The organism is Bacillus tuaregi, assembly GCF_900104575.1.
Taxonomy (GTDB): domain Bacteria; phylum Bacillota; class Bacilli; order Bacillales; family Cytobacillaceae; genus Bacillus_BD; species Bacillus_BD tuaregi.
Window position 1 is genome coordinate 579,536 of the sequence record NZ_LT629731.1, and the last position, 115,343, is coordinate 694,878.

Annotated in this window: 82 protein-coding genes, 4 pseudogenes, 1 CRISPR repeat array and 1 riboswitch (2 of these 88 running past the window's edge); of the genes and pseudogenes, 53 read left to right on the top strand and 33 right to left on the bottom strand. The window is 41.2% G+C overall.

Translation table 11 applies throughout. The features are described from left to right. The 21 genes and pseudogenes from BQ5321_RS05110 to BQ5321_RS05210 all read left to right on the top strand — a co-directional run. Nucleotides 1-805: the 3' portion of an ATP-dependent helicase ComFA gene (locus tag BQ5321_RS05110; protein WP_071393497.1), read on the top strand. 707 nt of this gene lie to the left of the window's left edge; only the last 805 of its 1,512 coding nucleotides appear in the window; its start codon lies beyond the left edge, outside the window; it ends in the stop codon at nucleotides 803-805. Between the two features lie 39 nt (nucleotides 806-844). Next, the gene (locus BQ5321_RS05115) at nucleotides 845-1,594 is read left to right on the top strand and encodes a ComF family protein (protein WP_071393498.1); all 750 of its coding nucleotides are present in this window, start codon (nucleotides 845-847) and stop codon (nucleotides 1,592-1,594) included. A gap of 142 nt (nucleotides 1,595-1,736) precedes the next feature. Continuing rightward, on the top strand, nucleotides 1,737-2,162 hold the full coding sequence (locus tag BQ5321_RS05120; RefSeq protein ID WP_315970080.1) for a TIGR03826 family flagellar region protein: 426 nt from the start codon (nucleotides 1,737-1,739) through the stop codon (nucleotides 2,160-2,162). Nucleotides 2,163-2,643: 481 nt separating this feature from the next. After that, on the top strand, nucleotides 2,644-4,779 hold the full coding sequence (locus tag BQ5321_RS05130; protein WP_071393500.1) for an EAL domain-containing protein: 2,136 nt from the start codon (nucleotides 2,644-2,646) through the stop codon (nucleotides 4,777-4,779). A 369-nt stretch (nucleotides 4,780-5,148) separates the two neighbouring features. Continuing rightward, the gene (locus BQ5321_RS05135; RefSeq protein WP_071393501.1) at nucleotides 5,149-8,058 is read left to right on the top strand and encodes an EAL domain-containing protein; all 2,910 of its coding nucleotides are present in this window, start codon (nucleotides 5,149-5,151) and stop codon (nucleotides 8,056-8,058) included. Between the two features lie 239 nt (nucleotides 8,059-8,297). Then, on the top strand, nucleotides 8,298-11,201 hold the full coding sequence (locus BQ5321_RS05140) for an EAL domain-containing protein (RefSeq protein ID WP_159433403.1): 2,904 nt from the start codon (nucleotides 8,298-8,300) through the stop codon (nucleotides 11,199-11,201). Between the two features lie 767 nt (nucleotides 11,202-11,968). Beyond that, nucleotides 11,969-19,114, top strand: coding sequence for a hypothetical protein (locus BQ5321_RS05145; protein WP_071393502.1), 7,146 nt, complete (start codon nucleotides 11,969-11,971; stop codon nucleotides 19,112-19,114). Next, on the top strand, nucleotides 19,111-19,410 hold the full coding sequence (locus BQ5321_RS05150) for an EscU/YscU/HrcU family type III secretion system export apparatus switch protein (RefSeq protein WP_071393503.1): 300 nt from the start codon (nucleotides 19,111-19,113) through the stop codon (nucleotides 19,408-19,410). Before BQ5321_RS05145 ends, BQ5321_RS05150 begins: the two co-directional genes overlap by 4 nt. A 78-nt stretch (nucleotides 19,411-19,488) precedes the next feature. After that, the gene (fliS, locus tag BQ5321_RS05155) at nucleotides 19,489-19,911 is read left to right on the top strand and encodes a flagellar export chaperone FliS (protein WP_234978356.1); all 423 of its coding nucleotides are present in this window, start codon (nucleotides 19,489-19,491) and stop codon (nucleotides 19,909-19,911) included. 16 nt (nucleotides 19,912-19,927) lie between these two features. After that, complete coding sequence (locus tag BQ5321_RS23970) at nucleotides 19,928-22,534, top strand: flagellin N-terminal helical domain-containing protein (RefSeq protein WP_234978357.1); 2,607 nt, start codon at nucleotides 19,928-19,930, stop codon at nucleotides 22,532-22,534. A gap of 127 nt (nucleotides 22,535-22,661) precedes the next feature. After that, nucleotides 22,662-23,099: a YaaR family protein gene (locus tag BQ5321_RS05165; RefSeq protein WP_071393504.1), complete on the top strand. Its 438-nt coding sequence runs from the start codon at nucleotides 22,662-22,664 to the stop codon at nucleotides 23,097-23,099. Nucleotides 23,100-23,248: 149 nt separating this feature from the next. Next, nucleotides 23,249-23,521, top strand: coding sequence for a flagellar biosynthesis anti-sigma factor FlgM (gene flgM, locus BQ5321_RS05170; RefSeq protein WP_071393505.1), 273 nt, complete (start codon nucleotides 23,249-23,251; stop codon nucleotides 23,519-23,521). A 19-nt stretch (nucleotides 23,522-23,540) separates the two neighbouring features. Then, nucleotides 23,541-24,035 carry a flagellar protein FlgN gene (locus BQ5321_RS05175; RefSeq protein WP_071393506.1) on the top strand — a complete coding sequence of 165 codons (495 nt, stop codon included), beginning with the start codon at nucleotides 23,541-23,543 and terminating at the stop codon, nucleotides 24,033-24,035. Between the two features lie 15 nt (nucleotides 24,036-24,050). Further along, on the top strand, nucleotides 24,051-25,688 hold the full coding sequence (flgK, locus tag BQ5321_RS05180; protein ID WP_071393507.1) for a flagellar hook-associated protein FlgK: 1,638 nt from the start codon (nucleotides 24,051-24,053) through the stop codon (nucleotides 25,686-25,688). Nucleotides 25,689-25,703: 15 nt separating this feature from the next. Beyond that, nucleotides 25,704-26,843, top strand: a complete 1,140-nt coding sequence (flgL, locus tag BQ5321_RS05185) for a flagellar hook-associated protein FlgL (protein ID WP_071393508.1) — start codon at nucleotides 25,704-25,706, stop codon at nucleotides 26,841-26,843. Nucleotides 26,844-26,936: 93 nt separating this feature from the next. Continuing rightward, nucleotides 26,937-27,383 (top strand): flagellar assembly protein FliW, encoded by a 447-nt coding sequence (fliW, locus tag BQ5321_RS05190; protein ID WP_071396780.1) that lies wholly within the window; start codon nucleotides 26,937-26,939, stop codon nucleotides 27,381-27,383. Nucleotides 27,384-27,390: 7 nt separating this feature from the next. After that, nucleotides 27,391-27,630 carry a carbon storage regulator CsrA gene (gene csrA / locus BQ5321_RS05195; protein WP_071393509.1) on the top strand — a complete coding sequence of 80 codons (240 nt, stop codon included), beginning with the start codon at nucleotides 27,391-27,393 and terminating at the stop codon, nucleotides 27,628-27,630. A gap of 143 nt (nucleotides 27,631-27,773) precedes the next feature. After that, nucleotides 27,774-28,598, top strand: coding sequence for a flagellin N-terminal helical domain-containing protein (locus BQ5321_RS05200; RefSeq protein WP_071393510.1), 825 nt, complete (start codon nucleotides 27,774-27,776; stop codon nucleotides 28,596-28,598). Between the two features lie 397 nt (nucleotides 28,599-28,995). Next, on the top strand, nucleotides 28,996-31,530 hold the full coding sequence (locus BQ5321_RS05205) for a YheC/YheD family protein (protein WP_071393511.1): 2,535 nt from the start codon (nucleotides 28,996-28,998) through the stop codon (nucleotides 31,528-31,530). Between the two features lie 189 nt (nucleotides 31,531-31,719). Continuing rightward, nucleotides 31,720-31,833 (top strand): annotated as a pseudogene (locus tag BQ5321_RS24610) (flagellin); the annotation flags it as partial. A gap of 84 nt (nucleotides 31,834-31,917) precedes the next feature. Next, entirely contained in the window at nucleotides 31,918-32,271 is a 354-nt protein-coding gene (locus BQ5321_RS05210; protein WP_071393512.1) for a hypothetical protein, read from the top strand. Between the two features lie 142 nt (nucleotides 32,272-32,413). On the opposite strand, the gene BQ5321_RS05215 is transcribed toward BQ5321_RS05210, so the two are convergent. Then, nucleotides 32,414-33,016, bottom strand: a complete 603-nt coding sequence (locus BQ5321_RS05215) for a site-specific integrase (protein ID WP_071393513.1) — start codon at nucleotides 33,014-33,016, stop codon at nucleotides 32,414-32,416. A gap of 327 nt (nucleotides 33,017-33,343) precedes the next feature. Between BQ5321_RS05215 and BQ5321_RS05220 the strand changes: the two genes are divergently transcribed. Beyond that, a complete protein-coding gene (locus BQ5321_RS05220; protein ID WP_071393514.1) occupies nucleotides 33,344-33,622 on the top strand; it encodes a hypothetical protein in 279 nt (92 codons plus the stop codon). A gap of 160 nt (nucleotides 33,623-33,782) precedes the next feature. On the opposite strand, the gene BQ5321_RS05225 is transcribed toward BQ5321_RS05220, so the two are convergent. Both BQ5321_RS05225 and BQ5321_RS05230 read right to left on the bottom strand, forming a co-directional pair. Then, nucleotides 33,783-35,018 (bottom strand): IS110 family RNA-guided transposase, encoded by a 1,236-nt coding sequence (locus BQ5321_RS05225; RefSeq protein ID WP_071392731.1) that lies wholly within the window; start codon nucleotides 35,016-35,018, stop codon nucleotides 33,783-33,785. Between the two features lie 274 nt (nucleotides 35,019-35,292). Then, nucleotides 35,293-36,984, bottom strand: coding sequence for an L-lactate permease (locus tag BQ5321_RS05230; RefSeq protein WP_071393515.1), 1,692 nt, complete (start codon nucleotides 36,982-36,984; stop codon nucleotides 35,293-35,295). A 308-nt stretch (nucleotides 36,985-37,292) separates the two neighbouring features. Here BQ5321_RS05230 and BQ5321_RS05235 point away from each other — a divergent pair, with 308 nt between their 5' ends. The 4 genes from BQ5321_RS05235 (at nucleotide 37,293) to BQ5321_RS05250 (ending at nucleotide 41,253) form a co-directional block, all read left to right on the top strand. Next, nucleotides 37,293-38,024: a FadR/GntR family transcriptional regulator gene (locus BQ5321_RS05235; RefSeq protein WP_071393516.1), complete on the top strand. Its 732-nt coding sequence runs from the start codon at nucleotides 37,293-37,295 to the stop codon at nucleotides 38,022-38,024. A gap of 342 nt (nucleotides 38,025-38,366) precedes the next feature. Next, complete coding sequence (locus tag BQ5321_RS05240; RefSeq protein WP_071396781.1) at nucleotides 38,367-39,086, top strand: (Fe-S)-binding protein; 720 nt, start codon at nucleotides 38,367-38,369, stop codon at nucleotides 39,084-39,086. Nucleotides 39,087-39,109: 23 nt separating this feature from the next. After that, nucleotides 39,110-40,537 carry a LutB/LldF family L-lactate oxidation iron-sulfur protein gene (locus BQ5321_RS05245; RefSeq protein ID WP_071393517.1) on the top strand — a complete coding sequence of 476 codons (1,428 nt, stop codon included), beginning with the start codon at nucleotides 39,110-39,112 and terminating at the stop codon, nucleotides 40,535-40,537. Continuing rightward, entirely contained in the window at nucleotides 40,537-41,253 is a 717-nt protein-coding gene (locus BQ5321_RS05250; RefSeq protein WP_071396782.1) for a LutC/YkgG family protein, read from the top strand. Before BQ5321_RS05245 ends, BQ5321_RS05250 begins: the two co-directional genes overlap by 1 nt. Before the next feature lie 102 nt (nucleotides 41,254-41,355). On the opposite strand, the gene BQ5321_RS05255 is transcribed toward BQ5321_RS05250, so the two are convergent. The 6 genes from BQ5321_RS05255 to hppD form a co-directional block, all read right to left on the bottom strand. Then, nucleotides 41,356-42,033 (bottom strand): 3-oxoacid CoA-transferase subunit B, encoded by a 678-nt coding sequence (locus tag BQ5321_RS05255; RefSeq protein ID WP_071393518.1) that lies wholly within the window; start codon nucleotides 42,031-42,033, stop codon nucleotides 41,356-41,358. Between the two features lie 4 nt (nucleotides 42,034-42,037). Beyond that, nucleotides 42,038-42,724: a CoA transferase subunit A gene (locus BQ5321_RS05260; protein WP_071393519.1), complete on the bottom strand. Its 687-nt coding sequence runs from the start codon at nucleotides 42,722-42,724 to the stop codon at nucleotides 42,038-42,040. A 110-nt stretch (nucleotides 42,725-42,834) separates the two neighbouring features. Further along, nucleotides 42,835-43,992 (bottom strand): homogentisate 1,2-dioxygenase, encoded by a 1,158-nt coding sequence (locus tag BQ5321_RS05265; RefSeq protein ID WP_071393520.1) that lies wholly within the window; start codon nucleotides 43,990-43,992, stop codon nucleotides 42,835-42,837. Nucleotides 43,993-44,056: 64 nt separating this feature from the next. Beyond that, nucleotides 44,057-45,352, bottom strand: coding sequence for a fumarylacetoacetase (gene fahA / locus BQ5321_RS05270; RefSeq protein ID WP_071393521.1), 1,296 nt, complete (start codon nucleotides 45,350-45,352; stop codon nucleotides 44,057-44,059). Continuing rightward, nucleotides 45,349-46,290, bottom strand: a complete 942-nt coding sequence (locus BQ5321_RS05275; protein WP_084786657.1) for a hypothetical protein — start codon at nucleotides 46,288-46,290, stop codon at nucleotides 45,349-45,351. Before BQ5321_RS05275 ends, fahA begins: the two co-directional genes overlap by 4 nt. Before the next feature lie 199 nt (nucleotides 46,291-46,489). After that, nucleotides 46,490-47,611 carry a 4-hydroxyphenylpyruvate dioxygenase gene (gene hppD / locus BQ5321_RS05280; protein WP_071393522.1) on the bottom strand — a complete coding sequence of 374 codons (1,122 nt, stop codon included), beginning with the start codon at nucleotides 47,609-47,611 and terminating at the stop codon, nucleotides 46,490-46,492. 197 nt (nucleotides 47,612-47,808) lie between these two features. Between hppD and BQ5321_RS05285 the strand changes: the two genes are divergently transcribed. Further along, nucleotides 47,809-48,057 (top strand): DUF1450 domain-containing protein, encoded by a 249-nt coding sequence (locus BQ5321_RS05285; protein WP_084786658.1) that lies wholly within the window; start codon nucleotides 47,809-47,811, stop codon nucleotides 48,055-48,057. A 250-nt stretch (nucleotides 48,058-48,307) separates the two neighbouring features. Here BQ5321_RS05285 and BQ5321_RS25075 read toward each other — a convergent pair whose 3' ends face one another. The 4 genes and pseudogenes from BQ5321_RS25075 to BQ5321_RS05300 all read right to left on the bottom strand — a co-directional run bounded on the left by BQ5321_RS25075 (nucleotide 48,308) and on the right by BQ5321_RS05300 (nucleotide 52,425). Next, nucleotides 48,308-49,255 carry a methyl-accepting chemotaxis protein gene (locus BQ5321_RS25075; RefSeq protein WP_407639274.1) on the bottom strand — a complete coding sequence of 316 codons (948 nt, stop codon included), beginning with the start codon at nucleotides 49,253-49,255 and terminating at the stop codon, nucleotides 48,308-48,310. Then, nucleotides 49,247-50,311, bottom strand: a pseudogene (locus BQ5321_RS25080) (HAMP domain-containing protein); the annotation flags it as partial. The gene BQ5321_RS25075 and the pseudogene BQ5321_RS25080, both read right to left, overlap by 9 nt. After that, nucleotides 50,308-50,502 (bottom strand): aspartyl-phosphate phosphatase Spo0E family protein, encoded by a 195-nt coding sequence (locus BQ5321_RS05295; protein ID WP_071393524.1) that lies wholly within the window; start codon nucleotides 50,500-50,502, stop codon nucleotides 50,308-50,310. The pseudogene BQ5321_RS25080 and the gene BQ5321_RS05295, both read right to left, overlap by 4 nt. A gap of 189 nt (nucleotides 50,503-50,691) precedes the next feature. Then, entirely contained in the window at nucleotides 50,692-52,425 is a 1,734-nt protein-coding gene (locus BQ5321_RS05300) for a methyl-accepting chemotaxis protein (RefSeq protein WP_071393525.1), read from the bottom strand. A 445-nt stretch (nucleotides 52,426-52,870) separates the two neighbouring features. Here BQ5321_RS05300 and BQ5321_RS24615 point away from each other — a divergent pair, with 445 nt between their 5' ends. From BQ5321_RS24615 to BQ5321_RS05315, 3 genes are all read left to right on the top strand, one after another. Beyond that, entirely contained in the window at nucleotides 52,871-53,158 is a 288-nt protein-coding gene (locus BQ5321_RS24615) for a hypothetical protein (RefSeq protein WP_071393526.1), read from the top strand. Next, complete coding sequence (locus BQ5321_RS24620) at nucleotides 53,155-53,511, top strand: hypothetical protein (protein ID WP_071393527.1); 357 nt, start codon at nucleotides 53,155-53,157, stop codon at nucleotides 53,509-53,511. The genes BQ5321_RS24615 and BQ5321_RS24620 overlap by 4 nt, the downstream gene beginning before the upstream one ends. 233 nt (nucleotides 53,512-53,744) lie before the next feature. Further along, nucleotides 53,745-53,996 carry a hypothetical protein gene (locus tag BQ5321_RS05315; protein WP_315970083.1) on the top strand — a complete coding sequence of 84 codons (252 nt, stop codon included), beginning with the start codon at nucleotides 53,745-53,747 and terminating at the stop codon, nucleotides 53,994-53,996. 48 nt (nucleotides 53,997-54,044) lie between these two features. After that, a riboswitch (cyclic di-AMP (ydaO/yuaA leader) is annotated at nucleotides 54,045-54,183 on the top strand. A 338-nt stretch (nucleotides 54,184-54,521) separates the two neighbouring features. Here BQ5321_RS05315 and BQ5321_RS05320 read toward each other — a convergent pair. The 5 genes and pseudogenes from BQ5321_RS05320 to BQ5321_RS05345 form a co-directional block, all read right to left on the bottom strand. Continuing rightward, nucleotides 54,522-56,090 (bottom strand): annotated as a pseudogene (locus tag BQ5321_RS05320) (IS3 family transposase). 61 nt (nucleotides 56,091-56,151) lie between these two features. Continuing rightward, nucleotides 56,152-56,535: a hypothetical protein gene (locus BQ5321_RS05330; RefSeq protein ID WP_071393529.1), complete on the bottom strand. Its 384-nt coding sequence runs from the start codon at nucleotides 56,533-56,535 to the stop codon at nucleotides 56,152-56,154. Continuing rightward, nucleotides 56,510-57,802, bottom strand: a complete 1,293-nt coding sequence (locus BQ5321_RS05335) for a replicative DNA helicase (protein ID WP_234978358.1) — start codon at nucleotides 57,800-57,802, stop codon at nucleotides 56,510-56,512. The genes BQ5321_RS05330 and BQ5321_RS05335 overlap by 26 nt, the downstream gene beginning before the upstream one ends. Next, nucleotides 57,802-58,947 (bottom strand): DnaD domain protein, encoded by a 1,146-nt coding sequence (locus tag BQ5321_RS05340; RefSeq protein ID WP_071393530.1) that lies wholly within the window; start codon nucleotides 58,945-58,947, stop codon nucleotides 57,802-57,804. Before BQ5321_RS05340 ends, BQ5321_RS05335 begins: the two co-directional genes overlap by 1 nt. A gap of 455 nt (nucleotides 58,948-59,402) precedes the next feature. After that, nucleotides 59,403-61,304: an alpha/beta fold hydrolase gene (locus tag BQ5321_RS05345; protein WP_071393531.1), complete on the bottom strand. Its 1,902-nt coding sequence runs from the start codon at nucleotides 61,302-61,304 to the stop codon at nucleotides 59,403-59,405. A 572-nt stretch (nucleotides 61,305-61,876) separates the two neighbouring features. Here BQ5321_RS05345 and BQ5321_RS05350 point away from each other — a divergent pair. The 4 genes from BQ5321_RS05350 to nagZ all read left to right on the top strand — a co-directional run bounded on the left by BQ5321_RS05350 (nucleotide 61,877) and on the right by nagZ (nucleotide 66,376). Beyond that, the gene (locus BQ5321_RS05350; protein WP_261798753.1) at nucleotides 61,877-62,890 is read left to right on the top strand and encodes an inorganic phosphate transporter; all 1,014 of its coding nucleotides are present in this window, start codon (nucleotides 61,877-61,879) and stop codon (nucleotides 62,888-62,890) included. Between the two features lie 451 nt (nucleotides 62,891-63,341). Continuing rightward, a complete protein-coding gene (locus tag BQ5321_RS05355) occupies nucleotides 63,342-64,589 on the top strand; it encodes an MFS transporter (protein WP_084786661.1) in 1,248 nt (415 codons plus the stop codon). Nucleotides 64,590-64,761: 172 nt separating this feature from the next. Further along, nucleotides 64,762-65,001, top strand: coding sequence for a hypothetical protein (locus tag BQ5321_RS05360; protein ID WP_071393533.1), 240 nt, complete (start codon nucleotides 64,762-64,764; stop codon nucleotides 64,999-65,001). A gap of 79 nt (nucleotides 65,002-65,080) precedes the next feature. Further along, entirely contained in the window at nucleotides 65,081-66,376 is a 1,296-nt protein-coding gene (gene nagZ, locus BQ5321_RS05365) for a beta-N-acetylhexosaminidase (RefSeq protein ID WP_234978359.1), read from the top strand. A 173-nt stretch (nucleotides 66,377-66,549) separates the two neighbouring features. On the opposite strand, the gene gnd is transcribed toward nagZ, so the two are convergent. From gnd to BQ5321_RS05385, 4 genes are all read right to left on the bottom strand, one after another. Further along, nucleotides 66,550-67,953 carry a decarboxylating NADP(+)-dependent phosphogluconate dehydrogenase gene (gnd, locus tag BQ5321_RS05370; RefSeq protein WP_071393535.1) on the bottom strand — a complete coding sequence of 468 codons (1,404 nt, stop codon included), beginning with the start codon at nucleotides 67,951-67,953 and terminating at the stop codon, nucleotides 66,550-66,552. 78 nt (nucleotides 67,954-68,031) lie between these two features. Continuing rightward, entirely contained in the window at nucleotides 68,032-69,378 is a 1,347-nt protein-coding gene (locus tag BQ5321_RS05375; RefSeq protein ID WP_071393536.1) for a GntP family permease, read from the bottom strand. Between the two features lie 12 nt (nucleotides 69,379-69,390). Beyond that, nucleotides 69,391-70,932, bottom strand: a complete 1,542-nt coding sequence (gene gntK / locus BQ5321_RS05380; protein WP_071393537.1) for a gluconokinase — start codon at nucleotides 70,930-70,932, stop codon at nucleotides 69,391-69,393. Continuing rightward, the gene (locus BQ5321_RS05385) at nucleotides 70,925-71,656 is read right to left on the bottom strand and encodes a GntR family transcriptional regulator (RefSeq protein ID WP_071393538.1); all 732 of its coding nucleotides are present in this window, start codon (nucleotides 71,654-71,656) and stop codon (nucleotides 70,925-70,927) included. The genes gntK and BQ5321_RS05385 overlap by 8 nt, the downstream gene beginning before the upstream one ends. A gap of 358 nt (nucleotides 71,657-72,014) precedes the next feature. Here BQ5321_RS05385 and BQ5321_RS05390 point away from each other — a divergent pair, with 358 nt between their 5' ends. From BQ5321_RS05390 to cas2, 7 genes are all read left to right on the top strand, one after another. Continuing rightward, nucleotides 72,015-74,447, top strand: coding sequence for a CRISPR-associated helicase/endonuclease Cas3 (locus BQ5321_RS05390; RefSeq protein ID WP_071393539.1), 2,433 nt, complete (start codon nucleotides 72,015-72,017; stop codon nucleotides 74,445-74,447). Between the two features lie 401 nt (nucleotides 74,448-74,848). Next, the gene (gene cas5c, locus BQ5321_RS05395) at nucleotides 74,849-75,571 is read left to right on the top strand and encodes a type I-C CRISPR-associated protein Cas5c (protein ID WP_071393540.1); all 723 of its coding nucleotides are present in this window, start codon (nucleotides 74,849-74,851) and stop codon (nucleotides 75,569-75,571) included. Beyond that, on the top strand, nucleotides 75,568-77,475 hold the full coding sequence (gene cas8c / locus BQ5321_RS05400; protein WP_071393541.1) for a type I-C CRISPR-associated protein Cas8c/Csd1: 1,908 nt from the start codon (nucleotides 75,568-75,570) through the stop codon (nucleotides 77,473-77,475). Before cas5c ends, cas8c begins: the two co-directional genes overlap by 4 nt. 13 nt (nucleotides 77,476-77,488) lie before the next feature. Continuing rightward, a complete protein-coding gene (gene cas7c, locus BQ5321_RS05405; protein WP_071393542.1) occupies nucleotides 77,489-78,352 on the top strand; it encodes a type I-C CRISPR-associated protein Cas7/Csd2 in 864 nt (287 codons plus the stop codon). Continuing rightward, the gene (cas4, locus tag BQ5321_RS05410) at nucleotides 78,342-79,004 is read left to right on the top strand and encodes a CRISPR-associated protein Cas4 (protein ID WP_071393543.1); all 663 of its coding nucleotides are present in this window, start codon (nucleotides 78,342-78,344) and stop codon (nucleotides 79,002-79,004) included. Before cas7c ends, cas4 begins: the two co-directional genes overlap by 11 nt. After that, nucleotides 79,001-80,032: a type I-C CRISPR-associated endonuclease Cas1c gene (cas1c, locus tag BQ5321_RS05415; protein ID WP_071393544.1), complete on the top strand. Its 1,032-nt coding sequence runs from the start codon at nucleotides 79,001-79,003 to the stop codon at nucleotides 80,030-80,032. Before cas4 ends, cas1c begins: the two co-directional genes overlap by 4 nt. A gap of 9 nt (nucleotides 80,033-80,041) precedes the next feature. Continuing rightward, nucleotides 80,042-80,332, top strand: coding sequence for a CRISPR-associated endonuclease Cas2 (gene cas2 / locus BQ5321_RS05420; RefSeq protein WP_071393545.1), 291 nt, complete (start codon nucleotides 80,042-80,044; stop codon nucleotides 80,330-80,332). 169 nt (nucleotides 80,333-80,501) lie between these two features. After that, nucleotides 80,502-88,753: a CRISPR direct-repeat array (repeat unit 32 nt; unit sequence GTCGCACTCCATGTGAGTGCGTGGATTGAAAT). A gap of 263 nt (nucleotides 88,754-89,016) precedes the next feature. On the opposite strand, the gene BQ5321_RS05425 is transcribed toward cas2, so the two are convergent. Beyond that, nucleotides 89,017-90,819 carry a flavocytochrome c gene (locus BQ5321_RS05425; protein WP_071393546.1) on the bottom strand — a complete coding sequence of 601 codons (1,803 nt, stop codon included), beginning with the start codon at nucleotides 90,817-90,819 and terminating at the stop codon, nucleotides 89,017-89,019. 364 nt (nucleotides 90,820-91,183) lie between these two features. On the opposite strand from BQ5321_RS05425, the gene BQ5321_RS05430 reads away from it, so the two are divergent. From BQ5321_RS05430 to BQ5321_RS25185, 7 genes and pseudogenes are all read left to right on the top strand, one after another. Next, nucleotides 91,184-92,131, top strand: coding sequence for a sugar-binding transcriptional regulator (locus BQ5321_RS05430; RefSeq protein WP_071393547.1), 948 nt, complete (start codon nucleotides 91,184-91,186; stop codon nucleotides 92,129-92,131). Nucleotides 92,132-92,314: 183 nt separating this feature from the next. Continuing rightward, entirely contained in the window at nucleotides 92,315-92,980 is a 666-nt protein-coding gene (gene deoC, locus BQ5321_RS05435; protein WP_071393548.1) for a deoxyribose-phosphate aldolase, read from the top strand. A 280-nt stretch (nucleotides 92,981-93,260) separates the two neighbouring features. Continuing rightward, a complete protein-coding gene (fucP, locus tag BQ5321_RS05440; RefSeq protein ID WP_071393549.1) occupies nucleotides 93,261-94,610 on the top strand; it encodes an L-fucose:H+ symporter permease in 1,350 nt (449 codons plus the stop codon). Nucleotides 94,611-94,901: 291 nt separating this feature from the next. Further along, the gene (locus BQ5321_RS05445) at nucleotides 94,902-95,918 is read left to right on the top strand and encodes an aldose 1-epimerase family protein (protein WP_071393550.1); all 1,017 of its coding nucleotides are present in this window, start codon (nucleotides 94,902-94,904) and stop codon (nucleotides 95,916-95,918) included. Between the two features lie 13 nt (nucleotides 95,919-95,931). Next, entirely contained in the window at nucleotides 95,932-96,870 is a 939-nt protein-coding gene (gene rbsK, locus BQ5321_RS05450) for a ribokinase (protein WP_071393551.1), read from the top strand. Between the two features lie 506 nt (nucleotides 96,871-97,376). Further along, a pseudogene (locus tag BQ5321_RS25180) lies at nucleotides 97,377-98,414 on the top strand (HAMP domain-containing protein); the annotation flags it as partial. Further along, the gene (locus tag BQ5321_RS25185) at nucleotides 98,406-99,353 is read left to right on the top strand and encodes a methyl-accepting chemotaxis protein (protein ID WP_390622182.1); all 948 of its coding nucleotides are present in this window, start codon (nucleotides 98,406-98,408) and stop codon (nucleotides 99,351-99,353) included. The pseudogene BQ5321_RS25180 and the gene BQ5321_RS25185, both read left to right, overlap by 9 nt. Nucleotides 99,354-99,941: 588 nt before the next feature. On the opposite strand, the gene BQ5321_RS05460 is transcribed toward BQ5321_RS25185, so the two are convergent. Beyond that, nucleotides 99,942-100,496: an ECF transporter S component gene (locus BQ5321_RS05460; RefSeq protein ID WP_071396786.1), complete on the bottom strand. Its 555-nt coding sequence runs from the start codon at nucleotides 100,494-100,496 to the stop codon at nucleotides 99,942-99,944. 433 nt (nucleotides 100,497-100,929) lie between these two features. On the opposite strand from BQ5321_RS05460, the gene BQ5321_RS05465 reads away from it, so the two are divergent. Then, a complete protein-coding gene (locus tag BQ5321_RS05465) occupies nucleotides 100,930-101,778 on the top strand; it encodes a pyridoxamine kinase (protein WP_071393553.1) in 849 nt (282 codons plus the stop codon). An 80-nt stretch (nucleotides 101,779-101,858) separates the two neighbouring features. On the opposite strand, the gene BQ5321_RS05470 is transcribed toward BQ5321_RS05465, so the two are convergent. Next, complete coding sequence (locus tag BQ5321_RS05470) at nucleotides 101,859-102,299, bottom strand: hypothetical protein (protein WP_071393554.1); 441 nt, start codon at nucleotides 102,297-102,299, stop codon at nucleotides 101,859-101,861. A gap of 591 nt (nucleotides 102,300-102,890) precedes the next feature. Next, a complete protein-coding gene (prxU, locus tag BQ5321_RS24370; protein WP_084786663.1) occupies nucleotides 102,891-103,607 on the bottom strand; it encodes a thioredoxin-dependent peroxiredoxin in 717 nt (238 codons plus the stop codon). Nucleotides 103,608-103,834: 227 nt separating this feature from the next. On the opposite strand from prxU, the gene BQ5321_RS05485 reads away from it, so the two are divergent. Continuing rightward, nucleotides 103,835-104,956: a M20 metallopeptidase family protein gene (locus BQ5321_RS05485; RefSeq protein ID WP_071393556.1), complete on the top strand. Its 1,122-nt coding sequence runs from the start codon at nucleotides 103,835-103,837 to the stop codon at nucleotides 104,954-104,956. Between the two features lie 97 nt (nucleotides 104,957-105,053). On the opposite strand, the gene BQ5321_RS05490 is transcribed toward BQ5321_RS05485, so the two are convergent. From BQ5321_RS05490 to BQ5321_RS05500, 3 genes are all read right to left on the bottom strand, one after another. Continuing rightward, nucleotides 105,054-106,265: a NupC/NupG family nucleoside CNT transporter gene (locus BQ5321_RS05490; RefSeq protein ID WP_071393557.1), complete on the bottom strand. Its 1,212-nt coding sequence runs from the start codon at nucleotides 106,263-106,265 to the stop codon at nucleotides 105,054-105,056. Nucleotides 106,266-106,360: 95 nt separating this feature from the next. Then, nucleotides 106,361-107,161: a CPBP family intramembrane glutamic endopeptidase gene (locus tag BQ5321_RS05495; RefSeq protein ID WP_071393558.1), complete on the bottom strand. Its 801-nt coding sequence runs from the start codon at nucleotides 107,159-107,161 to the stop codon at nucleotides 106,361-106,363. A 221-nt stretch (nucleotides 107,162-107,382) separates the two neighbouring features. Further along, nucleotides 107,383-109,074, bottom strand: a complete 1,692-nt coding sequence (locus BQ5321_RS05500; protein WP_071393559.1) for an L-lactate permease — start codon at nucleotides 109,072-109,074, stop codon at nucleotides 107,383-107,385. Nucleotides 109,075-109,683: 609 nt separating this feature from the next. Here BQ5321_RS05500 and BQ5321_RS05505 point away from each other — a divergent pair. Then, nucleotides 109,684-109,962: a chorismate mutase gene (locus BQ5321_RS05505; RefSeq protein ID WP_071396788.1), complete on the top strand. Its 279-nt coding sequence runs from the start codon at nucleotides 109,684-109,686 to the stop codon at nucleotides 109,960-109,962. Nucleotides 109,963-110,941: 979 nt separating this feature from the next. Here the strand turns inward: BQ5321_RS05505 and BQ5321_RS05510 are convergent. From BQ5321_RS05510 to BQ5321_RS05525, 4 genes are all read right to left on the bottom strand, one after another. Next, entirely contained in the window at nucleotides 110,942-111,169 is a 228-nt protein-coding gene (locus BQ5321_RS05510) for a hypothetical protein (RefSeq protein ID WP_071393560.1), read from the bottom strand. A gap of 4 nt (nucleotides 111,170-111,173) precedes the next feature. Continuing rightward, on the bottom strand, nucleotides 111,174-111,494 hold the full coding sequence (locus BQ5321_RS05515; protein ID WP_071393561.1) for a YbjQ family protein: 321 nt from the start codon (nucleotides 111,492-111,494) through the stop codon (nucleotides 111,174-111,176). 159 nt (nucleotides 111,495-111,653) lie between these two features. Beyond that, entirely contained in the window at nucleotides 111,654-112,721 is a 1,068-nt protein-coding gene (locus BQ5321_RS05520) for a sensor domain-containing diguanylate cyclase (protein WP_261798754.1), read from the bottom strand. A 6-nt stretch (nucleotides 112,722-112,727) separates the two neighbouring features. After that, nucleotides 112,728-113,333, bottom strand: coding sequence for a PAS domain-containing protein (locus tag BQ5321_RS05525; RefSeq protein ID WP_071393563.1), 606 nt, complete (start codon nucleotides 113,331-113,333; stop codon nucleotides 112,728-112,730). Nucleotides 113,334-113,580: 247 nt separating this feature from the next. Between BQ5321_RS05525 and BQ5321_RS05530 the strand changes: the two genes are divergently transcribed. Together BQ5321_RS05530 and BQ5321_RS05535 are read left to right on the top strand one after the other, a co-directional pair. Beyond that, nucleotides 113,581-114,780: a CynX/NimT family MFS transporter gene (locus BQ5321_RS05530; RefSeq protein WP_071393564.1), complete on the top strand. Its 1,200-nt coding sequence runs from the start codon at nucleotides 113,581-113,583 to the stop codon at nucleotides 114,778-114,780. A gap of 271 nt (nucleotides 114,781-115,051) precedes the next feature. Beyond that, nucleotides 115,052-115,343, top strand: partial view of a Lon protease family protein gene (locus BQ5321_RS05535; protein WP_071393565.1) — the start only. Its footprint extends 2,129 nt past the window's final position; the window shows 292 of its 2,421 coding nt (coding positions 1-292); the start codon lies at nucleotides 115,052-115,054; the stop codon falls past the right edge of the window.

Genomic DNA, 115,343 nt, shown 5'->3' on the forward strand with positions numbered 1-115,343 from the left:
GTCCCTTTACGGCGGCAGTGAGGACCGTCATCTATATGCCCCGCTCACCATCGCGACCACCCACCAGCTGTTCCGCTTCTACCAGGCATTTGATGTCGTCGTACTCGATGAGGTGGATGCCTTTCCCTATTCTGTCGAGGAGTCCCTTCAATATGCGGTAGAGCAGGCGCGTAAGCCAGTTTCTTCTATTATCTATTTAACCGCGACTCCCAATGAAAAATGGCGCAAGGAATGTAAGACCGGCAAAAGAGACTACGTCACGATTCCAGCCCGCTTTCATCGCTATTCCCTGCCGGTACCGCGCTTTGTTTGGTGTGGAAACTGGCAGAAGCCCTTGAAAAAGGGGAAGCTGCCGGGTAATGTCCTCCGCTGGATGACGAAACGCCTGGATGAAAACCAACAGGTGCTCCTCTTTTTCCCCCGTATTGAATTAATGGAAAAAATCCTTCCCGTTTTAAAAAATATCCACCCCGCCATCGAGGCGGTACATGCAGAAGACCCAGAGCGAAAGGAAAAGGTCCAAAGGATGCGGAATAAGGAGATTCTGATTTTACTTACGACGACCATTCTAGAACGAGGGGTTACCTTCCCAAAGCTTGATGTAGCCGTCATCGGTGCCGAGGATCGGATTTTTACCGAAAGCGCCCTCGTCCAAATTGCCGGCCGTGTCGGTCGCAGCGCTGATTTTCCAAGCGGTGATATTACCTTTTTCCATTATGGAAAAACCGATGCGATGGTGAAGGCCCGTAGACAAATTATCCAGATGAATAAGGAAGCAAGGGGGAGGAAATTAATTGATGATTAAAGGCTTTCAACCATTCTATAAAAAAAGGACTGATGCTGAATGCGCGATTATTGTCTCGTTTGTTTTAGCGAAATCATCCCGCAAATGGGCTGGAACGATCTGATTGCTACCGTGAAAGTACAAACCATCTGTCCCTCCTGCAAGGAAAGATGGGAAGAAATCAGAGGGGAAACCTGCCGGATTTGTGGTCGCCCACTTGAGCAGCTAGAGTCTCGCTTTATTGTGGGGGATTGCTGTAACGACTGTGTCCGTTGGGAGGAGGAGCCCAAATGGAAGGGCTGCTTGAAGAAGAATCATTCCATTTATCACTATAATGCTTTTCTCCAGGAAGTCCTTGCCCGCTATAAATTTCGTGGGGATTATATTTTGGCAAGGCTTTTTACAGAGCAGCTGCTGCAAAAGCTGGCAGGGCAATCCTATGATTTGCTCGTCCCCATTCCGTTAAGTCCCGAGCGTTTGCAGGAGCGCGGCTTTAATCAAGCAGAGGCACTTCTTAAGGAAGCAGGACTGCCTGCCGCTCATATTCTAACCCGGATACACGGTGAGAAACAGTCCAAGAAATCGCGCAGCGAGCGTATCCATGCCGAGCAGGTATTTCAGCTGACAGAGCAAACGATTCCAGTTGGGGAGGGAAGCGAGCAACCCCAACTGATTCCTACTGTTCAAGGGAAAAACATCATCCTTATCGATGATGTCTACACAACAGGCTCCACGCTCAGACACGCAGCAAAGGTTCTAACCGTTCACGGAGCTGCCTCCATCAGCTCCATCACGATTGCGAGAGGGTAATCGAAGGATCTCCATCTACATGATGTAAGCCAAATTTCCCCCGACTATTATCATAAAAATGAACGAAAGTTGGGAAAAATCCTTTATAATAGTAGTAATAACAATGTAAATAGACACACTTTTATAAAGGAGAATTACGTGTATGATGCCTGATATAGACAATTGCCCAAAATGCGGCAAAATTATGATAAAAAGTAAATTTCGCGATGTATGCGAGGCCTGCTATAAAGAGGAAGAAAAGCAGTATGAAATCATCTACAAATTTATGCGTAAGCGTGAAAATCGTGCCGCCACCATCAAGCAGATTATTGATGCAACAGGGGTTGAGGAAGATCTGCTCTTGAAATTCATTAAGAATGGTCGTTTCCAGCAGACTCAATTCCCAAACCTAGGCTATCCTTGTGAAAAATGCGGGAAAATTATTCAATCCGGCAAGCTTTGTGATAGCTGTGCAAAGGAGCTTAGGACGGAGCTTTCTCTTTTTGAAAAAGAAGAAACCCGCAAGCAGGAATTGAAGGAGAGGGAGAGACAACGGACCTATCTGGCAGTGAAAAAACAGGATGACTAGGATGACCATTGTGCCGGTTCCCAAGCTCACTAAGACTCCACCCCACTGGTTAAGATTAGAAAAGAGATCCAATTCCTACATCATGAAAGAGTCAAAAATAAGAAATAATTTCTGCCCTAATTCTTAAACAACAGCCTCACCTGTTGTTTTCTTCTTTTATTCTAAAATTTGTGACATTTTATAGAAATGAAGTAATTATAATAGGTATTTTTCCATAGAAAGGTATATTGTTAACTTAGAGCTATTCATTCGCTGCTTATTGTTTAACTTCATTCAGCAGAAGTCCTCCACTTCTACAAGTGGGGGATGAATGCAAACTGTACTTCGATTCAGTGGGGGTTCAAACCCCGGCTGAATGAAGTTAAGCCTCCGGCGGATGTCACGGATTTTTTTAAAGGTAGTTTATCGAGCGAGCTCGATAAAAATCCGGACGCAAATTCGACGGGCGAATTTGATCAATCTATGAGAGGTGGTGATGCACTTGGACCGTAAATCGGAGGACTATAAAGGCTATGCTCGAGCAACTGAACTACCTAACCTAATCGACGAATTAAAAACGGAATGGTTGAAGCTTGAGAAGGAGCTCAAGCAGGTATCCGAGCAGCTAAGGCTAAACGAAATGAGATTTAAAACCGTTATTCAGCGGACCTATGACGTCAATATGTTGTTGACTCATGAGGGGGTCATTAAGCACTATAGCCTCAATGATGAAGCGGCGGCAGGAGGACCATTCTATAGACTACAAGGACGAAATTTATTTGATTATTTACATCAGGATGATCGGGAGAAGGCAAAGGAGATTTTCATCCGTTTAGAAAATAAGTCAGACGCTTCTGAAAAGGCGGTTCTTCGCATTATCGATGATGATGATGGAGCCTATATCCACTGTGAAATGCTGTTCATGAATTTTCTTACCGACCCGGATTTTCAGGGCATTGCGGTTTATATTAAAGATATCACGCAAAATAGGCTCGCATTGGAGAAGCTATTTGATATATCGAATCATGATTTCCTTACGAGATTACCTAATAAACCATTTTTTGAATCACTAGTCAGTAAGGAGCTGTATCTGACTGAAAATAAAGGTGGTACATTTGCCCTCATGGTCATTCAGCTGCATGGGCTGGAATTTGTTAATGAAACATTGACTCAATCCATCGGTGATCTTTTATTAAAAGAGGCGTCTAAAAGGCTACAGGAATTCGTCAAGAATAAGGGGATAGTGGCTCGCTTTGAAGGTGTCTATTTTCCGATTTTACTTCCTCAGATGAGAAATGGTACTGTTGGACAAATGGCGACTGACTTGATTAGCCTGTTTGAGCAACCCTTTATCATTCAAGGCTATGAGTTATCACTCACTGTTAACCTTGGAATCAGCCTGTATCCGGAAAGCGGTGGTACGGTACACACTATCATCAGAAATGCATATTCTGCCCTTCATCATGCAAATGAAACCGGTCCCAATACGTATGAAGTCTATTCTTCTAATATGAATATTAAAACCTATAAACGATTCTCACTTTTTCATGATTTACAAATGGCCTTAAAAAATCAGGAGTTCTTGGTATATTTTCAGCCAAGAGTAGAGGCGAAAACCCATCGAATCATTGCCGCAGAAGCGTTAATTCGCTGGGAGCATCCGAAATGGGGCATGGTATCGCCGAATGAATTTATTCCATTAGCGGAGAAGAGCGGACTAATTGGTTCTTTAGGCGAGTTTGTCCTCAATCGGGCCTGTCAGCATGTGAAAGAATGGCAGGAGAAGGGGCTTGAGCCTGTAAAGGTTTCAGTGAATTTTTCGATTCTCCAATTTTTGCAGCGAGATGTGATCCAAATGGTCGAGGATGTGTTAAAGCAGACGAGCTTAGAGGCCAAATGGCTAGAAATCGAAATTACCGAGTCCGTCCTCATGGAAAATGAAGCGGTGATTTTAGATAAAATTTCTAAATTAAGCCGGATGGGCATTAGCATTGCAATCGATGACTTTGGTACAGGCTACTCCTCATTAAGTTATTTGAGAAAGCTGAAGGCAGATATTATCAAAATCGATCGCTCCTTTATTAAAGGAATCCCCGATGACAGGGATAGTATCGATATCGTGGCAGCGATTCTTCAGCTTGCCAAGAAATTTAAGATGAGAATTGTCGCTGAGGGTGTTGATTCTTCTGAGCAGCTAGCCACGCTTAAAAGGCTAAAATGTGATGAGATTCAAGGCTACCTATTTAGTAAACCGCTTCGTGTTGATCAATTTGAGCTGCTGTTAAAAGAAGGAATTTGTCATCCGGAGCAAATCTTGCATGCGGATTCTGTGGAAAATCGAAGAGAGCATTTACGGATAAAGCTAACCTACCCGCTTAGCGGTGAAATGACCATCACGGAAATGGGCGGTGAAGAGGTCAGTCTTGGGGCAACAGGGATTCGCATTTTAGATATTAGTCCCGGCGGGCTTAGAATGGAAACGGTAGAAAAATTGCCAGTACGCTCGGATATGATTTTACGCTTTTCCACAACCCTGCTCGGAACCAAGCTAGACCAGTATGGAAAGGTTGTTTGGCGAAAGGAATTGGATGATGACCGGCAGTGCTATGGTATTCGTTTTATCCGGAGAGAAAAATAACGTCATTTAGAATTGAATAGATACAATAAAAAACAACAACAGCCTGTTGTTGTTTTTTAACTTCATTCAGCAAATTCGAGGGGTGAATTTGATTATTCGATTTAATGGGAATTTTTGAACGTGAGTGACCTTTTTCATAGGTCTTTAGTTGTGCTCATTATATACTTTAGTTATCTTTTCATTCTTCTCTATTCATTCTACCATGATAATAAACGAATTTCAGTAGAAAGTAAGGGTTGGTAAAAAGAGGATATAACGATATAGACTGGACTATATAGGAATATAACGATTGCGCGTACTAACTGCAATCCAACTATAGATGAACGAAAATCAGGCTGGTTCATGGGCATAAAAGGGGAGGTAATTTACTTGGCAAATGAATCCCTCGATATAAAGGATTTAGTTCAAGAAAACGAGATTTATACACTTATAGATGAGTTGAAAATGGGTGTTTATCTTTTTGATGATAGCGGCGAATCATTATGGGGGAATCAATATTTTCAATCGATGATGGGATATTCATTGGAACAATTGAAATCCACAACCTTATATGATTTATTTTCAACACAGGACGCCCAGGTTCTTCTTGAAAAAGGAAAGCAGGGAAATTATACCCTTTTAGGTAAAAGAAGAGGGTCCCAGCATATCCTGTATTTAGAGCTTCTTTCCTGTATAAAAAAAGCTGGATTAGGAACGATTGTGAAGGTAGTGGACATTACTGAGCAAAAGCTATCTGACTATCAATTATCCAAAACCTACAAGGAGCTAGAGGACTTCAAATACGCTTTAGACCAATCGGCAACGGTATCTATTACGGATGCCAATGGTAAAATTTTCTATGTAAATGATAAATTTTGTGAAACCTCTCAATATGACCGCAGCGAGTTAATTGGGCAAAATCATCGGATTGTCAAATCTGATTACCATTCAAAGGAGGATTTTGAAAAGCTGTGGAGGACCATTTCAAGCGGCAAGGTATGGAGTGGCGAGGTTTGTAACAGGGCGAAGGACGGATCGCACTGGTGGGGCGATGCCACCATTGTTCCCTTGTTGGATGAAGAGGGGAAGCCCTATCAATATATCGGGATTCGCTCAGACATAACCGATAAGAAAGCGATGCAGGAAAAAATCAAAAAGACGAATGAGCAAATCCAGCTGAGTGAAAATCGGTTTCGCTCACTTGTCGAGCATTCCAATGACTTGATCGCCTTGTTAAACGCACAAGGCATCGTTGAGTATATAAGCCCCAATTTTGAGAACATTATTGAAACCAATATGCATGATATTCTTGGTAAATCAGGATTTGATTTTGTTCATCACGATGATTTTCCGCTTGTAAAGGATTACTTTGAAGCTGTTGTGAAAAAAACGCAGAGGAAACACTCGATTGAGGTTCGTTTCAGGGATAAAAGCAGCATCCGTATGGGTGAACTGATTATGATTAATTTATTGGATAATCCAGCCGTCAAGGCCATCAAAGTGAATATACGAGACATTACAGAAAAGAAGAAGCACGAGAAACAGATTTTTGAAATGTCCAATTACGATTTTCTGACAAAGCTGCCAAACTCTCAGCTATTCAGGAGTATTGTCAAAAAAGAGCTTGAGCATGCAAAGGAGATTGAACGGAAATTTTCCTTGGTGGTGCTCGACTTCCACGGTCTTAGGTTCGTCAATAATACATTAGGTGCCCATATGGGTGACCTTCTGCTGCAAGAGGCAGCTAAAAGACTGCAGGAGTTCATTGGCGAGATGGGAATTGTCTCACGTTACGGCGGCTCTGAATTTAATATTTTACTGCCTAATATGGCCAATCATGTGATTAGAAGAATGTCTAAAGATATCATTCATTTATTTGAACAGCCGTTTTTGATTCGTGAGTATGAATTATTTTTCACGGTTAATATTGGTGTGAGTATTTATCCGGATAGCGGGGAATCTGTCCCTAGCTTAATGCAGCATGCCTACTCGGCCCTGCACCAGGCCAATGAGAGTGGTCCTAATAACTATCAAATTTATTCCGAAAAGATGGATATTCACACCTATAAAAGATTTACGTTGAATAACGATTTGCGCAAAGCTGTCAAAAACAACGAATTCTTTATAGATTTTCAGCCTCGAATTGAAGTAAAGAGCAATCGAATTATTGGTGCTGAAGCATTGATTCGTTGGAATCATCCGAAGTGGGGCATTGTTTCACCTAAGGAATTCATTTCTTTAGCAGAGAAAAGTGGCTTAATCGGTGCTTTAGGAGAAATTGTGCTGTTGGGCGCCTGTCAGCAAATGAAAAAGTGGCAGGATATGGGACTACCGCCTATTAAGGTATCGGTTAACTTTTCCGTTTTGCAATTCCTACAAACGGATGTCATCGAGATGGTCGAAGCTGTATTAGAGCGAACCGGAATAGAGGCGAAATGGCTTGAAATTGAAATAACCGAATCTGTCTTTATGGAAAATGAAGCCATGATTTTGGAAAAGATTGCTCAATTAAAAAGGATGGGAATCTGGATTGCCATCGATGATTTCGGGACAGGCTTTTCTTCCTTAGGCTATTTGAAAAAAATGCAGGCGGATGTCATCAAAATTGATCGTTCCTTTATTAAGGGAATACCTGAGGATGCAGATAGTATTGATATTGTTTCAGCCGTAATTCAACTTTCCAAAAAGCTAAAGCTTCACTTTGTAGCGGAAGGGGTTGAAACAGAAGAGCAGCTGCGCTTTCTGAAAAAATTACATTGTGAAGAAATCCAAGGCTATTTATATAGTAAACCACTGGAAGTAGAGAAATTTGAAGCCTTATTGAAGGTTGGAGTCTGCCTGCCTATAGAAAAGGCTCAGGAATTACAAAGTCATTTCCAAAATAGGAGAGAATATTTTAGAATCAACCTGAAATACCCTCTGTGCGGGGATATGACGATTTCTGTGTTTGATGGTAAAAAGGTGAACCTAGGCTCGACTAAAATACTCATTTTGGATATCGGCCCCGGCGGCTTAAAAGTAGAGACAACCGTCAAGCTGCCGGTCCGATCCGATATGATCTTAAAATTCTCTACCAATATCCTGGGAGGCAAACTGGAATTGCAGGGGAAGGTTGTATGGAGAAAGGAAATCGACGACCATGACCAGCTCTATGGAATCAGCTTAATCATAAATGACGATGCCAGAAAGCACCTAACCAGCCTACTCAACCACCTCCAAATAAAGCTCCAGGAAAAAGACCTCCTGTCCAACTGCAGCTTTATGATCGAAGACAAACATTCCTTCTTTGAGAATGTGTAAATAAGAGGTATAAATGAATCCATTGCACTTATTCAATTATAGATATCATTCGACAACGGCTTAGTCTGTTGTCTTTTTTTTTTTGCCTATAAAATGTGACAATTTTTAGAATTTATTACAAAAATCATAGGACTTTTATCATAAATGTACTATTGTTATTTTGTAGATATTTATACTCATTTATTGGAGCTTACCTCCTGCTTTATATAAATCATTCTAATAGAAAGGAGATTTTATCCTTGCTGAATGAATCCCTTGATATTAATGAATTGATTAAAGATCGTGATTATCATCAGTTAATTGATGAGCTGAAAATTGGGATTTATATTTTTGATTCCTCCGGAAGCACGGTATGGTCGAACATCCATTTTCAATCGATGTTTGGCTATAATCAGGAAGAATTGGCTACAAAGTCATTGTTCGATTTATTTCATACACAGGATGCTTTACTGATCAGAACAGGGTCGGAGTATGTGTCAAACAATCATCCGCAGCTGAGAGGAAAAAGGAAGGGGGACGGTGTAATTTACTTAAAGCTGATTTCCTGCCATTCCGAGAACCCCCAGGGAACCATTGTCAAGGTACAGGACATTACCGAACAGGTACAGGCGGATTTTCAATTAGTCAAAACCTGCAAGGAGCTTGAGGATCTCAAATATGCCTTAGATCAAGCCGCAACGGTTTCGATTACCGATGTGAATGGCGATCTCATTTATGTTAACGATAAATTTGTCGAAATCTCCAAATACGATCGAAAGGAATTAATCGGTCAAAATCATCGGATTGTTAAGTCAGGCCACCATCCGAAGGAGGTATTCGAAAATTTATGGCAGACCATTTCGAAGGGCAAGGTGTGGAAGGGAGAGGTCTGTAATATGGCGAAGGACGGCACCATCTGGTGGGGAGGTGCGACGATTGTGCCCTATTTAGATGAACACGGCAGACCTTATCAATATATTGGAATTCGCTCTGATATAACGGATAAAAAACTCATGGAAGCGGAAATTCAAAAGCGGAATGAAATCATTAAGCTAAGTGAAAGACGCTTTCGTTCACTGGTTGAGCACTCCTACGACATCATTATTTTATTAAATGAACAGGGTGTAGTCGAATACATCAGCCCGAATGCCGTTAAAATGAACACAGGTCCGATTCAGGAAATCATGGGAGTGAGCGCATTTGACTTTTTACCGGAGGAGGACCGGGCAAAGGCAGAGAAGCTGCTGGGTACGATTTTGCGCGTTCCTTTTAGCAAAAGAAAGTCAGAGGTCCGTGTAGTGGACAAGGATGGCAGTTTGCATTTTTGTGAGGTCGTGCTGACCAATTTACTCACAGACCCGGCGGTAAAGGCTATCTCTGTCAATCTAAGGGATATTACGGAAAATAAATTAGCAGAGCAAAAGATTTTTGAGATGGCCAATTACGATTTCTTAACGAAGCTGCCGAACAAAAATCTATTTGAAACGCTCCTGCAAAAGGAGCTGGAGCAGGCAAAGGAAAATGGGACGAAGTTTTCCCTCTTGCTTCTCGACCTGCATGGGATGAAGTTTGTCAATGATACCTTAGGCTCGCAGCTCGGTGATCAGCTCCTGCAAAAAGCGGCTATACGACTGAAGAAATTTGTTGGTGATAAGGGAATCGTTTCTCGTTTCGATGGAGTCGAGTTCACGATTTTACTGCCAGATTATGCGGATTCGGACATTGATAAAATATCCGAAGACATTCTCCATTTATTTGAGCAGCCGTTTTTTATTCATGAATATGAGCTGTTCCTGACCGCTAATATTGGCATCAGCTTTTACCCTGAAAGCGGCCAAACGGTGCAGGCCTTAATGAAAAATGCTTATTCTGCCGTTCATCAGGCAAATGAAAATGGACCCAATAAATATCAAGTTTTCTCATCTAAGCTGAACATTGTCTCGTACAAGCGCTTTACCCTTACGAATGATTTACGGCGGGCCTTGAAAAATAATGAGTTTTTCGTCAGCTTCCAGCCTAGAGTTGATGTCCGCACGAATAAAATCATTGCCGCCGAGGCGCTGGTGCGCTGGAATCATCCAAAATGGGGAATTGTCGGGCCCTTTGAATTTATATCCTTAGCGGAAAAAAATGGCTTAATTGGTCAGCTTGGAGAAATTGTGCTCCTCAAGGCGTGTCAGCAGCTAAAAAGATGGCAGGAAACTGGCTTGGCGCCAATCAAGGTATCCGTCAACTTCTCTGTGCTCCAATTCCTGCAAACAGATATCATACAGACGATTGAAAGGGTCCTGCATTGTACAGAGCTCGAGCCGAACCGGCTGGAGATTGAGATTACGGAATCAATTCTCATGGAAAACGAAGCGATTATACTTGGCAAAATCTCGAGGCTGAAGAAGATGGGCATCGGAATTGCGATTGACGATTTTGGGACAGGCTACTCTTCGCTTGGTTATTTGAAAAAGCTGCAGGCAGACATTTTGAAAATTGATCGCTCCTTTATTAAGGGGATTCCAGAAGACAATGACAGTACCGATATTGTCGCCGCCATTGTGCAGCTGGCGAAAAAACTCAATATCCGCATTGTTGCTGAGGGCGTCGAAACCATTGAGCAGCTAAGCTTCCTCGAGAATCTTGATTGCGATGAAATACAAGGCTACCTGTACAGCAAGCCGTTAGTGGATGAGGATTTTGGATTGCTGCTCAAGGTGGGCGTCTGTCATCCAAAGCTGATCAGCAATACGATGCCGGCTGACTATGATAATCGCCGAGGCTTTATGAGAATCGAGACGAAATATCCTTTAAGCGGAGAAATGACGATATCTGTGATTGATGGAGAAAAGGTCAAGCTCGGCTCGACGAAAATATTAATCCTGGACATTGGCCCAGGCGGCCTCCGTATCGAAACAAACGTCAAGCTACCGGTCCGCTCTGATATGATCCTGCAGTTTTCGACAATGATTCTCGGACAAAAGCTAGATTTATACGGTACCGTCGTCTGGCGAAAGGAAATAGACGACTTCATCCAATCCTACGGCATCTCCTTTATCATGGAGAACGAGGAACGAAAACAGCTCACCACCCTACTCAGGAAATTTCAAGTAAAGCTGCGGAAGAAACAAGACCTAGCAGACTGCAGCTTCGTTATCGAACATAAACAAAGGTAAAGGACATCACCAATTGGTGTCCTTTTTTTTGTTTTGGGGGAGGTTGGGTAGCGAAAGAAGTTGATAGGCTACTGAAAAAGATGGGAGCAGTGGGTTACGGTAGCGTAAAGGGTTGATAGGCGACCGAAAAAGAGGAAATCAGTGTTTTTCGGTAGTGTATAAGGCTTATAGGCGACCGAAAAAGAGGAAATTGGTGGGTTTCGGTAGTGTATAAGGCTTATAGGCGACCGAAAAAGAGGAAATCAGAGGGTTGCGGTAGTGTATAAGGCTTATAGGCGACCGAAAAAGAGGAAATCAGCGTGTTTTGGTAGTGTATAAGGCTCATAAGCGACCGAAAAAGAGGAAATCAGCGTGTTTCGGTAGTGTATAAGGCTTATAGGCGACCGAAAAAGAGGAAAACGGAGGGTTGCGGTAGCGTAAAGGGTTGATAAGCGACCGAAAAAGAGGAAATTGGTGGGTTAAGGTAGTTTAAAGGCTCATAAGCGACCGAAAAAAAGGAAATCAGAGTGTTGCGGTAGCGTATAAGATTGATAGACTACCGAAAAAGATGAAAACAGCTAAATAAGGTAGCACATAAAGGAAAAATAATAAATGAACAAAGCAATTCAATTCGATTCCCCCAAAAGTCAATATTCTCTAATAGATTTCCCCATTCCAACCTAAAATAATACCCCTACCAAGATTTGGTCAATATGGACTATTTAATTCCTGCGACATTTTGCCGATATAACATTCAGAGAAAGTGATTTGTACGGGAGTGGAAGAGTATGCAGGTCAACAATCAAACAATTCGCCAGCACAAAACCTTATCGGAGGCTCCATTAGAGCTGAAACAAGGAGAAGTCATCAGAGCAACCATTAAGGAAACTCTGTCAGATACCGATGCTATTTTACATATAAAAGGAAAAGAGGTTCGCACCCGTTTTTCAGAGGGAGTACCCTCATCCGGACAAGCGGTGACGATTCAGATTAAAGGCCAAGCAGACGGCATGCTACAGGCCAAAACGATTGTTGCGGACAATGCCAAATCACCATCTGCTGAGGAAAAAATTCTTGCTACGGCAGGGTTAACAGGAAAAGAAGCAGCCGGCGTCAAGCAAGCCGTTCGAATTCTCTTGGACAAAGGGCTGGCTGTCTCCAAAGAAACCGTTCAGGAGCTAGAAGGCTTTATCGAAAAAGCGAAAGGCACCCTTGAGCAGAAAATGGATACAGTTCGGGCGCTGGCGAACAAAAGATTGGAAGCAACCGGTACACAGCTTCGTGCGGTCCATGAAGCGTTAAAAGGAAAACCGCTTAATGAAGTGCTGACCGATTTAGCGAAGGAAATTGATCCGGAATTTAAGCTGGAGCCTAGGACTACGACAACAGTGAAGCAGACTGACACTAATGCTAATAACAAAGCTCAAAATGAGGCAACACCAAAAACGAGCACACAGTCTCCACCTTCTAAAACGGATAATATCACAGCAACCCTGAAGCCTGATAATAAAAACAATATAGCGATAAACGAGCAGCCCGCCCAAAGTCCAGATGAAGCTGTGGCTTCTTCAAATCGTAAGCAAAGTGAGTCAGCCAAACAGGCTGCTGAATTAAGTCAAACAATCAGGAAGAATCTCGAACTCGTTAATAAGGAGCATGATTTAAAGAAAGCCATTGCTAAAATTCGAGAAGAAATTGTCCAAAACCCGAAGCTTGACCGTGAGCTGGCGCAGAAGATAGATAAAGCTGCACAGGAAGCCCTCAAGCTCCAATCCATCGGCAAGGAACGATTAGTGGAGGCTCTGAAGTCTGCCGAAGCGCAGGTTGTCAAAAATCAGCAGGCAACAAGTCAAATGAATACAGCATCCCATAAGCCGATTGAAGCTAACAGCCAGGAGGTTCAATTATCCTCTTTTGTAAAAAAAATCAGTCAGGAAGTTTCCAACAGTCCGAATCTCAAGCAATCGATTGAAAGGGTTAAAGAGCAGCTTGTTCATGATCAACGATTGCCGTTGGAAATGAAGGAAAAGGTCAATCATGCCTTGACCGGAGCTTCATCACTAGAAAAGCAGGGCCGCATAACCACAGGCAAAGAGCTGTTAAAAGCAGTGCTAAATGAGGTTGAGGCTTCAGTTGTACAGGCTGAGAAAAAAGCTGCACAGCAGGTCCAAACAGCTTCCCAACCGACTCAGACCCCAAGTATTCCTGAGCAGCGGACAAGTGAAATCATAAAGGCAGTCAAAGCAGAGCTCCAAGCGGAACCAAACCTGCAGCGAGCAGTAGAAAAGGTACAAGACAAAGTAATCTTGAATCCAAAAATAGATCGTGAAGTAGCGCGAAAAGTGGAGCAAGCAGTCAAAGAAGCGACACAGCTTCAACAAGCTGGTCGTGAATCAGCAGGACGGGAAAGACTGCAGCAGGCATTATCAAGAGCTGAAGTTGAACTTCAACAAATCGAAGCAAAACAGCCAAAGCAGCAGACTCAAGCTGCAATCGAAACCGAAACTCGTCCAAGTGAGACGGTAAAAGAAGTCAAAGCTGAGGTGCAAAAAGAACGGAACCTGCATCGTGCAGTAGAAAAGATTCAAGAGAAGATAATCTCTAATCCAAAAGTAGATCGTGAAGTAGCGCAAAAAGTAGAGCAGGCAGTGAAAGAAGCGGTCCAGCTACAACAGATAGGAAGAGAATCAGCAGGACGTGAAAGACTTCAACAAGCACTAGCTAAGGCAGAAGTAGAGCTTAAAGAAATTGAAGCAAGTCAACCAAAACAGTCAGCCCAAACAAAAGTAGAAACAGAGCCTCGTGCAAGTGAGACAGTAAAACAAGTTAGAGTTGAGATTCAAACAGAACCGAACCTGCATCGAGCAGTAGAAAAGATACAAGAGAAAATAAGTTCCAATCCAAAAGTAAACCATGAAGTAGCAAAAAAAGTAGAGCAGGCAGTGAAAGAAGCGGTCCAGATACAACAGATAGGAAGAGAATCAGCGGGACGTGAAAGACTGCAGCAAGCGTTAGCTAGGGCAGAAGTAGAGCTGCAAGAAATAGAAACAAATCAACCAAAACTGCCAGCTCAAACAAAAGTAGAAACAGAACCACGTGCTAGTGAGATAGTAAAACAAGTTAAAGCTGAAACACAAACAGAACCAAACCTACAGCGAGCAGTTGAAAAGGTTCAAGAAAAGGTAATTTCTAATCCGAAAGTAGATCGCGAAGTAGCACAAAAAGTGGAACAGGCAGTGAAAGAAGCGGTCCAGCTTCAGCGGATTGGAAGAGAATCAGCCGGTCGCGAAAGACTTCAACAAGCATTAGCAAGAGCTGAAGTGGAACTTCAACAAATGGAAGCAAAACAGCCAAAGCAGCAGACTCAAGCTGCAATCGAAACGGAAACTCGTCCAAGTGAGACGGTAAAAGAAGTCAAAGCTGAGGTGCAAAAAGAACGAAACCTACAGCGCGCAGTAGAAAAGGTTCAAGAGAAGATAATCTCTAACCCAAAAGTAGATCGTGAAGTAGCGCAAAAAGTAGAGCAGGCAGTGAAAGAAGCGGTCCAGCTACAACAGATAGGAAGAGAATCAGCAGGACGAGAACGACTGCAGCAAGCACTAGCTAAGGCAGAAGTAGAGCTGCAAGAAATCGAAGCCAGTCAGCCAAAACAGCCAGTTCAAACAAAAGTCGAAACTGAGCCTCGACCAAGTGAAACAGTGAAAGAAGTTAAGGCAGAGGTGCAGACAGAACCAAACCTACAGCGAGCAGTTGAAAAGGTTCAAGAAAAGGTAATTTCTAATCCGAAAGTAGATCGAGAAGTAGCACAAAAAGTAGAGCAGGCAGTGAAAGAAGCGGTCCAGCTTCAGCAGTATGGAAGAGAATCAGCCGGTCGTGAAAGACTTCAACAAGCACTAGCTAAGGCAGAAGTAGAGCTTAAAGAAATTGAAGCAAGTCAACCAAAACAGCCAGCTCAAACAAAAATAGAAACAGAACCCCGTGCAAGTGAGACAGTAAAACAAGTTAGAGCTGAGACTCAAAAAGAACCAAACCTACAACGAGCCGTAGAAAAGGTTCAAGAGAAAATAATCTCGAATCCAAAAATAGATCGAGAAGTAGCACAAAAAGTGGAAAAGGCCGTAAAAGAGGCAGTGCAGCTTCAACAGATTGGAAGAGGATTAGCCGGTCGAGAACGACTGCAGCAGGCACTAGCTAAGGCAGAAGTAGAGCTGCAAGAGATTGAAGCAAGTCAACCAAAACAGTCAGCCCAAACAAAAGTAGAAACAGAAACTCGTCCAAGTGAGACAGTAAAACAAGTGAAAGCTGAGACACAAACAGAACCAAACCTACAGCGAGTAGTAGAAAAGATTCAAGAGAAGATAATCTCTAACCCAAAAGTAAATCGTGAAGTAGCGCAAAAAGTGGAACAAGCCGTAAAAGAGACAGTGCAGCTACAACAGATGGGAAGAAATGCAGCCGGTCGAGAACGACTGCAGCAGGCACTAGCTAAAGCAGAAGTAGAGCTACAAGAAATTGAAGTAAGTCAACCAAAACAGCCAGCTCAGACAAAAATAGAAACCGAACCTCGTCCAAGTGAGACGGTAAAACAAGTGAAAGCTGAGACACAAACAGAACCGAACCTGCATCGTGCAGTAGAAAAGGTTCAGGAGAAGATTATCTCCAATCCAAACATTGATCGTGAAGTAGCGCAAAAAGTGGAAAAGGCCGTAAAAGAGGCAGTGCAGCTTCAGCAGTATGGAAGAGAAACAACAGGTCGTGAAAAACTTCTGCAGGCACTAGCTAAGGCAGAAGTGGAGCTGCAAGAAATCGAAGTAAGTCAACCAAAACAGCCAGCTCAGTTAAAAGTAGAGATAGAACATCGTGCAAGTGAGACAGTAAAACAAGTTAGAGCTGAGATTCAAGCAGAACCAAACCTGCAACGAGCAACAGAAAAGGTTCAGGAGAAAGTAATCTCCAATCCAAAAGTAAACCATGAGGTAGCACAAAAAGTAGAGCAGGCAGTGAAAGAAGCGGTGCAGCTTCAACAGATTGGAAGAGAATCAGCCAGTCGTGAACGACTTCAACAAGCACTAGCTCAAGCAGGAGTAGAGCTTAATGACATAGAAGCAACTCAACCAAAACATCAAGTTCAAGCCAAAGTAGACACAGAACCTCGAGCTAGTGGGACAGTAAAACAAATTAAAGCTGAGATACAAACAGAACCAAACCTACAACGAGCCGTAGAAAAGGTTCAAGAGAAGATTATCTCCAATCCAAAAATTGATCGAGAAGTAGCACAAAAAGTGGAGCAAGCAACTAAAGAAGCGGTCCAGCTTCAACAGATTGGAAGAGAATCTGCGGGTAGAGAACGACTTCAACAAGCACTAGCTCAAGCAGAAGTAGAGCTTAATGACATAGAAGCAACTCAACCAAAACATCAAGTTCAAGCCAAAGTAGACACAGAACCTCTACCAAGCGAAACAATAAAACAAGTAAAAGCCGAGCTACAAACAGAACCAAACCTACTGCGAGCAGTAGATAAGGTCCAAGAAAAAATCATTTCCAATCCAAAAATTGACCGGGAAGTAACACAAAAAGTAGAGCAAGCAGTCAAAGAAGCAGTACAGCTTCAACAGGTTGGCAGAGAAAAGATAGGCCGAGAAAGGTTGCAGCAGGCTTTAACAAAAGCGGAAGCAGAGCTGCAACAAATTGAAGTGAAACAACCGCAGCAAACAACTCAAACAAAAGTAGAAATAGAACCACGTCCAAGCGAAACAGTAAAACAAGTAAAAGCCGAGCTACAAACAGAACCAAATCTGCAGCGTGCAGTAGAAAAAGTTCAAGAACAAATCATCGACAATCCAAAAATAAATCGTGAAGTAGCTCAAAAGCTAGAACAAGCAGTCAAGCTTTCCCAACAGCTCGCCCAAATTGGCCGTGAGACAATCGGCAGAGGACATCTGCAAAATGCGTTAACACAAGCGGAATCAGAGTTGCAGAAACTTGAAGCGAGTAAACCGGTCCAAGCCAATCAAGATTCTCAACCAGAGCCAACCGAATCACAACCTGCGAAGCAGGAGCAAAACACACAGACAAGAGAATCGATTAAAAATGTCAGAGAGCAAATTCAGACCGAGCCTAATCTGAAGAAGGCTGTCCAAAAGGTACAGGAACTGATAACGCAAAATAAAAATATAGATCCTGAAATTTCACGCAACATCGAACGTCTCGCCGGACAGGCGGACCAATTAGACCAAGCTGGCCGAGAGCGACTCGTAAAAATGCTGCAACAGGTAGAATCTGCTTTACAGCAAACTACTGAAGCCAAGGGACAAGCAACTAACACTAACTCAACTGCTCAAACTGGGCAGCAGAATCAAAGCACAGCAGCTCAACAAACAAGCGCAACACCAAATAATCAGGAACCACAGGCTCCTGCAGTAAAAACAGAGCCGCAAGTCCTGCCGTCCCAATCAATCAAACAGGCCTTAACCAAGCTACAAAAGGAACCAAATCTAGAAAAGGCCCTTGAGCAGGTGAGACAGGAAATCTCAAGCAATCCTTCTATCGAGATAAAATCGATTGAAAAAGTGGAAAAGGCCCTTGAACATACACAGCAGCTTCATGATAAAGGCCGCGAAATCGCAGCACGGCAGCATATCACGAAAGAGCTATCTCAAGTTGAACAGGATGTAATTCAAACCGAGCCAAAGAAGGCACCTGAAACGAAACCGCAGCAAGATGCAATCCCTTACGATATCAATGAACAATTACAAGGCCTGAACGTTCAGGGCAAGGATATACTTATCACAAAGGTAACGCAGAAGCTGGCACAGGCTACCCATGATTTCCGTGAATTGAAGCGAGAAATCTCAAGAAACCTCGATAATGTTGAACGGGTGATTCAAACCTTTAAGAAAAATGCCTATCCGCAGGCAAAGCAAATGCTGGAGGCAACCATTAGCAAGCTCGATAAAGCCATTTTGAAAAGTGAAATGATGCTGTTTACCGATATGCGTACGGAAAAGCAGCTTCTGCAGGCAAGCACCCAGCTGGCTGAAGCGAAAAAGCTGCTGGCAAAAGGTGATCATGCACAGGCGGGTAAAATCGTCCATGACGTGAAATCATTGATTGATAAAATCATTTTCAAGCCTTCTGAGCAAAAAATCGTTCACTTTGTGGATAAGGAGGTTCTTGGTCTGGAAAAACGATCACCAGCCGAGCAACTTTTATCCAAATTCAGTGAATCCACCCATGGTAGTGAACAGAATCAAGAAGCATCTGCCCGACAAATGTATGATAAGGTTCGTTCGCTTGGGTTAAACCATGAAAGCGAGTTGGCAAAATCACTAGTTTTTCATCGGAACGATCCATCAGGCTCTGAGCAGCAGCAACAGCAGAATCTGAAAGAGGCTTTAATGAAGCTTGCTCAAGGTGAAGGGCAGGATTCCAACCCGAAAATTGCTCAGCAGGCGGAGCAGGCTTTATCGAACCTGACTGGACAGCAGCTGTTAAGTAAATCAGACGGAAACGGAACGCTGCAAAGCATGTTTTTCAATCTGCCATTCCTATTAGGTGGAAAGCCGGAGAATCTACAGGTGTTCATTAATTCGAAAAACGAAGGCGAGCAGGTAGAATGGGAAAACTGTAACCTCTACTTTTTACTAGAAACAAAGAAACTAGGGGATGTCGGAATTCTTCTAAATTCGACCGATCGAAATTTAGCCATCACGATAAAAAATGATTTACCCGGATTCAAGGAAAGAATGGCGCCGATTGCAGAGATGACAAAGGAAAAGCTTCAGGAGGTTGGCTATAACGTTTCAAGTATTCAATTTGCAAGAATGAGTCCTGTTGCAAAGCAATCCTCTCAGAAGGAATTAGAAGGTGAGATGGAACAAGTAAAGGTGACAAGGCAAATCTTCAATGAGAAGGGATTGAATATTACCATATGAGGGTAAGCAGCTACTACAATCAAAAAAAGCGGAAAGACATCAACGGTCCTCAGGCTGCCGTGATTAAGTATGACGAAGAAAATGGAAATGCACCAGTGGTTGTCGCCTCAGGTAAAGGACAGGTGGCCCAGCAGATTATTGAATTGGCTCAGAAGAATCATATTCATATGCAGGAAGACTCATCACTCGTTGCGAACCTGATCGACATGGACCTGGGGGATAATATCCCCCCTCAGCTTTACTCGGTGATGGCAGAGATTCTTCTGTTAATCGAAGAAATGGAAAAAAAGTATTAAAAAATGATTGAAAAATAATATAAACAGTTTGAAGAACCTGCCGATAAAATAAATAGAATCAACCGGAGGTGCACAGCAGTGTCCGACTTTTTAACAAAAGAAATGATTTATCAAAAATCATCACAGGAAATTACATCATTATTATATGAATCATGCTTAACTAGCTTAGAAGAAGCTATTGAACATATTAACAGCAAGGACTACATCCTCGCGAATCAAAGACTGCAGAAAGCAAATGACATTCTAGAACGCCTGGGCGTAGGGCTGAACTATGATGCAGGCATCATTTCCGATCAGCTGGACATGATGTACAACTACATGGCAGGAAAGCTCATCGAAGCGAACCTGAATAAAGACCCTAACATCATTCAAGAGGTGATCAAAATCCTCGAGGATATTACACAAGCCTGGAATCAAGCGTTAAAGAAGCCGACAAAACCGATCGGTCAAAACAGAATGAAAGCAATGGCTTACGAGAAAAATATTTTAGTAGAAAACTAAAAAGGAGCTACCACTCATGAAAATCAATCATAATATTCAAGCGTTAAACGCGTATCGTAACCTATATCAAAACCAAATGAATACATCAAAGAACCTCGAAAAACTATCATCAGGACTTCGTATCAACCGTGCAGCAGATGATGCAGCAGGTCTGGCGATTTCTGAAAAAATGCGTTCACAAATCACAGGATTGAAGCAGGCCGAGCGTAACTCATTGGACGGAATTTCACTTATGCAGACCGCAGAGGGAGCGATGACAGAAATTCACTCTATGCTCCAGCGGATGCGCGAATTAGCCGTGCAAGCTTCAAATGATACAAATACAACATCTGACCGTCAAGCGATCCAGCTAGAGGTTGACCAATTAAACCTTGAAATTGACAGCATTGCAGCAAAAACAGAATTCAATACACGTAAATTATTGGATGGCTCAAGTGCAGCTGATACTCAGTATATTGTAGGGGAAATGGAAAAAACGAACATTACTCAAGTTCCTAGAGTAATTGATGCATCACTTGAAACAGGACGCTATGAAATTGGTGTAATGAACGAGCCTACTTTAACCTATAAACTTAATCAACCAGGTGCTGGAGTTAGTAGAGCTGATGTAATTAAAATTGAAACAGATGCCATATTCAGAGCAGACGAAGCAGCAAAAACAAACTTTACATCTGCTCCAACAATTGTTGATAAGCAGTTACAAATGGAAGACGCATCCTATCAAGTTAGAGTTGACGATAAAACATATACTCCAACTCTAATTAATGAAACCGCTGGTTTTACACCTGCAAATGTTACGAACTTCTCTATTTCGAATTCAGATACTTCAACCTTAGCGGCAGGCAGCTATACAGTTGAGGTCTCAGTAAATTCTACTGATAATAGTAAATATGATGTAAGAGTATCAGGTCCTGGTGGATACGATAAATCTCTAACTGGAGTAGCCCTTGCTAATGAACTAACATTTGGTACAGGTACGGAGGAAATCAAAATTGCTGGTGGAACGTTATCTAGCGAGGGTTCTGCTACGATTGATGTTGCATTAAATAAGACTTTTACACCTAGCTCTACATCTGGGAATATTTCAGATGCTAGCGGGTTCCAAATTTCTAACCCAAATACTACAACTTTAACTGCAGGTGATTATACAATTGATGTAGCTCCTAATGCCGGTGGAGGTTATGATGTAACAATAACAGGAGCAGGTGGTGCTTTTACTGATACGAAGACTGGTGTAGACATTACAACAGATTTAACATTCGGAACGGGAACAACAGAAATTACTATTGCTGCGGGAACAATTACGGGTGATGGAAATGCAACTGTTGCAGTTGCACTAGCACAAACCTACACACCATCATTACCAGCTAACACAGGAATCACAGCTGATAAGCTGTCTGTCTTTAAACCTGAATCATCAGAACTGACTGCCGGAGAGTATACAATTAATGTGACAAACGGTGCTACTCCAGGATCATATGACATTTCAGTAACAGGTCCAGACGATTATAATGTGGTAATTACTAATGCCAACCCAGCAAGTGAAATAAAGATTGGACCCGATAATCAGCAAATCGTAATTGCAGCTGGTACAATTAATTCAGCAGGTTCTGCAAAAATAAATATTGCGGCTACAGCTGATATCTCATTAGAAAAGTTAGATAAATCTGATGGTCAATATAAACAAGTTGGCTCTGCTTTTAACGATGTAGCATTAACTAATGGTAAGGTTCAACTCTCAGGCTTTGAAGTTGACTTAAATAAGGGCTTAATTGAAGGTACAAGCAAATTCGACATTACAGCCAGTGATTTAGCGCTTGGCGAATACACCATCGTAGTGTCAGATTATCAATTAAACAGTGATGGCAAAAAGAGTGCGACCATTGAAGTATTTGATCCGACTGGTTCCTCAATCGGGCAATTAGCCTCTTATATTGGTGAAGGCGGCGAGGAGCAGACGATTGGCAGCAGTAATGGAAAGCAAGTAAAAATCGATACTTCATTAATTACCCAAGCTGGTACAGCGAAGGTGCAAATTGAAAATAAACTAATGGTTTCAGTTTCTAAAGTGAAGACGGACGAAGATGGAAATCAAATTGGCGATCCAACACCAATTACATTCCAAAAAGAAATCACAACGGTTAACGGTAAAATCCAGCACGGCGGACTTGAATTGACATTCGGTGCAAGCGCTCGTCAAGGTGCTTCTCAATTTGATTTAACGAACAAAGCCTTAAGCTTCCAAATTGGCGCAAACAAGGACCAAGCTGTATTCATCGACGTTCCTGAGTTAAGTACAGTGAAGCTAGGCATTGACGGAATTAATGTGATGAGTCAAGATGGTGCCAACGATGCCATCTTCCGCATCGACCAAGCAATCACGGAAATCTCTGCAACACGTTCCAAGCTCGGCGCTACGCAAAACCGTCTAGAGCACACAATTAACAACCTACAAGTAACAAGCGAAAACCTAACATCAGCAGAATCACGTATAAGAGATGCCGACATGGCCCTTGAAATGACAGAGTTCACGAAGAACAATATCCTGAACCAGTCAGCTCAAGCGATGCTTTCACAGGCAAATCAATTACCACAAGGAATTCTGCAGCTATTACAACGTTAATTTATAAAGAAGGGAGAGAGCCGCATAGCTCCTCTCTTTTCTTTTGAAATTATGATAAAATAACAATCACAATGGATAGAAACAGGGTGTAATCCTTTACGATAAATCTCAAAAGGCGGGAAACAACATGGATGTTCAGAAGGTTGGGAAGGTTGGGCTTGATCAAATCAGGAGCAAGCAGGATATTCCCACTGAAAGCATTTCATTTCAAGAGGTCATGGCCAAGGGTCGGACCAATATTGTATACGAAAAATTAACCAAGCTTGTTCATGAAATCGAGGACCAAGGAAAGGTACTGGCTGAAAAGCGGACGGTCGACCATCTTCGTAAATATAAAAAGCTAGTCAAGGAATTTATGGATGAAGCAGTGCAAAATGGGCTGCAGCTCGAGGAGCAGCGGGGCTTTAACCGCCGCGGTCGGACAAAAATCTATAAAATCGTGAAAGAAGTCGACAGTGCTCTGATTGATTTAACGAATACTGTCCTTGATAAGGAGCGTTCAAGCCTTGATATCCTGAAAAAAGTCGGAGAAATTAAAGGCATGCTGATTAATATGTATACCTAAAGTACTGCTTTTCAAAAAGTGGTACTTTTTTTCCGTATCCTCTAAAAAGCTGCGGCAAAATGCCGATATATATAACAAGAATACAGAATCTACACGTATATAGCAGATAAATATAAATAATGGGGAATGAATAAAGAGAGGTGAATCAGATGAAAATCAATAACTTCAGACCGATGAACGTGAACCCGTATAACAAGCAAATGGATAAAGTAGGCAAGCTGCAAGCACAGGGAGCAGGTCAAAAGGATAAAATCGAAATCTCTAAAGAAGCGTTAGAAATGCAGATAACCAACCAATATGATGTGGAAAGACAGCAAAAGGTGGATGAATTAAAAAATAAAATTGAGTCCGGTGAATATAAAGTCAATCCTCGTGAGCTTGCGAGCAAAATGTATTCCTACTGGGATGACCTGAAAAATTAGCAGAGGCTGGTGAACTCCTTTGTCAGCAAACCATATCATCACATCATTAGAGCAGCTACTAGCGCTACACGAAGAGCTCTTCGCGATGGCTAAAAGGAAGACCGACATCATCAAAGCCGGAAATGTAGACGAGCTTAGAACGATGACAAACGAGGAACGGAAATTTACTAAAACCATTAACGAGACACAAAAGGCATTATTGAGCTACAGTAGGCTGTTTCTTTTAAAAAATGCTCTTTCAAAAGAAACACCATCATTACGAGATTGCCTGCCATTTTTCAAGCAACAGGAAAAAGAGCGTGTTACAAACCTACAGGCAAGACTAGTGGAGCAGGTTACCGAAATTCAACAGCAAAATGACTTAAACCAGCAGCTCTTAGAGCAATCACTAGCGTTTGTAAATATGTCACTGGACTTGTTAAAGCCAGACCATGATTCCTATAACTACGAGCGGCCGAATCATCAGCAACCACAGACACAGCTTGGCCGCTCTCTTTTTGATTCCAATGCATAACGGAGGTATAAACAAATGCGTTCGACGTTTCACGGTTTAGAAACTGCTAGAAGGGCGATGGCCGCACAGCAGGCGGCCTTAATGACAACGGGTCATAATATTGCCAATGCGAATACACCAGGCTATACAAGACAGCGGGTCAACCTTCAGACCTCTGAGCCTTATCCTGCTGCTAGTCTCAACCGCCCGCAAATCCCTGGGCAGGTAGGAACCGGTGTCATGGTTGGCGATGTTCAAAGAATAAGAGATTCATTTGTTGATATGCAGCTTCGCGGGGAAACAAGTAAGCTTGGCTATTGGGAAGCACGTTCACAGCAGCTGTCACAAATGGAATCGATTATGAATGAGCCTTCCGAAACAGGGCTTTCCAATGTGATTGACCAATTCTGGAATTCTTTACAGGAGTTAGCTGCCCAGCCGCAAAATAACGGGGCAAGACGAGTCGTAAGACAGCGGGGAATTGAGGTAGCCGAAACCTTTAACTATTTATCAGGCTCGCTTCAGGCGGTGCAGAAAAACTACCGAAATGAGATTAATATAAATGAACAAAATGTCAATTCCCTCCTTCGGCAAATTAACCAGTTGAACGAGCAGATTGGGGAAGTCGAGCCGCACGGCTTGGTGCCCAATGACTTATATGATGAACGAGATCGCTTGCTAGATAATCTGTCCACACTGGTGAATATTAAGGTTGAGCCGAAGTCGAGTGGTGGCCATTCGTCACCAAATGCAGAAGGACTGCTGAATGTTTATTTAGCCAATCCGCAAGGTGAGATTTTACTAGATAAAGAGAATAAGCCGATTCAATTAATAGATTCACAGTCACATAAAGCGGTTGGTTTCCATATCCAATATGAGGATCGAACAGAATTAGACAGCCCGGTGACGACAATTAAATTTTTAGAATTGGATGCGGAGTCAGGGTTTAAAGGGCTGACACAGATTGAAGCAGATGCGAAGACAGACCTTGAGTTTCAGATAACAGATGTCACCGAGTTTAATACAAACGGTAAGCTGCGCAGCTTTATGGAAGGCTACGGCTATAAGTCAAGTAGCGGTGACCTGGAAGGCCTCTTCAACCAAATGCTCGCTGATTTAGATCAAATGGCCTTTACCTTTGCGACCGAGTTTAATCGAGTTCATCGATCCGGCTGGAGTCCAATTGAAATTCGTGAGGGGGAAGATACTCAACAGGATTTCTTTTCCTTGCCTTCGGATGTCAAGGGAGCGGCTGGCAGCCTCAAGGTGGCGGCTGAAATTTTAGCGGATGTTGATCATATTGCCGCCGCGCAAAAGACGGTCGATGAGGTGGCGAATATTGGAAACGGGACAAACGCCCTTGCCTTGGCCAATGTAAAAAATACCGTCCTCGATTATGGTGGCAATTTAACGAATGTCCAAGCCTTTTACCAGGGGATGATTGGAACGCTTGGCGACAATGCGTCACAGGCTAATCGCATGACACAGGTTGCTGGTGTTCTGAAAGATACGCTCGAGCAGCAGCGGATGTCAGAAAGCTCGGTATCCCTTGATGAGGAAATGACCGACATGATTAAATTCCAGCATGCGTACAACGCGGCAGCCCGTAATATTACCCTAATTGATGAAATGCTTGATCGGGTCATCAATGGCCTGGGTACCGGAGGAAGATAAGGTAGGTGATGGAAGATGCGTGTAACACAAGGAATGCTAATCAATAATAATATCAAATATTTGAGTCAGAATTATAGCCGATTAACAAAGCTGAATGAACAAATGATGTCGGGTAAGAAAATTACCAAACCGTCGGATGACCCGGTGGTGGCGATGAATGGCATGCATTACCGCAGCCAGGTTGTGGAAGTGGAGCAGTTCAAGCGCAACTTAAATGAAGGCTTCAATTGGCTGGAAAATGCCGATTCCTCTTTGCATGAAGCCAGCCAGGCCCTGCAGCGGGTTCGCGATTTGACTGTACAGGCATCGAATGACAGCTATGATGCCGGAGCGAGAAAGAGTATTGCCGATGAAATTGCCAGTCTCCAGCAGCACCTTGCTGCTCTTGCGGATACAAAGGTCGGAGATACCTATATTTTCAGTGGAACGGATACAAGTGAGAGTCCGATCAATCTGAGTCAGATTGGTCTTGAATTTAGCAGCTTCAAGGATTTAGATGAAAAAAGAGGCTATGTTATCAGCTATCAGGGCCAAACCTTTAAGTATGATGGAACCGATGAATCAGGGAACACCTTTGTTTCTTTTTCAGGTGAAAAAATGGTCATCGACCCAGCGACAAGCAACATCACTTATCATTATAAAGAGACCCTTGAATATCGTGATGGAGAACAGGTGGACGTTACGAAAAAGCTGTCCGAGCAGGATATCGTCATTTCTCATGAGACTGCCGTTTCCATAAACGTGGAGGATGTGGAAATCGAAATTATGAAGGGCGTCAAAATGCCGATTAATATTCGCCCACAGGATGCCTTCCCGGTCGATTTGTTCAGCGGCTTAGAATCGCTGAAAAAGATGTTAAATAATCCTGGTACATCCGGTACAGAAATTAATAAATCACTCGAGGCGATTGACAAAATGCTTAATAATATCGTCTCGACCAGATCGGAGCTCGGTGCCCGAACCAACCGTGCCGAGCTCGTCCAAAGCCGTCTCATGGAGCAGGAGGTTATCGCGAAGAAAACGGTTTCCGAAAATGAAGACATTGATCTGGAAAAAGTCTATATCGACTTAACCATTGCCCAAAGTCTGCATCAAGCTTCATTAGCAGTCGGTGCAAAGCTAATTCAGCCAACATTAATGGATTATCTAAGATAGAAGAATTGAATCCCTATGGACATTGCTCTATAGGGATTTTTTAGAAGGAAATTCGTGAATACTATAAATATCACAGCAAAAGGATTGGATAAAATGAACATTCAAACGAAATATCATGGTGAAGTAACCGTCCATAAGGATGATATTCTTTATTTTGAAAAAGGAATCCCTGGTTTTCCAGAGGAAACGCAATTTGTGCTCCTTCCCTTAAGTGACGACGGCCTATTCCAGGTCCTACAATCAACCGTCGATGCAGAAATCGGCTTTCTCACAACAGACCCCTTCTTCTTCAAGCCGAATTATGATTTCCTCATCGAGGATTCGATTGTAGAAGCTCTCGGGATTGAACATGAAAAGGATGTCAAGGTATTGGTTATCCTCACGCCACAGGAGCCCTTCAACCAATCAACCGCCAACCTTCAGGCACCGGTAGTCATTAACATGGTCAACAATAAAGCGAGACAAGTAATCCTAAGCAACACAAACTATCTAACAAAGCATCCTCTCTTTACAGAGGAACCAGTCGCTGCAAAGGGGTGAACGAGGCATGCTCGTATTAACAAGGAAAAAAGGGCAAACAATTCGAATTGGTGATGAGATTGAAATAACCGTTGTGGCCACAGCGAATGATCAAGTGAAAATTGGGATACAAGCACCGAAGAATGTGGAGATATTGCGGCAGGAGTTGTTTGAAGAAATTCAAGCAGAGAACAAAGCGGCGACGACTTCAGCTTCTGTTGATAATCTGATAAGCAGTATAAAAAATTTTCCAAGTTTGAAAAAATAATTTCAGTAAAACATTAAACAGTTACTAGATTCCTCCGATATTAGTATTGTAAGAGGGAATAAAGGCGGCCGACTTTGTTCTCTCGTGCAAATACTTAATGGTTCACAGGGAAGTGAGCCGGATATTCAAGGAGGAAAATGGGAATGAGAATTAATCATAATATTGCGGCGTTGAATACTTATCGTCAGTTGGGTAGTGCTCAGGCTGGTCAAGCAAAATCAATGGAGAAATTATCTTCAGGACTTCGTATTAACAGTGCAGCAGATGATGCAGCAGGTCTAGCAATCTCTGAAAAAATGCGTGGGCAAATCCGTGGGTTAGAACAGGCATCTAAAAATGCTCAAGACGGTATATCATTAATTCAGACTGCTGAGGGAGCGTTAAATGAAACTCACGACATTCTTCAACGTATGCGTGAGTTGGCTGTTCAGTCTTCTAACGATACTAATACAGACGAAGACCGTGCTGAACTTCAAAAAGAAGTTGCTCAGTTGATTGAAGAAGTTGATAGAATTGGTAAAAATACACAATTCAATACTAAGGATATTTTAGCAGAAGATCAGTCTCTTGATATTAATATCGGTTCAAATGAAGGACAGGCTTTAACAATTGAATGGAAGGCTCAAACAAGTGAAGCTTTGGGTGAAGATGCTATTGATATTAGTGCTATTGATCTTTCTGATAAAGATGGTGCGCAATCTGGTATTAAGCTTTTAGATGAAGCTATCGCTTCAGTTTCTGCGTCACGTGCTCAAATGGGGGCGTATCAAAATCGTTTAGAGCACTCTATTAATAACTTGAATACTTCATCTGAAAACTTAACTGCAGCGGAATCTCGTATACGAGATGTTGATATGGCTAAAGAGATGATGGAACAGACAAAGAATTCTATTCTTGCACAGGCATCTCAAGCAATGTTAGCCCAAGCTAACCAACAGCCACAGGGAGTACTTCAGTTGTTACGTTAATTTTACTAGGATAAATTTTAAAGCTGACCAATTGATCGATAATTACGGACAATTAGGTCAGCTTTTCTTTTCAATAGTTAAGTGAAAATCAACCTTTTATAAAAGGTTAATATGGTTTTAATTCACCAACAACTTGCATTCTTAATCTAACAAGAAATATTAATCTGGATTTTTCAATATATTACCGCTTTATAACAACTTTCTAAATTATTTCTTATAAATATAAAAACTACTACTATACTTTAAACTCTAAAACCATACCATATGTATAGGTGAAATTAACCTGTTATATATATTTAAGTTTTTCCTCACTACCCAAATTTTTAATAAAGCCAGATTAGAGTATGATAATTCAGTAAGTTAGATAAATAGAAGATAAGGGGGAGTTTTATTAGCTATGTCATCAGATAAGCAACTTTTTCAATTAGTTAGAATCATGGATACAATGTTAGAAGCTATAGAACATTTTTCTGTTTTGGTAAAGGAAAGAAACTTCAATAAGTATGTATTTATCTTTAGTTCTATTGTAGATGGTTTTGGAGCTATTAAAAAGGGAATGAATTTATACAGTGAATTTGAAGGTCAAAAAGAAATTGAAGGTATTGAATATACTTTATATACTATTGCTAAGGATATGGAAATAGGGAATTCTATAAAAATGTCTGAATTAGTAAGGTTTTCATTAGTACCTCAAATACTCAAGTTAAAAAAAGGTTTGGAAAGAATTATTGATAATGGACCAAACAACCAAAAAGTAACGATAGGTGTTTATTTTTGTGAAAATAACCCTCTAAAAGTATATCCTAAAGAACGGATTAACTCTTTGATAAAAGAAGGAGAACGCCAAGGAGCTAATGTTCTATTTTTCTCTTCAAATGATATTGATTTTGAAAAAAGACAAGTTACAGCAGATACCTTTATAGATGGTAAATGGAAACGGATAAAATCTCCATTTCCAGATGTTATCAATAATATTGGAGTAAAGTCACGATCTCAACAATCTCGTAAAGAGAGAAAGTTAAGACAGGAAGTTCCTTTTACAAGCTTCGGAGTAGGGAATAAATTCTATTTGCCAAAAAAAATAGTTGAATCAAGAAAGTATGCCGATTTATTAGTACCTTTCAAAGTTGTTACTGATGAATCAATTATTCATAAATTTTTTATAGATAATAAGAGTGCTGTGTTTAAATCATTACTAGGTAATAGGGGAGAGAATATCTACTTCGTTAACAAAATAGGAAATCGTTATTTACTTATGGAGCATAAAAAGAAAAGGACTCTCAATCAGATGGAATTTGAAAAGTGGGTCTATGATATTATTTTAAAACAGAAAAATAGTTATATTGTGCAACAGTACATTCACTGCCGTACAAGAGATGGAGAACCTTATGATATACGAGCGCATGTACAGAAGGATGGTAACGGTAAGTGGACATTAACCAAAATATATCCACGTATAGGAAATAAAAAAAGTAATCTGAGTAATATTAGTCGTGGTGGAAGAACTGAGAGACTAGAAAACTTATTAGCCAAAGAATTTGGAAATAAAGGTAAGGAGTATGAAGAAAGGCTTAAAAATTTGGCCATGGACTTGACATGGCATCTTGATAAATTACATGGACTAGCATTGAATGAACTTGGATTAGATCTAGCCATTGATGAGAATGGATGTTTATGGCTCCATGAAGTAAACAATGGTCCTCAATCTACTTATCATGAAGATGAAAGAGCGATTAATACTATTGCATATGCTATCTATATTGCTAAAAATAGAATTTTTCACACAAATGAATTTGATAGGAAAATTAAGGTTAGAGGACAATTTGATGCAGAAAATACAGATTTACAATTTGCTAATTTAGATAATCGTATTCGTATCGGCATGCTAGCAAGTCAAAATGATATTAATGACTTAGCAGTTGCATGTGCTTATGTTGCTAATTATGAAAATGTGAATTTTTATTATTTTACATCTGAAGATATTGATTATGATGAGATGTTAATAAGAGGATATTTTTATGAAAACAAAGAATGGGTTCCCAAAATTGTAGAGTATCCTGATGTTATATATGATCGATTAAGATTGAGAGGTATTAAAGGATATAATATTGTATATGAAGAATTAGAAGGAATTCCATTTACAAATGAATTTTTTGGGAATTCAATTAGTAAATTAGATGTTTATGATAGGCTAAAATCAACAGGGAAGATTGACGATGTAATAATTCCATATCAAAAAGTTAATAGGGTAAAAGACATCTTTAATTATATTGGAAAGTATGGAAAAATTATTCTGAAACCGGAAATCGGTTCATTTGCAAATGGTGTTCATTTTATAGAAAGGAATAAAACCGATGATTACTTCGTAGCAATTGGTGAACGAGAATACCATTATAGCGAGCTGCAACTTAATCAGTATTTAAGGGATTTAATGAGAAAAAGTGTCTTTATAGTTCAAAAATATATTGAGACTCGGACAAAAGAAGGAAAGCCTTTTGATATTAGGGTGCATATGATGAAAGATGGTAATGGTAATTGGTCATTTGTTAATAATTATCCAAGAATTGGTATACACCATGCTGTTATATCTAGCACTGGCAATGGAGGCTATATTGGGGGAATTGTAGGATTTTTAAAGAGAAACTTTTCAGAAGAAAGAGGTAAAGAAATAATAAATGAAATAGAAACAACTGCGTTAAAAGTTGCTTCTACTTTTGAAGGGTTTTATGAAAAAAATTTAAGTGAGATGGGTTTAGATATAGCAATTGGTAAAGATATGAAACCTTATATTATTGAGGTTAATGTAAATAAACCTGGAATAGTATATTATGAGTTTGAAGTCGCAAAACATGCAATCCCTTATGCAATATATTTAGCTAATAATGAAAAGACTAAATTACTAGATAGTGAAAAATCTGTAGTACTTCTGTAAAATTGGTTGAGATTTAAAAGGAAAAAGTCGGAGGAATTAGGTTAAACCGTCTAAGGCGAAAGCTATGACGATGAATCCATAGGTGAAACAATGACCATCAGCATTGTGAATCCGAAGCGCCCGCCCCCTACTAGATTGCTAGAGGGTGAAGATATAGTCTAGTCACTTGTGAAAACAAATGTTCGCACGATGGCGAAAGAAATGATGGAACAAACGAAGAATTCGATTCTTTCTCAAGCATCACAAGCAATGTTGGCTCAAGCTAACCAATTACCACAAGGAGTATTACAACTTCTTCGTTAATTTTATATTATTTTCCAAGAGGCTCTAGTTTTGCTAGGGTCTCTTTTTCCCATTAGGGGAATGATAATAATTAGGGGTGAGTAAATGAATTATTTATTAGAAATCAACAAAAGACCTTACCGAAATGAAGATCATTTGGCTTTTATGATTTATAAACTAGAGCAACAGGATATGGGTGGATTTTTGTCTAATTATAAAATAATAAAACACTTTGAAAGATTAGGACCGTTGGAGAGAAATAAAGAAGGTAACTTCGTAAAGCTAATTGACCTCAACGAAAATGAATATAAAATATATTTTGGTTTTGATGTCGATCTAACTAATCAAATAATTAACTGGGCAGACTCAATTAATAAAATTGGAATACCCTACGAACATCAATTAGAGGAGTTTATAACTCTAATTACCAATTCTGAAAAGTTCAAAAGGTTATCATAGTAATCGTTTCGAGATCTTTCTAAAAAAGAAAAAGTCACAGTGACGCCCCGAAAATTCTTAGAAGGTGCCTGTGGTTGACCCCCTTATAATGGACATATAGTATAGATAGAAACACGACATACCTACATTTCAGGGGGACAACTTAAGAAAAAGTCACAGTGACGCCCCGAAAAATATCCCGGATGTTACTGCACGCATCATGGACTAGTTGTACTTGTTCTCTTGTGAGTGTTAAGACGTCCCTTCGGGGCTCCTTCATCTTTAAGATGTTTTTATCAAGGGGTTTTCCCATTGAAATATGATGTAAAAACGGTTTGAATGACCGGTAATTTCCAATCATTTGTTTCTTTGTTTTTTCAGATAGATCTTTTTCATAATGCTCAATTCTCATCAAGTAATCATAGAAACCTTGAACACAAGTTAATATGGTATTTACAGTACGCTCTGATCTCTTTGCTCTGGTTTGGGTAAGCTGAATAACTTTAATAGATTGATATGGATTCCTTAACCAAGATATAAATTCCGCCAATAAATCAAGATCAACTTCTTCGTATCCTCTTTCTTTTTCTTTTAAATACTGAAAGTATAATTTCAAATGACGACAGTATGATTTTAATGTGTTTTCAGCCTTCCCTGTGTTATCAAGATATTTTAGGTATTTGGTTACGGGTACTACTGGATTATTATTTTCATCAATAAGCATATAACGCCTTTTGCCATCAATTAAAACCTCTTGAACTTTCATAAAACATCACCTCCAGACTAAATAATGATGTATTTATGAAAGTGTTTCTATAAAAACTATGAATACTATAATTTCTTACTGTAAATAAGCATTATTTTAAGATACAAAAAAGAAGTAGTACTTAACTTTAAAAACGTTAAATACTACTTCTTTTTATACTGTAGATAAGGGGGCTATAACGGAACAGCAGAGATCGTCAGAATGGCAGTCTTTTTTAATAGAGGAGTAGGTTATTTAAAAATCGGAAAATTTTGATGGATGTTATTATGTTAAAATAATTTTATTGTTTGTGAAAATGTTTTCAAAAATAGAATGTGGAGTGGTTATATGAAAACGATAATAAATCGAATAGCACTTGGAGTGGTTTTACTAATTGTAGCTTTATTTTCATTCGATAAAAATTATTTAGGACACTGGTATATAGGAACGATCTCTTTTGTTTCTTTCGTTTTAGTCATTAATTACATCGGTACATTAGAGAGAAAAACTGAAATTGATAAAAAAACAAAAATAATAGGATGGATTTGTTTTTTTACAACTGCAATTATAGGATTAGTGTTCGTCCTTTCAAATCCTGAAATTTTTAATACATATGGTATTGAATAAACAATAACGGATTTTAACTAATTTAACAAAACCAGCTAATAGATTGTCAAGAAAAATCTTTTAAATCGAAAACAACTTCATGCTATACTAAAAATGCGCAACTCAAATAACCCTCCGAACTTAATTTGGAAGGTTTTTGCTTTATTTGAAAATGCTGTTATTAAATAGTTTCTTGGAATGGTGTTTTCGTTTTTAACATCGCATAAATCCAGTGTAAAAGTTTATTAGCACATGCAATAATGGCTACTTTATAAGGCTTACCTTCTTCACGTTTTAAATCGTAGAAGGCACGTAATCGCTTATTTCGTGCAATGGTTTCATCAGTTGTTTTCTTTTTACGACTATCTCGAATGGAACACCGAACTGCTGTAAAAAGCATGTGGCGAAGCCTTGCAGAGCCTCGTTTAGTAATATGATTCTTCGTACCTTTAAAGCGACCTGATTCAAAAACACTAGGGTCAAGTCCTGCAAAGGCAACTAACTTTTTGGGATGACTAAACCGATCAATTTCTCCGATTTCAGAAATAATCGTGGCAGCGATTTTTTCACCTACACCGGGAATTGTTTGGAGTAGTTCATATTCTTCAAGTTGTACCGCCAACTTATCAATCTCACGCTCCAACGTAGAAAGTTGTTGGTGGTACGCTTGAAGTAAATCAATATACATATTCAGACTGACTAGAAGGCTTTGATATAGCGTTGACTGAAATGGATTGCGTTCTGCAGCTGCGATTAATCCTTCTGCTTTTTTATGCGCCCAATTAAATGAACGTGCTTTACAATGCCTATCAATAAATTGTGCAATTTCCTCCACACCAGCTTTTAAGACGGACTCCGAGGTAGGGAAGGTTTGTAAAGTTTTTAATGAAACCTCGGCATACAAATCGCCAAAAACACCTTTATACTCTGGAAATACTTGATCTAACACAGCTTGAAATTGAAGCTTTGTTTGAACCATAATTCCCGTCATATTTTCATGTTGTCTTGTCAGATGCCGAAGATTTAATAACTGAACACCACGCTTTTTCTGAGGCTCTAAATCCTCCTTGTAATACAGTTCGCCTAAGTGATAAGCATCAATGGCATCTGTTTTGGTTTTTCGTAAGCTAGAACTTTTTGCCCGGTAGGATACCAATGGATTTACGATAATCACAATGTACTCTCTTGCTTCTAAAAACTGTACAACTGGGGCATGATAGTGACCTGTTGACTCCAAAACGACAGGTGGTTTCATCCCTGCTTGACGCTCTAAATCGAGTAAATAAGAGTGTAACTCTTTTAGACCTTCCACCGTATGTTCAACCTTCACACTGTTTTTATAGGGCATCTTTTTATCCAAGAACATTTGAATCTGACTTTCACCTTTAGCGACATCCAGACCAACAACTGGATTCATAGTTTATCTCCTCCTAGTGTAGTGGATTGACCGGTAACCTCTATCTAGCTTGTCATTCATATATTCGCTTGTTATACGGGATCTCAATGTCCCAACCAGCCTAATCATGTGTTAACAAGTAGAGGGCGAACAGTTTAGTTGTCGGGATCAAGTCCCACGGGTGCGTCCGTTCTACCCCGGCTACTATCAATCTATAAATTGAATAAAAAATAGTCAACCAGATTTCTCTGGCTGACCTTATAATACGAATAGGGTGCTTTATCAGAGCATTTATTTATGGAATCATCCACGACAATACATTGCTTTGCAGGAAGGTTAAAATTCCAACGAGAATGACTAGGAAAAAGCTATGCTTTAAGGTAAAGCGAAGTAACTCGGATTCCTTTCCTGCCAGTCCAACAGCTGCACAGGCAACAGCAATGGATTGGGGCGAAATCATTTTTCCAGTCACACCACCCGAAGAGTTGGCGGCGACAGCAAGTAATGGATCCATTCCCACCTGCATGGCTGATATCTTCTGCAGGTTTCCGAACAACAGGTTAGCAGAGGTATCTGATCCTGTAATAAAGACCCCGAGCCAGCCAAGGAATGGAGAGAAGAATGGGAATAATGAACCCGTTTTGGCGATAATCATTCCAAGAGCGTGAGTCATACCTGAAGCGTTAGCGACATAGGCAAAGGCCACGACGGACCCAATGGTTAAAATGGGAAGCTTTAATTCATTTAAGGTTTCACCAAATGTTGCTGACCAATCCTTCCAGGATAAACCAGTAATATATTTGGAAATAAAACAAGCAATTAAGATGGCGGTCCCTGCTGTTCCTAATAACTCCAGCTTGTATACAGCGGCTACCGCTTCCCCTGCATCATTCAGAATTCTATTATGTAGCAATGGCACTTCTGGTGAGTAGGTAAGCACATGTCCTATAGAATTCACCGCTTTAAGAATGACATTTGTCCCTTCATAATGTCCTGTTAAGGCTGTTTTAATGGCTGGAATTCCCCAAAAGGAAATAAAGGCTGTTAAAACTAAAAATGGAGACCAGGCTCGGAAGATTTGTCCTCCAGAATAGTGAACGGTTTCAAGTTTTTCATTCTTTGCAGCTGAAGCGACAGCTATTTCGGATTCACCTTTGAAACGGAAAATAGTTTTCGGTTTCCAGAATTTTAAGAAAACAGTAAGGGCAAATAATGAAATTAAGGCTGAAAGAATATCCGGTAATTCAGGTCCTAAGAAGTTAGAGCTTAAATATTGCGCGATGGCAAAGGAAAATCCTGAGACAAGGATGGCGGGCATTACTTCTAATGCTCGTTTAAAGCCTGCCATGATAATCACTAAGTAAAGCGGAATAAAAACAGAAATAAAGGGTAGCTGGCGTCCAACCATTTTAGAGATTTCCATGGCATCAATCCCGACAGGCCCTGCCATGGCTGTTATTGGAATCCCGATAGCCCCGAAGGCAACAGGTGCTGTATTGGCTAATAAACAAATTCCGGCAGCATATAAGGGATTAAATCCTAATCCGACAAGTAATGCGGCTGAAATCGCAACAGGTGCCCCAAATCCAGCAGCTCCTTCTAGGAAAGCCCCGAATGAGAAGGCAATCAATAAGGCCTGCAAGCGGCGGTCTTCTGTAATCGATTGGATAGAGGTACGAATAATATTGAATTGTCCACTTTTGACCGACAGCTTATAAAGAAAAACGGATGTGACAATGATCCAGCCGATGGGTATAATTCCATACACAGCACCTTGAGAAGCAGACATAAAAGCCATTTGAGCAGGCATTTTGAAAGCGATGATGGCAAGGAGAATTGCCAGAGCCAATGTCGTTAAACCAGCGATATGCCCCTTCATCCGTTTAATCGCAAGTGCCCAGAAAAAATATAGGATTGGGATAACGGCGACTATGGCGGTAAGAGCTAAATTATTTCCAACTATAGTAAAATTTTGAGTAAATGTCATAGTTATACCTCCAATTAATCAGTCAAACTATTAATCTCTCTTTCAATCCTTAGTAGGACAATAACCTCCTTCTTTAAAAAGATATCGTTTTCATTTTTCCGCATTTCATAGATGTTATGATAAGGTCATCTGATGACTAGATGACTTTGATAATCTGAATTATAATTGCCAATATTTAAAAAAACAATAGATTTGTGAAAAGTTTATGAATATTTTTTAAAGATAAGTGATTTATATTCATTTGTGTAAAGTACTCAAAAACCATTATAATTCTAGTAATAGTAACCTGAGAATGTGAGGCGGAAATAATGAAATATAAACAAATTAAGCCTAAAAAAATATATGAAGAGGTGGCAGAGGCCCTACATGAAGCGATTCGTAATGGTCAGCTCAAGCCAGGAGATAAATTAAAATCGGTTGAGCAATTAGCCGAAAACTTTCAAGTCGGTCGATCGGCCATTCGGGAGGCCTTGTCTGCGTTAAAAGCCATGGGCTTAATTGAAATGAAACAGGGTGAAGGTACCTATGTGAAGCAATTTGAGGCAGAAAATATAAAGTTTCCGCTTTCATCTGCGATACTGATGAATAAAGAAGATGTGAAAAATCTCCTTGAGGTCAGAAAAATTATTGAAGTGGGCGCAGCTGCTGTAGCGGCAAGTAAACGAAGTGCAGAGAGCTTAGAAAAGATGAAAGAGGCATTAGAAGAGATGGAGGTTTCCAATGGGAATGAAGAATTAGGGGAGAAATCGGATATGGAGTTTCATTTAGCCCTGGCAGCGGCTACCCAAAACCCACTCGTCTCTAACCTATTGCTGCATGTATCAGACCTCATGCAGGAAACGATGAGAGAAACCCGGCGATTATTATTATTTTCCACATGGACGACAACCGAGAAGCTATATGATGAGCATGTTGAAATCTACCAAGCCGTTCTCGAGCAGGATGGTGAAAAGGCTAGAAAAGCCATGCTTACCCATTTGGATAATGTAGAAAATATTTTGCAACAGTATTTTGAGGAAAAGGATATTATACGGGATTAAGGAGCTTTTTTAAAGGCTCCTTTATTTCCGTTTCGGGCACTTCGCTTTCCACAGGCGCACGCCAAGACTCCTCGATACGACGTGTCTTGAGGGGTTCTTCTTTCTCGTTTCTCCTGTAGGACATTAAATGACTCCCCGAATCTACCCACGCAAAAATATGAAAATCCTTTCTAAATATTTATCGTATTATCATAGTACTTATCTAATATTATATCATTCAGTCATCAGATGACCTGTTGACTGGGTGAAAAATTGGTAGTAAAGTAATCTTAATAATTTTTTTACTAATTAGATAAATATAATAATTTTAGGATTCATTTGATGGGGAGAGGGATGGACGAAATGAGAGTAACTTTATTTGCAACCTGTCTTGTTGATATGTTTAATAGTGATGTTGGTAAGGCGACCGTTGAATTGCTAGAACGACTTGGCTGTGAAATTGATTTTCCTGAGACACAAGTATGCTGTGGCCAGCCAACCTACAATAGCGGGTATGTAGAGGCCGCCAAGCCAGCCATGAAAAAAATGATCGAGGCCTTCGAGCATGCCGAGTATGTTGTCAGTCCATCTGGCTCATGTGCCTACATGTTCCATGAATATCGGCATATCTTTAAAGACGATCCTGTCTACGGACCTAAAGCGAAGGCGCTTGCAGAGAAAACCTATGAATTAACGGAATTTATCGTTGATGTCTTACAAATTGAGGATGTCGGGGCGACCTTTCCTGGCAGGGTCACCTACCATACATCCTGTCATATGACAAGATTACTTGGAGTAAGAGAAGCTCCAATCAAATTATTAAAAAATGTTAAGGGATTAGAATATATAGAGCTTCCGGGAAAAGAAAATTGCTGTGGATTTGGCGGTACTTTTTCCGTGAAAATGGGGCAAATTTCTGAGCAAATGGTAAATGAAAAGGTTCAGCATGTGGAAGAAACGGGGGCAGACTATTTAATTGGTGCCGATGGGTCTTGCTTAATGAATATTGGCGGGCGAATCACGAGACAAGGAAAGCCAATCAAAGTGCTGCATATTGCTGAAGTGTTAAATAGCCACGTATAAACGAAAAGAGGGGAGAGGTACCTATGTCAATGAAGACGAGCACAGAGAAATTTAAGGTTCGTGTCAAGAATCAAATTCAAGACTCCTTCATGAGAGGGGCGGTTGCCAGCGCCCAAGAGACCATCCAAGGAAGAAAACAAACCGTGACGGATGAGCTGGGAAACTGGGAAGAATGGCGTAATCATGGGGAAGAAATTCGTCAGCATGTACTCGAAAATCTCGATTTCTATTTATTTGAGTTAAGTGAAAATGTGGCAAAAAGAGGCGGTCATGTCTTTTTTGCGAAAACAGCGGAAGAAGCAGGAGAATATATATCGGACATTGCCCAAAAGAATCAGGCGAAAAAAATTGTCAAAGCTAAATCAATGGTGACAGAGGAAATCAGTCTGAATGAAAAGCTGGAGGCCATTGGCTGTGAAGTGATTGAAACGGATTTAGGGGAATATATTCTCCAGGTTGACGACCATGATCCACCGTCCCATATCGTTGTTCCTGCGTTACACAAAAATAAAGAGCAAATCAGGGATGTATTTGCGGAAAAGCTAGACTATAAAAAGACCGAAAAACCTGAGGAGCTCGCTTTGTTTGCTCGTGAAACCTTACGTCAAGACTATTTGACCGCAGACCTTGGCATCACAGGCTGTAACTTTGCGGTGGCAGAAACAGGCTCGATTACACTTGTAACAAATGAAGGAAATGCGGACCTTGTGGCGGCTCTGCCCAAAACACAGGTCGTGGTCATGGGGATGGAGCGGATTGTCCCTACCTTTGAGGAAATGGAAGTATTGGTTGGGATGCTGACGCGGAGTGCCGTTGGTCAAAAACTGACAAGCTATATTACAACCCTCACAGGTCCACGTGAAGAAGGCGATGTGGATGGTCCGGGTGAGTTTCATCTTGTCATCGTGGACAATGGACGTTCAAACATCCTTGGAACAGAATTTCAATCGGCGCTTCAATGCATTCGTTGTGCAGCCTGTATCAATGTATGCCCGGTGTATCGACATGTTGGCGGTCATTCCTATGGATCGATTTATCCTGGACCGATTGGAGTGGTCTTAACACCGCTGCTTGGCGGCTATGATGATTATAAAGAATTGCCATATGCCTCCACCCTATGTTCAGCCTGTACGGATGCTTGTCCGGTGAAGATCCCTCTTCATGAATTGATTTTAAAGCATCGACAAGTGATTGTGGAAAAGGAAGGGAAGGCACCTTTTTCCGAAAAAGTACTGATGAAGACAGTTGGAATGGGAACTTCTTCACCAGCACTCTATCATATGGCTTCCAAAATGGCACCAGTGCTTTCAAAACCGCTGACAAGTGATGACCGAATTACGAAGGGGGTCGGACTATTGAAAGAATGGACAGATATTCGTGATTTGCCGGCGCCCAATAAAGAGCGCTTCCGGGATTGGTTTAAAAACCGACCAAAAGGAGGAAATGAATGATGCGAGGAACTATAACAAATCGTGAGGCTTTTCTCAGTCATATCGCGAATCGGCTTGGTCGAGAAAGAGTGACGCATGTCAAAAGACCCCAATGGGCTTACAATCCGCAGGAGGAAGTATTAAAAGGTGCGACTCAGGAGGAATTGTTAGAGGTGTTAAAACTTCAATGTACAAAGGTACATACGAAGCTTGATGTTACGACAAAAGATAAATTACCAGAAGTGCTAGCAAGCTCAATTGATGCCGTTGGTGGAGGGCCTGTCGTGACATGGAAGGATCCGCGCTTTGAGGAATTTGGACTAGGGAAACTATTAAAGGAAGATTTTCCGAAGGGGAATGTGGAAGTATCCGAATGGAATTCTGCGTTAGGGAAAGAAAATATTATGAAAGCAGAAAAGGCAAATGTTGGAATCACGATTAGTGAAATCACATTAGCTGAATCTGGTACGGTTGTCTTGTACAGCAGCAAGGATAGAGGGAGAACCATCAGCTTTCTGCCAACCCACTCTATCGTAATTGTTCCAAAAAGCACGATTGTTCCGCGCATGACGCAAGCGGCCCAAATATTACGGAAAAAGCTTCAAAACGGTGAACAGGTTCCATCCTGTATCAACTATATTACCGGGCCAAGTAATTCTGCCGATATTGAGCTCAACCTTGTGGTCGGTGTCCATGGGCCAGTTAAAATGAATTATATTGTCGTGGAAGACTTATAGAATAGAAGGAGTTTATGTCATCGATTCCCTGTAAAATGATATTGAAATCGAACAAAGAACATGACCTATTCGTAAAATGAAATAGGTCATGTCTTTTTATTTCTAATAGGCTTCCAATTTTACATGAGGATCAACTATCAAGGTCGCCTCTGTCACGGCTTGAACCTCATCGATTGTATACCCTTTGGCGACCTCTACTAATTTTAAGCCAGCCTCTGTTACATCCATTACAGCCCGGTCTGTGATAATACGGTTGACCACCCCTTGACCAGTAAGTGGGAGGGTACAGGCTTTGAGGATTTTTGTCTGGCCTTTTTTATTGGTATGCTCCATAATAACGATGGTCTTTTTAGCGCCATGGACAAGATCCATCGCACCGCCCATTCCTTTTACCATTTTACCTGGAATCATCCAATTGGCCAGATCACCGGTCTCGGACACCTCCATGCCTCCAAGAATAGCGACATCAATATGTCCGCCGCGGATCATCGCGAAGGAATCTGCACTCGAAAAATAAGCAGCACCTTTTATTACCGTAATCGTTTCTTTTCCGGCATTAATCAAATCGGGATCGACCTCTGCTTCTCCTGGATAAGCACCAATACCCAGCAAACCATTCTCGGACTGCAGAACAACTTGTTTATCCTCGCTTATATAATTGGCAATCAGCGTTGGCATGCCAATTCCTAAATTCACATAATCCCCTGATGCCATTTCCTTTTCTGCTCTTTTAGCAATCTTTTCTCTCACATTCTGTCCTGTGACCAATTGTGTCCCCATCCTCTCACACGACCTTTTGTACGGTACGTTTTTCAATTCGTTTCTCTTTATGTCCAACAATTAATCGTTGGACATAAATACCTGGAGTATGAACCTGGGCAGGATCGATGTCGCCAATTTCTTCTACCTCCGCAATCGTAATCCTCCCGGCAGTAGCGACATTGGGGTTGAAATTCTGCGCCGTTTTATTATAGACAAGATTTCCCATAGTATCGGCTTTTAACGCACTGACTAAGCTAAAATCAGCGGTTAAGGCGGTTTCCAGGAGATATTCCTTCCCGTTAAAGGTACGAACTTCTTTTCCCTCTGCAATTGGGGTGCCAACACCTGCTGGGGTATAGAAGGCAGGGATGCCGGCGCCGCCAGCACGAATTTTTTCAGCTAATGTACCTTGAGGAATCAGCTCGACTTCAATTACGCCTGAGAGGTATTGTCTTTCAAATTCTTTATTTTCGCCAACATAAGAGCTAATCATTTTCTTGATTTGTTTATTTTTTAAAAGAATCCCAAGACCCCAATCATCTACACCGCAGTTATTCGAGATGACGGTTAAGTCTTTTACATCGGTCTCACTAAGCGCCACGATTAAGTTTTCAGGAATTCCACATAATCCAAAACCACCAACCATGATGGTCGCTCCATCATGAATATCTTTAACAGCCTCAATAAAAGAGTGATAGGTTTGCTTCATCTATTCCAGCCTCGCTTTTATAGGATGGCTATGTTCAACATCGTTGTTGATTGCTGTTCAACATAGCCTATCTATCGTTTAATAGGAAAATTGAACTTCAATTAATCAGATTAAGAAGGTAGCCAGCTGCTCATATACCGACTATCTTCTATTGTATGTGCTTCTTTTACTACATGGAGGGGACGGAAGGTATCGATCATGACGGCCAGCTCACGTGTTTCCTTCTTCCCGATGCTAGCTTCAATTTTGCCTGGATGAGGGCCATGCGGTAAGCCGCTTGGATGTAGGGTGATGGAACCTTCCTCAATGCCGCGACGGCTCATGAATTCCCCATCCACGTAATAAAGGACCTCATCGCTTTCTACGTTACTGTGTACATAGGGGGCAGGAATGGCCTCTGGGTGATAATCATACAGCCTTGGTACAAAGGAACAAATCACATAGTTGTAGCCCTCAAAGGTTTGGTGTACTGGAGGCGGCTGATGAACACGTCCAGTGATGGGCTCAAAATCGTGAATACTAAAGGCATATGGGTATAGGTAGCCGTCCCAGCCAACTGCATCAAGCGGATGGAAATCATACGTATAGGAAGTGATCATGCCTTGTGCGCGTACTCGTACTTCATATTCTCCTTTTTCATCCTTTGTTTCCAATCTTTCCGGCGTTCGAATATCACGCTCGCAAAATGGAGAGTTCTCCAGATATTGCCCAAATTCATTTCGATAGCGCTTCGGGGGAATAATCGCTGAATTGGATTCTAGGACTAAGAATCGGGCTTCATCCGATTCCAGAACGATACGATAGGTGGTTCCAATGGGAATCACAAGATAATCTCCAGGTCCGAAGCTTAATTCACCGAAGATGCTTTCCATTTTTCCTTTGCCTTCATGAATAAACAGCATTTCATCGCCTTCACCGTTACGATAGAAATAGTCCATTTGCTTATTAGGACGTGAGATTCCAACCGCCACATCCTCATTGGCTAGATAAATCCGACGTGCTTCAAGAAAATCCCCGCGCGCTTCGATATCCTTTGTAAGGAAATGGCGGTGCTGCAGTGCTCCTTTATCTTCATATTCATACCGAATATCACATATTTTCTCTGCCTTTCTTACTTGGGTAGGCTGATTCACATGATAAATCAAGGATTGAATACCGGAAAAACCCTTCGTTCCCATTAACTGTTCATAATATAAACTGCCATCCTCTTTGCGAAACTGTGTATGACGTTTATGTGGAATGCGACCCATTTTCATATAGTGCGGCATGTTGGACACCTCTTTCTTTCAAATGAATTTTTGATCCTTCCCCGGTATGGGGTATGGGGGAGAATTAGTTGATTGTTTTTTCAACCGTTAAAAGCTCTGCCTCTGAAAGCGCAGGCAAGACCGTTCCTCTGACCTCGCCAAAGCCAAGTCGGTAGCCGTCACCTTGGCAATATCCGCGAATAATTAACTCATCGCCGTCCTCCATCCAAGTCCGCTTGTCTCCATTTTTGAGTTCAAGAGGATCGGCACCTCTCCAGGTAAGCTCTAGCATGCTTCCTCTTTCACTACGCTCAGGACCGCTGATTGTACCGGATGCCTGCATGTCACCCGGACGAAGATTGCAGCCGGTAATGGTATGATGGGCCACCTGTTGGGCGATGGACCAATACATATAGTGAAAATTAGTCTTTGTAATGGGCGTTTCCTCGGAATCGTTTTCGGGTTTCAAATAGACTTCTAGGTTAATATTGAAAGCACCCTTTTTCTTTTGCTTTAAATAAGGAAGAGGCTCTGGATCTTGAGTAGGGCCTGCCTGACGAAATGGCTCTAATGCTTCAAATGGAACGACCCATGGTGAAATAGAGGTCGCAAAGTTTTTCGCTAGGAATGGTCCAAGCGGCTGATATTCCCATGACTGAATATCACGGGCACTCCAATCATTTACAAGCACCATTCCAAAGACCTGGTCCTCTGCTTGATCAATCGGGATCGGTTGTCCAAGCTTGTTCCCAGGACCGATAAACCAGCCCATTTCTAATTCAAAATCAAGCTGTGCTGTTGGTCCAAAGACAGGAGCTTCTGCATGGGCTGGCTTCGTCTGACCTAACGGACGGCGAACATTGGTCCCGCTTAGAACGATGGAGCTCGCACGACCATGATAGCCAATCGGAACATGCTTCCAGTTCGGCATTAAGGCAATATCTTTGCCGCGAAACATTGTTCCCACATTTGTTGCGTGTTCCTTCGATGCATAGAAATCGGTATAATCACCAATTTGAACCGGTAACAGCATTTGAACTTCACTTTGAGGATAAAACGCTTTCAATCGAAGCTCCCTGTTATCCCTTAAATCGGCAGTATCTTGATCGAGCAGGTATTGAAGCTTTTCACGGACTGCTTTCCAAACAGAACGGCCAAGCTCCATAAAGGGATTGAGTGACGAGGCGCTGAAGATGTTTTTTCCTTCGGCACCGGTCCCTTTAAATAGACCTGCTTCATCGATGATGGATAGGTCAAGTACGTAATTCCCAATAGCAGTGCCCACACGCGGGGACTGATTGGCAGATTGAAAGATTCCGTATGGTAAATTCTGAATAGGAAAATCACAGTCTTGTACAGTCTCAATAAATGAATATCTCATTCTACTTCCTCCTCATGATAAATCGATAGTTCGCCAAGCTCTTCCCGTGGTTCATCAAAGCTACAGCTACCATAGGAATGGGCGAAAAAGCTTCGTGCTTGAATGATTTCTTTTGAATGAATCGTTAAATGCTGCCAGCTAAGACCCTTCGGTGTAAAAGAAAAATGGGACGAATCTTCATCAAGCAGGATGGCTTCAATCGTTTCTACATCCAATGCATGGCGGTATGCAAGAAGAGAAGCCGTAAACACATTGACAAATCCATGCATCTTCGTTTCCACTTCCTGGCGAAATTGACGGATGGGATGGTGAAGACCGGCAGTAAATTTGATAAATAATCCTCGCTTCTGAGATTCATGGATGACGAAGGCGGCCGTCTGTGCGGAAGGAAATAATGCTGCCCGAATGCCTCCCATTCGCAGCTTGACACCGATTGGTTTTGTCGATTCCTTGTTCACGAAACGGATCCCATCTAATAGGGGGAGAATTTCGTCCTTTCCTCCAGCTACCTCACAATAGATTGGATAGCCATCGAGCCTAGTGGCTAGTTTTTTCAAGAAGGAAGGGCTGCTGTCCGGTGAGAGAGAGACTTCGATGGCCTCAACGGAACCGGAATTTTGATACTTATGTAAAAAATGCTCAATCAGCACAAGCTCATTCTCCAGCTCTTCCTTTCTTGATAAAATAACCGATAGCCTGAGCGGGTATGGTTCATTAAATAGACTACGATATTCATCTAGCTCTTTCAGACGGCTAACAGGAATCACAAATGGACCCATCATCCAGCTGTCAGAGCTTGAAATATAGGATTGATAGTTTTGGATTGCTTGTGAAAGAGACAAAGCCGCAGGAGGGAATAATCCTGCATAATCAATCAGTTCCTCCATAAAGTGGCTGATGGCATCTCCTCTCCACTTCGTTTTTACCTTCATTAGCATGAAAATCAACGCTCCTTTTTCAGGAGAGAGTGTCTAAAAGACACTCTCTTATTCTATCTTAGGCAGAAGTAATCAATCTTGTTGAAAAAAGGCTATTAGGTTTAAAGGCTGTTTTTTACACAGGAAGGATGGGGGTTCCTGAGGCGATGCCCACATGACCATTGCGCGGCTACCGCATTGATAGACTCTGTCTGCCTCATTAAATATTTCCACGGCGTTCCTGTTCCCGTTCAATCGATTCAAATAATGCTTTAAAGTTACCATCACCGAATCCAAGTGCCCCTTTACGCTGAATGATTTCAATAAAAAGGGTAGGACGGTCAACCAGTGGCTTTGTGAAAATTTGTAGCAAGTATCCTTCATCATCACGGTCGACGAGAATATTTAAATCTTGGATTTTCTTAATATCCTCGTCGATATGTCCGACACGGTTGGCCAGCTCTTCATAATAGGTATCAGGTGTTGTTAAGAATTCCACACCGTTTTCCTTTAGCTTAGCAACGGTGCTAATGATGTCATTGGTTAATAAGGCGATATGCTGAACGCCAGCTCCTTTATAGTACTCAAGGTATTCTTGGATTTGTGATTTGCGTTTTCCTTCCGCTGGTTCGTTGATAGGGAATTTTATCCGTCCTGTGCCATTCATCATCACCTTCGACATAAGCGCTGAATATTCTGTTGAAATATCTTCATCATCAAAATGCTTTAATACGCTGAATCCAAAGACGTTTTCATAGTAGGTGGTCCATTCTTCCATTTCTTCTACGTTTCCTACGATATGATCGACACCGACTAAACCACTTGAAGCCGCATCATAAGTATCATCGATTGGGGCAAATCCTGGCATAAATAATCCTTTGTAATCAATTGGTTCAATGATGGTATGAATCGTGTCCCCATAGGTTCCAATCACGGCTTTTTTCACCTTTCCATCCTCATCCTCTTCTATCCATGGCTCCTTGATGGCAATCCCGCCGCGTTCAATCGCATCATAGTAGGTTTTATCCAATTCCTTTACGAGAAGGGCAATATCCTTAACCCCTTCGCCATGTTTTTTAATAAATTCAGCGATATCATTATCATCTGATAGAGATCCGGTTAAAACCAATCGGATGGCCCCTTGCTCTAGCATGTATGACACCTTGTCACGGGAACCTGTTTCAAGCCCTTTGTAGGCCTTTAGTTTAAAACCAAATGCTTTAGCATAATAATAGGCGGCTTGTTTCGCATTCCCTGTATAAATTTCTACATAATGAACATTCTTCACAGGGAAGATTTCTTGTTTTTTGGTTTTTGCTGCTGACATGACTTTTTCACTCATTCGAAACACTCCTTGTTTTTGAATTTATAAAATTTTCAGTTTGTTTTCTCTTGATGTAAAAAATCATAATGGATTCCTTTTGTTCCGGCAAACACAGGTTTTACCGCGTTTATTGTTTATCACTTTTATTCTTTATCGCATTGAAGTAATACCGCTTTTAGGTGGCTTCTTGATAGCCTTTGGAGGAATTCGATAACATGTTGCCAAAAAGAAAGGTGATGGTAGCAGTGGGATTAGAGGTTAAATTTTGTCCGTGTAATTTTGAAGATGATATGGAAATGGTAAAAAAGGCGTTAATGAATCGGAAGGATATCAGGGTATGGGAGGAACGCTGCCTCCTGTATTGCGGGCAATGCTTAGTAGAGCCATTCGCAGTCGTAAATGGGGTCAACATAACAGCAAATAGTCCGGAAGAGCTGCTGGAAGAATTAGAAAAAAGGATATAGGGGATGAGCTTCTATTCGGTATTTAATTGGCGCTAATAAGACTGTTTTGTGTAAGAAATGGAGGGTAAGGGAGCCTAAATGGATTTAGTGTTTGGATGGAACGCTCCAGCATAACAGGAGAAATTTAGTGAATGTAGAAGGAGGGACAAAACTGTCCCTTTATAAAAAGAAAGTAATTTGCTAGCTACCGGACAGTGCCGTTAGGAGCAAATTACTTGTAACGCTCTATATTTAATTCATCCTTATCCCTCTATATCTTAAATTGCTTGACCAATCCATTTAATTCCTCAGATAGCTTAGAGAGGTCATTTGAGCTTCGTGCGACATCTTCCATTGAGCTAGAGGTTTGTTGAATGGACGCTGAGGTTTCTTGAATCCCTGCAACAGATTGTTCTGCCGCCGCCGCAATTTCTTGAATCGAGCCATTGATTTCCTGGCTGTTGGCGGAAATGTCTGATAGGTTACCAGATATGGTGTTGATGCTGTTGACCATTTCTGTGACCGATTGGCTAATCCATGTAAACGTTTCGCCAGTGGTTTCAATCTGAGCGGTGCCTTTTTCCACTTCTTCATATCCGTCGTGTAAGGTTTCTGTTACACCATTAAATCCATTTTGAATATTTTGGACGATTGTTGTAATATCCGTTACGGAGGTAGCCGTTTGTTCAGCTAGCTTTCTAACTTCTTCAGCGACAACCGAAAAGCCCTTCCCATGCTCTCCAGCTCTTGCTGCTTCAATCGCGGCATTCAAGGCCAATAGGTTGGTTTGGTCGGCGACTTCCTTTATGACCACAACCAATTGGGATATTTGCTGTGATTGTTGATCAAGCTCTTGTACCTTTTGAACCGACTCTCTAACGATTTGATCTATTTTGGTCATTTGCTTGGTAGATGCGTCCATTAAAGTGCTTCCTTCATTTGTCAATTTTAGGACATGATGAGATGATTCCTGAATCTGTTCTCCCTGCTCATTAGCTTCCTGGACCTTTGAGGCAAAGTTGGCTACGATGGAGGACATCTCACTAGAGGTATTGGCCTGTGCTTCTGAACCAGATGCTATCTCTTGCATAATCAATGCGACTTGTGCAGAACCAGCCTGCACTTCATTTGCTGATTGGGTTAATTCTTCACTTTCGTATGAAAGAACTTCAGAGGCATTAGCGATATTTACCATCAGTTCCTTCAGCTTATCCTGCATGTCATTAAAGGCTTGCCCTACTTGTCCAATCTCATCATTGGTCCGTACATGAATTCTCTCAGTCAAATCGCCATTACTGATGGTGATGGTTTTTTCTTTTAACTCATTAAGCGGCCTAATGATTGATTTTGTAATAAAGGTTACAGCAATAGCACCAATCATGATCGCAATCCCAATGATTAATAGCGTATTTTTCAGAATATACGATGCTTCTTCGTTGACCTCATCTTTTTCTATAGAAATAGCTATTTTCCAGCCCGTTAATGGATTGGTTCCAAACGTCAATACGGACTCTTTATCTTTTAAAATATAATCAAGCTGTCCCTTTTCTTGCTTAAAGACTGTATCTAAGAAACTTTCCTTTCCTTCACTGCCACCTTGTATTGTCGGGTGAGCAATATATTTTCTCGTACCATCTAAAAGGGAGGCAAAACCTGTTTCACCGATATTGACTTGATTCATTAATTGCTGTAATTGATTTAAATTGATATCAACCGCAACGACACCCGAATGATCCTGTGTGATTTGAGAAATGGTGACAACCATTTGACCTGTAGTCGCAGAAACATAAGGTTCTGAAATCACCAATTCCCCTTTTCTATCCATGGCTGCTTTATACCAATCTCTTTCTCTTGGGTCATAATCAGCATCCATAGCCGTATCAGGCTCTTGAATAAATAATCCTGTCGTAGTTCCAACGTATAGAAGCTCTGCCTCTGGATGCAATTCAATATACCGGCTAAATTCCTTTCGCAATTCAGGAGTATTGGCTTCTTCATAAAATGGAGCTGCTACAATTCCGGAAAAGGTCTCGATATCATGCAGCTTAGGATTAATCGTGTTTTCAATGGACGTATTAATTAGCTCAATATTTTCCGTTATACCAGCGGTTACTTCCTTCACAACGGCCTTTTCAGCGGTTTGATAAGATAGTAGCCCAATCGTAACAGTGGGAATTAATAGTAATAAAGAAAAAGATATAATTAATTTTGTTCTAATGTGTAAAAATGATCTCAATAACCGTTTCATTAAACGTTCCCTCCTAGTTCTTTTCATTGTCTAACCAACGGAAAAAGTAATGAATCATTCATTTTCCGTTCCTGATAAATAGTGATATAATGATCTAATTTTTGACTGCAATTAAGTGTTTCATGACTATTTAATCCTGTCTCGTTCACAATTTGGGCTAATTTTAATCGTAACTCATTAATCTTAAACTCTAGTTGTTTCATCTCTAAAAGCTGCATATAAGCCTCCTTATCAATCTTAAAATTCAAATTTGATTCATTTAACAAATAAACATTAATTGTAATCTATTTGACCTATAAAATATGTGATAAAAGTCACTGGGACACAGGGCAGGTCCCCTGTCCCAAGCTTATATATTTTTGAAAAAGCCCTATCCTCTATTGGATAGGGCTTTGGATTGGGTTATCCTAATTATTTGCATCTGGGACAATGTCCCTCTGTCCCACTTTAAATTGAGCCACCAACCCCTGTAAATCTAAAGCCATTTGTGAGAGTGCGGTGGCAGCAGCAGTGATTTCTTCCATGGAGGCCAGTTGTTCTTCCGTTTTTGCCGCCACACTATGTGAATGGTCAGAGGTTTCTTTGGCAATGGTGGTTATTCCGTTAAAGGTAGACGAAACGTCTTTAACGGTTGCAGCGATATCTTCAGCTGTTAAGGCCATATTCCCAATTTGCAAGCTCATTTTTTCCATTGAATCCATAATTTCAGTGAAGCTGACATGAGCTTTTTCAACAATCACCAAGCCTTCTTGAGCTTCTCCCTTCACCCGATTCATTGAAACATTTGAATGAGAGACATCGTTTTGAATGCTTTGAATTAACTCAATGATTTGGATGGAGGATTGTTGGGTTTGTTCAGCTAATTTTCGAACCTCGCCAGCCACCACAGCAAATCCTTTTCCGTGTTCACCTGCGCGAGCCGCTTCAATCGCTGCATTCAATGCTAATAAATTGGTTTGGTCTGCAATATCCGTAATGACCTTTGTAATCTTGCCTATTTGTATCGACCGGTCCTCTAATTGTTTGATGAGCTTTTCACTTTCGGACACAGAGGCGTGAATGGATTCCATCTGATGAACCGTTTCTTCCACGTAGCTGCCGCCATTTCTTGCCAAATTGGTTGTAACGGCTCCAGTCTCTACAATTAAGAAAGAATTTTGAGCGATTTGACTGATTCCCTCCGTCACTCCTTCTATTGATAGGGCGCTTTCTTGAACACTTGCGGTTTGAGTCCCAGCACCCTCTGCCATTTGTTGAATAGCGGCTGTTATTTGCTCTGTAACCTGACTTGTTTGCTCGGAGCTTGCTGATAATTCTTCAGAAAAAGCTGCGACTTGTTCGGAGGTTTCCATGACTGTTTTGATCATGGTAGCTAGATTTTCTTTCATCCGATTGTAGCTCTCGGTTAACTCACCTAATTCATCACCTGATTCATCAACGAGTTCATTGGTAAAATCGCCCTGTCCTGCTTCTTCAAGAGCACTCGAGATGTTGGTTAATCTCTTCCGAAGAATACGGGTGAATAAATAAATAGCTGTAATGGAAAGCAGGATTACGATGATTAAAACGACAGCAAATGATTGGTTAAATGAAGAAAGGGTATCTTTTATGATGCTTTGCGATGATCCAACATAAAAAATCCCAATCGTTTCACCCGTTTTATCTTTAATTGGCATGTACGCTGTTTGATAGGTATGGCCAACCACATTTGCCTCACCATAATAATTTTTGCCTTCTTTTAAAACTTGGTCTGCAACTTCAGGTGAAACCTTCGTGCCGATGACACGTTTTCCATCCTTCATGACATTTGTTGCGACTCGAGTATCTTTCAGAAAAATGGTGACCGTATCCCCTGTATCTTTTCCTATTTCATCTAGATTCTTATCGTTTTCATTCATTAATATAGAGCCTTTAAATAATTGTCCGTTTTGAATATTCCAATCACCTGGATATTTCGTATCTAAGTAACGATAAGCTAAATTCAAATCACTTTTTGCTTTATACACAGCAAAATTCTTAATCCCAGAAGTAACCTCTTGAATCACGACAACGCTAATGACAACTGAAAAAAATAAAACAATAGATAATACGATAAAATTGATCTTAGTTCCTAATTTTAGTTTGAACCTTTTATTGAGCATCATCATTTCCCCTGCCAATTAGTAATGTAAGTCTATGTTGTGAGAGATTAAAAGGATAGTAAATAAACTGGAAGCCTGTATAAAGGAAATCATAAATAAAACATTTTTCTAAAAAAATAATTCACCTATTAAAACATTATCCTAATTCTCCCTATAGCAGAAAAAACTGCTATCCCCAACACGAATTTAACTGGAATAATATTATCAATATATAATATTCTTCCGGAAAAGAATAGTCTTTTTGAAACATATGGAAGGGAGGTTTGGGACGGAGGGACAGGTTTGTCCCAAATTTCTATATGCACGACAAAGCCCTATCCTTGGGTTGGATAGGGCTTTGCATTGTGTTATCCTAATTGTTTATTTCAGGGACAATGGACTGTCCCCTCGTCCCAATTAGTTATACAATGAAGAGGATATAAATTTTTACAACTAGGAGAGACAGATGGACGCGAAAGAACAATCATTGCTGAATTATTATTATCGTAAATTGGTGGAGCAGACATTTGATGAGAAGGATGTCTATTCTTTCTTGACCTTAATCCGGAATCGCTGCCAAGAGATTCGTAGTATTCATGAGCTTACAGATTTTGTTGTGCAGCGTGAACAGTATACAGGTTTTATCAAGGACTATTTATTTGAAATGCGAAAAAGGTTTGAAAGCCTTGGAAAAACGAAACAGCGCTTCGAATTGAAGATGTATTTTCCTTCAAGGAAATCAAAAGCGGAGTGAACAAGGCATTGGAGGAAGTTCAGTTAAGTGGTTTAACCAACGAGCAGCTGAATGATTTGGTCACATGCCTTATTTCGGTGCTCCAGCAGATTTCTATCAAGGAAAATGATAAAGAAATTGGGAAGCTCTTTTTTGCCCTCTCGCAAAAACAAATCATCTTGATGGCGGAGATAGAGGTCAGCCAAAATATGTTTAAAAAGACGAATGCGGTCTTTCCTATCCTGACCGCCAATAATTATTATCTCGAGATGAAAAAACAGGATCGGTTTGATACACCGTATTTGTTTGCTGATGAAGTGATTGAAATAAAGAACCGTGATGGAAAGCTGGAAATTGTGATACTGGGGACATGAGGGACGGGTATATTTCCTAGTAATCTGAGAATCTTAATTCCAAATTGCTGTCCCAAGACCTTCATAAACCTGGTGTCATAAAATTGTCAAAAAATTTTTACAATTATCCAATCAAAATGGTGTACAATAACATATGTAGGAGGTAAGCTTGTTTTGTATAAATAAATAGGCACCTTCAATCGATTAAGAAAGGGGGCAAAAAATAGCAGCGTTTAAGTAAAGCAAATGAACAAATGATTGTTAGGCGAAACGGCATTGGGATAATTCTGGAAATTAAAAATAAAAGCGAGGGAACTTTTAAAATGTGGGTTATTACTGTGTATGGAAAAAATGATGTTCAAATGTTTGAATTTGATAATCAAGAAGAGGCTAAAGAATCTTTTAAGAAAATCAAGGGAAGCAAAGTCCTTACTGAGGTTATCTACTATAATGACTTTGATTCAGAACTTATCGAAGAGGCTTATGTAAACTCCAAAGTTTCTTAAAAGAGACAGTACCTTTTTACTTACCCAATACCAACAAAAAAGTTTCCAAATTCTAAATCGCCGAAACCATAGAGTGCGGGGGAACCATCTGGATTCAGTAGAATCCAAGGGGTGAATCCTTTACATAGGTAGGGCTACTCTGGCCCGAATCCGTCAGCTAACCTCGTAAGCGTTATAGAGAAAGAACTTGGGGCTTATGGCATCCAAGAAAAAGTGTCTACAGGTCATGAATACATGAACTTGTAGGCACTTTTTTATTTTAGGCTCTGATACACTGGGAGGTTGATTTCCGTTCCTAAACCTCATCTCTCCGATAAACCCCAATCACCGCTGGAAAGCTCAAGTAATCCTTCTTTAACTCGGTGTTTGTCAATATAGTTGTCGCATTTAGCTACTTTAGTATTCTAATAGAATTTTCCCAATGCCCTAGCTTAGTCAAGGCTACCGCGCTGCGCTTGGTGCCCTGGTGATTTGAATCGAAAGTAAAAGCTTGCTTTCAATTCAAATCACCAGGAAATATGGATCCTATGGTTTTCTTAATACTTTACCCTGTCCCTCATCTCGCATTGGATTTAGTGCTACTTTCTCATTTGGTGCCCAATTTCTTGTGCCTCTTGCCCAACGTTCTGGATGCTTATCCTTTGCGACTTCGTATACCTTTTTTCGCTTTTCCAATATAGCTAAGTGTTCTCCGGTATGACACTGCACAGGCGTCACAAAATTTAGCCCACTATGCAGGTGAATTTCGTTGTACCAATAGACAAATTGCTGTGCCCACTTTCTTGCTTCTTCTAGTGATGCAAAACCTTTATGTGGATAATCCGGTCGATATTTGAGTGTCCGAAACATTGCCTCTGAGTAAGGATTATCATTACTCACACGCGGTCTTGAAAAGGAGCTTTGAATACCTAATTTCTCTAGTAAACTTAAGAATGTTTCAGCTTTCATCGGGCTACCGTTATCTGAATGCAGCACAAGTGGTGCCCCTTGTATTTTTTCATTGATTACTGCTTTTTTCACAAGCATTTCAGCGTGCTTTGATTCTTCTGTTTCCCAAACTTCCCAGCCAACTGCCTTTCTACTAAATAAATCGATAATTAAATAGAGTCGATAATATAAACCTCTCACCGGTCCGCCAAGCCACGTAATATCCCATGTCCACACTTGATTTGGTGCTGTTGCCAGATGACTCTCAGGGACTCTTTTACCAGGTTTTTGACTACGACCGCGATGATGTTGCATTTTTTCTTCACGTAATACTCGATAAAAAGTTGATTCTGAAGCAATGTAAGTTCCTTTGTCTGCCAGCTTTGGTACAATCTGTGTCGGCGGTAAATCGACGTATTCTTTCTGCTTAATCACTGTCAGAATTTCTTCTTTTTCTTCTTCAGACAACTTATTTTTCGGTATGGGTCTTTTCGCAAAATGGACGCTGATCGACTTTCACGTTTCCATCTTCCACCCAGCGCTCATATGTTCGAACACTAATATGAAGTTCCTCACAAGCCTTCGCTAATCGCGCACCATTTTGATTAGCTTCTTGGATGAGTTCAACTGCTAATGCGCGATTTGACGGGCTAATCATTCTTCCTCGTTGTCCCCCCAAATCGCTTGGGCCTTTTTTCGCAAAAGTAATAAAGCCGCAGCTTCTGCGAGTGCCTTTTCTTTCTTTTGAAGCTCTTTTTCTAATTCCTTAGCACGCTTCTGTTCTTCCTTCAGAGCTCCATTTAGCTGTTTACTTTGGTCGAAGGCCTGACCATTTGCTTGAAGGCATACCGTTTTCCATGCTTCAATTTGTTCACGATACAAACCTTTTTTACGACAATACTCGGCAAGCTCCGTTTCATTCATCGCGAACGTCTCCATCACGATTAAAAACTTATCTTGGCTGCTCCATTTATCACTTGTTTTTCCATTACCGGGAGTGGCCATACCATCTGCGCGCGCTGCCCTACGCCATTTGTACAATGTCACATCTGAAATACCCAATTCTTTCGAGATTACCGGTACAGATTCATTATTTGGCGGCATCATTCGTTTGATAATAGCCTCTTTTTGTTCTTGCGTATATCGTGCTCCATTTTTTTCAGTCATATCGATCAACCTCCGTGTTATTTACTTAACTATAACACTAAAGTATCGTACGACATCTATCCTAACAGAGAGGGAACTCGCGGAAGCTCACAAATTCATTTCCTCTGACAATCGTGAAATCTAACGAATATTCATGACAATTGCGCGGGACAAGGCTCCAGGTTCTTTTGATTAGATCGCTGGCCTGCTGTGGATTCTTGGCAAAAACGAACACAAACTCATCACGGGTAATTTTTAAAGCATAGACCTTCTCAACCGAAATACAAAGATAATTTTGCTTTGTCCATTCGTCGACCAGCTCGGTATCGATCTGTACCTGACTCAGAATGGTATGGGAATCATTTGGTGACACCAGGCCCTCCCGCATCAGGTAATAGAGGGAATGGGCCGTATAGGAATAGTCATTCTGAACAGCTTCTTCAAATAGCTCTTTGATGGTCGGCATCCTTGATCTCCCCCGTATTCTCATTGTAGACGGCATGGGCTGTACCTACTGGCCCGTTTCGATTTTTCGTTATAATAAGCTCCAATGCTGGATTCTTCACTGAGCGGTCATAATATTTCTCGCGGTAAAGTAGAATCATCATATCTGCGTCCTGCTCGACACAGCCGGAGTCTCGAATGTCACTCATGCTTGGGCGCTTATCCTGCCGCTGCTCAACCGAGCGATTCAGCTGGGCAAGGCAGACAACCGGACAGTTGAAATCCTTTGCCATCGCCTTCAGGCCTTTAGAGATTTCGCCTATCTGCTGATTGGCGTTGCCGCCGTAGGTGTCATTCGGTGTGATGAGCCCCAAATAATCGATAAACACAATCGGCTTCCTATCAGGGAATTCATGAATCATTTTGCGTAGCTTTGCCCGCATCATTGGGACGCTTTGGCTGGAGCCGTCGAATAGCTGAATTTCCGTTTCATTCAGCCTGCCTAATACAGTTGACCAATGGTTTTTTTGCGCTTCCGTTAAATGCTGATAAGGATCCCGCATTTTCGCCCGATTGAAGCCTCCGGTGCTGGCAATCAATCGCTTTGTGATGTTATGAGCGGGCATTTCCAATGAAAAAATCACCGGCAGATAGCGCTGCCAGCCGGCTTGCTTTGCCAGATGAAGCATCACATCGGTTTTTCCCATACTGGGTCTTGCTGCAATGATGGTTAAATCTCCGTCCTGAAAGCCATTTGTAAAGGCGTCGAGCTGTGCGATTCCAGAAAGAGCAGTGGGTGGCTGCTTTGCCTCGCACCAAGGATCATCATAAACAGCCAAAAGCTCGTCGTTGATGGACCGATGATCGTTGATCTTGGCTTGATTCATATTTTGTAAAGCGGAGATCACTCGATCCATGGCCCATTCTTCTTTTACCGCCAAGGTTAAAATGTTCTTCTTCTCGCGTTGCTTCCAGTCCTCGAGCACGATATCCTCATAAGACTCATAACGCTCAGGATTGGCATAGGATAAAAGCTCCTGGACATACGAAAGTCCACCGAAAATTTCAGGATCTCCCTCAAGTGCAATGGTTACCGAGTCTACGGCTCTCGATTGGCTATGTATTTTTTTCATCAGCCTTAGTAACAGCCTATGCCGTCCTTCCGCAAAATGTTCTGGCAGGATGGAGGTGTCTTGCAGCAGATGATTTTCTTTTAAAAAGCTTCCCAGCAATGCCTTTTCAGCTAAACACAGTTGAGGCATCGTCCCAATTGTCTGCTCAGATTTCATCACCAATCCTCCCCTTCTGTTAAATCAAGCTGAAAGCTGCGGGAAATATCTCGGCCTTTATCATGCTGTCGGTATGGGCGGGTTGGCTTTTTGCTTTGATCACGGTTAATTTCATGCTTCACCAAATCCGAAATGGTCTTAATTCCTAAACGAGTCCAGTTGGAGAGAATGGTCCATAGGTAACCTAACCCCGGCTTGGAGGCCCGCTTCACTCTTTCAATCGCCTCCAAAATGAGCTCCATTGTCATGCGTGAACGGTTCAAATGGGTTTCGAGCATTTGAACGTGATTCGATCGAAGCGCATAGCCAAAAACAGCTTTCCAGGTTTCAACGACTTCAGACGAAAGGGAATGCTTCTGTGTGTCTGTCTGTTGTTGTCTAAATAATGCGGAACAAACTTCGGAATCTGTTTCCGAACCTGAGCGGTGATTGGAATGATGTTCGGTAATCGTTTCCGAACCTGAGCGGTGATTGGAATGATGTTCGGTATTTTTTTTCGAGCATGAGCGTTGCTCGGATTGAAGTTCGGTAATATTTTCCGAGCATGAGTGGTGCTCGGATTGAAGTTCGGTAATATTCTCCGAGCATGAGTGGTGCTCAGAATAAAATTCGGTAATATTTTCCGAGCCAAAGTGATGTTTGGCATGATGTTGAGGTAGATTTTGCGAAACTGAGTGGTTCTCGGAATAGGATACATTGATATGTTCCAATTCGAAGCGTTGTCTGGAATCACTTTTGGTCTTATCAAGCTCGGAATGAAATCCTGCTGATGGGACTGCATTCACATTTTTTTCGGCGCTATCAGAGGAAATTGTTTTTTCAGAAGGATATTTGTTCGTCTGCTGAGTTTCTTGGAAAAGCTCCAGACTCTGGAAAGGAATGATCCGATATCTTGGGGCTTTTCCTTGTCTTGAGACATAATCAATCCGGCCTTTTTCCTTCAGCTCTTTGCGGGCCTTCCGTAACGTGCGGTCTGTTAGATTCGTTTTGACACATAGCACCGACTCCGCAACAGAAAAGTGATGATTCCCGCCTGACTTATGATTCATATGCATCAATGCGTACCATACATTAATCGCCGACGGCGAAAGCGGATGTAATTCCAGCCAACTATAAAAAGCAGACATTTCCTGTACATAATCCATTCTGAATCCCTCACCCTATGTAGTATTTGTCCTGAACTACCTTCATAGTTGTTATATAGATAAGAGGTGGAAAAAGGTCCTATGAGTTGAGGGAGAAGGGGAGATTTTTATTGGGATGTCATAGAATCTTCACATAAATAGAGTGGCTGTGACGATTGTTTCTGGTGGTTTGTTAAATTGGAGGGGATATTTTTGCAAAAGAGATCGAGTTCTTTAACTTCATTCAGCAGAAGTCCTCCACTTCTACAAGTGGGGGATGAATGGGAATGGTACTTCGATTCAGTAGGGGTTCAAACCCCGGCTGAATCGAAGTAGCAGTTTCAGTTATTGGGAGTGTTGATACTTGGTTTGTGAGTGATAAAAAGTGACAGGCACGCCCCGAACATAAGCATTGGATTTCGAGGGCAAATAATCATTTAAAAAGAAGCACGAAATCCGTGCTTCAAATAATCGAACTATTGATTAGCCTGATCCATGCGATACAGCATCGTAACAATATGAGACCGCTTCATTGGTTCATTTGGCTTAAAGGAGGTATAGTTTTTCGGTGCTTGTCCATTTGAATCAAGATAGCCATCAACAAGGTTGTGATCATATAACCATTGAACAGCCTCTTCCTCGCTTACGGTGCTTTCGGTAAAGGTGCTAACAAGCAGAACGGCTGCTTCGCCTCTTGATAGGGCAGCATTTCCCTTTTCTTTTACAGGAAGACCGTATGATTTGGCAAGAGAATAGATGTTGGCTAATGATTCATCCTTCAAGTCCTCGCCTAATTTATACCGTAAAAAGACTCGTAAATACTCGCTTTCAGTCATTGGCTGGTATGGCTTCAATACTTTTTCCACTTCATAGCCCTTGATAATACCTTCACCGATGGCCCAGGCAAATGGTTCTGACCAGAATAGACCTGGCTCGTAATCCTTATAGACTGTTAAATCAACGTCCGTTTCCTCGGTGATAGTGCCTGTCTTGACCCATTCAGCGATATCGTTAATCATCTCCTCCGCGACATTTCCTGGTGTCATATATTCGGTCATTCCGTCTGGCTCAGCTGGATAATTGGCAAGGAAATGCATCATATCAGGATACAATTGATACTGGGCATTCTTCCGACCGTCTAAAGCAGCTTTCCAGTTTTCCAAATGCTCAGCAGGGACTTGGATATCCTTTCCGCCCTGTAAAAATAGCAGTGGGACATTTTGCTCTTTTATCAGCTCTGCTGGGTCGTAGTCATTTAAATCAAACCACCAGTAAGCCGGAGTCAATTGGAATTCAGGCGGCAGGTTGTCTCGTGAATATTGTGGATCATTGAGATAAGTAATCTGTGATTTTAGCCAATCCACCTGGGCTTTAGCTGCATCAAGCTGCTCCTGTGGCGCATTCATTTCTTCGGCACGCAAGAGTGACTGCTCCATTTGCCATAATAACAGCTCATGGAATTTACCGGTTGGACCTGCAACTCCGATACCGCCTTTTATATCCTTGGATTTGTCATTTTCCAAAATAAGTGGTAAAGCATATCCGCCTTGGCTGTGTCCTAGTACGAAGATATTTTTGCTATCCACTTTTGGAATGGATTTCAATGCTTCTACCGCGAGATTGGCATCCTCAACGGTTTCCTCCATGATGGAAAACTTAGGGTCCATGCTTGATTTTATCGAATGTGTATTGGTTCTTTTATCATAACGAAGCACGGCAACCCCATGATTCGCCAGCCCTACTGCCATATCACGGAATGGCTTAAAGCCATAAGCTGTTTCGTCCATATCGTTTGGCCCTGAACCGTGGACAAGAACAACCACTGGAAATGGTCCATCACCTTTAGGGAGTGTTAAGACACCTGGCAATGTGAAAGGAGCATCACCAATCGTGATTTGTTTTTCTATATAATTCTCAGGATGGTTATAGTCTGGATTAATGATTTGACTCGGGTCACTGGCCTGTTCCGGATGAAAATCAACAACTTTTCCATTTTCATCATAGTTAAACACGAATACTAATGGTCCATTCGCGGCAGTGACAAGGAGCTTTACCTTCTGATGAAGACCATTATGTTGATTCTCCTGCAGTACAACGTTATTAATTTTTCCATAAGCATTTAAACCTGCCCAAAGCTGTGGCAATTGTTCCTTTGGCAAAAATTCCTGCAGCTGCTCGCTTAATAAAGGATAAAGCGTATCCCAGTCCTGCTGCTCCGCTAGCGAAATAAAATCCTTCGCTGCCTTTTCAAAATCTGCTTGTTTCATAGACTGCTCCGCATAGACCGCTGGAGCAGGAAGAGTTCCCCCAACGCCAACCGCTGCGATTCCAAGCGTACTGGCTAAAAGCCACTTTGCCATCACTGTGTGTTTTTTCACAAATATACCTCCTTTTAATGCGCTCATACATAGTATTCTATTAGTTCTATAGAATTCCTGCTTAAAAAGTGACAGGCACGCCCCGAATAATCTTGTTTCACAGAATGTTTCACGGACGTTTATTTGTATCATTGGAGATACGGTAATTTTTCGGTTAAAGAGTACATGATTTACCCCACACTTCAGAAGAAGTCTCCACATGTCAAAGATGAAGGAAGGCTAAGCTGTCTACTAAATTCCATATAATTTACACAATCTGTCCTGTTGTTTCCATAGTTCTGGTATTTTATTATGATATAATTTTGATAGTACTATATATACTGAATATTGAATTTTACTGATAGACGTGCCGGGGTACGATGAGGTTTTCACGCTTGATTCGGAATGAATAGCGGCTTTTCGTTTCATTGCCACTTGTGGCAATACAGCATCAGACTCCGGAAGAAATGATCATGAAACCGAAGGAAGATGATGATGATGCTTGAAATGGTATTGGCGCAAGGCTCATTAATCTCGCACGGAAGTCGTATCCTATGGTTATAACGTTCATGGACTTCATCTCAGAATTTAGCATGAATCCGGCATTAATTATCACGACCGTTCTCACATTGGGAGTCATCATTGTGAATGGGTGGACTGATGCCCCTAACGCCATCGCTACTTGTATCTCTACCCGTGCCATGCGGATGGGGTCGGCTATCTTCATGGCGGCCGTGTTCAACCTGCTCGGTGTAATCGCCATGACCATGCTCAATCAAAAGGTGGCAGAGACTATTTACAATATGGTCGATTTCCATGGTGATGTAGATGATGCCCTGGTTGCGTTATGTGCAGCCTTGACAGCGATTGTCCTTTGGGCAACGGCAGCGTGGGTATTTGGAATTCCAACTAGTGAGAGTCATGCATTAATTGCCGGGCTTTCAGGAGCAGCCATTGCTTTACAGGGGGGATTCTCTGGCATTAATGGCGAGGAATGGGTCAAGGTTCTCTATGGTTTAGTCCTTTCTACTGTACTGGGCTTTGTCCTTGGCTTTGTCGTGGTCAAGCTTGTTGAGCTTTTCTGCAGGAGGATGGATCGTCAGAAAACGAACCGTTTTTTTGGCAAAGCGCAGATTATGTCCGCCGCCGGCATGGCATTTATGCATGGGGCACAGGATGGTCAGAAATTCATTGGTGTTTTCCTGCTAGGGATGTTTCTATCGAAGGGGCAGACGCAAGCTGCCGAAGTGATTATACCATTATGGCTGATGATTATTTGTGCGTCCGTGATGGGGCTCGGTACATCCATTGGCGGCTATCGCATCATCAAGTCGGTTGGCATGGATATGGTCAAGCTGGAAAAATATCAGGGCTTTTCTGCAGATTTGGCAGGGGTAATCTGCTTATTACTCTCCACGGCTGGTGGCATACCGGTTTCAACCACCCATACAAAAACAACCGCAATTATGGGCGTGGGAGCTGCAAGGCGTATTAGGAATGTTAATTTAGGCATTGTCCGAGAAATGGTACTCGCCTGGGTGCTGACATTCCCCTGCTGTGGATTGGTCGGTTACTTGATCGCCAAGCTGTTCATATCGATTTTTTAAAGCCGGTAAAAGGTGAAATTGCATGGAGTGACAGGCACCGCCCGAAAAATCTTGTTTCACAGAATGTTTCACAGAGATAGGTTCATAGAAGAAATGGAGTGGGATGATTCTGCCTTGTATTGATTAGGTAGAAATTACCTTTAGCATAATGCTAGAACGATTACAGCGTTTCACGTTATGATGTGTAAGGACTTTCTGCATCTTCGCATATCAAAATATAGATTTTGAACTGGCTATTAGCTACATATTTAAATAAAAGCAGGGGAAGGTTCCAATTCCCTTGCTTTCTTCTTGTACAAACTAGGCTGTGTGGATAAAGGGCATGTGGCCATGCGTTTGATTCGGTTTGCATCACTTAATCTACATGTATGCAGACCTTTGAGAGACCAATTCTCCAAAAACTAACAACTACAGAATCTATAACTAAAAAGAGGGAGGAATCATAGATTAAATGAAAGAGAAATTTCCATGGCTGTATTTATTGCTGCTATCAAGCGTGACCTTTATGGGGATACTGTCAGAGCTGGTACCTTCGGGAATTCTGCCTGAAATGAGTGAAGGTCTGCAGGTTTCCTATTCATCTATCGGACTATTAGTCAGTATTTATGCGATTGCCTCTACGGTCGGAACGATCCCGTTAATCACCTTGACGATGCCGATGAACAGAAAAAAACTGTTGACGATCCTGATGTATGTTTTCGGGGTTTCCAATTTAATCATTGCCTTTTCGCCGTCCTATTTTCTAATCGCTGCTGCCAGACTTGTCGGAGGAATCTCTGCTGGTGTGCTGTGGCCAATGGTGTCGGCCTATGCAATGCGTCTCGTATCCCCTAGGCAGCATGGAAGAGCCATTGCAGTTACCATGGCCGGAAGCACCCTTGGTCTTGGGGTCGGTTTACCGATTATGACCACAATTGGTACGGAGCTTGGCTGGAGAATCGAATTTGGCGTTCTGTCGGCGATTATTTTTGCGATTGCCGTTTTGGGTCAGGTGATTTTACCGTCTATTGCAGGGGAACAACGAACAAAAACAAATTCACCTTTTTACATCATTCGCAATAAGTCCGTCGTCATTTGCTTGGTCGTGACCTTCCTCACGATTATGGCCCATTATGGTTTGTATACGTATATTGCCCCGCTTGTCGAAGATATTAGCTTTGCCGGCGGAATCAAGCTGGCCTCCATTCTGTTTGGGATTGGGACGATCCTGTCCGTTGTCATGGCAGGTAAAGTCATCGATACTCACCTTCGAGCTCTGACAGCCTTTATGTTAAGTTTGGCTTTTGGCACGATGCTGTTGTTTGTGGGTTTTAAAGGTGCAGCTTTTATCTCACATCTAGCCTTCCTTTTATGGGGCATTTCCTTCGGAGCGCTTGTTTCGATTTTTCAGGCGGCTGTCACGAGACAGGTCGCTACTGGAAAAGATGTGGCAACCTCCCTGCAATCGAGTACCTTTAACTTGGGTATTGTGTTTGGAAGTGCATTGGGCGGCACGATCTTAGAGAATTTATCCGTATTCCATATCATTTATGTCACGATTGCTTTACTAGTTCTCCCAATTCTTTTGAGTCTTTTTGCAAAAAAAACCTTCTGGCAGGGGGACGTGAATGCAGGAGAAGTGGAAACAGCACACAAAAGCTATAGTGACAGGCACCGCCCGAAAAATCTTGTTTCACAAAATGTTTCACAGATTGACTGATAGAGAAATATTACTGTGAGTGGATTCAACTGTCCTGATGTTAAATGATTAGCTCCGAATTTATTCAACCGATGAATGCAGAGGAATCCAATCCAGTAGCACTATCAGCTCTAGTAATCCAAAGTCACATTTGTTACGATATTTATTAAGTCAAATGCTAAGAAGGTCTACGATGGAGAAAAATCAACTAGAGTGGAAAAAATTCCTTGAGCAGCAGCTGGAATGGGGTAAACAAAGGGATCGAATATTAGAACAAATAGAGAAGAAGCTTTTTGAAATGAAAAGTATTGCCGAATATGCTGCACAGCATGAACTTTCAAAGACGGAAGCGGAAAAGTTAAATGAGCAATTGAATGTGCTAAAGGATGAAATACATGCGCTTGAAGAATGTTCACGCCATATGGTTCATTGATTGCTCAAAAGTAAGAGGTCTGTTGCACCCTTGATGTAGCTTACCTAGAAAAAACAGTATTTAGATTAGGATGATGGTCATGACAAAAAAGAGAATCGCCACGTTATATAGTATTGTATTTTTATTAGCGATTGTCCTTTCATTGGTATTAGTCTTCTTTTTCAACCAGGATAAAGATTCTACGAAACCAAATGAAGAGCTCCAGAATGAACAGGATATTAAAAATGAGGAGCCTAGAGATCCAGATTCAGAGCCTAGAGATCCAGATTCAGAGCCGAGCAAAGATAACGGTGACACGCCGGAAAATAAGCTGGAGAAAAAGGTTGAGACTATCATGGAAAATATGAGTCTGCGCGAAAAAATCGGTCAATTAATGATTGTTGGTTTTCAAAGTTCGCAGGTGGATGACCATATTACGGAAATGATTACGGATTACAACGTCGGCGGCGTTATTTACTACGATCGGAATATGAAAACGCCAAGGCAGGTGGCGGAGTTGTCCAATGATTTGCAGGAGCTTGCCTCACAAACTCAGCACAAGCTTCCCCTGATGCTAAGCATTGACCAAGAGGGTGGAGCGATTGTCCGCATGAAGGAGCATGTTACCCCGATTCCGTCACAGCAAACATTAGGCCAGCAGGGCGATGCGGCCGCTGTTTATCATACCGCTTATCTTACTGGTCAGGAATTGTCTACCATGGGGATTCATGTGAACTTTGCGCCTGTTTTAGATTTATCGGATCAGGACAGCCGTTCTTTCGGATCGGACCCAGAGAAAGCGAACCTCTTCGGCCAGGAAGTCATTAAGGGTCTAGTAGACTCTGGAATGGTAGCGACCTTAAAGCATTTTCCTGGTCATGGACGAACCAATGTCGATCCTCACAAGGATACCTCATCCGTTGAAGTAGATCGGTTCGACTTAGAAAATCAAGACCTTTATCCGTTTAAAAAAACAATAGAGCAAATCGACCATCAGAGCTTTTTCGTCATGGTGACACATGTTAAATATCCTGCTTATGATGAAGTGAATCCAGCTAGTATCTCGCCAACCATTATTCAAGAGCTGCTAAGGGATGAGCTGGGCTACACGGGCATCGTCGTAACTGATGACTTGGAAATGGGCGCCGTGAATAAATACTTCACCTATGAGGACCTAGGCTATAAGGCTGTGGAAGCAGGAGCCGATATATTACTCGTATGTCATACATTAGAAAATCAGAAAAAAGTATTTAATGGCATTCTAGAAGCTGTAGAAACAAATCAATTGTCGGAAGAGAGAATTGATGAAGCAGTCAAACGAATCCTGATGTATAAGCTTTCTTCACTGAAAAACACTCATGTGGACCCTTCACGTGCTGAAAAGATGGTTGGGTGACACCAGATGGGTGACAGGCACCACCCGAAAAATCTTGTTTCACAGAATGTTTCACAGAGAAGATGTATATAAAAGAAAAGCAGGGGAAATGAAATCTCCTGCTTTTCTTTTGTATTTATATCATGCAAATAGTGGGGTTTATAACAGGATGGTGCCTGTCACACCCAATTCGGTCACACCCAATTCGTATGAAAAACGCCTTCTAAATCACGTCGTTCGTACGTGTGGGCACCAAAGTAATCCCGTTGGGCCTGTAGAAGGCTCGCACTGGAGGTTCCGGTACGATAGCTGTCAAAGTAGGTAAGGGAGGCACTTAGGCATGGGAATGAGATTCCTGCTTGAATACCTTCACAAACGACCTTTCGTAAGCCGTTTTGATAATCCTTAATCATCTCCACAAAATAGGGTGAGATTAATAGATTGGATAGGTTAGGCTCTTCCGCATAGGCTTCACTGATGACATTTAAGAATTTCGCGCGAATGATGCAGCCGCCGCGGAAGATCAGGGCGATATCTTTTAATGGTAAATCCCATCCATACAACTCTGAAGTCATTTTATATTGGGTAAAGCCCTGGGCGTAGGCACATACTTTTCCCATATATAAAGCCTGTCTCACGAAGTCAATCCATACATTTTTATCAAGAGTTTCTTGACCTTTAATTGGTCCTGATAGGATGTGTTCAGCTTTCACGCGTTCCTCTTTTAATGAAGAGATATAACGAGCGAATAAGGATTCAGTAATAATTGAAGTAGGGATTCCGTTATCGATCGCTTGAATGCTTGTCCATTTACCGGTTCCTTTTTGCCCTGCTTTATCAAGAATCACATCAACAAGTGGTAAATCGGTAATCTCATCCTTTTTCCTTAAAATCTCTGCCGTAATTTCGATTAAATAGCTCTTCAGCTCACCTTGATTCCACTCATCAAAGATATCGGCAATTTCCTCAACAGATAAACCTAATCTTTCTCGTAAAAAGGAATAGGCCTCTGTAATCAGCTGCATGTCGGCATATTCGATTCCATTATGGACCATTTTGACAAAATGTCCCGCACCTTTAGGTCCGATATACACACAGCAAGGCTCACCGTCTACCTGCGCCGCAATTTTCGTTAGAATAGGGGCGACTTTTTCATAAACCTCTCTGTCACCGCCAGGCATAATCGATGGACCGGTTAACGCGCCGACTTCTCCGCCTGAAATCCCAATTCCTAAATAACCGATGCCCTTTGCCTTCAGCTCCTCATAGCGGCGTTCTGTGTCCTCATAATGAGAATTTCCGCCGTCCATAATAATATCGCCTTCCTCCAGAAGAGGAACTAACGTGCTGATAACCGAATCAATCGCTTTACCTGCCGTCACCATTAAGAAAATTTTACGCGGTTTTTCTAGTGATTGGACAAAGTTCTCTACCTCGTAGTAGGGAGTCATACTTTGTCCATCAAGCTTTTCCACAAGCTTGTCGGTTAAATCCCTTGTGTAATTATAAACGGCCACCTGCTCTCCGTTGTTCGCCATATTTAACGCAATATTACTGCCCATAACTCCTAAACCAATCACACCAATGGTATGTAACATCTATAATCGACTCCTTTTTTTCAGAATAATAGGCAGTGAGGCCCTCACCGAGGTGGGAACTCATCTGCCTGATAAAGCTTACACGAACAAGCTTAGTAATAAAATAAAGCCTAATCCAGCAACGGATATAATCGTTTCAAGTAAAGTCCAGGTTGCAAATGTTTCTTTCATGCTTAAGCCAAAATATTCCTTGAACATCCAGAAACCAGCATCGTTTACGTGAGAGGCAATCACACTACCCGCACCTGTTGCTAATACAACAAGAGCAAGATTCACGTCCGTTTGTCCCAGCATTGGAATCACAAGTCCTGCTGTTGTTAACGCCGCAACAGTTGCAGAACCAAGTGAGATACGCAGGATAGCGGCAATAATCCATGCTAGTAGGATCGGTGATAAGGAAGTGCCTTGGAACATCTCAGCTACATAATCACCAACACCGCCGTCAATTAATACCTGCTTGAAGGCACCGCCGCCCCCAATAATCAACAGCATCATTCCAATACTTGTAATCGCGTTCGTACAAGATTCCATCACGGTTTTGATAGGGATTTTACGAGCTAAGCCCATTGTATAGACGGCCACTAACAGCGAGATCAGCATGGCTGTACCGGCGTCACCAATGAAGCGAATCACAGCAAGGAAGCCATTATCCTCAAATCCGATTGTTTTTTGCAAAAGATTTACGATTGTCGCGAATGACATAAGAATAACAGGAAGTAATGCGGTAAAGACACTGATTCCAAATCCAGGTGTTTCCTCTAATTTAAATTCCTTTTGTTTACCTAATGAAGCAATATCGCCGGCTTTTGTAAAAGAATCCGGAACCATTTTTTTCGCCAGCTTTGTAAAGAGTGGTCCAGCTAAAATAACGGTTGGTACGGCAACAAGAAAGCCATAAAGCAATACTTCCCCAATATTTGCGCCATATTCACCCGCAATCACCGTAGGTCCTGGGTGTGGCGGAAGGAAGCCGTGGGTAACCGATAAAGCGGCAACCATAGGAATTCCAAGATATAAAATCGAAACCTTTAACTGTTTAGAAATCGCAAAGACGATTGGAATTAATAGAACTAAGCCTACTTCGAAAAAGAGGGCAACACCGATAATGAATGATGCAAACACAACGGCCCATTGAATATTCTTTTCACCAAATTTGTTCACAAGCGTCATCGCAATTCGCTGCGCACCGCCTGAATCAGCGATTAACTTACCAAGCATCGCTCCAAGTCCAAAGATTAACGCTAAGTGGCCAAGTGTTCCGCCTAATCCGGCTTCAATCGTTTTCACAATGCCATCTAATGGCATACCAAGTGCCAACGCAACACCGAAGGATACAATAATTAAGGAAATAAATGTGTTTAATTTCAGACCCATGATTAAGATTAATAGGGCTATAATTCCAATGGCAACAATAACTAATGGCATGATGTGTTCCCCCTACTGATGTCTAATTAAATTTCTCTGATAGTTAGCGATTCGTGAATAATCGTCTTCTAAAACCCTTGATAAGTTGATAAAAATCGGTAGTAATTGACGATATTCCTTTGTTGCTTCTTCCTTTGGTGTATGCTTGAAGGTGCTGCCCACCATTTCAGATACAATCTCAAAGGAGTCAATTTCCCCTGTCGCATATAAGCCTAAAATACAGGCACCTAAGCAGGAGCTTTCATAGCTTTCAGGCACGACAACATCTGATGCAAAAATATCGGCCATCATTTGTCTCCAAACCTCGGAGCGGGCAAAGCCTCCCGTTGCTTGAATACGTGTGACAGGTCCGTCCATGCATTCTGTTAAGGCTAAAAAGACAGTATATAAATTGTAAATAACACCCTCTAAAGCAGCACGAATCATATGCTCTTTTTTATGCGACATCGTTAAGCCGAAGAAGGAGCCGCGCACGTCTGGATTCCATAATGGTGCCCGTTCACCTGCCAGGTATGGATGGAAAAGAAGTCCATCTGCCCCAGGTCTTACACGTTCGGCAATTTTCGTTAAGACTTCATACGGATCAATTCCCAGTCTCTTCGCTGTTTCAACCTCTGATGAAGCCAACTCGTCACGAATCCAGCGCAAGACCATTCCACCATTATTAACCGGTCCGCCGATGACCCAATGATTTTCTGTTAACGCATAGCAGAAGATTCTTCCTTTTTCATCGGTTTGCGGCTTGTCAATAATCGTACGGATCGCACCGCTTGTCCCGATGGTGACCGCGATTTCGCCTTTACGAATCGCATTGACACCAAGGTTCGATAGCACGCCATCGCTCGCTCCAATCACAAATGGAGTCTCTGGGTCAATACCCATTCTCTTGGCTAAATCAGGCTCACAATGATTGAACATCTTAGTGGTTGGCACGAGCTCAGATAATTGTGCAGGTGTAATTCCGGCAATTTGTAGCGCCTCTTCATCCCAAGCCAGTTTTTCAAGATTCATCATACCCATGCATGAAGCAAGTGAATAATCAACAACATATTGATTAAAGAAACGTTTAAAAATAAATTCCTTAATTCCGATATATTTTTTCGCTTTCGCGGCGATTTCAGGACGGTCATGGACAATCCAAGCGATTTTACATAATGGGGACATTGGATGAATCGGAGTTCCGGTTCGTTTGTAGACCTCATGTCCGTTCAATTCATTTTTAATCTTATGGGCCCATGCTTCACTGCGGTTATCCGCCCAAGTGATCACAGGCGTGAGCGGCTCGTCGTTTTCATCCATAGCAATGACACTGTGCATGGCACTGCTAAAAGAAATAAAGGAGAGCTTCTTATCCTGGCTGCGTTTCATAATATTGCTAATGGCTTGTACGACCGCCTGATAAATCTCTTCCGGGTTTTGTTCAGCTGTTGAAATATCTGGTGTGTGGAGCGGGTAGCCGATATTTTCATGCTGGATAACCTCACCCTTTTCCGTAAATAACACAGCCTTTGTACTGGTTGTTCCGATATCAATCCCTAACATATAGCTAGTCATCTTGCTGCTCAGCTCCTTTAGTCATCATTTGTTGCGACCGCCATAAGTCATCTACTTTTCCTTGAACATCGTCAAAGTTTTCGTGTAAAGACTTAATCATCAGTTTTCGATCCTTTGCCTTGATGGCCTCGATATAGAGTTCATGGTTTTCGATAATTCGATTTAAATCATCATAGTTTTCCTTGAAGCGCACGCGCATCGATAAAAGAATGAAGCCTTCCATCACCGGCTTTAAATTATTCCAAATCATGAGGATATAGGAATGGCCGATGGATCGAATGATGGTTTCGTGGAACAGGACGTCCTGATAAGCAAATTCATCAGCATCCTGATATCTGACCGCCACCTTCATCATTTCTAATATTTTGCTTAGCTCCATTGCTAATTCGTTCGTCTCCATTTTCAAGAGACGTTCAAACACAAACGTTTCAATCATGAGACGTACATCATAGATTTCTTCTACTTCCTTTTCGGTTAAACCAACGACAACCGCACCCATTTTTTCTAAACGGATGATATTTTCTGATGAAAGTGTTCTTAACGCTTCCCGGACAGGAGAGCGGCTCACATCAAAATCTCCCGCTAATTTATTCTCTGAAAGAGTGGTGCCGCTTTCAATAAGGCCGGATATAATACGCATTCTAAGCTCGTAAGCAACACGGTCACCTGTCGAGGCCTTAGAAAGCCATTTTTGAGGATATAAATATTCCTTAGATTGACTCATACAATCACCTAGTTTATCAAATAATCCAAGTATACTTGTGTATCTGTATACCTGTATACAAGTATTATAACTAAATTATCGAGAATTGCAAGCGCTTTACAAAATTCAAAGGTTTGGATTATTTTAGCGGAATAACTCCGCTTATTATTAAGTCCTTTTCTAACATAGTGAAAACAACCTTCATTAGTAATAGAGGCTTTTATTAAAGTAATAGTGCCGAAACCGCATTTAAATTTTCATAAAATTAATTAAATTATAACGGGTAGTATAGGAATATTATGGTAAAATAGTACTGTGTAAACAGAGCTGCAAATGCTTCGTTTTGACTAATAGAGAGGTCACTGGGAGGAGTGAAGAAATGAACTTTATAGCTCATATCCGTGAATCTGATAATTATATACAATCTGTTAAAGACCATTTATTAAAGGTTAAAGAATTAGCTGAACTTTATGGTGAATCGATGGGTGTCAAACATCTTGCGGGGCTTGCTGGTATGTTACATGACCTAGGGAAATATACTATTAAATTTAGAGACTACATATTGGAAGCCGTACATAACCCTGATACACCGCCAAAAAGAGGAAGTGTTGATCACTCAACCGCAGGTGGTAAGCTTTTATTTGATTTTTTCCACTCAAACAACAAACACTCTAATCTTTATAAAGCACTGTTATCTGAAGTAATAGGAAACGCTATCATCTCCCACCATTCATATATTCATGATTTTTTAAGTCCTGATTTGCAATCCAAATATTTAAATAGAGTTAAAGATAAAAAACTAGAGGAATTTGATTTCTCAAAAAGGCTATTTTTTGAACAAGTCATAAGCGAAAAAGAATTTCAGGAATACGTGACCAAAGCAGCGTTTGAATTAGAAAGCTTTTTAGCAAAAGAATCTCCAGAAAATAATGAAAAGCAATTAATGTTTTTAACCAAATTTATCTTTAGTGCCTTAATTGATGCCGACCGTACAAATACAAGATTATTTGAAGAAGGGAAGCAAGAATGCTCAGTGATTCACTATGATAAACTATTCAAAACCTATTACGAAAGATTAATGGAAAAAGTAGAATCCTTCAAGCATCACTCTAATGCCCATACGCCCATTAATCGTTTAAGAACAGAAATGTCAGACCTATGTGAACAATTTGCTGTAAAGCCTTCTGGGATATACACATTATCTATTCCAACTGGAGGAGGTAAAACGCTTGCAAGCTTAAGATATGCACTAAAACATGCACAACTCTATCAAAAAAAACATATTATTTATGTCGTCCCGTATACGACGATTATTGAGCAAAATGCTGAAGAGGTTCGAAATATTTTAAAGGATGATGCAAATATTTTAGAACATCATTCAAACGTGATAGAAGACGTGAATGTTAATGATGAAGATTTAAAAGGATACACAAATATACAGAGAAAATTGAAACTAGCTAAAGATAATTGGGACTCTCCGATTATTTTTACAACAATGGTTCAATTCTTAAATGCCTTTTATGCCAATGGGAGTAGGAATATTCGACGGCTTCATAATCTAACTGAATCCGTCATTATATTTGATGAAGTACAAAAGGTTCCGATTAAATGTTTGTCATTATTTAATCAAGCAGTTAACTTTTTAAAAACATATGGTCAATCTAGTATGATATTGTGCACAGCTACACAGCCTGCTTTGGATTTTGTTAAACATAAATTAGACATCAATCCAGGGGCAGAAATGATTCATCACCTAGACCATGTAATTGAGGCTTTTAGACGTGTTGAAATAATAGATAAAGCAACGGAAGAAACCTTTAATAATGAGAAACTTGCCTCATTTATAGAAGAGATAATGGAGGCAAAACAAAGTGTGCTGGTTATCCTTAATACAAAAACAGTTGTAAAAAATTTGTATATGAAATTGAAAGAGAACAATCAAGGAGCAGCTGTTTATCATTTAAGTACAGCGATGTGTGCTGCCCATCGAAACCAGATTCTACAAAAAATAAGGGAGCATTTGAAAGTAGGAAATAAAATAATCTGTATCAGCACCCAATTAATAGAAGCCGGTGTAGATGTTAGTTTTGAGTGTGTGATTCGTTCCTTAGCTGGATTAGATTCCATTGCACAAGCTGCTGGACGCTGCAATCGACATGGTGAAAAGGAAATCCAGCCTGTCTATATTATTGATCACGAGGAAGAGAAGTTAAACAAGTTAGAAGAGATTAAAGAAGGGAAAAAAGTAGCTAAAAAAATACTCATTGATTTAAAACATGATCAAAGGAAATATGGTGGGCATATTCTATCGGAACAAGCAATGGAGAAGTATTTTAAAGAATATTATACAGGATTTGAATTGTCTTTAAATTATTTTATCCCTAGGATTAAGAAGGATATGATGGAACTTTTAACTGTAGCAAAGGGAAATTATAGCTACCATAAAGCATATTGTTCCATCCATAAACATTCTGTTCCCTTATTTATTGTGAACAGCTATAGAACTGCAGCAGAAAATTTTCATGTGATTGAAAACCATACCTCATCGGTTTTCGTTCCGTATGGAGAGGGAAAAGAAATCATTTCAGAATGTAATGGACTCAGCAAAATTGAGGACTTTTCACGTTTACTGAAAAGAGCTCAACATTACACAATTAATCTCTATGACTATGAACAAAGACTACTAGAACAAAATAATGGACTAGTGTCCTTATTGGATGGGAAAATCCTTGCTCTTAGAGAAGGAGCATATCATGATGAGTTTGGATTTAATCTTGAAAATAATAGTCCGTTAGAGTTTTTACAATGGTAAAAACCTATCTTTTTTAAGATAGGTTTCCAAATAATATAATATATATTTCAATCCACACTTTTTTAAACATAGGCTTTGTTAGAGCACAGTGTTGTTTTTTAAGCAGGTTGATTGTAGTGGAAGGCACGAAGACTCCTGCAGGAGAAGCGAAACAGTCGAGACCCCGGAGACACGAAGTGTCGAGGAGGCTCGGCGGTCGCCTGCGGAAAGCGAAGTGCCTGCAACGGAAATCAACATCCTAGTTTAACAGAGCCTAAACATAAAAAAGTGACATTTATATAATAGCATATTAAAAATTAAACAAATAACTTTCATATAATATATTATTTATTTTGAAAAATTTGCAAAAAAGTATTAAATTTGAATTATTAGGAATACAAAAAATGGAAAGAGGTGAGAATATGCGAAATTCAATTGAATTTGAAGTGTTTGGAAACTATGCCTTATTTACAGATCCTTTAACAAAGATGGGGGGTGAAAAGCTGTCGTATCAGGTACCAACCTATCAGGCATTGAAAGGAATTGTGGAATCAATTTATTGGAAGCCAACGATTCTATTTATTGTTGATGAGGTTCGTATTATGAATCCAATTAAAATGGAATCGAAGGGAATCCGTCCTATTGAATATGGTGGAGGAAATACACTTGCCAACTATACTTATTTAAAAGATGTAAGGTACCAAGTGCGAGCGCATTTTATCTTTAACTCTTATCGGCCTGATATGGCTTTTGACCGAAATGAACACAAACATCACAATATTTTAAAGCGCTCTCTCAAGGCTGGTGGACGCAGAGACATCTTTCTCGGTACACGAGAATGCCAAGGCTATGTAGAGCCATGTGTTTTCGGGGAAGGGAAAGGTTATTATGACGAGTATGATGGTGCCATTCATTTTGGGACGATGATTCATGGAATCAATTATCCAGATGAGACTGGCAAAAATAAAATGGAAGCAAGACTTTGGAATCCAGTAATGAAGAATGGCATTATTCAATTCATTAGGCCCGACCAATGTACACTCATTCGAGAAATTACAGATATGGAGCCTAAGCACTTTGATCAAACCAATGTTGAGTCAGCAGATAATTTAGAAGAAACATGGGTAGAGGGGGGGCATCAATGAGCTGGTTATTAAATCTTTATGAAACCTATGAATCTAATCTAGGTCAGGTTGGATTGATTGAACAAAAGTACAATGGCCAAGATTTTACCTTGTTACCTATCTCGCACACTACTCAAAATGCCCATATTGAAGTAGAGATAACGGAAGAGGGGGAGTTTCATTCCGCATCTGTGATTGATAAAAATGCTGCTAGCACATTAATTCCATGTACAGAAGAATCTTCAAACAGAGCTGGCTCCAAAATTGCTCCTTATCCTCTTCATGATAAATTAAGCTATGTAGCAGGAGATTTTATTTCATATGGCGGGAAAATAAAAAAAGAAGAGCCCTTTACATACTATATTGCTCAACTAAAAGAATGGGCTGATTCTCCATATAGTATAGATAAAGTAAAAAGCATCTATCGTTATTTAGCCAAAAGATGTTTAATTAAAGATTTAGTCGAGAACAAAGTTTTATTTGTAGATGTAAAAAATCAATTAATTGATAAATGGGATAAAAAATATGAGTCCATACATGGGGAGCGCCCGCAGGTCTTTTCTGTTATTAATGGCGGTATAGAAAGCGCCTTTATTCGCTTTAATGTCTATTCTTCCGAAAAAGTACTGACAAAGGTATGGAAAGACCCGGAGATGTATGAATCTTTTATTCGCTTTTACCGAAATATGCTAGGGAATGAGGATCTTTGTTATGTAACTGGGAAAATGCTGCCGAGCACTGACAAGCACGCGAATAAAATTAGAGGATCATTTGACAAGGCCAAATTAATCTCGGCTAATGATACAAGTGGTTTTACTTTTAGAGGGCGTTTTAAGATTGGAAATGAAGTGGCAAGTATCAGCTATGAAGTATCTCAAAAGGCACATAACGCATTAAAATGGTTAATTAACCGGCAAGGAAAAACGATTGATCAACGGATTTTCTTAGTATGGGGAAATGATGAACCAGATATTCCGGGATTAACAGAAGATACTTGGGATCTTTACTCGTTAACTTCCACGACGATTAATAATAGAACAAGAACTGCTTTTACTAACCAAGAATTTGCCAATGAAGTATCTAAGGCTCTGGATGGCTATTCAAATAATTTATCCATTCAATCAAATATTAATATTATGATTCTAGATTCTGCAACTACTGGGAGATTAGCCGTACTCTATTACCGAAATATAGATAAAGAGCTATACCTGAATCGACTTAAGAAATGGCATACAACATGTGTATGGCTTCATCGTTACCGTAAAAATGATGAAGGTGATTTTGTCCAGTTTTATGGTGCACCTGCTACGAAGGATATTGCCTTTGCTGCGTATGGAACTAGAGCAAATGAAAAGGTCGTTAAAGGATTAATGGAGCGGCTCCTTCCTTGTATGATTGATGACGACATGCAAAGACTTCCTCTTGATATTGTTAGGAGTGCCTTCTACCGTGCTTCAAATCCGGTATCTATGGAAAAATGGGAATGGGAAAAAACACTTAGTATTACTTGTGCATTAATTAACAAACAGGAGGGATATGATGTGGGACTAGATACAGAAAATAATAATCGTGATTATTTATTTGGACGGTTATTGGCCGTCGCAGATGTACTGGAAAGACGAGCCTTAAGTACTGATGAAACTCGTTCTACTAATGCCATTCGTTATATGAACTCTTTTTCTAAACATCCAGCAAGAACATGGAAAACAATTCAAGAAAGTCTTCAACCTTACCAAGCACGCTTAGGGACAAAAGGATTATATCTTTCTAAATTGATAGATGATATTGCTTCTAGAATTCACTTTGATGATTTTAATAATAGACCATTATCAGGCAAGTATTTACTAGGTTTTTATAGTCAACGTCATGAGTTATATCAAAAGAAGGAAAAAAATATCATTACAGAAGAATTAACTATAGAGTAGGGAGAGATAGAATATGACGACTTTAGATCATAAAGTAGATTTTGCTGTTGTTTTGTCTGTTACAAAAGCTAATCCCAATGGAGATCCGTTAAATGGAAATCGTCCGAGACAGAATTATGATGGACATGGTGAAATTTCAGATGTAGCTATTAAGAGAAAAATTAGAAACCGGCTGCAGGATATGGGAGAATCTATTTTTGTTCAATCAAATGACAGAAATACAGATCATCTAAAAAGCTTACGTGAACGTGCTGATGCTAATCCTGAGTTACAAAAACTATTAAAAACAAAAAATAGTTCAAATGAGGACTTTGCCAGTATTGCTTGTCAGGAATGGATTGATGTAAGGAGTTTTGGTCAGGTCTTTGCATTTAAGGGGTCTGGATCTGGATCCGGTGTTTCTGTAGGTGTTAGAGGACCTGTGTCCATCCATACCGCTACGAGTGTAGCCCCAATTGATATTACAAGTATGCAAATTACTAAAAGTGTTAATTCCGAGCCTGGAAAGGAAAAAGGTTCAGATACCATGGGGATGAAGCATCGTGTCGACTTTGGGGTTTACGTTTTTTACGGTAGTATCAATACACAGTTAGCTGAAAAAACTGGGTTTACGAATGAAGATGCTAAAAAAATTAAACAAACCCTGATAACTCTATTTGAAAATGACGCTTCGGCTGCAAGACCAGAGGGAAGTATGGAAGTAAATAAGGTATATTGGTGGGAGCATAATTCAAAGCTTGGTCAATATTCTTCAGCAAAGGTTCACCGGCTACTAGAGGTAAAACAGATGGTTGAAGAGCCAAGGTCGATTAATGACTATAATATCACTTTAAATGAATTAGAGGGCTTGAAGGTAGATGTCCTAGATGGACTATGATTATGATGAAGAAGATTTTCTTATGTTGTCTGGTATTCAACATTTTCAATTTTGCAAGCGTCAATGGGCTTTGATTCATATTGAACAGCAATGGGAAGAAAATGTGAGAACAATGGAAGGACAGTATCTCCATCAAAAGGCAGATCAGCCTTTTCTTCGGGAAAAACGGAGGGATAAACTTATTGTTCGTGCTATGCCTGTTAAGTCAAGTGAACTTAAAATTACGGGGATTTGTGATGTTGTTGAATTTGTTAAACATCCGAATGGAGTAGAGATACAAGCAGCACAAGGAAAATACATCGCTTATCCTATCGAATACAAGCGTGGAAAGCCTAAACAGCATGATGCAGATATTTTACAGTTGACAGCTCAGGCAATGTGTCTGGAGGAAATGTTGCTGTGTCAGATTGACATCGGTTATCTGTATTATCACGAAATCAAACATAGAGTAGAAATACCTATCACAGCAGAGTACAAAGATAAAGTGCGAGCGATGACAGCTGAAATGTACGATTATTATAAGCGAAAGCACACGCCCAAAGTCAAACCAGGTCCTTATTGTAAAAGTTGTTCCCTTCAAAATATTTGTGTACCTGATCTAATGAAAAAAAGGTCTGTGAAAAGTTATATTGAAGGGAAGATTCAAGAATGAAAAAGCTCTTAAATACTTTATTTATCACACAACCTGATGTTTATTTAGCTCTAGAAGGTGACAATATTGTCCTTCTTAAGGATCAGGAGAAGTTAGGACGGCTGCCGCTGCATAATTTAGAATCAATTGTCACCTTCGGGTATATAGGTGCTAGCCCGGCATTAATGGGATATTGCGCTGAAAGGAATATTTCCATCGTATTTCTCACTATGAACGGAAGGTTTCTCGCTCGGGTAATAGGTAAAAGCAAGGGGAATGTAATCTTAAGAAAGATTCAATACCGATTATCAGATGATGAAACAAAGTCAGCAAAAATTGCCCGTAACTTTATTGTTGGGAAGGTTTATAATCAGAAATGGATGATTGAGAGAATGACGAGAGATTATCCATTACGGATTGATGTGACTCATTTTAAACAGATTTCTAAGCATCTATCGTCCATCATTCTTGATATTAGAGAGTGCGAGGATTTGGAAAGGTTAAGAGGTTTAGAAGGACAAGCTGCTATAAGCTATAATCAAATATTTAACCATATGATTTTACAGCAAAAAGATGATTTCTCTTTTAAAATTCGCTCGAAAAGACCACCATTAGATAATGTGAATGCCATGCTGTCATTTGCCTATACTTTATTGGCAAATGATGTGGCGGCTGCATTAGAAGGTGTGGGTTTGGACGCCTATGTAGGGTTCTTACACCGTGATCGACCGGGAAGAGTGTCGTTAGCTTTAGATGTTATGGAAGAGTTACGTGGTGTATATGCTGATCGATTTGTCCTATCTTTAATTAATAAAAAGGTTGTCAACAGTGGAGATTTTATTAAGAAGGAAAACGGGGCTGTTCTTATGACAGATGAAGCTAGGAGGAAATTTCTAGCTGCCTGGCAAAATAGAAAGCAAGAAAAAATGACCCATCCCTTTTTAGGAGAAAAAATAACATGGGGATTAGTGCCACATGTGCAAGCTCTGTTGTTGGCTCGCTATTTACGTAATGATTTAGATGAGTACCCGCCATTCTTATGGAAGTAGGTGTAGTTCATGCTATTGTTAATTACGTACGATGTAAGCACAGTGGATAGTACAGGCAGAAAAAGGTTACGAAAGGTAGCGAAAATTTGTCAAAATTACGGTCAGCGTGTTCAGAATTCAGTTTTTGAATGTAATGTCGATGCCACGCAAATGGTTATTTTAAAAATGGAGCTATCAAAGATAATAGATAAAGAGAAGGATAGTCTTCGGTTCTATCAGTTAGGTAATAATTATAAAAACAAGGTCGAGCACATTGGCGTCAAGGAATCCCTTGACTTAGAAGGTCCGTTGATTTTCTAGTGCGAATGTAAAGTACACATAAAATCATAGACTAATTCGCACCCTGTTTATCACTGTTCTTTCTATCAAATTTAATTTAATTAATAAAAGTCCTTTATAGTGATTAAAGGAAATGGTGAATTTAATAAACAAAATAGATTCTTATTGGCTATTTTGTGTAAAATTCGCTGTCGCACTCCATGTGAGTGCGTGGATTGAAATGACTAGTAAGCTGTCATATTGCTTGGCAAATCCTTGTCGCACTCCATGTGAGTGCGTGGATTGAAATAACTCAAGAAAAAAGAGATGAATTAGACCAACTTAGTCGCACTCCATGTGAGTGCGTGGATTGAAATCCAGAAGGTGTGGTCGGAGAAGGATACGTTAGAAAGTCGCACTCCATGTGAGTGCGTGGATTGAAATAATATCCAACAGCTGAAGCGGTTCCGCAACAAGTGTCGCACTCCATGTGAGTGCGTGGATTGAAATTCCTCCCCTGAAACATCTGCAATTGCAGCTGCTGGTCGCACTCCATGTGAGTGCGTGGATTGAAATTTCCTGCATTCTCGATAATCGACAACAGTTCATTGTCGCACTCCATGTGAGTGCGTGGATTGAAATTACAGTTAACATATTGTTAATCGTTAATAACATGAGTCGCACTCCATGTGAGTGCGTGGATTGAAATAATTAAAAAGAACGAACCTGTTTCAACCAAAATATTGTCGCACTCCATGTGAGTGCGTGGATTGAAATATTCGATATGATTGCACCTTTGAAATTCTATGAGTCGCACTCCATGTGAGTGCGTGGATTGAAATATAAAATGCCACCGGGTCCCGACAGATGGAAAGAGTCGCACTCCATGTGAGTGCGTGGATTGAAATTTCCACCCCTGGCAGCACTTGAACCGATACAAACGTCGCACTCCATGTGAGTGCGTGGATTGAAATAACAATAGGGGGAGTATCGTATCAAATTGGTATGTCGCACTCCATGTGAGTGCGTGGATTGAAATAAAACCAAAGCTGTTTCGATTTAATTCGTATGCAGCGTCGCACTCCATGTGAGTGCGTGGATTGAAATATACGGTTGTAATATTAAAAATGCTAATGAAGTGTCGCACTCCATGTGAGTGCGTGGATTGAAATTTTTACCCTTGTATGACTTGGTATGGACGTTATAGTCGCACTCCATGTGAGTGCGTGGATTGAAATATGCAATGTAAAAATTATTTAAATTTATAAACTGTCGCACTCCATGTGAGTGCGTGGATTGAAATGTTACTGTCAGTCAACTCCTCGAACAGGCATAAGGTCGCACTCCATGTGAGTGCGTGGATTGAAATCTCTGCCTGGCGCTCGACATTCCCCTGCGTATCGTCGCACTCCATGTGAGTGCGTGGATTGAAATTCGCGTAGCGCGTTGGATCATAGTCAAGGCCCAGTCGCACTCCATGTGAGTGCGTGGATTGAAATCGAAATGTAGTTTTCGAGAAGGATTTGAATATATGTCGCACTCCATGTGAGTGCGTGGATTGAAATCGAACACTTTTATATGAGGAAACAACTTTTGTATGTCGCACTCCATGTGAGTGCGTGGATTGAAATAATACGTTTCAACGGATACGGTTTATGAAAATAGGTCGCACTCCATGTGAGTGCGTGGATTGAAATGCTTGTAACGAACGATGATTATTTACAAGTTGGAGTCGCACTCCATGTGAGTGCGTGGATTGAAATAAACGTTTTAGCCAAAGCAGGCTTAGGCGGTATAGGTCGCACTCCATGTGAGTGCGTGGATTGAAATTATAAACCTATATTGTAAGATACAGATTTTCACAGGTCGCACTCCATGTGAGTGCGTGGATTGAAATACCTCGGTGGGGGAGAGGATGTTTGTTCGGTATTGTCGCACTCCATGTGAGTGCGTGGATTGAAATAGCAAGGATTTACAGAACATTGAACGCATTGAAGAGTCGCACTCCATGTGAGTGCGTGGATTGAAATATATTGTCGGCAACCACTACCGCTAAGGATGATAGTCGCACTCCATGTGAGTGCGTGGATTGAAATAATCACTAGTTTAGACTACTTAAACCTATCTATTGTCGCACTCCATGTGAGTGCGTGGATTGAAATCCTTTTATCTAAACTAGTACAAAAATTATTGATCGTCGCACTCCATGTGAGTGCGTGGATTGAAATAACGATAATCAATATAAGTATATCCCTATTAACTGTCGCACTCCATGTGAGTGCGTGGATTGAAATAATATCCTGCGAATAATGGCAAGCAAGGTTCCCTTGTCGCACTCCATGTGAGTGCGTGGATTGAAATACATATAGAATCCGAGTTATACAGTTATAAGGATGTCGCACTCCATGTGAGTGCGTGGATTGAAATTTATGACGATTGGGAATTAAGGGTTTGCAAGGATGTCGCACTCCATGTGAGTGCGTGGATTGAAATAGTATCTACATAAAAAACATCTTCCCACTCGTCAGTCGCACTCCATGTGAGTGCGTGGATTGAAATTTTTTTCCATTGTCCCAATATAGATAGTAATGAGGTCGCACTCCATGTGAGTGCGTGGATTGAAATCATACTATGTTAAAGGTATAAAGGATTTTATAAAGTCGCACTCCATGTGAGTGCGTGGATTGAAATATTTAGTTTAGTTCCATTGTGTAAATAAGTGACAGTCGCACTCCATGTGAGTGCGTGGATTGAAATTGGTATGAGTATAGTCTCAGAGGTTTCTCTCTAGGCGTCGCACTCCATGTGAGTGCGTGGATTGAAATATAAAATGCTATTGTATCATTGTAATAAATTAGTTCGTCGCACTCCATGTGAGTGCGTGGATTGAAATATCCAACGGGATGTGAATAATTACATCGGAGTGGTCGCACTCCATGTGAGTGCGTGGATTGAAATTCTTTGGTGAACATAATATCTTGTCTTAGGTTCTCGTCGCACTCCATGTGAGTGCGTGGATTGAAATACTGTCCATCTTGTCCCATGAGTCAAAACTATTGTCGCACTCCATGTGAGTGCGTGGATTGAAATTAGATGTAGGAATCTTGATGATAGCATTTAGATGTCGCACTCCATGTGAGTGCGTGGATTGAAATAACAATGGGGCTGACTTTAACTTCCTGAGTCGGCGTCGCACTCCATGTGAGTGCGTGGATTGAAATAACAATAGGGGGAGTATCGTATCAAATTGGTATGTCGCACTCCATGTGAGTGCGTGGATTGAAATAATCTTATTAATCTTTGATAATCATCTGGCAAAGTGTCGCACTCCATGTGAGTGCGTGGATTGAAATGTACAAGCGTTTATAAGGTATCCAATAGAGATATGTCGCACTCCATGTGAGTGCGTGGATTGAAATAGCTACAATTTACAACATGGAACGAACACAAACTAGTCGCACTCCATGTGAGTGCGTGGATTGAAATATAATGATATAATTTCAAGTCCTTTGCAACTTGGTCGCACTCCATGTGAGTGCGTGGATTGAAATAGCCCCCTCAATGGCAAGGGCCTGCCATTAAAAGTCGCACTCCATGTGAGTGCGTGGATTGAAATATTCTAGTTAACTCATTCACAACCTCAAAGACTAGTCGCACTCCATGTGAGTGCGTGGATTGAAATGTCTACTGTGCGTGGATTATCGAAACACCAATCGTAGTCGCACTCCATGTGAGTGCGTGGATTGAAATTGTTATTATCGAGAAACTTAACAGTGATATTAACGTCGCACTCCATGTGAGTGCGTGGATTGAAATAGCCTAGTACAACGATGATATATGCCACAGTATCAGGTCGCACTCCATGTGAGTGCGTGGATTGAAATGATTCCAAATATCCCTAATGTTAAGCAAAACGGTGTCGCACTCCATGTGAGTGCGTGGATTGAAATAGTCCTGCTTTATATGTGGAAGCCAGGATTATTAAGTCGCACTCCATGTGAGTGCGTGGATTGAAATCATCATCGAATACATAGCACCATGAGTAAGACTGGTCGCACTCCATGTGAGTGCGTGGATTGAAATAACCATATCATTAGGAAAAGTAACAAGTATTTGTGGTCGCACTCCATGTGAGTGCGTGGATTGAAATCAAGAACGTTGTTCGTTGGCGCACTCTCCTAGCTCGTCGCACTCCATGTGAGTGCGTGGATTGAAATTCAACTTGGATTAAATCATCTGTATCTATTTTGGTCGCACTCCATGTGAGTGCGTGGATTGAAATAAATCGGAGCACCTGCCACGGTGGATGAAGCACCGTCGCACTCCATGTGAGTGCGTGGATTGAAATTTTAAAACAAAAGATTAAAAGATTAAATAAACGTGTCGCACTCCATGTGAGTGCGTGGATTGAAATTGGGTTAATAAAAAAGTTGGTCTTTCCGACCAAGTCGCACTCCATGTGAGTGCGTGGATTGAAATCTGTAGACTGCGAAGCTGTTTTGTCACACCGCCGTCGCACTCCATGTGAGTGCGTGGATTGAAATAACAATGCCTGGATCTGTCTGATATATTGATACGTGTCGCACTCCATGTGAGTGCGTGGATTGAAATTGGAACTCCTAGTTTATCAGCTAAATCCCTTTGGGGTCGCACTCCATGTGAGTGCGTGGATTGAAATTGTCCTTGCTCAGAGGGTTGTTAAAGAAAAGGAGTCGCACTCCATGTGAGTGCGTGGATTGAAATTCTTGATTGCTTTCAACAGGCTGACCCATCGATGGTCGCACTCCATGTGAGTGCGTGGATTGAAATCTTACAAACCCGTTTAAGGTCGTGTCCATGCTCGTCGCACTCCATGTGAGTGCGTGGATTGAAATCTCGATCAGGTGGCTATGGCAATGGGTATTCCTGTCGCACTCCATGTGAGTGCGTGGATTGAAATATTTGGGTAAGAACCTGATCACCCATCTGCTGATAGTCGCACTCCATGTGAGTGCGTGGATTGAAATACTCCATCGGTAGATAAAAGTGATTTAACACCTGCAAGTCGCACTCCATGTGAGTGCGTGGATTGAAATTTTTTACATTCATGATTAAAACAGGATTAAGGAGGTCGCACTCCATGTGAGTGCGTGGATTGAAATATCCAGGACCAACTCGCGGTCATCGGCTAAGGCTGTCGCACTCCATGTGAGTGCGTGGATTGAAATACGTTGGAAGCACCATTGTTGCCACGATTGACTCGTCGCACTCCATGTGAGTGCGTGGATTGAAATGGTAAACGGTTAAATCTCTGACTCCCATAAAACACGTCGCACTCCATGTGAGTGCGTGGATTGAAATCTATTATTAGGAGTTGACCGCAATGAACTATGTCGTCGCACTCCATGTGAGTGCGTGGATTGAAATACCAGGTAATGGTCCATCATTTGAAACATACTCATAGTCGCACTCCATGTGAGTGCGTGGATTGAAATCGGGTAAGGGTGTAACGCTTTTAGGAACACAGGGGTCGCACTCCATGTGAGTGCGTGGATTGAAATAGGTACATTGACATTCGCGCCATCTGATAAAGGTGGTCGCACTCCATGTGAGTGCGTGGATTGAAATGTCAGTATAAGATGGGTGATTGTTATCGTAATATCGTCGCACTCCATGTGAGTGCGTGGATTGAAATCAAAATATAAGATTGGCGGTAAATGGTGCTTTCGTCGCACTCCATGTGAGTGCGTGGATTGAAATCTAGAATCAAATGAATGATGGACTACCCACAAAAAGTCGCACTCCATGTGAGTGCGTGGATTGAAATCAAATATATTTAATCCAAGGCGTGTCACTGTTTTGGTCGCACTCCATGTGAGTGCGTGGATTGAAATCATCTCGAACTTGATTAATGGTGAAAATCAAAGGTCGCACTCCATGTGAGTGCGTGGATTGAAATACCGATAAACTACGATTGGTTAACACTTCACCAAGTCGCACTCCATGTGAGTGCGTGGATTGAAATGCAACTTTGGCAGTTAATCAGGGCGCAGACTTAGCGTCGCACTCCATGTGAGTGCGTGGATTGAAATTATATAAATCCAAACATTCTTTGAACAACCCTACGGTCGCACTCCATGTGAGTGCGTGGATTGAAATATAATTGTCTCCTCCTGCGGAAACAAAAAAGCAAGTCGCACTCCATGTGAGTGCGTGGATTGAAATGATTTGTGGATGAAGATACAGGAAAAGTTTACGAAGTCGCACTCCATGTGAGTGCGTGGATTGAAATGTATCGTTAATAGTTTGCGTTATATGAAAAATCTCGTCGCACTCCATGTGAGTGCGTGGATTGAAATATCGATTGATGATGCTATGGACGATAAAACCATCGTCGCACTCCATGTGAGTGCGTGGATTGAAATCTAATTTTGTATTTACTGACATGACAAAAGGAAAGTCGCACTCCATGTGAGTGCGTGGATTGAAATTGTTATGTTGTTATCTAATAATCCTAACTTGATTGTCGCACTCCATGTGAGTGCGTGGATTGAAATATAATTGCCTTGTGTCGTGTATATGGGTTATTAATGTCGCACTCCATGTGAGTGCGTGGATTGAAATTACACAAAGTTTGCATACTCCTAAAACGCCTCTTGGTCGCACTCCATGTGAGTGCGTGGATTGAAATTATGGTACGCTTACAAGAAAAGGTAAAGCATGGGTCGCACTCCATGTGAGTGCGTGGATTGAAATAAATGCATAAACGCTCAATCGAAAACTCACCAGATGTCGCACTCCATGTGAGTGCGTGGATTGAAATTTTTCTTATATACGTAAAGACTCTCCCGTGCTTTTGTCGCACTCCATGTGAGTGCGTGGATTGAAATTTCAATAATAAAACCACAGTTACATTCGTGCAGAGTCGCACTCCATGTGAGTGCGTGGATTGAAATTTGTATGAGAGAATCATCTATGAGCGAATCATAAAGTCGCACTCCATGTGAGTGCGTGGATTGAAATATTTGTGAAAGAGCAAAAAGACATGGCATTGAAGTCGCACTCCATGTGAGTGCGTGGATTGAAATTTAAAAGAAGGAGCTGAAATAACAGGGTGCTCAATGTCGCACTCCATGTGAGTGCGTGGATTGAAATAATAAGGAAACAGGTGAACGTACCACACGTTTATTAACGTCGCACTCCATGTGAGTGCGTGGATTGAAATAAACTATCCCTTAATTGTGAGGTGCACAGAATAATGTCGCACTCCATGTGAGTGCGTGGATTGAAATTCCAGGCGGAGATGCTTTTGACGGAATTGCCATGTCGCACTCCATGTGAGTGCGTGGATTGAAATAAAGCAACGAAAATACATTAGTGTCGGATTCTTCGTCGCACTCCATGTGAGTGCGTGGATTGAAATATTTAAACTATCAAAATACAAATCATCTAATTTAGTCGCACTCCATGTGAGTGCGTGGATTGAAATATGATAATCTTGCTATTTTGTTTTATTCCGTGAGTCGCACTCCATGTGAGTGCGTGGATTGAAATTTATCGGACCATCAAAATTGACGATGAATTAATTGTCGCACTCCATGTGAGTGCGTGGATTGAAATCAAAGTAAGGTAAGATATGTAAACGAACAATTACGTCGCACTCCATGTGAGTGCGTGGATTGAAATAAGTGGTCGGGTTGGTGAGTTAATGAACAGTGCTTGTCGCACTCCATGTGAGTGCGTGGATTGAAATACATCTTTGATTAACCCGATTGGCTGTTGTGCGCCAGTCGCACTCCATGTGAGTGCGTGGATTGAAATACCGGTGCCCAAACGGACAAAACCCTCCATCCTGGTCGCACTCCATGTGAGTGCGTGGATTGAAATATCTGCTTGCCTAACTCATATCTGCATGTCGGAAGTCGCACTCCATGTGAGTGCGTGGATTGAAATGTTTACTGACTTATTGAATAAATTTAAAGGTGACAGTCGCACTCCATGTGAGTGCGTGGATTGAAATAAAAAAGAAAGAGGCACAGCAAATAAAATCTTCTGTCGCACTCCATGTGAGTGCGTGGATTGAAATAATGTGGACATAAATTTTAATCAAATCAAAGGCAGTCGCACTCCATGTGAGTGCGTGGATTGAAATCCATCGAATAAACATTATTTGCAAATTCATACGCGTCGCACTCCATGTGAGTGCGTGGATTGAAATTGAAGCGAAAGCCGAATATGAAAAAATGGTTGAACGTCGCACTCCATGTGAGTGCGTGGATTGAAATAAGAACTAGAACATCATCCGGAGTTTGCACTGGATGTCGCACTCCATGTGAGTGCGTGGATTGAAATTTTCATGATGTACAGCTCCTTACACATATTGTTGTCGCACTCCATGTGAGTGCGTGGATTGAAATAAATTGAAAACAGTCCATACACGAGAGAAGATGTAGTCGCACTCCATGTGAGTGCGTGGATTGAAATGATTGTATTGAATTTACTGTACATAATCATTCGGTCGCACTCCTCGTGAGTGCGATAATATCATACTCCACCATGGCTTGGGACTACACTTCTGGTTATGTAAACACCTCTAACGAGTAGAAGCCTATGTGAAATGCTTCTATAATCCAATGAATAAGAGGGGGAAGAAGAATCGAAATTACTGCAGACGTCGTTAAAAAGGAAGCTGATTCCCAAATAACGAGAATCAACTTCCTTTTATTAATGATTAGAACGGTAAAGTATTATTTACCCTCCGCAGCATTTTTACCAGCAACTCGGCCAAAAACAATGATATCAGCAATTGCATCTGATCCTAAACGGTTCGTTCCATGGATATTTCCAGTCACTTCACCGGCAGCATACAGACCTTTAATGATATCGCCAGTTGTATTGATGACCTGTGCATCTGGATTAATTTTTACTCCACCCATTGTGTGGTGTACGGCTGGAATGGATTTCATGATGTAATAAGGACCATCTGTGAAAGCTACCAATTCACCACGTTTATTAAATTCTAGGTCTTTTCCATTCTTCGCATATTCATTATAGTTCTTTACTGTTTCTTTTAAAGCCTCTGCATCGATACCGAAATGTTTAGCAGCTTCGTCAATTGTATCTGCTTTTACTAGCAGTCCGCGGTCGATTAGACTATCATATTCATGCTTATGTTTTACATCTACTTTACTAGCAACCATGCTGGCTTGATCCCAGAACATGTAGGAATAGCCATCGCTAGTTTCTGTAGTCGCTTTTGAAATAACATCGCGGCGCTCTAGTTCTTCAACAAAACGCTTCCCTTCTTTATTCACTAGGATAGAGCGGCCTTCCAAGCGAACATCACCTACATATAATAAACGCCCTGTTTCTGGGTCACAGGTAGGATAGGTTTGAATAAATGACATGTCGTCTAATTGAGCACCAATTGCTTCAGCCATCACAATACCGTCACCAGTACTGCCAGCTGATGTAGTAGAAAGAATTTTATCATCCATTTCAGGATTATATTTAACACGCATATCAATGTTCGCACCAAAGCCACCAGATGCTAGAACAACACCTTTTGCAGCAGTAAAGATAACTGTGTCACCATTCATTTCAGCTTCTACAGCGTTGATGGTTTCTTTATCATCACTATTTGCGATGAGTGCTGATGCTTTTGTATCCGTTAAAATGGTGATTCCCATTTCCTTTGCCTTTGCCTCAAGCTTCGTGATAAGCTCTACACCTGAAGCATTTTTTGGTACTAAGCTTCTTTTTACCGAGTGGCCTCCAAAGAATAACATATAGTCTTCCCATACCACTCCTACTTCATCTTTAAGCCAGATGGCTTCATTTAGAGCATTATCAGCAATTACTCTGATTAGAGCAGGGTCACTTTCATTATCTCCGCCCTTTAAAATATCCTCGTAAAATAAATCAGTGCTGTCCTCAATACCTTCTTTTTCCTGAAGCCAGTTACCAGGAGCAGCCATTTCACCACCTGATATCAGGGTATTTCCTCCAACTGCAGGCATTTTTTCAAGCACAACCACTTTTGCACCATTTTCTGCAGCGGTAATAGCTGAGGTTAAACCAGCTCCGCCTCCTCCAATGACAACAACATCATAAGCCGTTTCAATATCCTTATTAGCTGTAGATGAATCCCCTTTAATTTTCTTAAGAGCGTCAACATCTGCACCAGCTTCTTTTAATGCAATGGTTACCGCCTCCAAAATGGCTTTGCTTGTAAAAGAAGCACCGGAAACCGTATCTATTCCTAAGCCTTGAGCGTCAACGATTTGCTGAGGAATCTTTTCAATTGCAGGATCAGAAATTCCTTCACTTTCTTGATGCTCTAATACCTTTACACTCTTAATTGATGATTCGTCTAAAACAACCTCTACCTTTACATCACCATTCATCCCTTTTGCAGAAGCAGTATAGGTGCCTGCTTTCCAACTGGATGAATCGCTCGCAGTGTTACCGCTATCATTAGAGCTCGTACCACAGGCAACTAATGAAAGACACAGTAAAATGCTTAGAAAAAACACTACATATTTCTTCATTCTTTTTCCTCCTTATGTTAATCATGTGAAGTACAAAACAAATTATAGGCAATTGTAAAATATTAGCAAGTATAAAATTGATAGATTACTATTTTCGTCACAGGTTTATTCAATCAATGACCAATAAACATGCGGTGTACGAAGGGTTTTGGTAATAAAATGAGGTATTGTATTTGTGATAAACATCATATGGAGGAGAAGGAGGGGTTTTCTTGATAGGTAGTTTATCGAGAGAGATCGATAAAAATCCGGACGCAAATTCGACGGGCGAATTTGATTGTTGAAATTATCATTTTATCTAGTAGTATGAGAAGTGATAATTGAATGTGTTACTTTTGATAATAAAGAAAAGAGGGTGAACAAAATGGATAATGACAAGGAGAGACTGAGTATAGCCGCTGCAAGGCTTTATTATCAATCTGATTATAGTCAGCAGGAAATCTGTAAAAGTCTGGGTGTATCAAGACCAACCGTTTCAAGGCTGTTACAATATGCTAAGGAGCAGGGGTATGTCAGAATAGAAATTATTGATCCATTAGAGAATATGAATGATATTTCTCAGCAATTAAAGGAACTCTATGGATTAGAAAAGGTGCTGGTGGCCTTTTCACCACTCAATGAATATGAAGAAATTACCAAGCATATTACCCGAACAGCTGCGGATTATTTAGATGAAACGGTTAAGGAAGGAGATATTATTGGTGTATCGTGGGGGAAAACGATGCACATGCTAGCTTCACAGCTTAATCAAAAAAGGGTTCAGGGCGTTGAAGTAGTTCAGTTAAAAGGTGGTGTCAGTCACTCACAGACGCAAACCTATGCTGCCGAAACAGTAAATTTATTTGCAAAGGCTTACTATACTGTTGCTCGCTATTTACCTTTACCTGTTATTTTTGACAAGAAAGAAGTTAAACAGATGGTGGAAGAAGATCGTCATATACAGAGAATTATTGAAATGGGAAAACAAGCAAATTTTGCTATATTTACTGTAGGGACAGTACAAAATGATGCACTATTATTTAATTTAGGCTATTTTAGCGATCAGGAGAAGGCTGAGTTGCAGCAGTCTGCTGTGGGGGATATCTGTTCTCGCTTTTTTGATAAGGGAGGTAAGATCTGTAATAAAGAACTTAATGATCGAACAGTAGGGATTGAACTGGAAGATTTAAGGGAAAAGGAAAAGAGTATCCTTGTTGCCGGAGGAGAGAGAAAGATTAAATCAATACATGCGGCGTTAATTGGAAAATATGCTAATACACTAATTGTCGACCAGTATACGGCAAGAGCACTGTTAGAAATGAAGAGAAAATAAGTAAAGTCTGTTGGAGTAACTCTAACAGATTTTTTTATTTCTCTTATTATTTATTAAGTTATTAAAAGTAAAAATTTGTTTGAACAAAATTTCAAAACGATATTTACATTTGTTCAAACCGGTGTTATTCTTTAGTTGTGAAATCGCTTTACATAAATCAACAAATAGAAAAGGATGTTGCAGATGATAGCTAATTTGATCGACCACACACTATTAAAGCCTGATGCAAGAGAACAGGAGATTATCAATCTAATAGAAGAGGCGAAGCAGTACAAATTTGCCTCAGTTTGTATAAATCCATATTGGGTACCGCTTGCAGCTGAAAAGCTACAAGGAAGTGATGTTAAGGTTTGTACGGTTATAGGTTTTCCTCTTGGTAGCACAACCACTGCCGTGAAGGTATTTGAAGCAGAGGAAGCTATTCAAAAGGGTGCACAGGAAATCGATATGGTAATTAATATCGGACTTTTAAAGGCAGGAGAAGATGCAAAGGTAGAAGCTGATATTAAAGCGGTTGCAGATGCTACTCATGGTAATAAGGCTCTTCTTAAAGTAATTATTGAAACCTGTCTATTAACAGAAGATGAAAAAATACGCGCCTGCCAGGCTGCTGTTAAGGCGGGTGCTGACTTTGTTAAAACATCAACAGGTTTCTCAATAGGTGGTGCCACAGTAGAGGATGTCGCATTAATGAGAAAGATAGTAGGAGAAGCATGCGGAGTAAAAGCCTCTGGCGGCGTACGTAACAAGACGGATTTAGATCAGATGGTTGCAGCTGGTGCAAATCGTATTGGAGCAAGCTCAGGTGTTAAGATTATGCAAGGATTAACTGCAGAAACTAGCTATTAAGCTTTCATTTAACTTCATTCAGCAAATGCTTTTTGTACCGAAAGCTTGCGTCAGGTACAGAAGTTCTCTACTTCAAACCCCTGCTGAATGAAGTTAAGCCTCCGGCGAATTTGATTTGTATATAGCAGCATCTAAAACCGTTCTACACTCTATTAGTGTAGGAGGTTTAGATGGCTGTCTATCAAACCAGATGTCCAAAACAATAGTTTAGCTTCTTTACAGAGCTTCTTAGAAAATGATTAGAAAGAATAAAAATAATTGAGGTTATGGAGGTAAACAAATGAAATCGGCAAATATTATTCAATTATCAGATGGTTATCTGAATCGAACTCCTATTTTTCAATATATTATGCTGTCTATGCTGTTTCCATTATGGGCAGTAGCGGCGAGTTTAAATGATATTCTTATTACACAGTTTAAAAGTATCTTTGAGTTAAGCGACCTTGCTAGTGCTTTCGTACAAAGTGCCTTTTATGGCGGCTATTTCTTAGTGGCGATTCCAGCTTCAATGGTCATTAAAAAGACTAATTATAAAATCGGGATTATCACAGGATTAACCTTTTATATAATTGGTTGTTCTTTATTTTTCCCTGCATCCCATATGGCTACCTATAACATGTTTTTATTTGCACTATTTGCGATTGCCATTGGTTTAGGTTTCTTAGAGACTTCTGCCAATACATATAGTTCAATGATTGGTCCAAAAAAATACTCAACACTTCGTTTAAATATCAGTCAAACCTTTTATCCCATTGGTTCCATTGCAGGTATTTTATTAGGTAAATATCTTGTTTTCCAAGAAGGAGCAAGCCTTGAAGCCCAAATGGCCACGATGACACCAGAAGAAGCTCGGGTCTTTGGAGAACAAATGCTGCAGCATACGCTTGAACCATACCGATATATTATTTATGTCCTTATAGCTATGTTAGTATTATTTCTAATTATTAAATTTCCAAAATGTAAGCCGGTTGAAAAGGCTGGGTCTTCACAGGTGAAAAAACCAAGTATCCTAGAAACATTGAAATACCTATCCAAAATTAAAAGCTTCCGTAAAGGAATCCTAGCTCAATTTTTGTATGTTGGAATTCAAACAGCGGTTTGGTCTTATACAATCAGACTTGCTTTAGAGCTTAATCCACATATTAATGAAAGATTTGCTTCTAACTTTATGGTATTTAGCTTTATTGCCTTCTTTGTTGGGAAATTTGTCGCTAATCTATTAATCTCTCGTTTTTCTCCAACGAAGGTTTTGACAGCGTATTCAGTTATTGGAACATTGTTATTGGTTTATGTAGCATTAGTACCAAATATGACAGCCGTTTATGGGGCGATTCTTGTAAGCCTTTTCTTTGGTCCGTGCTGGGCATCCATTTATGCAAGAACTCTGGAAGTTGTAGATGATAGACGACACACAGAAACGGCAGGTGCCATTCTTGTAATGTCTATTGTCGGAGGCGCAGTTGTACCTGTTATTCAAGGCTTAGTATCAGACCTAGTAGGATCTCTTTCCTTATCCTTCCTAGTATCAATGGCTTGCTTCCTATATATAAGTTTCTACTTCTATAAAGAAATGAAAAGAGAAGCAAGCTCTGAAAAAGAAGCAAACGGAATAGAAGCAGATGCTATTTAACTTCATTCAGCAGAAGTCCTCCACTTCTACAAGTGGGGGATGAATGCAAATTGTACTTCGATTCAGTGGGGGGTTAAACCCCGGCTGAAAGAAGTTAAGCCTCCGGCGAGTCTTGCGATTTTTTAAAGGTAGTTTATCGAGCGAGCTCGATAAAAATCTGGACGCAAATTCGACGGGCGAATTTGATTAGAAGGCTGCAATGCTTTTAATGAAAAAACAGGATCATATTAATACTTTGCGTTTATGGTCCTGTTAAAGTGATGAAAACTATTTCAGAAGGGACGATACATCATGGCCGGAATCATTGATTTACAGCGTGGATTTTTCAAGGAAAGTCGTTCGGTTATTTTCAGAAATAATGAATTTACCGTTTCTTTATTTCAGTATCCATCAGGCGTTGAAGCGATAGAGTTAACGAATTCTCGAGGGAAAATGGTTGTTCTACCCTATATGGGCCAAATCATTTGGGATTTGGAATTTGATAATGTGAATCTAAAAATGAAGAATATGTTCTCACAGCCAAAGAAAGTGAATGAAATCGTTGATACCTACGGTTGCTTCTCCTTTCATTCTGGTTTGCTTAGCAATGGATGCCCTAGCCCGGAGGATACTCATCCATTACATGGAGAGATGGCTTGTGCTAACATGGATCAAGCATGGCTTGAGGTGTCCGATTCTTCTGTAACGGTTGGCGGGTTCTACGAATACACAAAGGGATTCGGCAGTCATTATTTAGCCAAGCCTACGGTTACGATGGTAGCAGGAGAGAGTCATATTGAAATAGGAATGTTTGTCAAAAATCTATCAGGTGCTGATATGCCTTTACAGTATATGTGTCATACGAACTATACTTATTCTCATCAGGCATTGTTGAAGCAGAATATTCCAGACAGCGCATTTTCACTTCGAAAATCGATTCCAGCTCATGTGAAACCGACCGAAAAGTGGCTTGCCTTTAACGAAGAACTGTTAAGCAACACTAGTGATACATTAAAAATTCTTGATCGCCCGGAGATGTATGATCCTGAAATCGTCTTTTTTGCTGATAGGTTGGAGCAATATACAAAGGAAGCAGAGTTTGAAATGGTTTCGCCAGATGGTGTGACTCTGTTCACGAAATTTTCGACAGAGGAATTTAATTATGCTACTCGCTGGTTATTATACAATGAGGATCAACAGGTTGCGGCGTTTGTATTACCAGGTACCTGTCGTCCAGAGGGCTTTTTAGCAGCTAATGAGGCAGGCAGCTTGATTACTCTAGCTGCGGGTGAAGAAAGATCATTTAAAGTAGTAACGGGTAAGAAATAAGGAGGAAATTATCATGGATATAGCGGTTATTGGATCCAATATGGTGGATCTTATTACATATATTGATAAAATGCCGAAAGAGGGAGAAACCCTTGAAGCACCGAGCTTTGAGCTTGGCTGTGGCGGTAAAGGAGCAAATCAGGCAGTAGCAGCAGGTAAACTCGGCTCCAAGGTCATGATGCTGACGAAGGTAGGGGATGATATTTTTGGCGGCAATACGATTCAAAATCTAGAAAGCTTTGGAATTGATACAACATTTGCATGCAAGGTTCCAGGAACGCCAAGTGGTGTAGCTCCTATTTTCGTAGATCCGCAATCAAAAAACCGTATCCTTATTGTGAAGGGCGCGAATCAGCATCTTTTACCAGCGGAAATTGATAAGGCAGAAATGCAACTGAAAAAATGCTCTGTGATTGTCCTACAATTAGAAATACCTTTGGAAACGATTTATTATGCTATCGACTTTGGTGTGAAGCATCAGATTCCAGTTATTTTAAATCCTGCTCCAGCATCAAAGGAATTGGATTTTGACTATGTGTGTAAATGTGATTTCTTTATGCCAAATGAGTCCGAATTAGAAATTTTAACGGGTATGCCAGTAGAGACAGAGGAACAGGTTCGTAAAGCAGCCTCCTATCTGATTGAAAAAGGTGTGAAAAATGTCATTGTCACCATGGGCAGTCGAGGTGTTTTATGGGCAACAAAGGACAATGCTCAACGTATAGATGCTTATCGTGTAGATGCCATTGATACGACAGGGGCAGGTGATGCATTCATTGGCTGCTTCACTCACTATTATGTACAGACAAAGGATATCCTGCATTCCATCCAAATGGCTACAGGCTTCGCTGCATTAAGCGTAACAAAAAGAGGAACACAAATTTCCTATCCGACTAAGGATGAATTAACCCAATTTGTAACTGAAAAAGGTTTAAGAGCAGTAAGCCAATAAAAAAGCTAGGGAACAATCTAATTCTTTCAGCATTATTAAATAGGAAAAAACAGTCAATTCTCTATTAGAGTTGGCTGTTTTTGTTGGTTGATATGCTTTTCCGTTACGATAAACCTTTGTAAAGAATAAGGCGTGCCTTACAATAACTAGTTGGAATTAATTGATTGGTGCCTGTCACCCAATCCTTTCATTGGAAAAGAAGTACACTGAAACAGAGGGATTAGAGATCTATTTTTCTGCCCTTAATAGACAAAATTTTAGGACTATATTCATATTATTGCGATTGAATGATAGAAAATATATGATTTAATTAGAGATTTATAGATAAAAAGAGGTTAATTTTTCGCAATTTATAATCAATTATTGGGTGTAAGGAAGGGGTCGTATCATTCATGATTCAATTTAAATACATAATGGAAAGAAGGTTGATGTGATATCTCAATATCTAAATTTTTTTTATAAATGAAGGGATATTCTGGTCAAAAACCATAAAAAGAGGGGCATCTATGAAAAATTTCTTTCGCAAATTCAATCATATTAAATCTAAGCTCATACTAGCGTTTGCTTTCATATTAATTATCCCTATCTTGATAGTAGGAGGTTTATCCTATATAACTGCAAAAAATACAGTCGAGACAGAAGTATTAGCTGGCATTGATGAAAATTTAAATTTATTGAATTTAACGATTAATAAAGAGATTGAATCTAAATTGCAAAATATAAAGTATTTCTCTCGTATCATTCAGATACAACTCGATCAAGAGGGCAATGAACGTTTTGTGCGTGAGAAATTTGATTCTTTCATTAATAACAACCCAGAGGTCACAACTATTTATGTAGGGACCAATTACGGAGCATTTATCCAGGAACCCAATGTAGCCATGGAGGCGGACTATGATCCTAGAGATAGAGATTGGTATAAAGAGGCGATGGCGAAAAAAGGTGAAGCTGTAATCTCGGCACCGTATATTTCTGAAAGTACAAATGGAATGGTTGTGACGATTTCCCAAACCACTAATGATGGGTCAGCTGTTATGGCTGTCGATATCGATTTAGCCTACCTACAGGAATTAACAGACCAAGTGAAAATTGGTGAAGGCGGGTTTGTGCTCCTTTTAGATAAAAATAAAAAATTCATATCTCATCCGGAGAATGAAGGGGGAAGTGAGGCTGCCGAGGATTATTACAATAAATTATATGATAAGGAAAAAGGCGAATTTGAGTACACCGTAAATCATGAACAGAAGATCATGAGCTTCACAACGAATGAAGTAACAGGCTGGAAGCTAGGAGGAAATCTCGTCACAAAAGAGATAAGCGAGCGGGCTGCCTCCATACTCAAAACCTCCATACTCGTGATGGTAGCGTCAGTCATCATTGGTTGTTTTGCGGTCTTATTTATTATTAAATCTATACTCCAACCTATTAGGGAAATCAAGGAAAAAGCGATTACCATTAGCCAGGGTGATTTAACTGAATCTATTCAAATCAAAACAAATGATGAACTTGGACAGCTAGGAGAAGCGTTTAATGAAATGCAGGACAGTCTACGACAGCTTGTGCAAAAAATAGAAGCAAGCGCTAAAGAAGTGACAGATGCATCAGAAGAATTATCGACCCATGCTTTTCACACCGGTCAAGCGACAGAGCAGGTGACAGTAGCAATCCAAGGGGTTTCAGCCAGTGCTGAGAAACAAACACAGAAAATGGAAGAAAACACTCAATCCTTGCAGGAAGTTTCGCAGGGTGTGCTGAGAATCGCTGAAAATTCTTCAAAAGTGTCAACGCTTTCAAAGCATGCTTCACAATATGCAGAGGATGGCGGCAAGGCGGTAAACGACACGGTGAATCAAATGCAATCTATTTATGAAACGGTGACACAATCCAATAATGTCATCAAAACGTTAAATGATCGCTCAAAAGAAGTTAACTCGATTGTGGAGGTCATTACCAGTATTGCAGATCAAACGAATTTACTTGCCTTGAATGCAGCCATTGAAGCAGCCCGTGCAGGTGAACATGGAAAAGGATTTACGGTTGTGGCTGATGAGGTGCGTAAATTAGCTGAACAATCACAGCATTATGCAAAAGAGATTTATCTGATAATCGAAAGAATCCAGTTTGATACCGATCAATCTGTAAAAATTATGACACAGGTTATGTCGGATGTTCAGACCGGGGTTCAGATTTCAAGGGATGCAATCGATAAATTCAATCGAATTATCAGCTCTACTAACGAAATGGCTCCACAAATGCAAGAGGTTTCCGCAGCAGCCGAGCAAATGGCAGCGGCTGTTCAAGAGGTGACAGGCATCGCCAATGAGCTTTCCGCCATTGCACAGGGAAATGCCGCAACCTCCGAAGAAGTAGCGGCTTCAACCGAACAACAAATGGCCGCCATGGAGGAAATTTCCATCTCCTCCAGTAAGCTCTCCTCCATGGCAGAAGAACTCTATGGAGCTGTATCACAGTTTAAGTATTAAAGTGAGTGGGGATAGTTTTTTTCTCTGTTGCTATTTTGATGAACATTTGAAGCACCTTGGGAATTAATACAGATAGATCGGATGGCCACTTCTTCGTTTCGGACATACAACAGGTGATCCTGATAAAAGAAAAAACAGCCAATTCTCTATTATTTAAGAGAGTTGGCTGTTTTTGTTAGACGATATGCTTTTCCGTTACAATAAACCTTTATAAAGAGTTAGACGTGCCTTACTATATTCTTTTACATATTTTTTATAATCTGCTATGAATTTTTTGATAAGGTTAGTACTCTTTCTCATGTGTGAACGCCCCTTTGTTTTTATGTACAATTTCTACTCTATTTGATGGTCCTATTATCATACTTTGTGAAGTGTTTTACAAAGTTGTTGAAAACGGTAACATTGACAATGTAAGCGAACTTCATGGAAGTAATACTCTCGTTTTCTCCCGTTTTCTTTGATTTTAAACTAATCACAATAAAAAGGTAAATGATGACGAGAAAGTACAGGAAAAGGTGACGCATATAGGGGGAGAAGAGGACAACCAAATGAAAAAGGGATGAGGAAAAACGTCTCATCCCAGCTTTTTTATTTATCCCTTAAATAAGGAACCTTCTTCAATGCAGCACATACCGGAATAGCAATGATGATTCCGACTACGTTTTGCACGAGGTCTCCTGGTATAGAAGCGAGTGGTGCAATCCAATTCCCATAAAGAATGACTTCACCTAAGTAATACACAGCAACCATAAAAGGAATGGAAACGATGGTGGCTGTGATATTTAAAGCCATGCTGTTGCCTTTACGGCCTTTTGACCAGGCGATTTTACCGACGATGAATCCCTGTAAACCGCGGGATACGAACGTAATGGGAGCCCAGACCAACCAGCCGCCGACTAAATCAAATAATCCCATTCCAATCGCACCAGCAAGTGCCCCTTTTTTCGGACCAAATAGGATGGAGGCAATGAATAGCATCGCCGTTCCGAGATGAACCAAACCGCCATTTGCCGCAATGGGCAGTCGAATATTTAATAAGAAAGTAGAGAGAAAAACGAGTGCCACAAGCATGGATGTCATGATTAAATCAAAGGTTTTATGTCCGGGCTTTGCATAGCTTTGAGTATTTTCCATATTCTGCATATCCATAATCCTTTCTCACTATAAGTTATCTGTGATTTTAGCAAAGGTCTGGTATATAGAAAAGTGCCATATTATTAAAATACTTCAGTCCATATTTTTGGGATGCAAGAGAAATTACCGCCACTTCCTTATGGCAGCTAGGCTGCAAATGCTGAAATGTAAGGAACCTCCAGTGCTATATCAGGATTTTCTGCCATCCATATTTGTGTTAAGATGATTAAAGTTTAACTTCATTCAGCATTCATCCTCCACTTCTACAAGCGGGGGATGAGTGCAAATGTTTCTTCGATTTAATGGGGGTTCAAACCCCGGCTGTATGAAGTTAAGCCTCCGGCGAGTCTTGCGTTTTTTTTAAGGCAATTTACCCGAGCGAGCTCAGGTAAGCCGGACGCAAATTCGACGGGCGAATTTGATTGGCCTTATGGAGGTACATATGAAAAAAGTTGCAGTAATTCAGGATTTATCTTCTTTTGGAAAATGTTCATTGACGGCTGCGATACCGGTTCTTTCTGTTATGGGCGTACAGGCATGTCCCTTACCAACGGCCATTTTAACGGCGCAAACCGGTTATCCAAGCTTCTTTTATGAGGATTTCACCTCTAAAATGCAGTATTTCGTAGACGAATGGAGTAAGCTGGAGGTCACCTTTGATGGAATTTACACAGGCTTCGTGACCGGTGAGGAGCAGATTAATAATATCTTTCACTTTTTAGATACCTTTTACCAGAAGGAAACCCTTGTCCTTGTTGATCCCGTGATGGGCGATAGCGGAGAGGTCTACAAGCTTTTTACCGCTCAATTGCTGGCCCGCATGAAGGAGCTTGTGAAGCGGGCAGATGTGATTACACCCAATATTACAGAATGCTGTTTATTAACCGGCATGTCCTATGAAAAGCTTCAGAGCTATAGCAATGAACAGGATTATCTGGTGGCAGCAGAGGAAGCTGGAAGTCTGCTGCAGCAGGAAACCGGTGCACAGGTGATTATCACGGGAATGAGCCCACCGCCAAAGGCAGGAAATGAGCGGTATATCGGAAATATGTATTTGGATGGGAAAAGAACCTTTTATCATAGCATACAGTACAATGGAAAAAGCTATTCGGGTACTGGTGATTTATTTGCTTCGATTATTATGGGAAGCATGATGCGTGGAGAAAATCTGGAGAAAGCAGTTCAGCTTGCGGTAGCCTTTCTGACAGAGGCAATCCATGATGCGACCGTAGAGAACATTCCTACAATTGAAGGAGTCCATTTCGAAAAATTCCTCAAAATGCTACTGTAGGGGAAAAAAGGGCGACGGCTCTGAGTCCCAATAGTACTTGAAAAAAGTACTCGCTTGGAACAAAAGAGCCGCCCCCTGCATTATCCGAGCTTTTCTAAAAATTGTATCGCTTCATCGGCATCTTCTGTGAGATAAAGGGTTTTTTGAAAATCAAATAGGGCTCGGTCCTCTGCCGCTTGGTAGTCGGCAATGGAGAGAAGGCCAAAGAATTTTTTCCACTTATGCTCTTTCTCCAGTCGCTCTGTCTCTCTTTTTATTTTGCCATGATCAATCTCGTTTATGATAATACAGGGCTTTGAAAAATCCGGTTGATAAAAGCGTCTGTACAGAATTTGCAGCTGTCTTGGATCCAATTCCCCCTTCACTAAGCCGGACAGAATCCCCACATTTTCAGCTTCATCCATGATTTTTTCCGTCATGCTGTCATAATTATCCAGATTGGTTCCTTCCTCTGTAATGATTCCAACACAATACCAAATCTGCTCCTCTTCCTCTTTTTGCTTTTTCTTTTTAAAAAACAAAACGGCCCCCACCTTTTTAAAAAATAATACTAATCAAAATAGTTAATATATTCCTACTATAGCATTTCAACCGTCATCCTACACACTCATTTTGGTTGGCTTTTCTTTATATGAAACAATTGATAGGTAGAGGCTTCATGAAATAGAATGTTTCAGAGGACCATCGACAAAGAGGGGACGATGTGGTTGATTGAAAATAAGTCTGAGAGAACGGCGGCCACTTTTAAAAAAAGAAGTGTTAATCAGGAGTGTTGATTTTCGTTCCAGGCACTTCGCTTTCCTGCGGGCGACCGCCGAGCCTCCTCGACACTACGTGTCTGCGGGGTCTCGACTGCCTCGCTTCTCCCGCGGGAGTCTTCGTGCCTTCCACTACAATCAACCTGCTAATCAACCATGTACAATTACACAGCCTTTTAAATAAGAAAACCACCAGTACCGTTTCATAGGTAGTGCTGATGGTTTCCTTTTAGCTTATGGAATAGCTTATATCATATCTATCAATGATAGATTCAACTCTAATAAGATTCTATTCTATGTGAATCAAGTAACATATGGTTTCAGAAAAAATGATTAGATGCTTAATCACCTCGGTTAGTCTTCAAAAGCTTCCTTTACAGACCATTCTTTCCATACGTTTCCAACTAAATCTGGTCCTGGCTTTAATGTGGTTTTTCCAGGTCTCCAGCCGGATGGAGTAACCTCAGCGCCGCCCGTTTCACGGACAAGCTGGAAGGCTTTAATTTGGCGGAAGGTTTCGCTGACATTTCGACCAACTGGAGGTGTTAGAACCTCAAAGCCTTGAATGATTCCATCAGGGTCAATAATAAAACGGCCTCTTGTTTCAACTGCGCCATTCTCATCATAAATGCCATACATTTTCCCGATGCCGCCATCCTGGTCTGATAACATTTGGAAGGGGATGTCCTTGCCAATCATTTTGGACAGCTCATTGTCATTCCACATTTTGTGGACGAAGACGCTGTCAACACTGACAGACAATACTTCAACACCTAGTGCTTTTAACTCTTCATACTTTTCAGCGACCGCTGAAATTTCGGTAGCTCAAACGAAGGTAAAATCCCCAGGATAGAAGCAGAGCAATACCCATTTTCCTTTATGCTCTGAGAGGGTGGTCTCGACAAACTTTCCTTGGTAAAAAGCAGGGGCAGAAAATTCTGGTGCTGGTTGTCCAACTTTAACCATTGAATCCTTCATCTCCTTTACAGTTTCCTCGATTACGGCAACTGGCTCTTGTTTCGGTTTTTTCACTTGCGGCCTTTGACATCCAGGCTTAAATTCCTCGGGCATGCACTCACCTTCCTCCAAATGTAATGGATGACTTCTGCATCAACATTATTTTACCATATTATTCCGCCTATTCTGTCTTCTGTTCTGACAATTCGATGAATGACTATCTGTTCACATTAGATAAAAACGATTAGTTAAAACTATTTCATTGCAAGAATGGCATACGAATGCTATAAACAATCCATAAGAGGAATAATAAATCATATGAATAAAAGGGGAAAGGTTCTTTGGAAAATAAACATTTAGAGCTTGTCAGAAAGCTACGTCATGAATTACATATGCACCCGGAGCTTTCAAATGAAGAGGTATGGACAAAGCAGCGCTTATTAAGTTTTATCCAGGAGCATTCAAAGCTGGAGATTGTGGATAAAGGCAATTGGTTCTACGCGATTTACCACGCAGGTGAGGGGAAAAGGAATATTGCCTTTCGAGCAGATTTTGATGCATTGCCAATGGAGGAGAGTCTCGATATTCCACATGCTTCGAGGATTCCTGGCAAAGCACATAAATGTGGACATGACGGGCACTCTGCATCACTGGCCGGCTTTGCGTTGGAGGTTGATCAAAAGGGTGCTGATCACAATATTTATTTCCTGTTCCAGCCTGCTGAGGAAACGGGTGACGGTGCAATTCAGTGCGTCGGTTTTATAAAAGAGCATAGCATCGACGAAATATTTTCCTACCATAATATGAGTGGGATGAGGTTCAAAACGGTTCATGTCATTGAAGGAACGGCTCAATTTGCTTCAAAGGGAATGACGATTAGGATGGAGGGCTCACCGGCACATGCTAGCCAGCCCGAGGATGGGGTGAATCCTGCCTTTGCGCTAGCAAATATTATCAATCGAATTCCTGAGTTCACAGCACCTGAGAACCATAAAGGACTTGTATTATGTACGGTCGTTCAAGTCGATATCGGAGAAAAAGCCTTTGGTATGTCGGCCAGCAGAGGGGAGCTGCTTCTGACCATCCGTGCTCAATATGAGGAAGAATTGGATCAACTGCAGGACGATTTGGAGAAGCTGGCAATCGCACAGGCTGAGGCATATGGAATCAAAACGGTAACCATCAGCTATCAGGATGAATTTCCGGAAACCAAAAATCACAAGGAAAGCATTGCAAAGGTCCGCAAGGTTTGTAGGGAAAAGGGGATTGAAGTCGTAGACATGCCGGAAGCCTGGCGGGCATCCGAAGATTTCGGTCACTACACCAAAGCAACGAAAGGAGCTATGGTCTACATTGGAAACGGCGAAGACTACCCGCAAATCCATACCTATGAATATGATTTCAGGGATGAAATTATTGAAACCGCCGTCGAGCTATTTAAGGGACTTGCTTCGGTGAAATAATAGTAGAAGAGTTCATTGTTTTTCATCTCTTTTCATCGTAAAAAAATCCCCAATCAGTCCTCTGTTTGGGGATTTTTGCGGTTGCCTTTTGAAACTTCTATAAAAACATCCCGGCAATAGCGGCACTTAATAGTGATGCAAGCATGCCGGCGGCAACGGAGCGAAGACCCATTTTGGCAATGTCTGGCCGTCTACTTGGAGCAAGTCCACCGATTCCCCCTAGCAGAGATGCTAGGGAGGTTAAGTTGGCAAAGCCGCATAGTGCAAAGCTGACGACGATAACCGTTTTTGGCGTAAGCTCGGGTATTTGCGGAGCAAAGGCGGTATAAGCAACAAATTCATTTAAGACGAGCTTCTGCCCGATATAGCTTCCGGCAGCAACAGCCTCCGACCACGGCACCCCGACGGCAAAGGCTAGTGGGGAGAAGATGATACCCAAAATCCCTTCCATCGTCAGGTTCGGATATCCGAACAATCCACCAATCCCTCCAAAAATCAAATTAATTAAGGCGATTAAGGAAATAAACGCCAAAAGCATCGCCCCGATATTCAAGGCAAGGGAGAGACCATCACTGGCACCACGTGCTGCTGCATCAATAACATTCGTGGAGGCGGTATCAGTTTCCATTTTAAAACCCTTTTCCTCAATTTTTTCCGTTTCAGGAACAACCAGCTTTGCCATAATTAATCCGGCAGGGGCAGCCATGAAACTGGCTGCCAATAAATAATTCATCGGAACCCCTAATAGGGCGTAACCAACAAGGGTTGAGCCGGCAACTGACGCCAGTCCGCCTGTCATAACAGCGAAAAGCTCTGATTGAGACATTTTTGGCAGAAAAGGCCGTATGACAAGCGGTGCTTCTGTCTGTCCAACAAAAATATTAGCGGCAGCTGACATGGATTCGGCCTTACTCGTTCCTAGCAGCTTGGCTAAACCACCGCCAATGATGTTAATGAAGAATTGCATAATTCCTAGATAATAAAGCACTGAAATTAGAGAGGAAAAGAAAATAATAATCGTTAATACCTGAAAAGCAAAGACAAAACCGAAGTTGGCCGTATCGGCAGCGGGCCCAAATACAAAGCTAATCCCTTCAGCAGCACTGTTAATCACATCCTGAACCCGATCTGATACCCAGCTGATTCCAGCTCGTCCAGCGTTCCATTTTAGCACAATAAAGGCAAATAGTATTTGAATCGCCAATCCCCCTAAAATGGTCCTCATATTAATCGCCTTTCGATTGGTTGAAAGTAAAAAAGCTAACCCAAACACAACCAAAATCCCTGCTATTCCCCATAATACATTCATACTGTCACCTCAATAACGATATTGTTAGTAAGTATCTTTTCCTGCGGAGGAATAACTTACTCGTAAAGTTTTGCAGCGACAGTAGGGCTGGCTATTTATATTATTCGTTTGTGCATTTTGTTGTATATCACAACGGTTACAATTGAAACAAGAACAATCACAGCATTTGCGGCAAAGGTTCCCGCCCATGTCATAGTCATGGTGCCGAAGATGGGGGAGGCCGCATTGAACATGGTGTGGAATATTACGCACATAAACACACGGCCCTTTCCTGATATTTTGTAGATTGCCCCGTTGAAAAACCGAAACGCAATGAGTTGAACGGCAAACATCCAAAAGTTAATGAGTCCCTCTCCGTGATTCGTCCCTGGAATGAAGAAGAGAGGGATATGCCATAAAATCCAAATGAATCCAGCAAAAATAGAAGACAAAACAAAACCGTATTTTTTATCAAGCTCAGGCTGTAGTATGTACATCCAACCAGCTTCCTCTAAGCCGCCGATAATAAGATTACCAGGCAGGGAAAGGAAGAAAGTATAAAATGGAAGCACCATTTCGGTACGGCCTGAAACTGCCATATGTATCAAAAAATAAAGTGCAAGTCCTGCAACAACGAACAAATAGATAGATAAGCTATTTTTGGCATAAAAAACCGTTTTCAACCATTCCTTGAAACCTGTTATTTTGTTACTTTTCTTCAGAACGATGTAGGAAGCGATAGCGGGTGACAAAATATAGAGTGAATAAGGGATATTCATTCCCAATTGCTGTAACGAGTGAACCCAATTATGAACCGTATATCCGAATGGCCCAAGAGCAATCAAAGCACCTGACACAAGATAGGCTATGCAAAATGTCAGCATTGTAAATTGTACGGTGATTTTTGTATCAGTCACGATTTCCTCATCTCACCTTTTAACTAATGTTTGCTTTCTGCCAATTCAAAGTTGCGCTCCGCACAAAATATAAATAATCTCCATTACAAATTCTCCTTTATCGACTTGTTTCTAAGCTAATTATAGCACTATTTCGTGGTACATTTATTTTTCCGGTACGACGTGAGCTCATGCATTATCAAGTAGTTTAAGCATTACTATCAATCGAAATCGATAAATTCTTACGGTATCATCCACGACAGGACGTTGCTTTGCAGGAAGGTCAATATTCCAACCAGAATGACTAGGAAAAAGCTATGCTTTAGCGTAAAGCGAAGTAAATCAGATTCCTTGCCTGCCAGTCCAACAGCGGCACAGGCAACGGCAATCGATTGTGGTGATATCATTTTTCCGGTAACGCCACCGGAAGCATTGGCAGCGACTGCAAGCAACGGGTCCATGCCAACCTGCATGGCCGATATTTTTTGCAGATTCCCAAACAAGAGGTTGGCTGAGGTATCTGATCCTGTAATAAAGACACCGAGCCAGCCAAGGAATGGAGAGAAGAATGGGAATAATGAACCTGTTTTGGCGATAACCATCCCAAGCGCGTGTGTCATCCCGGCGGTGTTGGCTACATAGGCAAAGGCTACGACAGAACCAATGGTTAAAAGAGGGCGCTTCAATTCCTGTATCGTTTCAAAAAAGGTGAATAACCAATTCCTCCAGGATAAACGAGTAATATATTTTGTAATCAAACAGGCTATTAAGATAGCAGTCCCTGCCGCACCTAATAATTCAAGCTTGTATACAGCGGTAATCGCTTCACCTGCTGCATTGAAAATTTTATTATGTAAAAAGGGTACCTCCGGTGAATAGGTGAGCACTTGTCCGAGTGAATTCACTTCTTTTAGAAGGCTATTCGTTCCTTCATACTGTCCAGTCAATGCTGCCTTCATGTCATGAATACCCCAAAAGGAAATGAGTGCGGTTAAGACTAAAAACGGAGACCATGCTTTGAATACCTGTCGACCTGTATAGTGAAATCCGTTTACTCTTCCATTTTTTACTGCTAAAGGTGTAGCCTTTTTTTCTTCCCCTTTAAAGTTGAAAATCGTTTTTGGTTTCCAAAATCTTAAGAAAATGACAAGCGCCAATAAGGAGACCAAGGCCGATAGAATGTCTGGTAATTCAGGTCCTAAGAAGTTTGAGGTTAAAAATTGCGTGAGGGCAAAGGACAGTCCTGAAACAAGGATGGCAGGAAGTATCTCAATGGCTCGTCTGAAGCCTGCCATTAGGATGACCAAGTAAAGCGGAACAAACAGGGAAATAAAGGGAAGCTGGCGTCCGACCATTTTAGATATTTCCATGGCATCCATCCCGACAGGACCTGCCATCGCAGTAATCGGAATCCCAATCGCTCCAAAGGCCACAGGTGCTGTATTGGCTAATAGACAAATCCCTGCAGCGTATAATGGGTGAAAGCCTAAACCTACAAGCAAGGCGGCTGAAATCGCAACAGGTGCCCCGAAGCCGGCAGCTCCTTCCAGGAAAGCTCCGAATGAAAAGGCAATCAGTAAAGCTTGTAAGCGGCGGTCCTCTGTAATCGATTGGACAGAGTTACGAATGATTTCGAACTGTCCGCTTTTGACCGAGAGCTTATAAAGAAATACAGACGTGACAATGATCCAGCCAATCGGTAATATACCATAGGCAGCCCCTTGACTGGCAGACATAATGGCCATTTCAGCGGGCATTTTGAAGGCGAAGATGGCAAGGACAACAGCTAGCACCAAAGTCTTTAATCCAGCTATATGTCCTGTCATTCGTTTAATCGCAAGTGCCCAGAAAAAATATAAAATAGGGAGAACAGCCACTAAGGCTGTTAGAGCTAAATTATCGAAAACGATCGTGAAATTTTGCGTAAATGTCATCGTTACACCCTCCCGCACATCCATACAGTAAAGTTAGCTTACTTATACTCATTCTATTTAGAAAAATTGAATAAAATGACATGAGTCTAGATTACCGGTTTGAACATTTATTAGAGATTGGTTTATACCTTGTTGAAGGCGTAGGGTGTATAAGGACCATTTAAGTGACTGTATGGGTAGTGGAAGGGTTGAAGATTTGGTACCATAAGAGGAAGTTCTTCTGAAGCTTTTGGGAAAGGATTTATTCTTAAAAAGATTCTCCGTATGGATGGTTCGAATTTTACCGAAGAATTTGCGCAAGAAAAGAATATATAGCTATAATTATTTTTTAATTATTGTTAAAATATAAAATATTATATTTAACTTCATTCAGCAAATGCTTTTTGTACCGAAAGCTTGCGACAGGTACAGAAGTCCTCCATTTCTAAAAGTGGGGCATGAATGCAAATGGCACTTCGATTCAGTGGGGGATCAAACTCCAGCTGAATGAAGTTAAGCCTCCGGCGGATGTCTCGGATTAATAAAGGTAGTTTATCGAGCGAGCTCGATAAAAATCCAGACGCAAATTCGACGGGCGAATTTGATTATAAAGGGGACAGGGTGGAACATATGGAGGAAATCAATCTAGAGGATTTACGGATTCAAATTGATAAAGTGGATCGTGAATTAATCAAATTACTAGCAGAACGTTTTGAGTTAACGGAGCAAGTGGGGGTATACAAAGCAAAAAAGAATCTGAATCCACAGGATAAAAGTCGAGAAGCTAAGCAATTTGAAAAATTGGAGAAGCTTTCCCTAGAAAATGGTCTAAATCCAGAATATGCTCAAAAAATCTTCAGATGTGTAATGGATATTGCCATATCCCGTCATCTAGAAATAGGAAAGTAGTCAGTACGATAAAAAAACTCTTCAGCAGGGGGCAGATGCTCGTGTAGTTTACACGATGATCTGCCCCTTTATTAGGCGGCCTTGTCCGATAGAAGGGTTCAAAAGCCCAAAGCGAGGTAAATCTGAGGCGGCCTTGTCCGATAGAAGGATTCAAAAGCCCAAAGCGAGGTAAATCTGAGGCCGCGTTGTCCGATAGAAGGGTTCAAAAGCCCAAAGCGGGGTAAATCGGAAGTCGAACTGTCCGATAGAAGGGTTCAAAAGCCCAAAGCGGGGTAAATCGGAAGTCGAACTGTCCGATAGAAGGGTTCAAAAGCCCAAAGCACGAGAAATCCGAGTTCAAACTGTCCGATAGAAGGGTTCAAAAGCCCAAAGCGTACGAAAACCGAGGCCAATCTGTCCGATAGAAGGATTCAAAAGCCCAATACACATGAAAACCGAGGCCAATCTGTCCGATAGAAGGGTTCAAAAGGCCAAAGCGGGGTAAATCCGAGGCCAATCTGTCCGATAGAAGGGTTCAAAAGCCCAAAGCACGAGAAATCCGAGTTCAAGCTGTCCGATAGAAGGGTTCAAAAGGCCAAAGCGGGGTAAATCGGAAGTCGAACTGTCCGATAGAAGGGTTCAAAAGCCCAAAGCGTACGAAAACCGAGGCCAACCTGTCCGATAGAAGGGTTCAAAAGCCCAAAGCACGAGAAATCCGAGGCCAATCTGTCCGATAGAAGGGTTCAAAAGCCCAAAGCACGAGAAATCCGAGGCCAACCTGTCCGATAGAAGGGTTCAAAAGCCCAAAGCGCATGAAAACCGAGGCCAACCTGTCCAATAGAAGGGTTCCAAAGACCAAACCGCATGAAAACCGAGGTCAACCTGTCCAATAAAAGGTTCAAAAGAGTCGAAATCAAGCATTGATACACTCGCAAATAAGGGCTTGAACATGCTAAGCATGCCACAAGCCCTCTTCCACGATAATATTTGAAATCGTACCTCAATCCTCTTCTTTATAAAATCGTTTACCCGTTTCTGGATGATAATAGACAACAAGCTTTTTTTTTGTTGTCGGGTCAATCGATACCTCGTTTGTCCGAATATACCCTTCTGGAACGTCTTTCCCATGTTTGGTTTTGAAGCGGCGGTCCCAAATAAACCAAGAGCCAAAAATGAGAATAGCCAAAATCAGAATCTGCAGTCCGAAATAGCCGAAAACCCACTCCATCTTTTTAATCCCGCTCAGCTATTACGGCGGTTCCGTAGGCAACGATTTCGCTCATGTTTTGTCCGATTTCACCTGAGTCATACCGCATCATGATAATCGCATTCGCACCCATTGCTTTCGCGTTTTCCACCATCCGGTCCATCGCCTGCTTCCTGGCGTCCTCGAGCATTTCAGTATACTGATTAATTTCGCCGCCGACCAATCCCTTAAAGGAAGCCATAATATCCTTGCCAATTCCCCTTGCCCTTACGGTTAGTCCAAATACAGGACCCTTCACCTCAACAATTTTATAGTTGGGGATTCGTTCTGTCGTCACTACTAGCATGGTGACCACACTCCATTCTTGGATTTATTCAATCGCTGCCTCTACCCTATGAAATTAATATATGAATCATCTCTCTCCATCATACCATAGGGCTTGTGAAGGTAGCATTATGGAACGAGTATGAGAAGGTGAATTCTTTTGAAAAAGGTATCACCATACTCAGCCATAAAACCTCCAAGTTCCTCTCCCAGCCTCCTTTGCCTTATACAAAGCATGATCGGCCTTCTTTAAAAGCGTATGGGCATCCATACCGTCCTCGGGGAAGAAGCTGATTCCGATACTCGTTGTCGTATGGACAACCTCTTCATCTAAATGAAAAGGCACCTCCATTGCCATAATGATTCTGTCTGCAAGGCTTATGACCTCTTTCGTTTCGGAAAAATGGGTCACATAAACAGCAAATTCATCGCCGCCTAAGCGGGCAAGAAACGAATGATCGCCGAGAAGATTATTTAAACGATTTGAGACATCAATGAGCAGCATATCGCCAAAGTCATGTCCGAGCGTATCATTAATCAGCTTAAAGCGGTCTAAATCTAGATAGAAGACAGCGAAGCTTTCCATTTCCACGCTGGATTCCTGTAAGACCTCAGCTAATTTCTTTTCGAAAAAGCGTCGATTCGGGAGGTTCGTTAAATGGTCATGGTTTGCCGTAAACTCCAGTGTTTTTTTCTGCTCTGTATCCTTTGTAATATCAGCCATAATCCCATCTAATCGAATCACCGTCCCGTCTTCATCCTGATAGGGGAGGACTTGGTGGTGAATCCATTTCACCTTTCCATCAGCAGCGACAATCCGGTGCTCATACGACATTTCTTTGCCATTTAACGCTTGGTTAAAATAATAAACAACCGAAAAGATATCCTCTGGATGAATATACTTAAACCAGGTAGGGTTCTTTTCAAGAAACTCGTTTTGGTCGACTCGATAGATTTCTTCAATTCCTTTTGAACAAAGGGTATAACGGCTTTGTCTGACGTCGTAGGACCAAATCCCAACACGTAGGCGGTCTGTCACCGACTTCATCTGTTCCTCATTTTCTTTTACCTTTAATTCTAGCAGTTTTTGCTCTGTTATGTCCTGAACGGTGCCAATGACTCGCACGGCTTTACCTGCTTCATTCTTCATGACATCTCCGCGTTGAAAAACAATTCGTTCTTCGCCATTGCTTCTGATGATGCGGTATTCCAGCTCGTAGCTTTGGCCGCTAGCTAGCGCCGTTTGAATGGTTTTCTAATAATTGCTGAAATCATTTGGATGAATTAATGCCGTAACCGTTTGCCAGCACGGAACAAAATCAGAATCATCGACTCCGAAAATTTCATAGGTTTGGTTCGGCCAGAATGATTGATCCTGAAACACATCATAATTAAAGCTCCCTATATTAGTAACTTTTTGAATGAATAGCAGATTATCATAAAGGTTTGAGATTTGATTTTTATATCCCTTTAAAGGTCGTAAATCCTGACATATACAAATAATGGTATCGGTTTCATAATTAATCAGAGTAATCTTAACCGGTATTTCATATCCTGTTTTATGAAGAAATGTAGCTTCAAAGGAAGAGGTTTGGTCCTTAAAGGCCTGCTGAATAGTAGAAGACATCCTTTTATACCTATCAGGGGACATCCATTTCTCGATGGAAAGACTGCGATTCTCAAGAGAATATCCCAGCAGGCTGCTTGCTTGCTCATTCATATAGATAATCTGATGTGCTTTATTAAGAACCATAACAGCATCTGGGTGTTCTGTGAACAATGGGTTTTTTTCAAACTCATGCTGTTGTGGGGCGGTGTGATTCGTTGTTGTTGGACTTAATAATCTTTTAAAAAAACCCATAGCTTTTCCTCCAAAAGAACACGATATTTCCTTTATACCATGAGAATCCTCCTTTGACTACAGGATATTAAAGTCAATCAATGGGTCTCTTTCCTCTGTCATTGCTTTACTAAATCAAGGTTCTAGGTATACAACCATTATTATAACGAAAAATATTCTTATTACACTTCTCGTGGGCGTATGATTTCGACACTGAATTGGAACATGTTATAGTATAGAATAGTTTGTATCGAGAGGAGCTCGTCTAATGGTATCACCTGATTCAGCCATCAAAACAAAATCGTTATACATAAGCCTATTTATTGTCGGAATTGTGCTAGTCTCCTTCAATTTACGTCCAGCCATTACCTCTGTTGGGCCTTTGGTCGGTATGATACAGGAGGATATGGGACTCGCACACTGGAGTGCCGGGCTGTTAACTAGTCTGCCCCTTATCTGTTTCGCCTTCATGTCACCGCTCGTCCCGAAAATCGCCAACCACTTTCACAATGAGCTGACGATGCAAATTGGTCTCATTGCCATTCTGGTCGGAATACTCATCCGTACCATATCAAGCGTATTTTTTCTTTTTGCCGGAACCTTTTTAATCGGCATCGGGATTGCGATTTGCAATGTACTGCTTCCCGTTGTGATCAAGGATAAATTCCCAGCCAAGTTCGGATTAATGACAAGCGTCTATTCGACTTCAATGGGTCTGATTGCTTCGCTGGCATCAGGCTTCAGCGTCCCCTTGGCTGTCGGAATGGACCTTGGCTGGCAGCGGTCCCTGCTTGTCTGGGGAATTCCAGCTGTGTTAGCCATTATTTTATGGGTCTTTTTAATAAAAAAAAGCAAAGGACACAAAGGGGATATGAAAAGGTCGTCCTCTATCAGAGGTGGGGTTTGGCGCTCGCCGGTAGCCTGGTATGTCGCCTTATTCATGGGCTTTCAGTCGTTCTTATTTTACGTCACAGTAGCCTGGCTGCCTGAAATCCTGCATAGCTACGGTGTCAGTACCGCAACGGCAGGCTGGATGTTATCCTTCACACAGTTTATCGGACTACCGGCCAGCTTTTTTGTCCCCGTGATTGCGGGCAAGCTTCGCAGTCAGGCCTGGATTGCCGGTATCCTCGGGGCCTGTTCGATTCTTGGCTTTGGAGGCATCATGTTAGCCTCCTCATATGTCCTCCTAATCTTTAGCATTATCCTCCTTGGATTAGGCCTGGGCGGAAGCTTTCCATTAGGCTTGGCTTATTTGGGAATGAGAAGCAGGGATGCCAGACAGGCTGCCGAGCTTTCCGGTATGGCACAATCAGTCGGGTACATCCTTGCTGCAGTGGGTCCGATTGCAATCGGTTCGCTCTACGACGTAGCCCACACCTGGACCGTTCCGTTAATTACCTTAATCGCAGTCGGAGTCCTCGTCGGTCTTTTCGGAGCAAGCGCCGGCCGCAATCAATATGTATAGGCAGTTTGAAGAAGCAGGGGATCCGTTCTCCTGCTTTTTCTTTTTAAGCTATTACGAGCACATTTAGCAGGCAATTAATACGGTGAGCCTTTCAATTGTAGACGTTTGTTGAACAAAAAGGTTTCTGGGAGGGATTGATAGAGAGATGTCGAATGGTGTAAGGATAGAGAGCGATTATTCTTATTAGTCAAAATTCGAAGGACGAATTTGATAATAGCTTGTTCCTTTCTGATGCTTGGGGATGATGAAACAAGAATGTGAGGGATGCTTTATGAACCATGAGGATTATGAAAATGTTCTATCTGTTCACCGTGTGCCGATTTCAAAACTCCGAACAGAGTTTGATTCCAATACCTTCTCCTTTGAAACGACTGAGGCTTTGGAACAGCTGCCAAATGAGATGATTGGACAAGTAAGGGCGGAGCAGGCGATGGAATTTGGCTTGTCTGTCGAGCAGACCGGCTATAATCTGTTTGTTGTTGGACCGGCTGGGACTGGTAGGATGACCTATACACAGGACAGCGTGGCGAAAATGGCGGCTAAGCGCGTCACACCGAATGATT

What these genes read in the sequence shown, in the direction of transcription:
- fahA (WP_071393521.1), bottom strand. Translation starts at nt 45,352, where the DNA reads ATGAGATATTCATTTATTGAGACTGTACAAGACTGTGATTTTCCTATT.
- BQ5321_RS05375 (WP_071393536.1), bottom strand. Translation starts at nt 69,378, where the DNA reads ATGCCATTAGTTATTGTTGCCATTGGAATTATAGCCCTATTAATCTTA.
- BQ5321_RS05350 (WP_261798753.1), top strand. Translation starts at nt 61,877, where the DNA reads ATGAATCCGGCATTAATTATCACGACCGTTCTCACATTGGGAGTCATC.
- BQ5321_RS23970 (WP_234978357.1), top strand. Translation starts at nt 19,928, where the DNA reads ATGAAAATCAATCATAATATTCAAGCGTTAAACGCGTATCGTAACCTA.
- BQ5321_RS05200 (WP_071393510.1), top strand. Translation starts at nt 27,774, where the DNA reads ATGAGAATTAATCATAATATTGCGGCGTTGAATACTTATCGTCAGTTG.
- BQ5321_RS05205 (WP_071393511.1), top strand. Translation starts at nt 28,996, where the DNA reads ATGTCATCAGATAAGCAACTTTTTCAATTAGTTAGAATCATGGATACA.
- BQ5321_RS05215 (WP_071393513.1), bottom strand. Translation starts at nt 33,016, where the DNA reads ATGAAAGTTCAAGAGGTTTTAATTGATGGCAAAAGGCGTTATATGCTT.
- BQ5321_RS05245 (WP_071393517.1), top strand. Translation starts at nt 39,110, where the DNA reads ATGTCAATGAAGACGAGCACAGAGAAATTTAAGGTTCGTGTCAAGAAT.
- cas8c (WP_071393541.1), top strand. Translation starts at nt 75,568, where the DNA reads ATGAGCTGGTTATTAAATCTTTATGAAACCTATGAATCTAATCTAGGT.
- BQ5321_RS05505 (WP_071396788.1), top strand. Translation starts at nt 109,684, where the DNA reads ATGGAGGAAATCAATCTAGAGGATTTACGGATTCAAATTGATAAAGTG.
- BQ5321_RS05465 (WP_071393553.1), top strand. Translation starts at nt 100,930, where the DNA reads ATGAAAAAAGTTGCAGTAATTCAGGATTTATCTTCTTTTGGAAAATGT.
- BQ5321_RS05165 (WP_071393504.1), top strand. Translation starts at nt 22,662, where the DNA reads ATGGATGTTCAGAAGGTTGGGAAGGTTGGGCTTGATCAAATCAGGAGC.
- cas1c (WP_071393544.1), top strand. Translation starts at nt 79,001, where the DNA reads ATGAAAAAGCTCTTAAATACTTTATTTATCACACAACCTGATGTTTAT.
- BQ5321_RS05490 (WP_071393557.1), bottom strand. Translation starts at nt 106,265, where the DNA reads ATGAATGTATTATGGGGAATAGCAGGGATTTTGGTTGTGTTTGGGTTA.
- BQ5321_RS05295 (WP_071393524.1), bottom strand. Translation starts at nt 50,502, where the DNA reads ATGCAGCTTTTAGAGATGAAACAACTAGAGTTTAAGATTAATGAGTTA.
- flgK (WP_071393507.1), top strand. Translation starts at nt 24,051, where the DNA reads ATGCGTTCGACGTTTCACGGTTTAGAAACTGCTAGAAGGGCGATGGCC.
- BQ5321_RS05250 (WP_071396782.1), top strand. Translation starts at nt 40,537, where the DNA reads ATGCGAGGAACTATAACAAATCGTGAGGCTTTTCTCAGTCATATCGCG.
- BQ5321_RS24615 (WP_071393526.1), top strand. Translation starts at nt 52,871, where the DNA reads ATGGACGCGAAAGAACAATCATTGCTGAATTATTATTATCGTAAATTG.
- hppD (WP_071393522.1), bottom strand. Translation starts at nt 47,611, where the DNA reads ATGAGTGAAAAAGTCATGTCAGCAGCAAAAACCAAAAAACAAGAAATC.
- BQ5321_RS05220 (WP_071393514.1), top strand. Translation starts at nt 33,344, where the DNA reads ATGAAAACGATAATAAATCGAATAGCACTTGGAGTGGTTTTACTAATT.
- nagZ (WP_234978359.1), top strand. Translation starts at nt 65,081, where the DNA reads ATGACAAAAAAGAGAATCGCCACGTTATATAGTATTGTATTTTTATTA.
- BQ5321_RS05385 (WP_071393538.1), bottom strand. Translation starts at nt 71,656, where the DNA reads ATGAGTCAATCTAAGGAATATTTATATCCTCAAAAATGGCTTTCTAAG.
- BQ5321_RS05225 (WP_071392731.1), bottom strand. Translation starts at nt 35,018, where the DNA reads ATGAATCCAGTTGTTGGTCTGGATGTCGCTAAAGGTGAAAGTCAGATT.
- BQ5321_RS05530 (WP_071393564.1), top strand. Translation starts at nt 113,581, where the DNA reads ATGGTATCACCTGATTCAGCCATCAAAACAAAATCGTTATACATAAGC.
- BQ5321_RS05360 (WP_071393533.1), top strand. Translation starts at nt 64,762, where the DNA reads ATGGAGAAAAATCAACTAGAGTGGAAAAAATTCCTTGAGCAGCAGCTG.
- gntK (WP_071393537.1), bottom strand. Translation starts at nt 70,932, where the DNA reads ATGACTAGCTATATGTTAGGGATTGATATCGGAACAACCAGTACAAAG.
- BQ5321_RS05235 (WP_071393516.1), top strand. Translation starts at nt 37,293, where the DNA reads ATGAAATATAAACAAATTAAGCCTAAAAAAATATATGAAGAGGTGGCA.
- cas5c (WP_071393540.1), top strand. Translation starts at nt 74,849, where the DNA reads ATGCGAAATTCAATTGAATTTGAAGTGTTTGGAAACTATGCCTTATTT.
- BQ5321_RS05355 (WP_084786661.1), top strand. Translation starts at nt 63,342, where the DNA reads ATGAAAGAGAAATTTCCATGGCTGTATTTATTGCTGCTATCAAGCGTG.
- rbsK (WP_071393551.1), top strand. Translation starts at nt 95,932, where the DNA reads ATGGATATAGCGGTTATTGGATCCAATATGGTGGATCTTATTACATAT.
- BQ5321_RS05150 (WP_071393503.1), top strand. Translation starts at nt 19,111, where the DNA reads ATGAGGGTAAGCAGCTACTACAATCAAAAAAAGCGGAAAGACATCAAC.
- BQ5321_RS05445 (WP_071393550.1), top strand. Translation starts at nt 94,902, where the DNA reads ATGGCCGGAATCATTGATTTACAGCGTGGATTTTTCAAGGAAAGTCGT.
- BQ5321_RS05390 (WP_071393539.1), top strand. Translation starts at nt 72,015, where the DNA reads ATGAACTTTATAGCTCATATCCGTGAATCTGATAATTATATACAATCT.
- csrA (WP_071393509.1), top strand. Translation starts at nt 27,391, where the DNA reads ATGCTCGTATTAACAAGGAAAAAAGGGCAAACAATTCGAATTGGTGAT.
- BQ5321_RS05315 (WP_315970083.1), top strand. Translation starts at nt 53,745, where the DNA reads ATGATTGTTAGGCGAAACGGCATTGGGATAATTCTGGAAATTAAAAAT.
- BQ5321_RS05260 (WP_071393519.1), bottom strand. Translation starts at nt 42,724, where the DNA reads ATGAAGCAAACCTATCACTCTTTTATTGAGGCTGTTAAAGATATTCAT.
- flgL (WP_071393508.1), top strand. Translation starts at nt 25,704, where the DNA reads ATGCGTGTAACACAAGGAATGCTAATCAATAATAATATCAAATATTTG.
- BQ5321_RS05515 (WP_071393561.1), bottom strand. Translation starts at nt 111,494, where the DNA reads ATGCTAGTAGTGACGACAGAACGAATCCCCAACTATAAAATTGTTGAG.
- BQ5321_RS05115 (WP_071393498.1), top strand. Translation starts at nt 845, where the DNA reads ATGCGCGATTATTGTCTCGTTTGTTTTAGCGAAATCATCCCGCAAATG.
- BQ5321_RS05425 (WP_071393546.1), bottom strand. Translation starts at nt 90,819, where the DNA reads ATGAAGAAATATGTAGTGTTTTTTCTAAGCATTTTACTGTGTCTTTCA.
- deoC (WP_071393548.1), top strand. Translation starts at nt 92,315, where the DNA reads ATGATAGCTAATTTGATCGACCACACACTATTAAAGCCTGATGCAAGA.
- BQ5321_RS25075 (WP_407639274.1), bottom strand. Translation starts at nt 49,255, where the DNA reads ATGCAGGATAAGCTGAAGGAACTGATGGTAAATATCGCTAATGCCTCT.
- cas7c (WP_071393542.1), top strand. Translation starts at nt 77,489, where the DNA reads ATGACGACTTTAGATCATAAAGTAGATTTTGCTGTTGTTTTGTCTGTT.
- BQ5321_RS05210 (WP_071393512.1), top strand. Translation starts at nt 31,918, where the DNA reads ATGAATTATTTATTAGAAATCAACAAAAGACCTTACCGAAATGAAGAT.
- BQ5321_RS05510 (WP_071393560.1), bottom strand. Translation starts at nt 111,169, where the DNA reads ATGGAGTGGGTTTTCGGCTATTTCGGACTGCAGATTCTGATTTTGGCT.
- BQ5321_RS05145 (WP_071393502.1), top strand. Translation starts at nt 11,969, where the DNA reads ATGCAGGTCAACAATCAAACAATTCGCCAGCACAAAACCTTATCGGAG.
- BQ5321_RS05275 (WP_084786657.1), bottom strand. Translation starts at nt 46,290, where the DNA reads ATGCTAATGAAGGTAAAAACGAAGTGGAGAGGAGATGCCATCAGCCAC.
- BQ5321_RS25185 (WP_390622182.1), top strand. Translation starts at nt 98,406, where the DNA reads ATGCAGGACAGTCTACGACAGCTTGTGCAAAAAATAGAAGCAAGCGCT.
- BQ5321_RS05240 (WP_071396781.1), top strand. Translation starts at nt 38,367, where the DNA reads ATGAGAGTAACTTTATTTGCAACCTGTCTTGTTGATATGTTTAATAGT.
- cas4 (WP_071393543.1), top strand. Translation starts at nt 78,342, where the DNA reads ATGGACTATGATTATGATGAAGAAGATTTTCTTATGTTGTCTGGTATT.
- BQ5321_RS05255 (WP_071393518.1), bottom strand. Translation starts at nt 42,033, where the DNA reads ATGGGGACACAATTGGTCACAGGACAGAATGTGAGAGAAAAGATTGCT.
- BQ5321_RS05285 (WP_084786658.1), top strand. Translation starts at nt 47,809, where the DNA reads ATGTTGCCAAAAAGAAAGGTGATGGTAGCAGTGGGATTAGAGGTTAAA.
- BQ5321_RS05230 (WP_071393515.1), bottom strand. Translation starts at nt 36,984, where the DNA reads ATGACATTTACTCAAAATTTTACTATAGTTGGAAATAATTTAGCTCTT.
- BQ5321_RS05330 (WP_071393529.1), bottom strand. Translation starts at nt 56,535, where the DNA reads ATGCCGACCATCAAAGAGCTATTTGAAGAAGCTGTTCAGAATGACTAT.
- BQ5321_RS05430 (WP_071393547.1), top strand. Translation starts at nt 91,184, where the DNA reads ATGGATAATGACAAGGAGAGACTGAGTATAGCCGCTGCAAGGCTTTAT.
- BQ5321_RS05525 (WP_071393563.1), bottom strand. Translation starts at nt 113,333, where the DNA reads ATGGGTTTTTTTAAAAGATTATTAAGTCCAACAACAACGAATCACACC.
- BQ5321_RS05120 (WP_315970080.1), top strand. Translation starts at nt 1,737, where the DNA reads ATGATGCCTGATATAGACAATTGCCCAAAATGCGGCAAAATTATGATA.
- fucP (WP_071393549.1), top strand. Translation starts at nt 93,261, where the DNA reads ATGAAATCGGCAAATATTATTCAATTATCAGATGGTTATCTGAATCGA.
- BQ5321_RS05335 (WP_234978358.1), bottom strand. Translation starts at nt 57,802, where the DNA reads ATGAAATCTGAGCAGACAATTGGGACGATGCCTCAACTGTGTTTAGCT.
- BQ5321_RS05460 (WP_071396786.1), bottom strand. Translation starts at nt 100,496, where the DNA reads ATGCAGAATATGGAAAATACTCAAAGCTATGCAAAGCCCGGACATAAA.
- BQ5321_RS05265 (WP_071393520.1), bottom strand. Translation starts at nt 43,992, where the DNA reads ATGCCGCACTATATGAAAATGGGTCGCATTCCACATAAACGTCATACA.
- cas2 (WP_071393545.1), top strand. Translation starts at nt 80,042, where the DNA reads ATGCTATTGTTAATTACGTACGATGTAAGCACAGTGGATAGTACAGGC.
- fliW (WP_071396780.1), top strand. Translation starts at nt 26,937, where the DNA reads ATGAACATTCAAACGAAATATCATGGTGAAGTAACCGTCCATAAGGAT.
- flgM (WP_071393505.1), top strand. Translation starts at nt 23,249, where the DNA reads ATGAAAATCAATAACTTCAGACCGATGAACGTGAACCCGTATAACAAG.
- gnd (WP_071393535.1), bottom strand. Translation starts at nt 67,953, where the DNA reads ATGTTACATACCATTGGTGTGATTGGTTTAGGAGTTATGGGCAGTAAT.
- BQ5321_RS05300 (WP_071393525.1), bottom strand. Translation starts at nt 52,425, where the DNA reads ATGCTCAATAAAAGGTTCAAACTAAAATTAGGAACTAAGATCAATTTT.
- BQ5321_RS05500 (WP_071393559.1), bottom strand. Translation starts at nt 109,074, where the DNA reads ATGACATTTACGCAAAATTTCACGATCGTTTTCGATAATTTAGCTCTA.
- BQ5321_RS05340 (WP_071393530.1), bottom strand. Translation starts at nt 58,947, where the DNA reads ATGGATTATGTACAGGAAATGTCTGCTTTTTATAGTTGGCTGGAATTA.